This is a genomic window from Rahnella sp. 1L-D-7-B-C2, from assembly GCF_057290995.1.
In genome coordinates this window covers 1-83,949 of sequence record NZ_JBXAVQ010000018.1, presented here as the reverse complement: position 1 = coordinate 83,949, position 83,949 = coordinate 1, and the positions used below count along the sequence as shown (strand labels likewise).

At 52.5% G+C, this 83,949-nt stretch carries 78 protein-coding genes and 1 riboswitch; of the genes, 31 read left to right on the top strand and 47 right to left on the bottom strand.

Annotation, left to right across the window (positions count from 1 at the left end; translation table 11 throughout):
- Positions 1–130: 130 nt before the first annotated feature.
- The 3 genes from slmA to coaBC all read right to left on the bottom strand — a co-directional run bounded on the left by slmA (position 131) and on the right by coaBC (position 2,551).
- A complete protein-coding gene (gene slmA / locus AC0Z7K_RS20795) occupies positions 131–727 on the bottom strand; it encodes a nucleoid occlusion factor SlmA (protein WP_485615765.1) in 597 nt (198 codons plus the stop codon).
- A 170-nt stretch (positions 728–897) separates the two neighbouring features.
- Positions 898–1,356, bottom strand: a complete 459-nt coding sequence (dut, locus tag AC0Z7K_RS20790) for a dUTP diphosphatase (RefSeq protein ID WP_485615764.1) — start codon at positions 1,354–1,356, stop codon at positions 898–900.
- Positions 1,334–2,551, bottom strand: a complete 1,218-nt coding sequence (gene coaBC, locus AC0Z7K_RS20785) for a bifunctional phosphopantothenoylcysteine decarboxylase/phosphopantothenate--cysteine ligase CoaBC (protein WP_485615773.1) — start codon at positions 2,549–2,551, stop codon at positions 1,334–1,336. Before coaBC ends, dut begins: the two co-directional genes overlap by 23 nt.
- 183 nt (positions 2,552–2,734) lie before the next feature.
- Between coaBC and radC the strand changes: the two genes are divergently transcribed.
- The 4 genes from radC (at position 2,735) to mutM (ending at position 5,046) form a co-directional block, all read left to right on the top strand.
- Positions 2,735–3,415 carry a RadC family protein gene (gene radC, locus AC0Z7K_RS20780; protein WP_485615763.1) on the top strand — a complete coding sequence of 227 codons (681 nt, stop codon included), beginning with the start codon at positions 2,735–2,737 and terminating at the stop codon, positions 3,413–3,415.
- Positions 3,416–3,681: 266 nt separating this feature from the next.
- Positions 3,682–3,918 carry a 50S ribosomal protein L28 gene (rpmB, locus tag AC0Z7K_RS20775; RefSeq protein WP_004953342.1) on the top strand — a complete coding sequence of 79 codons (237 nt, stop codon included), beginning with the start codon at positions 3,682–3,684 and terminating at the stop codon, positions 3,916–3,918.
- An 11-nt stretch (positions 3,919–3,929) separates the two neighbouring features.
- Positions 3,930–4,097 carry a 50S ribosomal protein L33 gene (rpmG, locus tag AC0Z7K_RS20770; RefSeq protein ID WP_004392084.1) on the top strand — a complete coding sequence of 56 codons (168 nt, stop codon included), beginning with the start codon at positions 3,930–3,932 and terminating at the stop codon, positions 4,095–4,097.
- A gap of 139 nt (positions 4,098–4,236) precedes the next feature.
- Positions 4,237–5,046, top strand: a complete 810-nt coding sequence (mutM, locus tag AC0Z7K_RS20765) for a bifunctional DNA-formamidopyrimidine glycosylase/DNA-(apurinic or apyrimidinic site) lyase (protein WP_485615756.1) — start codon at positions 4,237–4,239, stop codon at positions 5,044–5,046.
- Positions 5,047–5,054: 8 nt separating this feature from the next.
- On the opposite strand, the gene coaD is transcribed toward mutM, so the two are convergent.
- The 12 genes from coaD to rfaD form a co-directional block, all read right to left on the bottom strand.
- Positions 5,055–5,537: a pantetheine-phosphate adenylyltransferase gene (gene coaD / locus AC0Z7K_RS20760; protein ID WP_485615754.1), complete on the bottom strand. Its 483-nt coding sequence runs from the start codon at positions 5,535–5,537 to the stop codon at positions 5,055–5,057.
- A gap of 6 nt (positions 5,538–5,543) precedes the next feature.
- Entirely contained in the window at positions 5,544–6,311 is a 768-nt protein-coding gene (locus AC0Z7K_RS20755) for a glycosyltransferase family 2 protein (protein WP_485615753.1), read from the bottom strand.
- Positions 6,311–7,585, bottom strand: a complete 1,275-nt coding sequence (gene waaA / locus AC0Z7K_RS20750) for a lipid IV(A) 3-deoxy-D-manno-octulosonic acid transferase (RefSeq protein WP_056774466.1) — start codon at positions 7,583–7,585, stop codon at positions 6,311–6,313. The genes AC0Z7K_RS20755 and waaA overlap by 1 nt, the downstream gene beginning before the upstream one ends.
- Before the next feature lie 120 nt (positions 7,586–7,705).
- A complete protein-coding gene (locus AC0Z7K_RS20745; RefSeq protein ID WP_485615771.1) occupies positions 7,706–8,833 on the bottom strand; it encodes a glycosyltransferase family 4 protein in 1,128 nt (375 codons plus the stop codon).
- A gap of 4 nt (positions 8,834–8,837) precedes the next feature.
- The gene (gene rfaQ, locus AC0Z7K_RS20740; protein WP_413531183.1) at positions 8,838–9,920 is read right to left on the bottom strand and encodes a putative lipopolysaccharide heptosyltransferase III; all 1,083 of its coding nucleotides are present in this window, start codon (positions 9,918–9,920) and stop codon (positions 8,838–8,840) included.
- 159 nt (positions 9,921–10,079) lie between these two features.
- Positions 10,080–11,087, bottom strand: a complete 1,008-nt coding sequence (locus AC0Z7K_RS20735) for a glycosyltransferase (RefSeq protein WP_485615750.1) — start codon at positions 11,085–11,087, stop codon at positions 10,080–10,082.
- Positions 11,088–11,154: 67 nt separating this feature from the next.
- Entirely contained in the window at positions 11,155–12,441 is a 1,287-nt protein-coding gene (locus AC0Z7K_RS20730; RefSeq protein WP_485615749.1) for an O-antigen ligase family protein, read from the bottom strand.
- Positions 12,438–13,442: a glycosyltransferase family 8 protein gene (locus AC0Z7K_RS20725; RefSeq protein ID WP_485615748.1), complete on the bottom strand. Its 1,005-nt coding sequence runs from the start codon at positions 13,440–13,442 to the stop codon at positions 12,438–12,440. Before AC0Z7K_RS20725 ends, AC0Z7K_RS20730 begins: the two co-directional genes overlap by 4 nt.
- Positions 13,435–14,532 carry a glycosyltransferase family 9 protein gene (locus tag AC0Z7K_RS20720; protein ID WP_485615747.1) on the bottom strand — a complete coding sequence of 366 codons (1,098 nt, stop codon included), beginning with the start codon at positions 14,530–14,532 and terminating at the stop codon, positions 13,435–13,437. The genes AC0Z7K_RS20725 and AC0Z7K_RS20720 overlap by 8 nt, the downstream gene beginning before the upstream one ends.
- Positions 14,529–15,518 carry a lipopolysaccharide heptosyltransferase RfaC gene (rfaC, locus tag AC0Z7K_RS20715; protein WP_485615745.1) on the bottom strand — a complete coding sequence of 330 codons (990 nt, stop codon included), beginning with the start codon at positions 15,516–15,518 and terminating at the stop codon, positions 14,529–14,531. The genes AC0Z7K_RS20720 and rfaC overlap by 4 nt, the downstream gene beginning before the upstream one ends.
- Positions 15,518–16,567 (bottom strand): ADP-heptose--LPS heptosyltransferase RfaF, encoded by a 1,050-nt coding sequence (rfaF, locus tag AC0Z7K_RS20710; RefSeq protein ID WP_485615744.1) that lies wholly within the window; start codon positions 16,565–16,567, stop codon positions 15,518–15,520. Before rfaF ends, rfaC begins: the two co-directional genes overlap by 1 nt.
- Before the next feature lie 30 nt (positions 16,568–16,597).
- Positions 16,598–17,530, bottom strand: coding sequence for an ADP-glyceromanno-heptose 6-epimerase (rfaD, locus tag AC0Z7K_RS20705; RefSeq protein ID WP_485615742.1), 933 nt, complete (start codon positions 17,528–17,530; stop codon positions 16,598–16,600).
- 241 nt (positions 17,531–17,771) lie between these two features.
- Here rfaD and kbl point away from each other — a divergent pair, with 241 nt between their 5' ends.
- Positions 17,772–18,968, top strand: coding sequence for a glycine C-acetyltransferase (gene kbl / locus AC0Z7K_RS20700; protein WP_485615740.1), 1,197 nt, complete (start codon positions 17,772–17,774; stop codon positions 18,966–18,968).
- A 9-nt stretch (positions 18,969–18,977) separates the two neighbouring features.
- Positions 18,978–20,000, top strand: coding sequence for an L-threonine 3-dehydrogenase (gene tdh / locus AC0Z7K_RS20695; protein WP_112165139.1), 1,023 nt, complete (start codon positions 18,978–18,980; stop codon positions 19,998–20,000).
- 64 nt (positions 20,001–20,064) lie between these two features.
- Here the strand turns inward: tdh and AC0Z7K_RS20690 are convergent, their stop codons facing one another.
- From AC0Z7K_RS20690 to gpmM, 5 genes are all read right to left on the bottom strand, one after another.
- A complete protein-coding gene (locus AC0Z7K_RS20690) occupies positions 20,065–20,994 on the bottom strand; it encodes a hypothetical protein (protein WP_413531191.1) in 930 nt (309 codons plus the stop codon).
- A gap of 2 nt (positions 20,995–20,996) precedes the next feature.
- Positions 20,997–22,220: a glycosyltransferase gene (locus AC0Z7K_RS20685; protein ID WP_485615737.1), complete on the bottom strand. Its 1,224-nt coding sequence runs from the start codon at positions 22,218–22,220 to the stop codon at positions 20,997–20,999.
- A 108-nt stretch (positions 22,221–22,328) separates the two neighbouring features.
- A complete protein-coding gene (locus AC0Z7K_RS20680) occupies positions 22,329–23,339 on the bottom strand; it encodes a divergent polysaccharide deacetylase family protein (RefSeq protein WP_485615735.1) in 1,011 nt (336 codons plus the stop codon).
- Positions 23,340–23,341: 2 nt separating this feature from the next.
- The gene (gene envC, locus AC0Z7K_RS20675) at positions 23,342–24,607 is read right to left on the bottom strand and encodes a murein hydrolase activator EnvC (RefSeq protein ID WP_485615769.1); all 1,266 of its coding nucleotides are present in this window, start codon (positions 24,605–24,607) and stop codon (positions 23,342–23,344) included.
- Positions 24,608–24,779: 172 nt separating this feature from the next.
- On the bottom strand, positions 24,780–26,324 hold the full coding sequence (gene gpmM / locus AC0Z7K_RS20670) for a 2,3-bisphosphoglycerate-independent phosphoglycerate mutase (protein ID WP_413531194.1): 1,545 nt from the start codon (positions 26,322–26,324) through the stop codon (positions 24,780–24,782).
- A gap of 304 nt (positions 26,325–26,628) precedes the next feature.
- Between gpmM and AC0Z7K_RS20665 the strand changes: the two genes are divergently transcribed.
- The 5 genes from AC0Z7K_RS20665 (at position 26,629) to cysE (ending at position 29,828) form a co-directional block, all read left to right on the top strand.
- Complete coding sequence (locus AC0Z7K_RS20665) at positions 26,629–27,060, top strand: rhodanese-like domain-containing protein (RefSeq protein ID WP_413531195.1); 432 nt, start codon at positions 26,629–26,631, stop codon at positions 27,058–27,060.
- Positions 27,061–27,113: 53 nt separating this feature from the next.
- The gene (gene grxC / locus AC0Z7K_RS20660) at positions 27,114–27,365 is read left to right on the top strand and encodes a glutaredoxin 3 (RefSeq protein ID WP_056774530.1); all 252 of its coding nucleotides are present in this window, start codon (positions 27,114–27,116) and stop codon (positions 27,363–27,365) included.
- A 63-nt stretch (positions 27,366–27,428) separates the two neighbouring features.
- The gene (gene secB, locus AC0Z7K_RS20655) at positions 27,429–27,899 is read left to right on the top strand and encodes a protein-export chaperone SecB (protein ID WP_056774533.1); all 471 of its coding nucleotides are present in this window, start codon (positions 27,429–27,431) and stop codon (positions 27,897–27,899) included.
- Entirely contained in the window at positions 27,899–28,918 is a 1,020-nt protein-coding gene (gpsA, locus tag AC0Z7K_RS20650; protein ID WP_485615731.1) for an NAD(P)H-dependent glycerol-3-phosphate dehydrogenase, read from the top strand. The genes secB and gpsA overlap by 1 nt, the downstream gene beginning before the upstream one ends.
- Before the next feature lie 88 nt (positions 28,919–29,006).
- Entirely contained in the window at positions 29,007–29,828 is an 822-nt protein-coding gene (cysE, locus tag AC0Z7K_RS20645; protein ID WP_112165120.1) for a serine O-acetyltransferase, read from the top strand.
- Positions 29,829–29,881: 53 nt separating this feature from the next.
- Here cysE and trmL read toward each other — a convergent pair whose 3' ends face one another.
- From trmL to cpxR, 3 genes are read right to left on the bottom strand one after another with little or no spacing between them, the layout of a single operon-like run.
- On the bottom strand, positions 29,882–30,355 hold the full coding sequence (trmL, locus tag AC0Z7K_RS20640) for a tRNA (uridine(34)/cytosine(34)/5-carboxymethylaminomethyluridine(34)-2'-O)-methyltransferase TrmL (RefSeq protein WP_413531197.1): 474 nt from the start codon (positions 30,353–30,355) through the stop codon (positions 29,882–29,884).
- A gap of 37 nt (positions 30,356–30,392) precedes the next feature.
- On the bottom strand, positions 30,393–31,763 hold the full coding sequence (gene cpxA / locus AC0Z7K_RS20635) for an envelope stress sensor histidine kinase CpxA (RefSeq protein ID WP_413531198.1): 1,371 nt from the start codon (positions 31,761–31,763) through the stop codon (positions 30,393–30,395).
- On the bottom strand, positions 31,760–32,461 hold the full coding sequence (gene cpxR, locus AC0Z7K_RS20630; RefSeq protein WP_413531199.1) for an envelope stress response regulator transcription factor CpxR: 702 nt from the start codon (positions 32,459–32,461) through the stop codon (positions 31,760–31,762). The genes cpxA and cpxR overlap by 4 nt, the downstream gene beginning before the upstream one ends.
- A 152-nt stretch (positions 32,462–32,613) precedes the next feature.
- On the opposite strand from cpxR, the gene cpxP reads away from it, so the two are divergent.
- The 3 genes from cpxP (at position 32,614) to AC0Z7K_RS20615 (ending at position 35,631) form a co-directional block, all read left to right on the top strand.
- Positions 32,614–33,123 (top strand): cell-envelope stress modulator CpxP, encoded by a 510-nt coding sequence (gene cpxP, locus AC0Z7K_RS20625; RefSeq protein WP_413531200.1) that lies wholly within the window; start codon positions 32,614–32,616, stop codon positions 33,121–33,123.
- A 344-nt stretch (positions 33,124–33,467) separates the two neighbouring features.
- Positions 33,468–34,454, top strand: coding sequence for a 6-phosphofructokinase (gene pfkA, locus AC0Z7K_RS20620; protein ID WP_112165112.1), 987 nt, complete (start codon positions 33,468–33,470; stop codon positions 34,452–34,454).
- A 187-nt stretch (positions 34,455–34,641) separates the two neighbouring features.
- Positions 34,642–35,631 carry a sulfate ABC transporter substrate-binding protein gene (locus AC0Z7K_RS20615; RefSeq protein ID WP_120078316.1) on the top strand — a complete coding sequence of 330 codons (990 nt, stop codon included), beginning with the start codon at positions 34,642–34,644 and terminating at the stop codon, positions 35,629–35,631.
- A gap of 74 nt (positions 35,632–35,705) precedes the next feature.
- Here the strand turns inward: AC0Z7K_RS20615 and tpiA are convergent, their stop codons facing one another.
- Positions 35,706–36,473: a triose-phosphate isomerase gene (gene tpiA / locus AC0Z7K_RS20610; protein ID WP_413531201.1), complete on the bottom strand. Its 768-nt coding sequence runs from the start codon at positions 36,471–36,473 to the stop codon at positions 35,706–35,708.
- Between the two features lie 127 nt (positions 36,474–36,600).
- Positions 36,601–37,209, bottom strand: a complete 609-nt coding sequence (locus AC0Z7K_RS20605) for a DUF1454 family protein (protein WP_485615726.1) — start codon at positions 37,207–37,209, stop codon at positions 36,601–36,603.
- Between the two features lie 158 nt (positions 37,210–37,367).
- Here AC0Z7K_RS20605 and AC0Z7K_RS20600 point away from each other — a divergent pair, with 158 nt between their 5' ends.
- Positions 37,368–37,790 (top strand): DUF805 domain-containing protein, encoded by a 423-nt coding sequence (locus tag AC0Z7K_RS20600; RefSeq protein ID WP_413531203.1) that lies wholly within the window; start codon positions 37,368–37,370, stop codon positions 37,788–37,790.
- Between the two features lie 4 nt (positions 37,791–37,794).
- On the opposite strand, the gene fpr is transcribed toward AC0Z7K_RS20600, so the two are convergent.
- Entirely contained in the window at positions 37,795–38,541 is a 747-nt protein-coding gene (fpr, locus tag AC0Z7K_RS20595) for a ferredoxin--NADP(+) reductase (protein ID WP_485615724.1), read from the bottom strand.
- Between the two features lie 296 nt (positions 38,542–38,837).
- Between fpr and emrD the strand changes: the two genes are divergently transcribed.
- Positions 38,838–40,031: a multidrug efflux MFS transporter EmrD gene (gene emrD, locus AC0Z7K_RS20590; RefSeq protein WP_485615722.1), complete on the top strand. Its 1,194-nt coding sequence runs from the start codon at positions 38,838–38,840 to the stop codon at positions 40,029–40,031.
- 63 nt (positions 40,032–40,094) lie between these two features.
- On the opposite strand, the gene glpX is transcribed toward emrD, so the two are convergent.
- From glpX to AC0Z7K_RS20575, 3 genes are all read right to left on the bottom strand, one after another.
- Positions 40,095–41,105: a class II fructose-bisphosphatase gene (gene glpX, locus AC0Z7K_RS20585; RefSeq protein WP_485615719.1), complete on the bottom strand. Its 1,011-nt coding sequence runs from the start codon at positions 41,103–41,105 to the stop codon at positions 40,095–40,097.
- Positions 41,106–41,245: 140 nt separating this feature from the next.
- A complete protein-coding gene (gene glpK, locus AC0Z7K_RS20580) occupies positions 41,246–42,769 on the bottom strand; it encodes a glycerol kinase GlpK (protein ID WP_413531207.1) in 1,524 nt (507 codons plus the stop codon).
- 45 nt (positions 42,770–42,814) lie between these two features.
- Positions 42,815–43,663, bottom strand: coding sequence for an MIP/aquaporin family protein (locus AC0Z7K_RS20575; protein WP_413531208.1), 849 nt, complete (start codon positions 43,661–43,663; stop codon positions 42,815–42,817).
- 577 nt (positions 43,664–44,240) lie between these two features.
- Here AC0Z7K_RS20575 and zapB point away from each other — a divergent pair.
- The gene (zapB, locus tag AC0Z7K_RS20570; protein WP_056774584.1) at positions 44,241–44,480 is read left to right on the top strand and encodes a cell division protein ZapB; all 240 of its coding nucleotides are present in this window, start codon (positions 44,241–44,243) and stop codon (positions 44,478–44,480) included.
- A 78-nt stretch (positions 44,481–44,558) separates the two neighbouring features.
- On the opposite strand, the gene rraA is transcribed toward zapB, so the two are convergent.
- The 7 genes from rraA to priA form a co-directional block, all read right to left on the bottom strand.
- Positions 44,559–45,044: a ribonuclease E activity regulator RraA gene (rraA, locus tag AC0Z7K_RS20565; RefSeq protein ID WP_112168902.1), complete on the bottom strand. Its 486-nt coding sequence runs from the start codon at positions 45,042–45,044 to the stop codon at positions 44,559–44,561.
- A 120-nt stretch (positions 45,045–45,164) separates the two neighbouring features.
- Positions 45,165–46,091 (bottom strand): 1,4-dihydroxy-2-naphthoate polyprenyltransferase, encoded by a 927-nt coding sequence (locus AC0Z7K_RS20560; RefSeq protein ID WP_485615715.1) that lies wholly within the window; start codon positions 46,089–46,091, stop codon positions 45,165–45,167.
- A 95-nt stretch (positions 46,092–46,186) separates the two neighbouring features.
- Positions 46,187–47,521: an ATP-dependent protease ATPase subunit HslU gene (gene hslU / locus AC0Z7K_RS20555; RefSeq protein ID WP_413531210.1), complete on the bottom strand. Its 1,335-nt coding sequence runs from the start codon at positions 47,519–47,521 to the stop codon at positions 46,187–46,189.
- Between the two features lie 12 nt (positions 47,522–47,533).
- The gene (gene hslV / locus AC0Z7K_RS20550) at positions 47,534–48,064 is read right to left on the bottom strand and encodes an ATP-dependent protease subunit HslV (RefSeq protein ID WP_056774599.1); all 531 of its coding nucleotides are present in this window, start codon (positions 48,062–48,064) and stop codon (positions 47,534–47,536) included.
- A 115-nt stretch (positions 48,065–48,179) separates the two neighbouring features.
- The gene (ftsN, locus tag AC0Z7K_RS20545) at positions 48,180–49,136 is read right to left on the bottom strand and encodes a cell division protein FtsN (RefSeq protein ID WP_413531211.1); all 957 of its coding nucleotides are present in this window, start codon (positions 49,134–49,136) and stop codon (positions 48,180–48,182) included.
- A 103-nt stretch (positions 49,137–49,239) separates the two neighbouring features.
- Positions 49,240–50,268 (bottom strand): DNA-binding transcriptional regulator CytR, encoded by a 1,029-nt coding sequence (gene cytR, locus AC0Z7K_RS20540; RefSeq protein ID WP_485615767.1) that lies wholly within the window; start codon positions 50,266–50,268, stop codon positions 49,240–49,242.
- 194 nt (positions 50,269–50,462) lie between these two features.
- Complete coding sequence (gene priA, locus AC0Z7K_RS20535) at positions 50,463–52,658, bottom strand: primosomal protein N' (protein ID WP_485615712.1); 2,196 nt, start codon at positions 52,656–52,658, stop codon at positions 50,463–50,465.
- Between the two features lie 201 nt (positions 52,659–52,859).
- Here priA and rpmE point away from each other — a divergent pair, with 201 nt between their 5' ends.
- Positions 52,860–53,072, top strand: coding sequence for a 50S ribosomal protein L31 (gene rpmE, locus AC0Z7K_RS20530; RefSeq protein ID WP_112168908.1), 213 nt, complete (start codon positions 52,860–52,862; stop codon positions 53,070–53,072).
- Between the two features lie 165 nt (positions 53,073–53,237).
- On the opposite strand, the gene metJ is transcribed toward rpmE, so the two are convergent.
- Positions 53,238–53,555, bottom strand: a complete 318-nt coding sequence (metJ, locus tag AC0Z7K_RS20525) for a met regulon transcriptional regulator MetJ (RefSeq protein WP_004392248.1) — start codon at positions 53,553–53,555, stop codon at positions 53,238–53,240.
- A gap of 338 nt (positions 53,556–53,893) precedes the next feature.
- Between metJ and metB the strand changes: the two genes are divergently transcribed.
- The 3 genes from metB to metF all read left to right on the top strand — a co-directional run bounded on the left by metB (position 53,894) and on the right by metF (position 58,629).
- A complete protein-coding gene (gene metB / locus AC0Z7K_RS20520) occupies positions 53,894–55,054 on the top strand; it encodes a cystathionine gamma-synthase (protein ID WP_485615705.1) in 1,161 nt (386 codons plus the stop codon).
- Positions 55,055–55,056: 2 nt separating this feature from the next.
- Positions 55,057–57,492 carry a bifunctional aspartate kinase/homoserine dehydrogenase II gene (locus AC0Z7K_RS20515; protein WP_413531215.1) on the top strand — a complete coding sequence of 812 codons (2,436 nt, stop codon included), beginning with the start codon at positions 55,057–55,059 and terminating at the stop codon, positions 57,490–57,492.
- 228 nt (positions 57,493–57,720) lie between these two features.
- Complete coding sequence (metF, locus tag AC0Z7K_RS20510) at positions 57,721–58,629, top strand: methylenetetrahydrofolate reductase (RefSeq protein WP_485615704.1); 909 nt, start codon at positions 57,721–57,723, stop codon at positions 58,627–58,629.
- Positions 58,630–58,704: 75 nt separating this feature from the next.
- On the opposite strand, the gene ppc is transcribed toward metF, so the two are convergent.
- A complete protein-coding gene (ppc, locus tag AC0Z7K_RS20505; RefSeq protein WP_485615703.1) occupies positions 58,705–61,350 on the bottom strand; it encodes a phosphoenolpyruvate carboxylase in 2,646 nt (881 codons plus the stop codon).
- A 301-nt stretch (positions 61,351–61,651) separates the two neighbouring features.
- The gene (argE, locus tag AC0Z7K_RS20500) at positions 61,652–62,803 is read right to left on the bottom strand and encodes an acetylornithine deacetylase (protein WP_112169521.1); all 1,152 of its coding nucleotides are present in this window, start codon (positions 62,801–62,803) and stop codon (positions 61,652–61,654) included.
- A 223-nt stretch (positions 62,804–63,026) separates the two neighbouring features.
- Between argE and argC the strand changes: the two genes are divergently transcribed.
- The 3 genes from argC (at position 63,027) to argH (ending at position 66,385) form a co-directional block, all read left to right on the top strand.
- On the top strand, positions 63,027–64,031 hold the full coding sequence (gene argC / locus AC0Z7K_RS20495; RefSeq protein WP_485615701.1) for an N-acetyl-gamma-glutamyl-phosphate reductase: 1,005 nt from the start codon (positions 63,027–63,029) through the stop codon (positions 64,029–64,031).
- Positions 64,032–64,162: 131 nt separating this feature from the next.
- A complete protein-coding gene (gene argB / locus AC0Z7K_RS20490; protein WP_413531219.1) occupies positions 64,163–64,936 on the top strand; it encodes an acetylglutamate kinase in 774 nt (257 codons plus the stop codon).
- Between the two features lie 72 nt (positions 64,937–65,008).
- Positions 65,009–66,385 (top strand): argininosuccinate lyase, encoded by a 1,377-nt coding sequence (gene argH / locus AC0Z7K_RS20485; RefSeq protein WP_485615699.1) that lies wholly within the window; start codon positions 65,009–65,011, stop codon positions 66,383–66,385.
- Between the two features lie 62 nt (positions 66,386–66,447).
- Here argH and AC0Z7K_RS20480 read toward each other — a convergent pair whose 3' ends face one another.
- The 6 genes from AC0Z7K_RS20480 to AC0Z7K_RS20455 form a co-directional block, all read right to left on the bottom strand.
- Positions 66,448–67,506 (bottom strand): M24 family metallopeptidase, encoded by a 1,059-nt coding sequence (locus tag AC0Z7K_RS20480; protein ID WP_485615698.1) that lies wholly within the window; start codon positions 67,504–67,506, stop codon positions 66,448–66,450.
- A 52-nt stretch (positions 67,507–67,558) separates the two neighbouring features.
- Positions 67,559–68,800, bottom strand: coding sequence for a PTS fructose transporter subunit IIC (locus tag AC0Z7K_RS20475; protein ID WP_413531222.1), 1,242 nt, complete (start codon positions 68,798–68,800; stop codon positions 67,559–67,561).
- A gap of 36 nt (positions 68,801–68,836) precedes the next feature.
- Positions 68,837–69,157, bottom strand: coding sequence for a PTS fructose transporter subunit IIB (locus tag AC0Z7K_RS20470; RefSeq protein WP_413531223.1), 321 nt, complete (start codon positions 69,155–69,157; stop codon positions 68,837–68,839).
- A gap of 2 nt (positions 69,158–69,159) precedes the next feature.
- Positions 69,160–70,548, bottom strand: coding sequence for a Sapep family Mn(2+)-dependent dipeptidase (locus AC0Z7K_RS20465; protein WP_485615696.1), 1,389 nt, complete (start codon positions 70,546–70,548; stop codon positions 69,160–69,162).
- A 113-nt stretch (positions 70,549–70,661) separates the two neighbouring features.
- Positions 70,662–71,708, bottom strand: coding sequence for a LacI family DNA-binding transcriptional regulator (locus AC0Z7K_RS20460; protein ID WP_485615694.1), 1,047 nt, complete (start codon positions 71,706–71,708; stop codon positions 70,662–70,664).
- A gap of 205 nt (positions 71,709–71,913) precedes the next feature.
- Positions 71,914–72,675, bottom strand: a complete 762-nt coding sequence (locus AC0Z7K_RS20455) for a glutathione peroxidase (RefSeq protein WP_413531226.1) — start codon at positions 72,673–72,675, stop codon at positions 71,914–71,916.
- A gap of 160 nt (positions 72,676–72,835) precedes the next feature.
- On the opposite strand from AC0Z7K_RS20455, the gene oxyR reads away from it, so the two are divergent.
- Positions 72,836–73,759: a DNA-binding transcriptional regulator OxyR gene (gene oxyR / locus AC0Z7K_RS20450; RefSeq protein WP_112169511.1), complete on the top strand. Its 924-nt coding sequence runs from the start codon at positions 72,836–72,838 to the stop codon at positions 73,757–73,759.
- On the opposite strand, the gene sthA is transcribed toward oxyR, so the two are convergent.
- Complete coding sequence (gene sthA, locus AC0Z7K_RS20445; RefSeq protein ID WP_485615693.1) at positions 73,742–75,142, bottom strand: Si-specific NAD(P)(+) transhydrogenase; 1,401 nt, start codon at positions 75,140–75,142, stop codon at positions 73,742–73,744. The genes oxyR and sthA overlap by 18 nt on opposite strands.
- A gap of 212 nt (positions 75,143–75,354) precedes the next feature.
- Here sthA and fabR point away from each other — a divergent pair, with 212 nt between their 5' ends.
- The 4 genes from fabR to bglB all read left to right on the top strand — a co-directional run bounded on the left by fabR (position 75,355) and on the right by bglB (position 79,424).
- Positions 75,355–76,032: an HTH-type transcriptional repressor FabR gene (gene fabR / locus AC0Z7K_RS20440; protein ID WP_413531227.1), complete on the top strand. Its 678-nt coding sequence runs from the start codon at positions 75,355–75,357 to the stop codon at positions 76,030–76,032.
- Positions 76,007–76,363, top strand: coding sequence for a YijD family membrane protein (locus AC0Z7K_RS20435; RefSeq protein WP_485615692.1), 357 nt, complete (start codon positions 76,007–76,009; stop codon positions 76,361–76,363). Before fabR ends, AC0Z7K_RS20435 begins: the two co-directional genes overlap by 26 nt.
- Positions 76,364–76,677: 314 nt before the next feature.
- Positions 76,678–78,264, top strand: a complete 1,587-nt coding sequence (locus tag AC0Z7K_RS20430) for an MFS transporter (protein ID WP_485615691.1) — start codon at positions 76,678–76,680, stop codon at positions 78,262–78,264.
- A 20-nt stretch (positions 78,265–78,284) separates the two neighbouring features.
- Positions 78,285–79,424 carry a beta-galactosidase BglB gene (gene bglB, locus AC0Z7K_RS20425; protein ID WP_413531230.1) on the top strand — a complete coding sequence of 380 codons (1,140 nt, stop codon included), beginning with the start codon at positions 78,285–78,287 and terminating at the stop codon, positions 79,422–79,424.
- 66 nt (positions 79,425–79,490) lie between these two features.
- Here bglB and trmA read toward each other — a convergent pair whose 3' ends face one another.
- Positions 79,491–80,591, bottom strand: a complete 1,101-nt coding sequence (gene trmA, locus AC0Z7K_RS20420; protein ID WP_485615690.1) for a tRNA (uridine(54)-C5)-methyltransferase TrmA — start codon at positions 80,589–80,591, stop codon at positions 79,491–79,493.
- A gap of 179 nt (positions 80,592–80,770) precedes the next feature.
- Positions 80,771–81,033, top strand: a riboswitch (cobalamin riboswitch).
- Between the two features lie 71 nt (positions 81,034–81,104).
- Between trmA and btuB the strand changes: the two genes are divergently transcribed.
- Together btuB and murI are read left to right on the top strand one after the other, a co-directional pair.
- Entirely contained in the window at positions 81,105–82,970 is a 1,866-nt protein-coding gene (btuB, locus tag AC0Z7K_RS20415; RefSeq protein ID WP_413531232.1) for a TonB-dependent vitamin B12 receptor BtuB, read from the top strand.
- Positions 82,915–83,796: a glutamate racemase gene (gene murI, locus AC0Z7K_RS20410; RefSeq protein WP_485615689.1), complete on the top strand. Its 882-nt coding sequence runs from the start codon at positions 82,915–82,917 to the stop codon at positions 83,794–83,796. The genes btuB and murI overlap by 56 nt, the downstream gene beginning before the upstream one ends.
- Positions 83,797–83,949 lie beyond the last annotated feature (153 nt).

Below are 83,949 nucleotides of genomic sequence, written 5' to 3'. Positions count from 1 at the left end.
GAAAGTTCCATTTAAAAAGGGTCCATGTTGAGCATGAACCCTTTTTACACGAGCCACTGGATCGGTCAACTGATCCTTAAACGATCGGCATTAGGCCTTCCGGCCCTTTTTTAACATCTGATGCTTAACGCTATTGCAACTGCGCTGAAATAAGCGGCCAGCGGGTATCAAAGTCCTGAGTGGGACGATACTTGAACTCTGAACGCACAAACCGCGACAACATACCTTCGCAGTAGGCCAGTAACTGGCTGGCGAGCAGAGTTTCATCGTACGTAAATCCGCTGCCTTCGCGCATTTTCTTCTCCCGTAAAACCTGACGCAGTTGCGCTTCAATCCGCTCGAAAAGCTGATTAATACGGCCCTGCAGGCGGTCCTGTTCGAACATCAATGCGTGACCTGTCATAATACGTGTCAGGCCAGGATTGCGTTCTGCAAACCCCAACACCAACAGCAAAATCAACCGTATCCGGTTTAGCGTATCTTTTTCGTCTTGCAAGATGAGATTGATACGGCTGATCAGACTGTCTTCGATAAACTCGATTAAGCTGTCGAACATCCGCGTTTTACTAGGAAAATGACGATAAAGAGCTGCTTCCGAAACCCCCACGTTGGCGGCAAGTTTCGCGGTAGTGATCCGCTGGCTGCCATCGCTGGACTGAAGCATTTGCGCTAACGCCTGCAAAATCTCTTCGCGCCGGTTCCTTTTTGTCGTTTCTTTCTCTGCCATGTCTGAATAGACCCTTGCTAAAAAACGGCTAAAATCATGGAGAAACCGCACAACTGCCGCATGAATCACTGTGATCCTGCGGCTTATTTCGTTCCCTTGGGTTGTTACGGTCTGATAGTGATAAGGATCTGTTTAATATCGCATCAAAATCTGCGGTGCTGAACAGGTTCTTATTGACGGCCTGAGTGGCCAAAACCACCTTCACCGCGTTCACTGGCGTCAAAATCTTCCACCAGATTGAATTCTGCCTGAACGACAGGTACAAAGACCATTTGAGCAATACGCTCGCCTGGCTCGATTACAAACGTTGTCTGCCCGCGGTTCCATACGGAAACCATCAGCTGGCCCTGATAATCGGAATCGATAAGCCCCACCAGATTCCCAAGAACTACGCCGTGTTTATGACCCAGACCAGAACGAGGCAAGATCACCGCCGCCAGATTCGCATCACCAATGTGGATTGCCAGACCGGTTGGCAAAAGCGTGGTTTCGCCGGGTTTCAGTTCAACAGAAGCATCCATACAGGCGCGTAAATCCAGACCTGCTGACCCTGGCGTAGCGTAGGCCGGTAAAGGGAAAGTCGAACCGATGCGCGGGTCGAGAATTTTAATGTCGATTTTTTTCATCATAACGGCTGACAATCTCTTCTAATAAACGTTGACCAAGCAGGGACTTATCGCTGAGCGGTAAGATTTTATCCCCGTCATGCCAAAAAAGATGCAGAGCATTGGTATCGGTATTGAAACCTTGCCCGGCAAGTGAAACGTCGTTGGCACAGATCAGATCCAGATTCTTGCGGATCCGTTTTTGCCGCGCGTATTCTTCCACATTCTGGGTTTCGGCAGCAAACCCAACGACGTATGGTCGCTGCTCTTTCAATGCGGCAACGCCGGCCACAATGTCCGGGTTCTTGATCATTTTCACAGTGATTTCATCACCTTGCTTTTTGATCTTCTCATCGGCAATGAGCTCTGCGCGGTAATCCGCAACCGCGGCGCAGGAGATGAAAATATGCTGCGAGCCCACTGAATCATGGACGGTCTTCTGCATTTCGAGCGCGCTTTCCACATCAATACGGAGAACATTGACAGGCGTAGGTTGCGTTACCGGGCCGGCGATGAGCGTGACTTGCGCACCGCGATCTGCAGCGGCTTTGGCAATAGCAAAACCCATCTTTCCTGAACTGTGATTACTGATGAAGCGTACCGGATCCAGTGCTTCGCGCGTCGGGCCAGCGGTCACCATGATGTTCAGATGTGCTAAATCTTTACGCGAGGAGAAATGGCTGTTGGCCATATCGATAATCACCAGTGGATCAAGCATTCGTCCCGGGCCAATATCGCCGCAGGCCTGACTGCCACTGTCCGGGCCCCATAATAAGGTGCCTCTGGCGGCAAGTCTTTGCAGATTTTCCTGTGTGACGGCGGCGCGATACATTTGCTGGTTCATCGCCGGTAGCACCGCAATGGGCGCAGCGGTGGCCAGACACACCGTGGTCAGCAGGTCATTGGCCATACCGGCCGCCATGCGTGCCAGTAAATCCGCCGTGGCGGGCGCGATCAGCACTAAGTCCGCCCATTTACCTAACTCAATATGGCCCATCGCCGCTTCGGCTGCGGGATCAAGCAGGTCATCAGACACCGGATAGCCGGAAACGGCCTGCAGGCTCAACGGCGTCACAAAAGATTTCGCCGCATCCGTCATGACTACGCGCACTTCTGCGCCCCGCTCACGTAAGCGACGTACCAGTTCTGGTGCTTTATAGGCAGCGATACCACCGCTGATACCGAGCACAATATGTTTGCCGGAAAGTCCCGTCATCATCATTGTCCGATTAATTGAAAGCCTGAAGAAGCGACATTTTAGCATAACGCGCAATGATGACAGCTATTGGCGATGCTGCGGATCAGGAGGAATAAAATTTCTGCGCGATGTCTCGCAGGCTGATGATGCCGAAAAGCAGAAGGGCTGGCGTTGTGGCACAATCGCCGCGAAAAAGGAGTCAGGATGACGAAATCACAAAGCGGCTGGCAAGATACGTTGAAACCCCGCGAAAAATTATTAGAGCAGGGTGCGAAGGGGTTGACCGATCAGGAACTGCTGGCGATTTACTTGCGCATTGGTTCGCACGGCCAGCATGTGATGGAGCTGGCAAAGAATCTGCTCGACGAGTTCGGTTCGCTGCATAAATTGTTGATGGCGGATTTTGATGCCATGTCGCGCATCAAAGGCATGGGTGTGGCAAAATTTGCCCAGCTTGTTGCGGTCTCCGAATTGTCTCGCCGTGCCTATCTGCGACATCTCAGTGCTGAAAATGCCATGCTCAGCCCGGAGGTTATCAGGGAATATCTGCAAAATTTGCTGGTTTTTCGTGAAAGGGAGGTTTTTCTGGTACTTTTTCTCGACAACCAGCATCGGGTTATTCGCCATGAGGAGATGTTTGCTGGTACTATTGGGCACGTAGAAGTGTATCCCCGCGAAATTGTTCGTGGAGCGATGAAGGTTAATGCGGCAGCGTTAATTCTGGCGCATAATCATCCGTCCGGTCGGGCTGAACCCAGCCTGATGGACAGAAAAGTGACTGAACAAATTATTCGAGCGTGCCAACTGCTGGAAATTCGTGTTCTCGACCATTTGGTTGTAGGTCACGGAGAAACGGTGTCTTTTGCCGAACGCGGTTGGATTTAGCGTCGTTTTTTGAAGATCCTTTGGGATCTTTAGCTGTTCGGGACTTGAGCACTTACGCTACAGAGCGTATACTACGCCACCTTTGAGAATCTTGGGTTTGGCGTTAAGAGCCTATCTCAGCAGGTTTCATACCTGATGAAATGGTTTTTACCCGACGACAGTGAGTCGGTTCTCAGTGGAGTTTGCTGAGATGGGCTCTAAAAGCCTGACGAGGCGGCCATACCCTATACGAAGCTCGAGCTGATTTGATTTTTGGAGATATAGACATGTCCCGAGTCTGCCAAGTTACTGGCAAGCGCCCGGTGAGCGGTAACAACCGTTCCCACGCAATGAACGCGACCAAACGCCGTTTTCTGCCAAACCTGCACTCACACCGTTTTTGGGTTGAGGCTGAGAAGCGCTTTGTAACTCTGCGCGTATCTGCTAAAGGTATGCGTGTTATTGATAAGAAGGGTATTGAGACGGTCTTGGCCGATCTGCGTACCCGCGGTGAGAAGTATTAAGGAACTGAATCATGGCTAAAGGTGTTCGCGAGAAGATCAAGCTGGTTTCTTCTGCTGGTACTGGTCACTTCTATACCACTACGAAGAACAAGCGTACTAAGCCGGAAAAATTGGAACTGAAGAAATTCGATCCAGTTGTCCGTCAACACGTGATCTACAAAGAAGCTAAAATTAAGTAATTTTAGCGGATTAATAAAACCCGGCTCCGGCCGGGTTTTTTATTGCCTGAAATCCGGCATACAGGGCGGAAAGACTTTTGTTTGCCTGATACCGACGTCTGCGACACACTCTAATCACGATTCTGTTACGGGAGAGGATATGCCTGAATTACCTGAAGTTGAAACCAGTCGCAGAGGGATTGAGCCCTTTCTCAAAGGCCACACAATTATGCACGCCGTTGTGCGTAATTCGCGTTTACGCTGGCCGGTCTCTGCGGAAATTTTGGCGTTAAGCGATCAGCCCGTTCTCAGCGTTCAGCGCCGTGCAAAATACCTGCTGGTAGAGCTCAGAACGGGCTGGATCATCATTCATCTGGGAATGTCAGGCAGTTTACGAGTATTACCGGAAGAGACCGAGCCGGGCAAACACGATCACGTCGATTTGGTGATGGATACTGGCCATGTGCTGCGCTATACCGACCCACGTCGTTTTGGCGCATGGCTTTGGTCGACCGATCTGGCAGGCAGTAACGTCCTGTCCCACCTGGGCCCTGAGCCGTTAAGTGAGGATTTCACGGCGGATTATCTGTTTGAAAAATCGCGCACTAAAAAATCACCGATTAAGCCATGGCTTATGGATAACAAACTGGTGGTCGGCGTCGGGAATATCTACGCCAGCGAATCTCTGTTTGTCGCCGGAATTTCCCCTGACAGGCCCGCGCATTCACTAAAACGTGATGAAACCGCATTGCTGGTGAGTACCATCAAAGCTGTGTTGTTACGTTCGATTGAGCAGGGCGGAACTACGCTGAAAGACTTTTTACAGTCAGATGGAAAACCGGGATATTTTGCGCAGGAATTGCAGGTGTATGGCCGTGCAGGAGAGCCCTGCCGGGTCTGTGGCACGCTGATAGAGAGCAAAAAACATGCTCAGCGCACCACATTTTTCTGCCCTCGCTGCCAGCGTTAAGCCTGAACTCAGGCGCTGATTTTTTCCATCAGTGCCTGCGTGACTACCTGCGGCAGGAACGGGGTGATGTCACCGCCGTGACGGGCGACTTCTTTCACCAGCGAAGAAGATATAAATGACCATTCCTTTGACGGCATCATAAACACGCTTTCCAGTGTCGGTAGCAAATGCCGGTTCATATTCGCCAGCTGCATCTCATATTCAAAATCAGACACTGCACGTAAGCCGCGCACCAGCACATTCGCCCCTTGTACTTTGGCGAAGTTCGCCATTAAATCGCTGAAACCAATCACTTCAACATTCTTCAGATGCGAAGTGACTTGTGTCGCCAGCGCAACGCGTTCTTCCAGCGTAAACATCGGTTTTTTGCTCGGGCTGGCGGCAATCGCCAGAATAACGTGATCGAATATCAATGCCGCACGGCTGACGATATCGAGATGTCCGTTAGTCATTGGATCAAAAGTGCCGGGATAAATTGCTTTAGTGCTCATGCTGGCTCACTTTTGCAGTTGGTGGCTGAATGCCCACAGGGCAGCATATTTATTGAAAGTATACTGTGCATTGACGCCTGCCAGGATCAGACCCTGTTTGCCATCCAGAAAACCAGCGCGCAGGATCCAGGTTTTCACGAACGCGCCCAACGTATGGGAAATCACCGAGAAGAAACTGCAACGGCGCCCCTGTTGATGACGCTGTGTTGCCCAGGCTTCAGCATAGTTAAGCTGTTTGCGCTGAAAAGTGAAGAAATCACGGCACGTCAGGTGCAGCAAATCGCCCTGCAACGGAACGACTTTCGCGTCTTTCGTCTCAAGCGATTCATGAACGAGATCGTCGTTATAATGAAAACGGGCAGGATAAAGGCGGTTAACGCGATCCGGATACCAGCCGCTGTGCCGCATAAATTTCCCGAGGAATAAGTTGCTGCGGCCAAGACTGTACACGGTATTTTCCTGCGGATTATTCAGGACCTTTTCGACCGACTGGCGAAGTTCGGGTGATACCCGTTCATCAGCATCAATCATCAAAATGTAGTCGCCAGTAGCATGGCTTTGCGCCAGCTGACGCTGTTTGCCAAAGCCCGGCCAGTCCGTGTGCGTAAAGACTTTTGCGCCAAACTCGCGCGCAACGTCTAACGTCTCGTCTTCACTGCCGGAATCAAGCAAGATGATTTCGTCCGCCCAGGAGACTGACTCCAGACATTCTGCTAATAAACCGGCTTCGTTACGTGCAATCAGTACGACCGATAAACGTTTTTTGTCAGCCATCAATGACCCCGGACAGGCAGGTAAGGCTCCAGTAAATGCAGTAGTCGTTGCAGTGCACCCTGATTCTGGTGCAACACTTCAACGGCGTGACGCCCGTAGTACAGACGATAGTCTTCGTCTGTCAGCAGCGTAGAGATCTCTTTCACCAGTGATGCGGTATCAGTGACGGTGATGAGACCATCGTCCTGAGCCAGTTTGGCGCAAATATCTTTGAAGTTGATGGTGTGCGGCCCCATCAGCACAGGAATAGCATGCGCCGCAGCTTCCAGTGGGTTATGACCCCCACGTTCTACCAGACTGCCGCCGACGAAGGCTAAATCGGCGATTCCATACAGCAGCATTAATTCGCCCATGGTGTCGCCGATAACGACCTGTGTTCCTGAGGAGGGGACTTCACCGGTGCTGCGCTGTGTGAATGTCAGACCGGCTTTACGGGTGAGTTCACAAGCAACCGGGAAACGCTCCGGGTGTCTCGGCACCAGAATAAGCAACAACGTCGGATGGTTTTTTAGTAACTCTTTATGCGCTTCCAGCAGCAGGGTTTCTTCACCCTCGTGCGTACTGGTCGCAATCCATACCTGACGGCGCGATGCCCACTGGCTGCGCAGCGCGATGGCTTTAGCCGCCAGCTCCGGAGTGACAGAAATATCAAATTTCAGGCTGCCGGTGACGGCGAGCTGATTGCGCTTCAGGCCTAAAGAAAGAAAGCGCTCGCCGTCTTCCTGATTTTGCGCGGCAATGAGAGTGATGCGTTGCAAGATGGTTCGAATGAATTTACCGAGTTTTTGGTAACCCTTGGCTGAACGGGCGGAAAGACGCGCATTGGCAATGACCAGCGGGATTTTACGGCGATGCAGGGCGCTGATGAGGTTTGGCCACAGCTCGGTTTCCATGATGATAACCAGCTTGGGGTTCACTTCATCAAGGAAGCGATTAACTGAACCTGCCAGATCGTAGGGTAGATAAACGTGATGTACGCCTTTACCAAATGCCGACTGAACGCGTTCGGAGCCTGTCGGCGTCATCGTTGTGACGGTAATGGGCAACGATGGATAACGATGGCGCAATGCACGTACCAAAGGAATTGCCGCCAGCGTTTCGCCAACGGAGACAGAATGCAGCATGATGCCGCCAGGCACGACTTTACCTTTGCAAAAGCCATAACGTTCAGCCCAACGTTTACGGTAGGCCGGTGATTTACGGCTGCGTAACAGTAAACGGATCCAAATTAATGGCTGAATTAAATATATGATTATATTGTAAAAAATATTCATTTTTTATGAGGCATTGCGTTAGGGAAAGTCAATTTCATAGAGTGAAAATAATCCCGGCGGTTAGATAGGCACATGGTATCAGATAAGTGCTATCGACTCATCATGCCTGCGTAAACGTCATCAGATAAGCAGCGAGTGATATAGCGCCACCAGCTGTTGTGAAAGGTTTTTAGGTGAATAAGGCAATATGCGTTCTCTGGCGGCGTGGCCCATTGCGGCATTTTCCACACGGGAAGGGATTTTCTTCACATATTCGCTGAGCCTGGCTACGTCCAGGGCATCGCAAACATAGCCCTCCTGCCCTTCAGTAATGAATTCTGCACCACCACAGGTCTGGCTGGTGATCACCGGCAAACCACAGGCCATTGCTTCGAGGATCACGTTGGGGAACGGGTCATACAGCGTCGGCAGGATCATGCCGTCAGCGGCGTGATAATAAGGCAGCACGTTATTTTGCACGCCCATAAAGCGGATGCGATCAAAACACCCAAGCTGGCGTGCCAGAGATTCATATTTCTTCTGCGATTTATCCTGGCCGACGACGATGAGATAGCGGTTACTGGACGCTATGGCCTGAATGGCGGGTTTTAGCCCTTTACGCTCAAAACCTGACCCGACATAAATCAGTGTGATAGCCTGTTCCGGGATCGACATTTCTGCCCGCGCTGAGCGGCGTTGCTCTTGCGTTGCTGGCGTAAACTTCTCAGCATCGATGGCGTTATAGATGACCTCAAAGCGGGAAGCATCCACACCATAACAACGCATGATGTCGCGCTTTACCATCTCCGAGTTACAGATGATTTTTTTCAATTGTGCAGAATGAAACATCTCTTCTTCAGCACGTAACACGTAGCGATGATAAGGGCTGAGACGCGTGAGAAAGCGCTGAACCGGGGAGATAACCCGTGCGCGCTGTTCCAGCCAGACGCGGTGCGCGCCATCGCCGGCGCGGAAAATATCACAGCCCGGTATACGCTCATGGCTTTGGACGATATCGAACTGTGCGGCTTGCCAGCATTTTTGGGCCGCTACGGCGAAGCCTTTCTCCCGTGAGACCCGACCCTGTTTTGCAGGATTACACAGGTGAATTTTCCACTTTGGATTAGGTTTGCCTTCCCATTGACGGGTAATGATATTCAGCTCGATATTCTGATCGTCCAGCGCCTCAAGCGCGCGGGAGATGAAGCGCTCGGCTCCGCCATCCGGCCGGTATTTTTGCCTGACGATCGCCAGCCGGATAGTCTTCATCGCATCAGCCATGCAAATAACTCCTGGCAGCATCCAGCACATCGCTAACCGGAATGGCATGCAGATAACGTTGCTGTGTTTTCGTATCGATGGAATCAGGTGTTGGCAGCGGCGCGTAATCACCGGCCCAGATTGTGGTGTTGTTGTTGCCCCACGGCCGCCAGTGCTGCATTTTCGTTGGTCCGAATAACGCGACGCAAGGCGTGTTCAACGCCGCAGCCATGTGCATCGGCGCGGAATCAACCCCAATAAACAGTTTTGCGCCGTCAATCATGGCAGCCAGTTGCGTCAGTGATAACTGACCAGCGACAGAAATTACCTGAGGATTATGTGTGAGATCCTGAATCTTACGCACCATCTCCAGCTCTTTTTTATCGGGGCCGGCCGTCATGACGATAGTCATTCCTGTATCGCCTAATCCATCGATAACACTGGCAAATTTTTCGTCGTCCCAGCATTTAAAAATCCAGCGCGAGGTGGGCTGAATGACAATATATCCGCCGTCGACCTTATTCTTCTTCAGCAACTGCTGGCAGAATGCCTTATCGCTTTGTGAATAATGCATAGACGTTTGGGCATCTTCGACAGAAAGGCCGAGCGCGGACAGAATCGACATGTTCTGCTCAACAGTATGCAATTTGCCGTGGTTTTCAGTGGTCACCAGATGAGTATGACCCGCACGCCAGAGTAAAGACCGGCGTTTTTTGTAGTCAAAGCCCAGCCGCACCTTCGCGCCTGTGAGCATCGAAAGCAGGGAACTGCGCCACTGATCGGCGAGGTTGATGACCAGGTCATAATGCCGCGCACGCACGGCTTTAAGTAACAGCAATTCCTGCTTCAGCTGATAGCGAATGCCTTGTTTTTTCCAAGTTCTGTCAATGACATGAATAACGGAGAGGGCAGGATGTTCGCTCAGAATTGGTCGTGTTTCTTTATATAAAAGCACGTCAATTTCAGCATCAGGATAATGTTGGTGGAGCCTGTTTATCACCGGCGTCGTCAGCACCATGTCTCCGTGATGACGGAGTTTGACCAGCAGAATTCTTCTGGGGGTGAACGCTGCGTATTTGGCTTCGGAGTTAGGCATTCTATTATCTGATTTAGAAGATAGTGAGTTGATTCTAGGTGAAGAATCGAATGCTGTGAAGTTATTTATCTGGCTGATATAGAAAGATAAATAACTTCGTTTATGAATGAGTTATAACGCAGTTACAGACGTAAAAGAATCATCTCTTTCTGAAACATCCTAAGCGAGTTTGTTGCGCAAGGTGCGAAGGCGTTTCAGCCACAGCAACAATTGCCACCACTGCTTAGGGCCACGCGCATTACGCATCATTATCTGGCGGGTGCCGCTGGAGTAGATATCGTCAATCATGGCCTTTTGCGCGGCAGGATCGGGTTCCCGGCGGACGGAGTGACACACGGTCAATGCTTCGCGGGTTACCTGTCTCGGAAACTCAGAATAGATTTTGATTTTGCTTTTGTAACGCTGATTGAGCTCATCGAGCATTTTGGCAATCTTTAGGTAGTGCCTCTGATACTCAACATTTTTCATCCCGGTACGTTTCTGATTACTGATTGACTGCCCATGAATGTAATAACGATAAAGTATTTTTTGGGTATATCTCACGCGCTGAGCGTTGAACATGACCTCAGTCGTCCAGGGAATATCCTGATGATGTAAACCGGGTTCAAAATAGAGCTGGTGCTTCTTAATCAGCGCCAGACGATAAACACCGAGCCAGACAACGTGCAGATAGCGGTTGGTTGCCAGAGCCGTTTTAAGCCAGGTGGCGCCATCCATCACCGCCGTGGATGTTAAACGGTCAACGGGAATGATCGGTTTTACTTTTTCTGACCCAACAAAGTAACGCTCACCGTTGCACTGTGCGACGTCTAAGTCATCCTGTTCACACATATCAATTAACGTCTGGTACATCTGCGGATTGAGTATGTCATCGGCATCGGGGAAGGTGACATAATGGCCTTTGGCGATATTTAAACCAGCATTGCGCGCACGGGAAACGCCACCGTTAGGCTGGCTGATGACCGTGATATGCGGGTGTTTTTCGGCATATTCTCGTGCAACCTGCTCGGAACCATCGGTTGAACCATCATTCACAATGATGATTTCAAGGCTGCTCAGCGTCTGCGCGACCAACGAATCCATGAAGTTTCTGAACATCTCCCCTGCGTTGTATAAGGGGATGATCGCGCTAAGCCTGATGTCTTCAGGCATCGATGTCGGGGTCATATCCACAATTTCCACTGATAAGGATGACAAGCAAACGGGGAGTCAGGTTAGCGTACTCCCCGTAAAATCACTTTTTCTCTAACGAAATGCGGTGACACATTCTCAGCATCAGCAAGTAACCAAACACCAGCACAACAAAATACGGTGATTCGCGATTATAGAACTGAGTATCACCCTGACTGAAATAAATTACCGGCACCGAGAGCAGTAAGAACTCGTATCCTTTGGGTACCAGCTTGAACGGATACAGCAATAAAACCGCGAAGAACAACAACATAATGATGGCGCCAAAAATCCCCTGCAAGGAGAGCGTATCGATAATGTCATTATGCAGATGGAATTGCAGGTTACGGATTGCTTCCGGATTACCGCCTTCATGCTGATTGATGAAGGTGGTTGCCAGAGCGTTACGACTATCCGCTGACTGACCCAGCGGATGCTGTTTGAATACGTCTATTCCTGCGCGCCACATTGAAAAACGAGCACCCACTGACGTATTTCGGTCGCCCTGATTATAGGAGGTAACTTCGGTTTGGAGATTATCAATACGGTCTAAAACTTTGTTGTAGTAAGGATGTCCAGAGATAACTCCGGCCAGAATTAAACCGCCGATAGCGAAGCCGTAAATGACTTTTGATGTATGAGAGCTTTTGGCGAAGTCGATAATAATGCTGCCAACATTAAATAGTACAAACAGCATAATGGCTGAGCGGGTTTCTGTTGCCGCCAGTACAGCAAAAGTCATTGTCATGACAATCAGACAGGCGAGTCTGTAATGTTTCAGCACATGGTACTTCAGGCTATACATAAGCAGAAGTGAGAAAATAGTGAAGGTGTACGCCCCGGATGTAGGAGCGTCAGAATTGATTTTTATTCTTTCGCCGGTTTTTAAATAAAAAAGAATATGCGAAATGGAAATGACGATAAACAGCAATGTCATGATGGTGACACCAATGCGCAGTGTTAAAATGGATATCTTCCATTTATGCAAATTATGCTCTATCGCGTAAAGAACAAAGGCGGCCAGTATCAGTCGTTTACCGCTGATCTGATAATGGTAAGCAATTAACGGATACTGTTCATTTGTCGTTAACATTACCCACAGTAATTTACTGACACCCAACGCAAAAACTATCCAAGAGAAAGCGTAAAAATGTATTTTCTTTTCTTTTTTAAAAGTAATGAAGATGAAATAGACAATGGCGACATAGGTGATGATGTAGAAGAAGTTGCGTGTAACCTCACCTGAGTACATAAAAAATGAAATAGATATCGATATAAACAGGAAGAAAATTGTAGCCAATTTATCGTCCATAGATATTTTATTCATTGCTGACAGCCAGTTCCTGATCATAAAGAGTGATTCCTAAAAACCTTACTGTTCATATACTTAACCATCCAGCGCAAGCTATTCATATATTGACGTTCGTGCCAGAGCGCCTGCGCATAACGTTTCATCTCTTTGTAAGAAACCGGCATATCATGAGGAACGTCATGCCATGGTGATTTCTCATAGTACTCATCATAAAGACTGGCTAATTCACCCATTCCCCAACGATGCCAGGGCTTACATTTACCTGTATAATGAATCAGGATTGTATCCTCCGGAACGGGTGTTTTCTTCCCCACTTTATTCAGGATAATGTCACAAACAAGATTGTATTTTTTAGGTAGCAATAAAACTTCATGTTCAAGAGCAATGTTTAGCGCATCCTGATCCGGGAAATTTAGCTCTGTGCCATGAATCGCCAACGTCTGAATAATTCTGTCTGTTGTTTTTTTATCAATCCATAACGGAATATTGATATACAAAAAACCAGAGTTAAAATAGTTACCACTGGTCAGGCCTAAGTGGGGGCACAGTTTGTTACGCGCCCGCTCAGTGTCATTAACCGCAGCCAGTGTGTAGCGGCTGATATCTTTTTGATGAAGTTCTTTATAACTCCCTAAACATAATGTGTCAGCATCCAGGTAAATGAATTTTGATGTGACATCCGCAAGAATATAGGGAGTAAACAGGCGATAATATATCGCCTGAGGATAGCGGCCTATTAATGGTAGATCGGCAAATGCAGACTCTTTAAAAACATAACAGGTGATGGCTAAAGAATGATCTACGGCCAGTTCGAGAAGCCGGGATTTTGATTTTTCATCCAGCGGACTGCCAAACACGTGAATATGGAAAACTAAGTCGGGATTATTTTCCAGAATCGAAAAAACAGTGATGCCCATACCACGCGCATACGCGTTATTGATGCCGAAGGCGATATGGACAACCGGCAACTCTGAAAACCCTAAATTGTTAACGAGCTCTTCTTTGTGCTCAAGATAACTCAGGTATTCCTGATTAGGCATGGTTCTGTTCCTGACCTGTTTTGCTGATGACAAAAGAACGTATCTGATTCAACTGTGCATCACTGAGCGAAAAGAGTTCTTCCGCGCTGTGTCTAAACGTATAGGGCGCTGAGAAAATGAAGGATTCCGGCGTGAGCTGTGGATCTTCCGGCGTTAAAATTAACGGCGCAAACGTCGGATGCTGTTCAGCTAAATCACAAGGCCCTGCGAGGCAAATCACCGGCGTTTCTACTGCATCGGCGATATAAATATTGCCCGAATCAGAAGCGATATATACATTCATCTGCGAGATGGCATAAGGCACTTCGTGCAATTTTAACTGACCAATCAGACTGATAATGTGTTCACTTTCAGTCAGTTTTGCGAGCAGCTGGTCAAGATAGGGTTGTTCATTTTCAGGGCCAAAAACGTAAAACTGACAAGGTAAACCGCGCAGACACTTGAAAATTTCTATCCATACATCAGTCGGAATGGTTTTTGCTTTGTTGCCTGCAGAAATACTGATACCGATTTTTATCTGCTGATTCTTTGCCAGCGCTGGCAGCGTTTGTTCCGGAATCCACAGTGGCCAGGTGGCATGCTTTTTGTAGCTATCGGCGGTAAACGTGGGGTTGGCCAGTTTCAGGTAACTTTCCAGCGTGAAATCTGTTTTTCTGTGTAAGCGAATAATATCTGCTGTCTGATAAAAAATGCTGTGGTACCACTTACGCGTATATGCGATCAGAAAAGCTTTTCCCGGCGCATTACAGAATGCGGCATAGAAAGCATTCACGCTGTTTGGCTGCAGCAGATACACGTTGTCGTAGCGATTGAGTAAATTGAATGCGAGACGAATCTTACTGAGTAAGGATTTTTTGTAATCTTCAATCAGATAAATGGAATCAATCGTTGCATCATGTTCCGCCAGCGGTAATACCGTTTTACTGATGAGTACGTCAGATTTCTTTAAATGCCTCAGCAGCGGGGTAATATTAACGAAATCCCCAATCTTAGCGGTTTGGATCACCAGATTGCGCCCGGTACCTCGATGAAAAGGTTTCATCAGCATTTTGAACGGCCACAGCAAGATAAAAATTATCACGTAGCTCATGGTCGGGTCGTTTCCTTTTCGACGGACATTACGGCATTCAGCTGTTCAAATACGCGTTCTGCCGGCAGGTTTTCCAGCGAATTTTTCTCAGCTTTCAGGATGAACTGATTTTGTCCGTAACCCCCAATTAAACCCGGATCGGTGGGGCCGTAGAGCGTGATATTTGGGCGATCCAGTGCCGCAGTCAGATGGCTTAAACCGGTATCTACGGAGATGACGGCTTTCGCGCCAGCCAGGACTTCGGCGACTTTTTCCAGACTTAATTTTGGTAGCACGTCTACGTTCGGGAAGCCTTCCGCCAGACGCAGCGCTCGCTGATATTCGTACTCAGCGCCCCAGGGAAGTTTAATGCGAATTTGTTGCGCACTGAGCATGCCGATTAACTCCCGCCAGTGTGCTTCCGGCCAGTGTTTGTCTGCACGCGTGGTCGCGTGGAGAAATACCAGATACTGACCGGCATCAGCGGGAAGGTGTGCCAGGAAGCGTTCCGCGATGGCGTAATCGCCCTGAACGGAGGGTTTCTCATAGCCCAGACTTTTGGCAAACAGTTCTCTGGTGCGTTCAACCGCATGTTGTTTCTTATCGATTTCATGACGATGGTTGTAGAACCAGCTGGCAAAGGGCTCGCGGGCACTTTTGCAGTCCTGCCCGTGTTTTTCACCTTTAGCGACGCGGGTGATCAGTGCTGCGCTTTTGATCAAACCCTGTGCGTCTATCACGGCATCATAAGTCTGAGACTGTACTTCACGCTTGAAGTCACAGCGCTGCTGACGGGTTTCAGAACCGAACCAGTTTTTACGCCAGCGCCGTATGGCAACCGGAATCACGCGATCGACCGCCGGATGCCAGCCAGGAATCTGTGCAAAACCCTCTTCCACGACCCAGTCAAAGCGGATCCCCGGAATAGCCTGTAACGCATCTGTCAGTGCAGGAAGCGTGTGCAATACGTCACCCATTGACGATGTTTTGACGATGAGAACCCGCATTACTGTTCCTTCCTTGTGCTCAATAACAGGTTTAATTCCTGATAAACCTGTTCTGGCTGAATATCGATCAGGCTTTGATGATAGCCTTCTTCGCCATCACCTTTGCGGACTTTATGGTAGCCGGTGATCAGGCGGATAACTTTTGCCCGATGGCTGAGTGGTGGCGTGAAATCAGGGCTGCTTGGGCCGTAGAGCGCCACAAGTGGCTTATCTAGCGCAGCTGCGACGTGCATCAGGCCGGAGTCATTACTGACCACGGCGTTGCAGGCAGCTATCATCACCACCGCCTGATCCAGCGAGGTTTTTCCGGCCAGATTTAGACAGAAAGGCTGTGCGTTTTCAGTCAGCGCAAGGCGAATTTGCTCGCCTGCAGCATGGTCTTTGGCGGAGCCAAACAAAACTACCTGCTGGCCTTCGGCGATCAGTTTTTCTGCTAAGGTCGCGTAATGATAATGCGGCCAGCGTTTTGCCGGGCCGAATTCTGCACCGGGGCAAAAACCAATTAACGGCCGGTCATTGTTGACCGAAAATGCGTTTTTAACGGCAATCACTTCTGCTTCAGAGACCTGCAATCTCGGCCATAGAATCGGTTGCTGCAAATCTTCGGCAGTGTGGATTTGCGCAGCATCGTAGCCCAATGCGGCGTAGCGCTGAACCATCAGTGGGAAAGCGGCTTTATCCAACACGCGTAAATCATTAAGCAGGCCGTAGCGCATTTCGCCGCGCCAACCTGTACGCACAGGAATGCGCGCAAAGAATGGCACCAGCGCGGATTTGAACGAGTTTGGCAACACGTAGGCGTGCTGATAACTTCCGTTGCGCAGAGAAATGCCCAGACGGCGGCGCTCACCCAATTCCAATGCGCCATGACCCAGCGGCATCGACAGCGCCTGATTTACTTCTGGCATTCTGTCGAGCAGCGGACGGCACCATGCGGGTGCCATCACGTCAATCTGTGCGTCCGGGTGCGCCACCTTCAGGGTGCGGTAAAGACTTTGTGACATCATCATGTCACCGACCCATGACGGCCCAATTACCAGTATTTTCATACCGTTAATCCATTCCTCAATGTGCGGTTCTTAGACTGTGCGGTTGAGCCAGCTCATGTATTCCGTCACACCTTCGGCAACCGTTTTGAACGGCTTGTCATAACCCGCTTTACGCAGAGCCGTCATATCAGCCTGCGTGAAAGACTGGTAACGACCTTTCAGTTTTTCCGGGAATGGAATGTATTCGATATCGCCGGATTTGTGATAGGCAACCACGGCATCCGCCACAGCCTGGAAAGATTCTGAACGGCCGGTGCCGCAGTTGAAAATACCGGATACGCCGTTCTGCCAGAACCACAGGTTTACCGCTGCTACATCACCTACATAGATGAAATCGCGTTTGAAACCTTCGCTGCCTGAGAACAATTTAGGGTTCTCACCGGCGTTGATTTGGTTATTCAAATGGAATGCAACGCTCGCCATGCTGCCTTTATGACCTTCACGCGGGCCATAAACGTTGAAGTAGCGGAAACCGCAGATCTGGGATTCAGCGTGAGGCAAAATTTCACGAACATACTGGTCAAACAGGAATTTGGAGTAACCGTAAACGTTCAGCGGCTGCTCGTACTTACGCTCTTCAACAAAGCTGGTGCTCTGGCTGCCGTAGGTTGCAGCGGAAGAGGCGTACAGGAAAGGAATGCTACGATCGAGACAGAAATGCAGGATATCTTTCGAATACTGATAGTTATTATCCATCATGTATTTGCCGTCCCACTCAGTGGTGGACGAGCAGGCGCCTTCATGGAAGATCGCGTCGATATCACCGAGATCGTCGCCGGCAACGATGCTGGCGATGAAGTCTTCTTTATCGCAGTAATCCGCAATATCCAGATCGACCAGATTGACGAATTTGGTGCCGTCTTTCAGGTTGTCGACCACTAAAATATCGCGGTATCCCATATCATTGAGCGATTTAATAATATTGCTGCCGATAAAACCAGCGCCGCCAGTGACGATTATCATGGGACTCACCTTTAATCATTTTAAAATCACGCACCATGCGTAATTTATACAGTTGGTAATATCATAACACTTCATTATCAAGCTCACATTGGGAAGGTGTCCGATAACACGCATTCTTGTGTTTCAGGGCGTAAGGCGTGAACTATGCTGCAAAATGAAGATATTGTGAGCGTTTTCATCGTTATTTCATATACAGATTAGTAATGTATTCCGTGAATGAGTCATTTCAGGAGAATACTGTATGTCTGTTTCGTTTTATCGCCAATTGGAAGACCAGCTCGATCAGGCGCGGGTTGAGGGATTGTTTAAGGAAGAACGCATTCTCACCACGCCGCAGCAGCCAGAGGTTTCGGTGGCCGGTGGAAAGCCGGTCATTAATTTTTGCGCGAATAACTATCTCGGGCTGGCGAACCATCCCTCATTAATCCAGGCCGCTAAGGCCGGGCTCGACAGCCACGGTTTTGGCATGGCCTCGGTGCGCTTTATCTGCGGCACACAAGATACGCATAAAGAACTCGAACATCGTCTGGCGGATTTTCTCGGTATGGACGATGCCATTCTGTATTCCTCCTGTTTTGACGCCAACGGAGGTTTATTTGAAACGCTGTTAGGTGAAGAGGATGCGATTATCTCCGATGCGCTTAATCATGCGTCGATAATCGACGGTGTACGTCTGTGCAAAGCCAAACGCTATCGTTACGCCAACAACAATATGGCGGAGCTTGAAGCGCGTTTACAGCAGGCGAAAGATGAGGGTGCGCGCCACATTCTGGTCGCGACTGACGGTGTTTTTTCCATGGATGGCGTGATTGCCAACCTGAGGGGCGTGTGCGATCTGGCCGAGCGTTTTGACGCGCTGGTAATGGTCGATGATTCCCATGCCGTTGGCTTTGTCGGCGCAGAGGGGCGGGGGACGCACGAATATTGTGACGTCATGGGCCGCGTGGATATTATCACCGGTACACTCGGCAAGGCGCTGGGTGGCGCATCAGGCGGTTATACGGCGGCGCGTCAGGAAGTGATCGACTGGCTGCGTCAGCGCTCGCGTCCTTATCTCTTCTCGAACTCTTTGGCGCCCTCGATTGTTGCTGCGTCTCTTGAAGTTTTGTCGATGCTCGAAAAAGGCAGCGAACTGCGCGAGAAGCTTCTCTCCAATTCCAAACTGTTCCGAGAAAAAATGACCGCTGCCGGTTTTACGCTGGCTGGTGCCGATCACGCCATTATCCCGGTCATGCTCGGCGAAGCGCGTCTGGCACAGGATTTCGCCGCTCAGTTGCAACAGGAAGGGATTTACGTCACCGGTTTCTTTTATCCGGTGGTCCCACAGGGACAGGCGCGTATTCGTACCCAAATGTCCGCGGCGCATACTACGGAACAGATCGAACAAGCCGTTGACGCCTTCACCCGTATTGGCAGAAAACTTGGTGTGATCGCCTGAGGAGTGTCCATGAAAGCGTTAGCAAAACTGAAACGTGAAGAAGGTATCTGGATGACCGATGCGCCGGTGCCGGAGTTAGGGCACAACGATTTGCTGATCAAAATCCGCAAAACGGCGATCTGCGGCACTGATGTGCATATTTATAATTGGGACGCATGGTCACAAAAAACGATTCCTGTGCCGATGGTGGTCGGGCATGAGTATGTTGGCGAAGTGGTCGGGATCGGGCAGGAAGTTAAAGGCTTCAGTCTGGGTGACCGGGTGTCCGGCGAAGGGCACATCACCTGCGGGCATTGCCGTAACTGTCGCGGTGGTCGAACGCATCTTTGCCGTAATGCGCAGGGCGTAGGCGTTAACCGTCCGGGCGCATTTGCAGAATATCTCGTTTTGCCGGCGTTCAATGCCTTTAAAATACCTGACAACATTTCCGATGATCTGGCCGCGATTTTCGACCCGCTCGGCAATGCGGTGCACACCGCGTTGTCGTTTGATCTGGTTGGCGAGGATGTATTGATCAGCGGTGCCGGCCCGATCGGCATCATGGCCGCGGCAATTTGTAAACACGTCGGCGCGCGTCACGTAGTCATTACTGACATGAACGAATACCGGCTGGAACTGGCGCGCAAAATGGGCGTTACGCGGGCGGTCAATGTGAGCCAGCAAAGCCTGCCGGAAGTGATGGAAGAGCTGGGCATGACCGAAGGGTTTGATGTCGGGCTGGAAATGTCAGGCGCACCCGCCGCCTTTCGCAGCATGCTCAGTGCTATGAACCACGGCGGCCGAATTGCGATGCTGGGTATTCCTTCAGCTGAAATGGCCATAGACTGGAATCAGGTGATTTTCAAAGGGCTGTTTATCAAAGGGATTTATGGTCGTGAAATGTTTGAAACCTGGTACAAAATGGCAGCGCTGATCCAGTCGGGATTAGACCTCACGCCACTGATTACCCACCATTTCCCGATTGATGACTTCCAGAAAGGCTTCGACGCCATGCGTTCCGGCCATTCCGGAAAAGTGATCCTGGACTGGTAATATTCTCTGAAATGACAAAGGCCCGCTATATCAGCGGGCCTTTGTTTATGTCTGGCAAAAAAACTTAAGCTGCCGGATCCGCCGTTTGCTTTTCAGCATCCGTCAGATAACGTACTTTGCGCGTGTAATCCTGCCCTTTAAACAATAACTCGTTATCCGGCGAGGCCAGATACTTTTGCCATTCAGTCAGCGGAAAACCGCCGTGTGCGCCAATCACTTCTTTGGGAATAATTGACGGTGTGCCGCCAATTTTCTTCGACACCGGCCAGTTCATCCAGTCGCCTAAATTAACGCTTTTGATGTCCAGCGTGTCGAGCATCGCGGCAAGGGGTAATTGATCCGTTGGCGGCTGATTGTCAGGCAGAATATTCCAGGTATCGCGAAAGAACATAATCCACAGCGGACACAAACGTTCCCAGGTTTTACGCGTTGCGGCTAAGAATGCGCCGTTGACGTGATCAACGATGTAAGGCCGCACGCTGTCTTTGTAATAAGCCGGAATGATCGCCGGATCGCATCCGTCGAGTTTTGCGATCATTTTTCCCTGACGGAAGCTCGAGTAAATGTGATTTTCATGCAGCTGGATTTCGGGCATCTTCAGCAAGTTCAAATCAGAATCGATCATCAAAATACCGTCGGTTCTGGCCTGCAAAGGAGCCATCAGTTTGATCAAACGGCTGAGATAAATTTGCTTATAGCGATAATCGCCGGACTTTGTCTCCGGGTTCAGCGTCACAATGCGGACTTTTTCCGGCAGCGGCCTGAACTGGCTGGCGTCCTGATCGGTCACGATAACAATTTCCTGCAGCTGGGTGGCAAATTTGTCAGCAAATTCTGCGCACAAACAGGCTTCTTCAATATAGTCAGCGCCCGCGGAAGGGATTACCACGGACGTCACACTGTTCTCAGGCTTGCCTGCTGTCACTGTCTGCGAATAAGGCAGATTGTGGCGCGAAAGAATGTGACGATATTTTGAATTCAGGAATTTGAACATGTTCAGCCTTGTTTCTTTTTGACACTGCTTAAAACGGTTTCAACGCCAGAGACATATTTCTCAATGGCAAATTTATCGCGAACATTGGCGTTCGCCTGCTGTGCTATTTCGTTACGAAGGTGCTCGTTAAGATACAACGTTTTCATATGGTTAAAGAGCATCTCAACGTCGCCGTACTCAAATAACATGCCGGTTTCAGCATTCTTTACCAGTTCAGCGGTACCGGTTACGTTGGAACCAATGACCGGTGTTTCCAGCAGCATCGATTCTAAAATAACACGCGGCAGGCCTTCGCTTTTCGACCCTAAAATAAAGGCATCGAACGCGGACAGATATTCCAGCGCGTTGCTTTGAAAACCGGTAAAGACCACTTTATCCATCATGTTCAGGCTTGCAGCCTGCTGGATAAGGCGACGTAAATTTGGCCCTTCGCCGACAAAAACCATCATCCATTTTGCTTCCGGGAAAGCCCGGTTAAATTTATCCAATGCAAGCAAGGTGAAATGATGTGCTTTACGGTTGATCAGCGAGCCGATGCTGCCAAAGATAAAAGTATCATCGGTCGCACCCAATTCCTTACGGATATTGGCCCCATCGGGCAAGGGTTGATTGATATCAATACCGTTGAAAACGGTAAAACAGAGCTCACTGCGCACTCCGCGCTTTAGCAACTGTTCCTGCACGCCCTGAGAAACAGAAATAATGCTGTGGCAGAACTTATTCACAATGCGCACGACATCGCGGTTCAGTACCGGCTCGATGCGGCAATGCTGGACAATGGCGGTCGGTAAACCTGCGGTAGAATAATAGCCTTCAACATTCGAACTGGGCTGATTGTTCATATACAAAATATCGAACTGTCCGAGCTCAAGCAGGGAATGAATCTTACGAATGTTGGGGTTGATTCGCCAGATTTTATCAATGGAGTAAATCGCTTTCTGACGCAGATAACTGCTGAAGAAAAACAGGGTACGCAGCACTTCTTTACTGATTTTAGCCCATGCAGGTTGTTTGACCTGCGGGATGAAGAAGACGGGAACGTTCAGCGAGTTCAATATCTGGCTGATGGTTTCCCCGTTATCCCGCGAATAATCATTGTAAAAGCAGCAGCTAATTTCAAATTTTTCCCGATCGATTCTTTTCAGCAGCTCTAACATACTGTTAGTGCCACCTCCCCATTCTTTGCCGCTGTCGAGCAGCAGAATTTTAGATCGATCTTGTCCCATTTGTGAGCGCCCCTGCGCAGTCTGAATCCAAAAACATGCAGCGCCCATTATAGGGGGCAAATTCTTTAAGCTCTACCTATTTGGTTTTGAGTGCTAAAACCATATTTATCAATATGTTGAATTCTTATTTATTTTCTTTGCGTCAGGGTTTATTTCTGTTGCCGGTTCAACCGGTACGGATCCCCGCATTTGTGGGAACGTTGTTAACGTATGATACTGGCGCTCAATGAACAGGACAGCCGGCGTTGTCACCAGACTTTCACCGATGGCTTTAAACATGCTATCCGCATAAATCTGAGGAACAGGATGTTTCACGCGACAAACGCTGATGCCTTTAGCTGCTGATTTGGCTGGTGTGGTCTTTGGCGGCTTACCCGCAGAGGCTGAACTGCGTATTGGTTCATTGAGCAGATCGCTTGGCCGCACCAGTACGATATCGGAAGGCAAATTCGGCAGCATTTGTTGCAGTACTTTCACCGTCGTGGGATGCGGATGGCCTATAGCGATCGCATAGCCATTTTTGCGTGCCAGTTGAATGGCGCGCTCAAACTGACGGCGAATTTCAGCCTCATTTTGTACATCATCTAAAAAGACGTTGCGCTTGATGACTTTCACTCGGGTTCCCTCAGCGGCCTGGACCGACTTGGTATTACCGATAGTCATGCTGTCGAGGAAGAACAGATTGTGGGCGTTCATGGCCTGCATGACGTTTTCCATGCCGGTCAGGCTTGAAGTCATGGCGCTGCCCATATGATTGTTGATGCCAATCGCGTAGGGAATATTGGCGATCGCCTGATCGACTATCCGCTTCACTTCCCCGGCACTCATGGAGGGCGTCAGCGTATTTTTTTCCAGCGGTTGTTTGCTCAGCGGTGCCATCGGCAGGTGGATCAGAATTTCACGCCCCTGCTGGTGGGCCTTGTTCATCATCATCTGCGAATCGGGTGCATTGGGGAAAATCGCCACGGATACCGCTTTTGGCATCTGAAGTACCTGGTTTTCCTCATGCTGGCGATAACCAAAGTCATCAATCAGAATGGATAATTTCGCTGCCTGAACCTGACAAACGAATAACGCAGTACCACAAAGGGCAGCTAAAACGGACTTTTTATATTGCAATGCTATCTTCCCAACCACGGCTGTGGGTTAACGGCCTGGCCCTGACGACGAATTTCAAAATACAACGATGGCTGGCCCTGTCCGCCGCTGTTCCCTACTTTGGCAATGGCCTGACCGGTTTTCACCTGATCGCCCACGCTGACCAGCGCATCCTGGTTATACCCGTAAAGGCTCATGTCACCCCTGCCGTGGTCGATCACCACAACCAGCCCGTAGCCTTGTAACCAGTCCGCCAGAATGACGCGGCCTTCTGCAATTGCACGCACATCACTGCCTTCACGTGCCGAAATTACAATTCCTTTCCAGCGTAGTTCACCCTGCAACTGTTCGCCGAAACGGTGTATCAACGAACCGTTCACCGGCCACATATTCTGCCCTGATGGCCTTCCCAGCCCGCCGGTGCGCGCCATCAGCGATTGCTCGCTTTGCGTCGGTTTGTAGGTGGAGCCTTTTTTCTTCGCCTGCTGTTCTTTCGCCCGCACAGCGGCGGCTTCGCGCGCTTCTTTCTCAGCGCGGGCTTTTGCAGCACGCTCAGCGGCCGCAATTTTGTTTTGCAGGCTCGATTCGTTGGCACGCAGTTCTGTCAGGCTTTGCTCATCTTTTTGCAAAGAGGACTCGAGTGCTGTCAGCGTTTGTTTGCGCGCTGCACGAGCTTGCTCAAGTTTTTGCTGCTGAGTCTGTTGCTCGCTTAACAGATTCTTCTGCTGAGTTTGTTTGGACTCCAACGCAACCCGCTGTTCGCCGAGCGTGGTGCGCGTTTGTTTGAGTTCTTCGATGGTCTTCTGGCGGGCTTCATTCAGATAGCCGAAATAGGCCAGGATCCGCTCGCTGCGTTCGCTCTCTTCACTACTGAGAAGCAGTTGCAGGCCTTTATGCTGACCGATGCGGAATGCGGAATCGAGCTGTTTGGCGAGAATGCCTTCCTGTGTTTTTTGCTGTTTCTGCAATTTGTCGATAGACAGCGTCAGCCCGGAGATATCCTTCCCAAGCGTACTCAGCGTCGATTGTGTGCTGCGAAGTTGGGAGCTGGCCGAAGCAATGGTTTTTTCCTGCGCCTGCAATTGTTGTAACAGCGTGCCACGTTGTTGTTTCTGCTGTTTAACGCTTTTCTCTTTTTCTGCGATGTTTTGCTGAATGGTTTTGAGCTGATCTTTATTATCATCAGCATGGGCAGTAAGAGAGAGCGTCATTAAGGAGGCGCAAAGCAATAAGGCTGAAGATGGGAAGGCGGATACGACCTTGTCCGAAGCGGAAAGGCGGGTTCTCATCAGGCTGAAATGAATGAATTTGCTCAAACTTTTTTCCGCTTGTCGACCGTGGATGATAGACAATATGGCTGTCCCTGGCCGTATCGTAACACTAATCAACCGGCTGATGCACAAACAAAAAAGGCGTACCCACCTGAGCGGATACGCCTGTATTTCAGTGTTTTTAAGGAAATTAACGTGCGATAAACAGCGGTTTGCCGCTCATTTCTGGCGGAATTTCCATTCCCATCAGAGAGAGCATAGTCGGCGCGATATCCGACAGTTTACCGCCTTCCACGGCTTCGGCGTTGCCACCGATATAAATCAGCGGGACAGGCAGGCTGGTGTGTGCGGTGTGCGCCTGACCGGTGGCCGGATCACGCATCTGTTCTGCGTTACCGTGGTCAGCGGTGATCAGCAACTGGCCGCCAACGGCTTTCACGGCTTCAACCACTTGCGCAACACAGTTATCCAGCGTTTCTACTGCATTGATGGCTGCCTCATAAACACCCGTGTGGCCGACCATGTCGCCATTCGGATAGTTACAAATGATGGCATCGTATTTGCCGCTGGCAATGGCGCCCAGCAGTTTGTCTGTGAGCTCTGCGGAGCTCATTTCCGGTTGCAGATCATAAGTTGCCACGTTCGGCGATTTCACCAGAATACGGTCTTCGCCAGTAAACGCGTCTTCCATACCGCCATTAAAGAAGAAGGTCACATGTGCGTATTTCTCAGTTTCGGAGATGCGCAGCTGCGTTTTTTCGTGCGCCATCAGCCATTCACCCAGTGTATTTTTCAGGGATGCAGGGGGATACGCGCAGGCTGCGTCGATGTCGGCAGCGTATTCGGTCAGCATGACGAAATCGCCGAAGTTGATCACTTTTTCGCGGGTAAAACCGTCGAAGTCCGGGCTGATGAAAGCGCGGGTGATTTCGCGTGCGCGGTCGGCGCGGAAGTTCATGAAGATCATCGCGTCGCCATCGTTGATCGCGGCGGTTTCTTCCCCGGCAGCCTGTAACACAGTCGGCTTCACGAATTCATCATTTTCATCGCGGGCATACGCAGCTTGCAGGCCTGACAGTGCGTTTTCGGCCGTGAACGCGCCTTTTGCTTCAGTCATCAGGTCATAGGACAGTTGTACGCGATCCCAACGATTATCGCGGTCCATGGCGTAGTAACGGCCAACGATTGATGCAATGCGGCCAGTGCCGATTTCAGCGAATTTCTCAGTGAAACGTTTTAAGGCAGATTCTGCGCTGCGCGGTGGCGTATCGCGGCCATCGAGGAAAGCATGCAGATAAATCGCTTTTGCGCCGCGACGATGAGCTAATTCGACCATCGCCATTATGTGGTCTTCGTGGCTATGAACGCCGCCCGCAGAGAGAAGACCCATGATGTGGACCGCTTTGCCCGCATTGACGGCACGATCTACAGCAGCGGTCAGTACGCTATTATTAAAGAAATCACCTTCTTTGATCTCTTTATCGAGGCGGGTCAGATCCTGATAGACGATGCGGCCAGCGCCTAAATTGACATGGCCGACCTCGGAGTTGCCCATCTGGCCGTCTGGCAGACCGACGTCCAGACCGGATGCGGCGATTAGCGTATGGGGTTGGGTCGCCCAAAGATTATCCATGACCGGTGTTTTGGCATTCAGAATCGCGTTGTCTTGTTGTTCTTCACGATGGCCGTAACCATCAAGAATCACCAGAACCATCGGTTTTTTGTTGCTCGACATGTCAATTGACCTCAGTTAAAAAGATGAAATGCTCAATAGCCTCGCCGGCTGAACAGGCGTAAACAGGCGCGGCTATAAGCATTCAGGCGGGCTGATTTTACCCCAGTGAGCGAGGCGAATAGCCGTGAGAGATCAAAGATGGGGTGAGGTGAGGGTTAACTTTCATCATAAAGGCGTGTTAATTTTTCGGGATGTGCCGCAGATTGTGGCATTAGCCCGTGCTTACTGGCTGTATTTGCTCCGACGCGCAGGTATACTCTGAAGCCTTGAATTTTCCCCTAACTGACGGGAGTTGCTACACCCCATGCAAGATATTATGCCATTCATCAGTGCGCATCCGGTTCTCAGCCTGGCGTGGGTTGCGTTACTGATTGCAGTAATTGTGACCACCTTTAAAACACGTTTTTCTAAAGTGAAAGAGATCACCCGTGGTGAAGCAACCCGCCTGATCAATAAAGAAGATGCCGTCGTCGTCGATGTGCGTACGCGTGAAGAGTTCCGCAAAGGCCACATCGCCACGTCCCTGAATGTGCTGACCACAGACATCAAAAGCAATAATCTGGGTGAGCTGACTAAACATAAAGCGCAGCCGGTTATTGTGGTATGTGCTTCAGGCCAGACTTCCCGCACAGCGGCAGAAGGTCTGATCGCGGCCGGTTTTGAGCGTGTTTTCACGTTGAAAGAAGGCATCAGCGGCTGGAGCAGTGAAAATCTGCCACTGGCACGCGGTAAATAAGATCTCAGCCCAATCGCAACTGCATTAAAATCTACGACTTAGAGGTGGAACCCATGGCTAAAATTGAAATCTACACCAAGGCAACCTGTCCTTATTGCCATCGTGCGAAAGCCCTGCTTAATAGCAAAGGCGCTTCATTCGATGAAATCGCGATTGATGGCGATGCGGATAAACGTGAAAAGATGATCGCCCGTAGCGGTCGCTCAACTGTTCCTCAGATTTTTATCGATGGACAGCACGTTGGCGGTTGCGATGATTTACATGCACTTGATGCACGCGGTGGCCTTGACCCATTACTGGGATAACTGGGGCGGCTGCGTATTTTCATTAAGTGTTTAAAGGACTTTTAACTCAAGGGTACTACTCACATGTCAGAACAAAATAACACCGAGATGGCTTTCCAGATCCAGCGTATTTATACCAAAGATATCTCTTTTGAAGCGCCAAACGCACCTCAGGTTTTCCAGCAAGACTGGCAGCCAGAAGTGAAACTGGATCTTGATACTGCTTCTAGCCAGCTGGCTGAAGGCGTGTACGAAGTTGTATTGCGTGTAACGGTAACCTCTTCACTGGGCGACGAAACCGCGTTTCTGTGCGAAGTTCAGCAAGGTGGTATCTTCAGCATCTCCGGTATTGATGGCAACCAGATGGCGCATTGCCTGGGTGCATATTGCCCGAACATTCTGTTCCCGTATGCCCGTGAGTGCATCACCAGCCTGGTTTCCCGCGGTACTTTCCCGCAACTGAATCTGGCACCTGTCAACTTCGACGCGCTGTTCATGAACTATCTGCAACAGCAAGCTGAAACCGAAGGTGCTGAACCACATCAGGATGCCTGATGAAAACCGTCAATGCGTCAATGACTGTAATCGGTGCCGGCTCGTACGGCACCGCTTTAGCAATTACCCTTGCCAGAAATGGGCATCCCGTTGTGCTGTGGGGACATAATCCCGACCACATCAACGCCTTGCAACGTGTCCGTTGTAATCAGGAATTCCTTCCTGATGTGCCATTCCCCGACAATCTGCTGCTCGAAACTGATCTGTCTGTCGCGTTAGCGGCCAGCCGCAATGTGCTGGTTGTCGTGCCGAGCCATGTGTTTGGTGACGTGTTGCGTCAGTTGAAACCGCATCTGCGCGCTGATGCGCGTGTGGTATGGGCGACCAAAGGTCTGGAAGCAGAAACCGGGCGTTTGCTGCAGGATGTCGCGCGTGAAGAACTCGGCGATACTATCCCGTTAGCCGTGATTTCTGGCCCGACGTTCGCCAAAGAGCTGGCGGCGGGAATGCCGACGGCGATTTCTCTGGCGGCCACGGATGCCAGTTTTGCCGACGATTTACAGCAACTGCTGCACTGCGGCAAAAGCTTCCGCGTTTACAGCAACCCCGATTTCATCGGCGTGCAGCTGGGCGGTGCGATTAAAAACGTGATTGCCATCGGTGCCGGTATGTCTGACGGCATTGGTTTCGGTGCAAATGCCAGAACGGCATTAATCACCCGTGGTCTGGCAGAAATGAGCCGCCTCGGAACTGCGCTGGGTGCCGATCCTGCTACCTTTATGGGCATGGCAGGCTTGGGTGATTTGGTGTTAACCTGCACAGACAACCAGTCACGTAACCGCCGCTTCGGTATTATGCTGGGGCAGGGAATGGATGTTCAGGCAGCACAGAACACCATCGGTCAGGTTGTTGAAGGCTATCGCAACACCAAAGAAGTACGGGTTTTGGCGCAGCGCCATAACGTTGAAATGCCTATTACGGAACAGATTTACCAGGTCTTATACTGCGGTAAAGATGCCCGTGAAGCAGCCACGAATTTACTTGCCCGTGCGAGCAAGGACGAAAAACACAGCCACTGACCGGCGATAAGTAGCATAGCCACCTTGTCGGAGATCTCCACAGGGCGGCTTTTTATTATCCGAATCTGCAAAGTCGTAAGGAACAGTGATGTCGTTAGAAGAATTAGAACTGGTCTGGAATAACATTAAATCAGAGGCGCGAGCACTGGCGGAGTGTGAACCTATGCTGGCGAGCTTCTTCCACGCGACGTTACTTAAGCATGAAACGCTGGGCAGTGCGTTGAGCTATATTCTGGCCAACAAACTGGGCAACCCGATCATGCCTGCGATGGCCATCCGTGAAGTCGTCGAAGAAGCCTATCGCAACGACGAGCAAATGATCCTCTCCGCCGCGCGCGATATTCTGGCAGTGCATCAGCGCGATGCTGCCGTCGACAAATACTCCACGCCGCTGCTTTATCTGAAAGGATTCCACGCGCTACAGGCTTACCGCATCGGCAACTGGCTGTGGAAACAGGACCGAAAAGCGCTGGCGATCTATTTCCAGAATCAGATTTCCGTTTCCTTCGGCGTGGATATCCATCCTGCGGCGCGTATTGGTTGCGGCATTATGCTCGACCACGCCACAGGGATTGTTATCGGTGAAACGGCCGTCGTCGAAAACGACGTCTCTATTCTGCAATCCGTCACGCTCGGTGGTACCGGTAAAACATGCGGTGACCGACATCCGAAAATTCGTGAAGGTGTAATGATTGGGGCAGGCGCGAAGATTCTTGGCAATATTGAGGTCGGCGTGGGCGCGAAGATTGGAGCTGGGTCAGTGGTCTTGCAGTCGGTGCCCGCACATACCACGGCTGCAGGTGTGCCCGCGCGTATCGTCGGCAGGCCGGAAAGCGAGCGTCCTTCGATGGATATGGATCAGCACTTTAACGGTATCGTGCAGGGTTTTGAATTCGGCGACGGTATCTGATACAAAAATGGCATGTTTCTGCATGCCATCGTTTTACTTTCTTCTCTTCGGATTTATTCCTTTAGCAAAGCACCGGGATATCCCAGCTGACGCCACGCTTCATACACTACTACAGACACGGCATTCGAAAGATTCATGCTGCGGCTTTCCGCGAGCATCGGAATGCGAATTTTATGACTGGCGGGCAGATTATCTAAGATGTATGCCGGAAGGCCGCGGGTCTCGGGACCAAACACGAGAAAGTCATTATCCTGATAGCTCACCGCGCTGTGCGCAGGCGTACCTTTGGTGGTCAGTGCGAACAGGCGCTGTGGATTTTCACTGCTGAGAAAGGCATCGTAATTCGCATGATGTTTGATGCTGGCGAATTCGTGGTAATCAAGCCCGGCACGGCGCAGACGTTTATCGTCCCAGCCGAACCCTAAAGGTTCGATGAGGTGAAGCTGACATCCCGTGTTGGCACACAGGCGGATGATGTTGCCGGTATTTGGCGGGATTTCTGGTTCAAATAAAACGATGTTAAGCATGCGTCCCCCTGATAGAGGGACGCAGAATAACAGAAACTTAGCGCTGGTGCAGTGGCAGCCAGATAATCAGCCTCAGGCCGCCCAGCGGGCTGTCTTCGGCCCTGACCTTACCGCGATGCTGCTGAACCGCCGTATCGACGATAGCCAGCCCAAGGCCGGTACCGCCAGATTCACGGTCGCGCGCTTCATCGGTGCGATAGAACGGGCGGAAAATTTGTTCGCGATCGGTTTCACTGACACCCGGACCGTCGTCGTCCACGGTGATAGTGATCCCGTCACTGTCGTGGGCGAAATTCAGTGCAATGTGGTGATGCGAATAACGCAGGGCATTACGCACGATATTCTCCAGCGCACTGTCGAGCGCGGCAGCATTACCGATGAGTTTCCACGGACCCGGAGGTGAGGTCACTTCCAGCGTTTTGCCCATTTGCTCAGCTTCAAACTGCGCATCGTCAATCACACCGGCCCACAGCTCATTAGCCTTCAGTGTTTCCCGCGACAGCTCATTCTTGTGCTGACTGCGTGATAACACCAGTAAGTCGTTGATCATGCTATCGAGACGTTGCGCTTCGTTTTCGATGCGTTGCAGTTCTTTGCCTTCACCGTGACGACGACGCATCAGCGCGGTAGCCAGCTGGAGACGGGTCAATGGGGTACGCAGCTCATGCGAGATGTCCGAAATCAGCCGTTGCTGTGCGGTCACCATGCGTTCGAGAGCGCTCACCATCTGATTGAAACTGGCACCGGTAGCGAGGAATTCCTGCGGGCCAGCCTCGAGTTCCGGATGCTGTTTGAGATTTCCCCGTGCCACATCGTCCGCCGCATTTTTTAATTTACGCGCCGGTTTCGCCAGGCTCCACGCCAGCCAGAGCAGGAGCGGTGCACTGATCAGCATCGTGACAATCAGCAGCAGCAGCGGCCGGTCAAACATCAGATTAATGAAGTCAGACTGCGAACTGCTGGCCGGACGCATCAGATAGAGCTGATAGTTGTCTTCGCCGTCACGAACCGAGAACGGGCCGACCATTTCCACGCGACCGTATTTTTTCTTTTTCGGACGATCTGAGTTATCAGACTGCCCGATAAAGTTACGCACAATTTGCATTTCATTGCGTTGCGCACCAATCACCCGGCCTTCGCTGGTGACCAGTAGCAAGCGCTGGCCCGGCGGTGCCCACTTGTCGATCGCGCGGAACAGCCTGCGCCACCACATCAAATCATTTGCCGGATCGTTCGCCAGCTCAGCTTCGACGTGTTGCTCAATCATCAGACCTTGCCGTTGCTCGTTATCAAGCAACGGCGTTATCTGGCGTGAATCGAGTTTCGGCACCATCAATACCAACATTAACACCAGTGCTAATGTGAACCAGAAAATGGCAAAAATACGTGCCGTAAGGCTGTTTATCATGAAGCAGAAACCATCAGATAACCGCGTCCACGAAGGGTTTTAAACCACGGATGTCCGTCCTGACGATCGGGCAATTTTCGGCGTAAATTCGAAATATGCATATCGATGGCGCGGTCAAACGGTGTCAGCCGTTTCCCCAAAACTTCCTGACTCAGATGTTCACGGGAAACAACCTGGCCGAGATGTTTTGCCAGTAAATACAACAGCGTAAACTCAGTGCCCGTTAAATCCAGCGCTTCGCCGTCAAAGCTGGCTTCCTGACGCCCCGGGTTCAGCTGCAAGCCATCGACTTCCAGCGTTGGGGAACCATTATTTTCATTGGTCTGCTGTTGTTCGCTCCAGTTGGAACGGCGCAGCATTGCACGAATACGCGCGACCAGTTCGCGGTCATTAAACGGCTTTGGCAGGTAGTCATCGGCGCCGAGTTCCAGCCCCAATACACGATCCAGTTCACTGCCGCGCGCGGTTAACATAATCACTGGCGTCTGATGACGCTGGCGTAATTCTTTAAGGGTTTCAATGCCGTTTTTCTTCGGCATCATGACGTCAAGCAACAGCAGATCGATAGTGTTATCGACTTTCTCTAATGCCTGCTCACCGTCGTAAGCAACCACAACATTAAAGCCTTCCATTTCGAGCAATTCTTTCAAAAGTGAAGTCAGTTCACGGTCATCATCAACTAACAAAATTTTATTCATTGTATTTACCTCTAGACGCAAAATACGTCATCAATTGCCGCTATTCCATGACTTTACGTACTTTTACAAGCACTGACGCTTGTTTGCAGCAGCAGGTTTAGACTGCTTTTCAATGATTCGCGATGAGCGATAAAGACTTTTAGGAGTGTGTGATGTTTAAGGCAGCTTCACTAGGTTTGGCCACGCTACTGACACTGAGTTCAGGTGTCGCTTTAGCAGAGGGTGCAAAACCGATGTCGGCGATGCCAGCAGAACATAATAGCACGATGTTGGATAAGCCTCAGGAACGCAACACCATGTTTGATGGTGTAAATCTGACGGAGCAACAACGTCAGCAAATGCGTGACCTCATGCATCAGGCGCGAAAAGATTTGCCTGATATAAATGTAGAACAGTTAGAAACGATGCACCGTCTGGTTACCGCTGAAAAATTTGACCAGAAAGCTGTGCGGGCACAAGCCGAATTAATGGCTCAGGAGCAGGTGGATCGCCAGGTCGAAATGGCCCGCATCCGCAACCAGATGTTTAATCTGCTGACGCCTGAGCAAAAGAACGTACTGAACCAGAAACACGAGCTGCGCATTGAACAGATGCGACAGCAGTTATCTGGCTTACAAACCCCTTCTGCCCAGAAGACGAGTAGTACCAGCACGACCGAGTAAGATCCCTGTTTTTCCTTGCCATAGACACCATCCCTGTCTTCCCCCACCGAAAGGTGGGGTTTTTTTTGCCTTGAGTTTGCGATCTTTACCTCATCGGGAATTAACAAGCTGGAAATCTGCCCGTAACGAACGGGAAATATCTTGTAAAAGCCGTATGAATCAGTAAATTGCGAAGTACAGAGTGATGTATGCGTGTTCTTGCTGACTTGAATCAATTCAGCTTCGCTGTTTTGTTATACTATAGGCTCAAACGCTAATAAGCCCTTTGGCTGCATGAGTTAAATCCGCCCAACAGGCAGGCTCAAGATTCTTAAGAAATTGCATCTACAAGTTCAGAGGTAGTCATGATCAAAAAAATTGGTGTACTGACAAGCGGTGGCGATGCCCCAGGTATGAATGCTGCGATCCGTGGCGTTGTGCGTGCGGCTTTATCAGCAGATTTGGAAGTTTACGGTATCGAAGATGGCTACCTCGGCATGTATGAAAACCGCATGAGAAAACTGGACCGCTACAGCGTGTCAGACATGATCAACCGCGGTGGTACTTTCCTGGGTTCAGCACGTTTCCCTGAATTCCGCGATCCGGGCATGCGTAAAATTGCTCTGCAGAACATGAAAGATCGTGGCATTGATGGTCTGGTAGTGATTGGTGGTGACGGCTCCTACGCTGGCGCAGACCTGCTGACCAAAGAAGGCGGCATTCGCTGTATCGGCCTGCCGGGCACAATCGACAACGACGTAGCAGGCACCGACTACACCATCGGTTTCTTCACTGCACTGGGCACTGTGGTTGAAGCAATTGACCGTCTGCGTGACACTTCTTCGTCACACCAGCGTATCTCTATCGTTGAAGTTATGGGCCGCTACTGCGGTGATCTGACTCTGGCTGCTGCCATCGCCGGTGGTTGCGAATTTATCGCTATCCCTGAAGTCGAATTCAAACGTGATGATCTGGTTGCTGAAATCAAAGCCGGTATCGCGAAAGGTAAAAAACACGCTATCGTCGCCATCACTGAAAAGTTAGATGATATTGATGAGCTGGCTAAATATATCGAGAAAGAAACCTGTCGTGAAACTCGTGGTACCGTATTGGGCCACATCCAGCGCGGCGGTGCGCCAGTCGCTTATGATCGTATCTTAGCTTCCCGTATGGGCGCTTATGCGGTCGACCTGCTACTTGAAGAAGGCCGTGATTATTCTCAGGGCGGTTTCTGCGTCGGTGTTGAAAACGAAAAAATGGTGCATGAATTAATCTCCGTGTGCATCGCGCCAGAGAATAAGAAAAGCAAATTTAAAGAAGACTGGTACAACACTGCTAAAAAACTGTTCTAAAACAGCGGACTGTCTGAGTCAAAGAGCCTCCTTAACCGGAGGTTTTTTTTAGTCTGCTTTCTGGTTATTCCATAAAGTAATAGTAAAAAACCTTTTATTCTTTATTCGTTTTCTTTTTCTCTGGCACGCTCTCTTCATCAGACCAAACAAATGAAATCCATAGAAACTATCTTCGGGAGAGAGTGCGATGCGTAAATGGGGTGCAGGCCTGGCATTACTGCTGGTAGCAACAGGGGCGATTGCCAAAGACATTCAGATTCTGAACGTGTCGTACGATCCAACCCGCGAATTCTATGAACAATACAACAAAGCCTTCAGCAAATACTGGCAGGGCAAAACCGGCGATACTGTGACCGTACGTCAGTCACACGGCGGTTCAGGCAAGCAGGCAACGTCGGTGATCAACGGGATTGAAGCCGACGTGGTGACGCTTGCGCTGGCTTATGATGTGGATGCGATTGCTGAACGTGGCCGGATCGACAAAAACTGGATCACCCGTCTGCCGGACAATTCTGCGCCATACACCTCGACCATCGTGTTCCTGGTACGTAAAGGCAACCCGAAACAAATTCATGACTGGAATGATTTAATCAAACCGGGTGTATCCGTGATTACGCCGAACCCTAAAACATCAGGCGGTGCGCGCTGGAACTATCTGGCTGCGTGGGGTTACGCACTGCATCACAACAATAATGACAAAGCCAAAGCGCAGGACTTTGTGAAAGCGTTATACAAAAACGTCGAAGTGCTGGATTCCGGTGCACGTGGCGCGACCAATACCTTCGTGGAACGTGGTATCGGCGATGTGCTGATTGCATGGGAAAACGAAGCGCTGCTGGCAACCAAAGAAGTGGGTAAAGACAAGTTTGAAATCGTGACGCCAAGCGAATCCATTTTGGCTGAGCCAACGGTTTCTGTGGTGGATAAAGTGGTTGATAAGCGTGATACCCGCACCGTGGCGGATGCTTATCTGAAATATCTCTATTCACCGGAAGGCCAGACCATCGCGGCAGAAAACTATTATCGTCCACGTGATGCGGAAGTAGAGAAAAAATTCGCGTCTGAATTCCCTAAGCTCAAACTGTTCACGATTGATCAGGTGGCAGGTACATGGGCACAGGCGCAGAAAGAACACTTCGCGACTGACGGCATTTTCGACCAAATCTCCAAACGCTGATGCGCTGAGTTAAAATATTCAGGCAATAAAAAACCCCGGCATGCCGGGGTTTTTTGTGCGCAGAAGAAACAGACTTACGCTTTTTTAGCTTCGGCTGCCGCTTTCACGATCACAGCGAATGCATCAGCTTTCAGAGATGCGCCGCCAACCAGAGCACCATCGATGTCTGGCTGAGTGAACAGTTCTGCTGCATTAGCCGCGTTAACAGAGCCGCCGTACTGGATGATCACTTGTTCAGCAACCGCAGCGTCTTGTTTTGCCACGTGGTCACGAATGAACTTGTGAACGGCCTGAGCCTGCGCAGGCGTCGCTGATTTGCCGGTACCGATCGCCCAGACAGGTTCGTAAGCGATAACTGCACCTTCGAACGCTTTCGCACCCAGGGTGTTCAGTACTGCGTCCAGCTGCTTGGCGCAAACGGCTTCAGTCTGACCTGCTTCATTTTCTGCTTCGGTTTCACCGATGCACAGAACCGGGATCAGACCAGCGTCTTTCAGCACGCCGAATTTCTTGGCGATGAACTCGTCGCTTTCTTTGTGGTAAGTACGGCGTTCTGAGTGACCGATGATGATGTATTTCGCACCGATATCTTTCAGCATGTCGGCAGAGATTTCACCGGTGAATGCGCCGGACAGGTTAGCATCAACGTTCTGAGCACCCAGCGCGATACGGCTGCCAGCCAGAGCGTGTTTAGCCTGTGACAGGTAAACTTCTGGTGGAGCAATCGCAACGCCACAACCTTCAACTGTGCTCAGTTCAGTGCGCAGAGCAGCAATCAGTTCGTTAACCATGTGGGTGCTACCGTTAAGCTTCCAGTTACCCATCACTAATGGATGTCGCATGTTTTTTCCTCCAAAAGGGGACGCGAGTGTCGATTAAAATTTCTGCCAAACAAGCAGATTACCTGTCCAACAGTATAGAGATCATTGAAGGCAAAGGCTTTGCTTTTTGTCATTAAATACCGTCATGTTATGGCTCAGCCAACGCCAGCTTGACGGGCTCAACGGCAAACGTCAGCCCTTTTTCTCCATTATCTGAAACCACAAAACGCACCGCGCCGACCTCCTGCTGATAATACTGCTGCCCTTTACCTTTTTGGATAAGCGATGCCACTTTTGCCACGCTTTGTTCTGTCGAAAGGGTGGCATCAAACTGACGCATGAGATTCGCCATGTAGCTTATTGCCAGTGCGCGCGCGGCTTTTTCCTCTGCCCCCTGAATCGGTAGATAGGTGATTTGCAGCGTTTTGATTTTGCCGGTGCCTTTTTCCAGCGCGGTAGAAGCGTAGAGATTTTCATTAATCTTGCTGGCCGCGCGGGTCAGCGGGCTGTTAGCCACTTTTTCATTGATGGAGCGGAATTCACCAATCTGTTGAGTCGGATTGGCTTCATTATATTTTGCGCGAAAGTTAACAAGCGTCGTTTCAAAGGTGGGCGCGCCTGCGAGCAGATAAGGTGCTTTCGGCATTTCTTCCGTGCCGGAGTGATCGACCGGCGGCTTGGCGATGGCCATCTTTGCGCCTGCGAGCATCAGCAATACCGGGAGTGCCAAAGATAAAAGGGTTTTTGCAGCATTCATAAGTTTTTTCTTATCGTATCTGAATAGTCCGATTAAAGCGGGGATCGGGGGGTAATGTCAAAAGGAGACCGTAAACATTCTCACGGCGACGATCGCTGGGTTACACTCGCTCCGGTTTATCAATTTACTCCCATTGTCTTCTATGGAACTGACTGTCAATGACGTTACAGCACGCACTGTTTTCTTTTAATGGCCGGATGGGCCGCCGGGATTTTTGGCTCTGGATGGTCAGCTGGCTCGTCCTGATGGCGGCTGATTTTCTCTTTGCAGCGCAGGAATGGATAACTTATCAGTCCGCCGGATTTGCGCTGGTCGTTTTACTCTGGCCGACCGCCGCTGTGCTGGTGAAAAGGTTACATGACCGCAATAAGTCGGCGTGGTGGGCGCTGTTGTTTGTACTGGCCTGGATGTTGGTCGCCGGTAACTGGGCCGCAGCGATGCCGCAGACGTGGAGCTGGGTATTAGGCCGGCTGGTGCCGTCGGTTATCTTTATTATGCTGATTATCGACTGCGGTGCCTTTATCGGTACACCGGGCACAAATCGCTTTGGCCCGGAGCCGGACGAGGTCAGGTTTAAATAGACGCTTACCAGTAATGCTCGCTGGTCATGTGCCCCGGCTTGCGTTTGAGATGTTTGCGCATACCCCGGGTGTCTTTCAGCACCTGCTGGGTATCGCGTACCATCTGCGGATTGCCGCACAGCATAACGTGGCTGTCGTCGGCGAGCATTTTCAGGCCGACCGCTTCTTCGAGCGTGCCGTTCTCAATCAGTGCAGGAACACGCCCGGTCAGCGAGCCAGAGATTTCTTCGCGGCTGACCACGGTCTGGATGTGCAGTTTGCCTTCATAGCGGCGCTGAAGTGCCTGCATCAGAGGTAGATAACTGAGATCGGCTGCGAAGCGTGCGGCGTGTACCAGAACGATATTTTTGAACCGCTCCAGCCCTTTACCTTCCTGCAAAATCGATAAGTACGGCCCGATTGCGGTCCCGGTCGCCAGCATCCACAACTGGTCGCACTCCGGCACTTCATCGATCACGAAGAAACCGGCGGCCTCTTTCGTGACCTGAACTTCATCACCGGGCTGCATCACGTGCAGACGCGGGCTGAGTTTTCCTTCCGGTACGTTGACCAGGTAGAATTCCAAATCGCTGCTGGACGGCGGATTCACATAGGAATAGGCGCGCTGAACGCGCTCGCCGCCGAGTTCTAACGAGAGTTTGGCAAACTGGCCTGCGGTGAAAGGATCGACTGGCGCATTGACCGTGATGCTGAACAAATTGTCCGTCCAGTGCTCAACTTTTGTGACTTTTCCCGTGACCCAGTCAGCCATAAAAACTCCCGTCTTTTTTGATTACCCAATATAGGTGCTGATTTTATTTCAATTTTTTTCGATCCCTTATCGGTTAAATGTTATCAGCCTGTTCCTTGCCCGTTATGCCCTGTCGAATTCCGTACACTTTGCGTTACACCACTGGCTCCTGCCGCTGCCAGCAAGGGCACAGGAGAGTTGGCCCTAACCCTCGCTTATTCATCTTAATTTGTTAACTTATGCGCCGCCGTAACACGCTCAATTTCGCGGTTATTTGTTCTGCACTTTCCAAACTCCATTTGATAATGAACTGAAAAATGAAAAATCTGGAAAACATTCACCTGTTAGTGATGTTGATTTTGCTGGTGGCCGTCGGGCAAATGGCGCAAACCATTTACGTGCCGAATATCGCGGATATGGCCACCAGCTTGTCTGTCAAACCGGGCGCGGTACAGCGTGTGATGGCGGCGTATCTGATCACCTATGGCGCTTCGCAGCTGATTTATGGGCCGTTGTCGGACAATATTGGCCGCAGGCCAGTGATCCTGACCGGGCTAATGATTTTTCTGATCGGTGCGGCTGGCGCGATGATGTCCTCCAGTCTGAACATGTTGATCGTCGCCAGCGCTGTGCAGGGAATGGGCACCGGCGTGGCGGGCGTGATGGCGCGAACCATGCCGCGCGATCTGTACAGCGGGGGCGCATTACGCCATGCCAACAGCCTGCTGAATATGGGCATTCTGGTCAGCCCGCTGATGGCACCGGTGATAGGTGGCGCGCTCTCAGCATGGTTAGGCTGGCGTGCCAGTTTTGGTTTTCTGCTGATCCTGTGTGCCGGTGTGGCGTTCTCAATGTATCGCTGGCTGCCGGAGACGCGCCCGGCATTCACCGCCGATCATCAGCCACGCAAAATGTTGAGCAGCCTGCGTCTGTTGCTGGCCGACGGCAACTTCAGCCGTTATCTGGTAATGCTGGTAGGCGCACTGGCCGGTGTGGCGGTGTTTGAGGCGAGCTGCGGCGTACTGATGGGCGGGGTGCTTGGCCTGAGCGGGCTGATGGTCAGCATTCTGTTTATCCTGCCGATCCCGGCGGCATTTTTTGGTGCCTGGTACGCTGGCCGTTCGGAGAAAAGCTTCCAGCAACTGATGTGGCACTCGGTCATCAGCTGTCTGCTGGCGGGGCTGACGATGTGGATCCCCGGCTGGCTGGGCATCATGAATATCTGGACGCTGATCGTTCCGGCCTCTTTATTCTTCTTCGGCGCCGGAATGTTATTCCCGCTGGCGACGACGGGTGCGATGGAGCCTTTCCCATATCTCGCGGGTGCGGCAGGTGCGCTGGTGGGCGGATTACAGAATATGGGATCGGGGCTGGTGGCGTGGATGTCGGCGATGTTGCCGCAAACCGGTCAGTTCAGTCTTGGCCTGCTCATGTTTGCGATGTCGCTGCTGATTTTGCTGTGCTGGTGGCCGATGTCCAACCGTCAGCAAGAGCAGGGTCATACGGTGTAATCCTCTTTTCAGGCCAAAACAAGCAGAGCAAGTCGCTCTGCTTTTTGTTTTTCTGGCGTCTGATCAGATAATAAATTCGTGCAGCGCAGCGTCTTTGCGGTCGAGATAATGTGTCGAGCGGATACGGCGGATGGTGCGGGATTTACCACGGATCAGCAGGGTTTCGGTGGTCGCCATATTGCCCTGACGGCTGATTCCTTCCAGCAAATCGCCCTTGGTGATGCCGGTTGCCGAGAAGATAACGTTATCGTTGCGCGCCATGTCATCGAGTTTAAGGACTTTGCCCGCTTCGATGCCCATCGCTTTACAGCGCGTTAACTCTTCTTCGCCTATGCGGCGATTTTCAGGCGTATCGCCTTTCACGTCATGGCGCGCCAGTAAACGGCCCTGCATGTCGCCATCCAGCGCACGGATCACCGCGGCTGAAATCACGCCTTCCGGTGCGCCGCCGATGCCGTACAACACATCGACTTCACTCTCCGGCATACAGGTCAGAATGGTTGCGGCGACATCGCCGTCCGGGAAAGCAAACACGCGGACGCCGGCGGCGAGCATTTCACGGATCGCCTCATCGTGACGTGGTTTCGCCAGCACGGCGACAGTCAGTTCGGTCAGCGGTTTGTTCAGCGCGCTGGCAATGTTCGCCAGATTTTCCGCCAGCGTCAGATCCAGATTAATCGCGCCTCTGGCGCCCGGACCCACGGCGATTTTTTCCATGTACATGTCAGGCGCATTGAGGAATGAGCCCTGATCGCCAACCGCCAGCACTGCCAGCGCGTTGGCTTGGCCCATTGCCGTCATGCGCGTGCCTTCAATCGGGTCGACCGCGATATCCACCGCGTCGCCGTTGCCGGTTCCCACTTTTTCGCCGATATACAGCATTGGCGCTTCATCAATTTCCCCTTCGCCAATCACGATGGTGCCATCGATATCGACGTTGTTGAGCATGATGCGCATCGCCTGAACGGCGGCGTTGTCGGCGAGGTTTTTGTCGCCACGGCCAAGCCACTTATAACCGGCTAGCGCGGCCGCTTCGGTCACACGGGAAAACTCGATTGCTAATTCACGTTTCATTGGGAAGCCTGTAGAAAGAAAAAAAGTGGTCGGTGAGGCAAGGCTCATCTGTGGGGGGATTTTAGCACAGTGGGAAAGACGCATAAAAAAACTCCCCAGAGGGGAGTTTCAGAATGGGTGTTGGCGTTAAAAAATGACGGTTACTCGTCGTGATCTTCCCAAGAACGCACGCGGGCAACGGCTTTCTGCCAGCCTTTGTAGCGAACATTGCGTTCTGTAGTTTCAATGCTCGGACGGAATTCGCGTTCGATAGTCGCTTTGCTGCGCACTTCGTCCAGATCGTTCCAGAAACCGACTGCCAGACCGGCGAGGAAGGCTGAACCCAACGCGGTGACTTCCAGAACGGCAGGGCGCTCAACACGTGTGCCAAGAATATCTGACTGGAACTGCATCAGGAAATTGTTGGCGACCGCGCCGCCGTCCACGCGCAGGGATTGCAGGCGGGTGCCTGAATCAGCCTGCATTGCGTCAAGTACGTCGCGCGTCTGGTAAGCGATGGATTCCAGCGTTGCACGGATGATGTGATTGCTGTTCGCGCCGCGGCTCAGGCCGAAGATCGCGCCACGGGCATACGGGTCCCAGTAAGGCGCGCCGAGGCCGGTGAAGGCTGGTACCACGTAAACACCGTTGGTGTCTTTGACTTTGCTGGCGAAATATTCGGAGTCTGTCGCGTCGCTGATCAGCTTCAGTTCGTCGCGCAGCCACTGAATGGAGGCACCGCCGACAAAGACCGCACCTTCCAGCGCATAGTTTACTTCACCACGCGGACCGCAGGCGATGGTGGTCAGCAGGCCATTTTTCGACGTCACGGCTTCTGTACCGGTATTCATCAGCAGGAAGCAGCCGGTGCCGTAAGTATTTTTCGCCATACCCGGTTGAACGCACAGCTGGCCATACAGCGCGGCCTGCTGGTCACCCGCAATACCGGCGATCGGGATACGCGTACCGCCTTTACCACCAATGTTGGTCTGGCCGTAAATTTCTGAGGAAGGACGGACTTCCGGCAGCATGGCGCGCGGGATATCCAGCACTTCCAGCATGCGTTCATCCCATTCCAGATTGTGGATATTGAACATCATGGTACGAGAGGCGTTGGTGTAATCGGTAACGTGAACGCGTCCCTGAGTCATTTTCCACACCAGCCAGGTGTCAACGGTGCCGAACAGCAACTCGCCGCGGGCAGCGCGTTCACGGGAGCCTTCAACGTGGTCGAGGATCCATTTCAGCTTGGTACCAGAAAAGTAAGGGTCAACCACCAGGCCGGTGTTGTGACGGATGTACTCTTCCATTCCGTCTTTCTTCAGCTTTTCACAGATCTCAGCAGTACGACGGCATTGCCACACAATTGCGTTGTAAATCGGCTTGCCGGTTTCTTTTTCCCAAACGATGGTGGTTTCACGCTGGTTGGTGATACCGATACCGGCGATCTGATCCGAATTGATGTCGGCTTTCGCCAGCACTTCTACCAATACCGAGCTTTGCGATGACCAGATTTCCATCGGGTCGTGTTCTACCCAACCGGATTTCGGGTAGATCTGGGTGAATTCGCGCTGTGAAACGCTGACGATGTTGGCATCGTGATCCAGAACTACGGCGCGTGAGCTGGTCGTACCCTGGTCGAGCGCAACGATGTATTTTTTTTCGTGAGTCGTATCTGCTGACATAATTTTCATCCTGCGAATAAGTAAGCTATGGAACAGTTTAGCCGATCAGGCCTTACGCTGTTTGGTAGGCTGCTGTGCTTTGTCTTCCGCAATATCATTGATCTGATGCGGCAGATGGCGGCTAATCAGCGCTTTATAGCCTGCGGCACCCAGTATCGCGCCGAGTAACGGGCCAAAAATCGGTACCAGGAAGTAAGGGATATCACGTGCGCCGGTGAAGGCCACTTTGCCCCAGCCTGCAAAGAAAGCGAACAGTTTTGGACCGAAATCACGTGCCGGGTTCAGGGCGAAGCCGGTCAGTGGGCCCATGGAGGCACCGATGACGGCAATCAGAATACCGATCAGCAGCGGAGCCAGCGGGCCACGCGGAAGGCCGTTACCGTCGTCGGTCAGGCCGAGGATCAGTGCCATCAGAACAGCGGTGATCACCGTTTCAACCAGGAAGGCCTGAAGCACGCTGATATGCGGGTTTGGATAGGTCGAGAAAATACCGGCCAGATCCAGACTTTCCACACTGCCGCGCACCATGTTGTGGCTTTGCTCGAAATCGAAGAACAGGTTGTAATAAAGCCCGTAAACCAGTGCAGCTGCGCAGAAGGCGCCTGCGACTTGTGCGATGATGTAGGGCAGAACTTTGCGTCCTTCAAAGTTCGCGAACAAGCATAAGGCGACGGTGACAGCCGGGTTCAGATGTGCGCCCGAAATCGCGGCGGTCAGGTAAATGGCCATTGCGACACCGAATCCCCAGACGATACTGATTTCCCACTGGCCAAAGGATGCTCCGGCAAGTTTCAGCGCAGCAACACAGCCTGCGCCAAAGAAAATGATAAGCCCGGTACCCAGAAACTCAGCGATGCACTGACCTTTTAATGTGGAACTCATGGTTTGGCTCATAGTTTGATCCTGCTAAGGATGATGTTAATGGTTAGTTATAGTTTTTCTGTCTTGCGTACGTGAACGTAATCGGATTTTGCCGTTCATCATTAAATGAGAACGTAATGTGAATTTATCGTTAACGAGCATAAACGAGAAATAGCGAAATCAATATTTGTGTGTTGCGTCATAAAAATGAGCGATTTCGCGTGTTCAAAGGTCATGCTGACGGGTAAAAAAGCCACGCTGTGACAACTTCGCGAAGGGGTTACCGCTCATCGCGTATGTCAGAACGGCGCTCAGAGTATTCGGTATTCAGTGATATTTCTGGTGAGTGCCTCTGCTTTTTAAGCATTTCCTGATACCCGGCCCGTTAAAATTGCAACAGACTGCGTGCTGAGAGGGGTTCTTGCTAGACAGGGCATGGCTGGCTACATACAATCACCCGTTAAGACACCCGCCGGTTTTGAAGGGTTCAGACGTTTTTCTGGTTTGAATTTGTTATAAAAATCGACGAAGTGCAGGAATTTTTGAGCCGTGTCCGGACGATGCGGCAGAACATAAGATGTGCGCCTTGCGAACATAAGGGGACCGAAAAATGTCATTTGAAGTATTTGAGAAACTAGAAGCTAAAGTTCAGCAAGCGATCGATACCATTACTCTGTTGCAGATGGAAATCGAAGAACTGAAAGAGCAGAACAACACCCTGTCTCATGAAGTTCAGCAGGCGAGTGGTAATCACGAGTCGCTGGTGCGTGAAAATGCGCAACTGAAAGAAGAACAACACGTGTGGCAGGATCGTTTGCGTGCGCTGTTGGGAAAAATGGAAGAAGTCTGAGGACTTCCGCCGAAGCGCTTGATGTATAAGCATAAAAAAGGACGCCAGGGCGTCCTTTTTTGTTGCTGAAAGCGAAGATTATTCGATATCGAGCGGGTCTTCTGAAAGGATGATACCGGTGTTATCAGCATACAGATGGTCACCGGAGAAGAAGGTCACGCCGCCGAAGTTGACACGAATGTCGCTTTCGCCGATCCCTTCACTGCCTGCACCCGCCGGAATCGCTGCCATCGCCTGAATGCCAATATCGAGCTCTTCCAGATCGTCCACCTGACGAACTGCACCGTAAATCAAAATGCCTTCCCATTCGTTTTGCAGAGCCTGACGTGCCAGACCGGCATCAAGCAACGCGCGACGAACAGAACCCCCACCATCGACCACCAGCACGCGCCCACGGCCATTCTCTTCCAGCAGGTCATAAAGCAAGCCATTGTCTTCGAAACACTTCACTGTCGTGATTTGCCCGCCAAATGAAGTACGTCCACCAAAGTTGGAGAACAGGGGTTCGACAACATTCACTTCTTCATGGTAGATATCGCAAAGTTCGGAAGTATCGTATTTCATAGGATTTCATCTGGTTGCTGCATGAGTGTTCAGTATATCCTTTTAGAGCGGATGTTGGCAAAATCATCAATTGTTAAATGTGAAAAGCAGCGCGATTAGCGCACGCCTGGCTACTTTTCATCAATTGAGTAACAGACCTACTGCAAACAATACGTTAGTCAGTAACGCAGCTTTTACCATGTGCTCCAGCAGAGGGCGCACTTCCATTGACGTTTTGGTGTGATTCACGCGTTTGATGTGAACAGCCAGCATCGGCAGTGCCAGAAGGAACAGCCAGCCGGTCCAATGATGCAGGTGAACGGCAGAGAATATCGCCAGACAAAGCGAGGCGGCGCTCAGAATAATGGTGTGATAACGGCGGGCATTTACCGGCCCGAGGCGCACTGCCAGCGTATTTTTGCCGTTGGCGCTGTCGGTTTCGATATCGCGCAAATTGTTAATGTTGAGCACCGCAGTAGACAGCAAACCGGTTGCCGTTGCTGGCAACATGACTATCCAGTCAAAATATCCGGCCTGCAAATAGAATGTCCCCGCTACGCTTATCCAGCCAAAGAAAATCAGTACCGAAATATCTCCGAGCCCCATGTAACCGTAAGGGCGGGTGCCTACTGTGTAGGTGATCGCCGCGCCAATCGACAGCAAACCGAGGATCAGGAAACCGACCACGTCGCTCGGCTTATGACACGCTACGGCGATAAGCGTGATGCCGCAGACAATGGTCAGCGCGATGGTCAGCATAATGGCGCGTTTCATCTGTGCAGCCGTAATCATCCCTTTTTGCATTCCGCGCAAAGGCCCCACGCGATCCGGCGTATCGCTGCCTTTTTCGGCATCGCCATAATCATTCGCCAGATTCGACAAGATTTGCAGACACCCGGCGGTGAGCAACGCCAGCAGCGCGATCAGCGGATGAAAAACGCCTTGCAAGCTGGCAATAGCAGAACCCATGACGATAGAGGCAAAAGCCAGAGGCAGCGTTTTAGGACGCAGGCTTTCGAGCCAGGCGCGGGTGGGCGTCGTCGGAGTGCAGGGAGTCATAGTGCTCATAGTGGATTCGCTCAGGTGAACAAGTCAGTCCGAAATCAAAAAAAACAGGGAGGCAAACGCCTCCCTGAAGATCACTTTCGGAACGTATGAGCAAATTATAAGATAAAACGGCTCAGATCTTCATCAGCTACCAGCTGATCAAGGTGGCTTCTAACATAATCTGCATCAATGTTTATGGAAATACCGTTGCTTTCACTGGCGTCGTAAGAGATATCTTCCATCAGACGCTCCAGAACGGTATGCAGACGACGCGCACCAATGTTCTCGGTGGTTTCGTTTACCTGCCATGCCGCTTCAGCGATACGGCGGATGCCGTCAGCAGTAAAATCAATCGTCACACCTTCGGTCGCCATCAATGCTTTGTACTGATGGGTCAGGGAAGCACTTGGCTCGGTCAGGATGCGTTCGAAGTCTTCGGTCGACAGCGCCTGCAGTTCCACACGGATCGGCAAACGACCCTGCAATTCAGGGATCAGATCAGACGGACTAGCCGTCTGGAAAGCGCCGGAGGCAATAAACAGAATGTGATCCGTTTTCACCATGCCGTGCTTGGTGGACACCGTACAGCCTTCCACCAGCGGCAGCAGGTCGCGCTGAACACCTTCGCGGGATACGTCAGGACCAGAGCTTTGTCCGCCGCGTTTACAGATTTTGTCGATTTCATCGATGAACACGATCCCGTGCTGCTCAACGGCTTCAATCGCCTGTTCTTTCAGATCTTCCGGATTCACCAGCTTTGCCGCTTCTTCTTCAATCAGCAGCTTGTAGGCTTCTTTGATTTTCAGCTTGCGCGGTTTCTGTTTCTGCCCCGCCATGTTCTGGAACATTGACTGTAGCTGGTTGGTCATTTCTTCCATGCCCGGAGGGGACATGATTTCAACGCCCATCGGCCCGGAGGCCAGACTGATTTCGATTTCTTTGTCGTCGAGCTGACCTTCACGCAGTTTTTTGCGGAAGTTCTGGCGCGCGGCAGAAGGTTCCTGCGCTTCGTCCGGCTGGCCCCAGTTGTTTTTGGCAGGCGGGATCAGCACATCGAGAATACGTTCTTCGGCCAGTTCTTCGGCGCGATGGCGGTTTTTGTCGATCGATTGCAGACGGATCATTTTCACGGCGGAATCGGTCAGATCGCGGATAATAGAATCCACTTCTTTCCCGACGTAACCGACTTCTGTGAATTTGGTCGCTTCGACTTTAATGAACGGCGCATTGGCCAGTTTTGCCAGACGGCGGGCGATTTCGGTTTTACCCACACCGGTTGGACCGATCATCAGAATGTTTTTCGGGGTGACTTCATGGCGCAGCGCTTCGTCGAGCTGCATGCGGCGCCAGCGGTTACGCAACGCAATGGCCACGGCGCGTTTCGCCTTATCCTGACCAATGATGTAGCTGTCTAGTTCGCTGACAATCTCGCGCGGGGTCATCTCAGACATAATTTTCGATCCTTACGCTTTAGAAGACAATTCTTCGATGGTGTGGAATTGATTGGTGTAGATACAAATGTCACCGGCGATGCTCAGCGATTTTTCGACGATATCACGCGCGCCCAGCTCGGAGTTTTCCAGCAGCGCGCGGGCAGCCGCCTGTGCATAAGGTCCACCGGAACCAATCGCGATCAGATCGTTTTCAGGCTGAATCACGTCACCGTTGCCGCTGATAATCAGCGAGGCATTTTCATCGGCGACGGCCAGCAGCGCTTCCAGACGACGCAGCATACGGTCGGTACGCCAGTCTTTCGCCAGTTCTACAGCGGCTTTCACCAGATGACCCTGATGCATTTCCAGTTTGCGCTCGAACAGCTCAAACAGCGTGAAGGCATCAGCCGTACCGCCGGCAAAGCCCGCGATCACTTTATCGTTATACAGGCGACGTACTTTTTTCACGTTGCCCTTCATGACGGTATTTCCCAATGTGGCCTGGCCATCACCACCGATAACGACCTTGCCGTTGCGGCGTACACTTACAATTGTTGTCACGAGCGGTTCCTCGTTGCAGACGGGAAAGATCCCCGCAGGCTTGTGGGACACGCTGTGTGTCTCACAAGCTTACGAGGCATATTGAAAGTATAGATTGGGGAAGGATTACGGGTTTTCAACCCCCGGTTGCGAGGGGAATGCAACCGGAGATGCCTGCGTTCTTCAGGCGGGCTAAGGTGCTGTCGGCACCTGAACGATTGTTATAAGGGCCGATCACGACGCGATTCCAGCCGCCGCCAGTGGTGATACGGCCTTCAAAACCTTCGAAAGCCAGCTTGGCGCGCTGGGATTCCGCCTGTTCGGTACCGTGGAAGGAACCGCACTGAACCATAAAGCGCTGGGTTTTTTCCTGCTCTTTCGGTTTCTCCGGGGCAACCTGCGTGATCGCAGCAGGTTGCTGCGTTTTAGGTTGTTCCTTCGGCTGCTCTTTCACCGTTTCTTTCGGCACAGGTTTTGGCTTCGGCTGTACCGGTTGTGTCTGAACCTGAGCCTGCGGCGCCCGTACCGGCTGGGTTTGCGGTGTGTACGTTGGCTGCTGCTGGACCTGACGCGGCTGGGTCTGCACCGGCTGCTGCTGCGTATAAGTCGGCTGCTGTTGTTGCTGAACCTGACGCTGCGCTGGCGCAGTACGCGTGGCCTGATTCGGATCGTTATACGGCACTTCAGACAGCTGTGTTGGCGTCTGGCGCATATCGGCCTGCATCTGCTCAAGCAGCTGACGTTGTTCCGGCGTCAGCTGAGTTTTGGATTCTACCTGGCCGCCCGCCGTCGGTTCTGTTGGCGTGGTGACGCCCATCTGACGGTTTTCCAGTTCTTTAATATAGCGCCAGCGTTCTTCCGGTTTAGGCGGCAAGCCGTTACCCGGACGAACAGGATGGGTTGGCACGACGACGGCTTCTTCGTGCTTATTGTGAGCAATAAAATAGAGGCCACCGACAAACACCACCAGCACCGCAACGGCTAACACCACCATGGTTTTGGAGATCGTTGTGGAATTGCGTTTTTTACTCCGGCTGGTACTTTTCCGCCGCGCTCCTGAGCGCCCACGGCTTACATAGTCTTTCTGTGCCACTATCGTTTCGCTGTGTCGTGATGATTAAAGAAGAAGTGCGTCATGTTACTTAACCCTGAACATTTACTGAAATTAAAACTTCATGATTGGATAAAAAAACAACTCACGCTTTGGGTACTGCTGTACTTTCACGAACGATGAGCTCGCTGTCGAGCAGCAGTGAACCGTTTTGTCCCGGATTCCCTTGTAACTGTTCAAGTAATAATAACATGGCCTGTCGACCAAGCTGGAATCTGGGCTGCGCCACGGTGGTCAGCGGAGGGTCGGTGAACTGACTGGCTTTGATGTCATCGAACCCGACAATCGACAGATCTTTAGGAATATTCAGACCCATTTTCTTCGCCTGGAACATCGCACCAATCGCCATCACGTCGTTGTGGCAGAAAATCGCCGTCGGTGGCGTCGGCAGTGACATCAGCTCAATAACCGCTTGTGCGCCTGATTCATAGCTAAAATCACCATGCACGGTCAGCCCGCTTTCGACGCTCATGCCGTTACGGCGTAGTGCCTGAACGTAGCCCTGTGAACGGTACTGGCACAGCGGCATGTGTTTCGGACCGGCAATGCAGGCAATGCGCTGATGCCCGAGCTTAAGCAGATAATGCACGGCTTCGAAGGCGGCGGTCAGGTTGTCGATGTGTACGGTCGGCAGCTCGAGTTCCGGCGCAAATTCATTGGCCATCACCATTGGCGGCAAATTACGTTGTTCTTCTTTGCTGGCGTCGAAAGGTAAATCGGAGCCGAGCAGAAGCATGCCGTCAATTTGTTTGGTGATGATCAGATTGATGAAGGTTTTTTCCTGCTGGTTCTGATGAGCGCAGTCACCGATAAGCACCAGATAGCCACTTTTCGCCGCCGTATGCTCGATCCCCTGGATCAAATCGGCAAAAAACGGATCGCAGATATCCGGGACGATCACCAGAATCGTGCGTGATTCGTTGCGTTTTAAATTGCGTGACATGGCATGAGGGGAATATCCCACGGCCATGACCGCCTGATCCACTTTCTGACGGGTGGAAGCGGAGACTTTTTCCGGATTCATTAACGCGCGGGATACCGTTGCTGTTGAAACGCCTGCCTGTTCAGCCACATCTTTCATTGTCGCGGCGGGTAATTCTTTCTTGTGCTCCAACGCATCTCTCCTTGCAACTGCATCAAACGGACACGACAACATCAACCTTCCTTACCTGCTACGCCTGCGTGCTGTGTAGCTCATCACATTCTAAACAGAATGTGAGTAGGATTTGTTACCTAATTTGCATGAAAAGTGTGATGCAGATGCTTTTTTTCGATCCATCACGCAGAAATCCCAAGGTTTTATAGGAATTAGCTGTCGATGGGATCCACATCCAGCGTCCATTTCACCTTTCTGGCCTGCGGCAGGCTTGCGATAAGCGGCTGAGAACTCTTGATCAACTGCTGTAAAACGCGACGGGAAGGATGCTGCAATAACAGCTGCCAGCGGAAGCGGCCGTTGCGTTTAGCCGCGAGTGCGGGAACCGGCCCTAAAATCCACAGCGAATCATCTTTCAGCGGGCTGGATTCCAGCAAATTACGTAACTGCTGGAGGAACAGCGGGGCTTGCTGATTATCGTGATCTTCAGAGCGGATCAGGATATGGCTGGTGTAAGGCGGTAAAAAGACGCTTTTGCGCTCGGCGAGCGTCTGCCGGGCAAATTCGTCATAACCTTTTTGCAGTAACACCTGCAACAGCGGATGTTCGGGATGGTGGGTTTGCAGCACCACTTCGCCCTGTTTACCGGCTCGGCCTGCGCGGCCTGACACCTGTGTATACAGCTGGGCAAAGCGTTCTGCCGAGCGGAAATCCGCCGAGAACAGCGCGCCGTCGACGTCCAGCAGTGACACCAGCGTAACGTCGGGGAAGTGATGACCTTTCGCCAGCATTTGCGTGCCGATAAGAATACGGGCACCGCCGCGGTGGATCTCGTTCAGATGCAGTTCCAGCGAACCCTTACGGCTGGTGGTATCGCGGTCGATACGGGTAATCGGCGTATCCGGAAACAGCGGCGCGAGTTCGTTTTCCAGCTGTTCTGTGCCGACGCCGACGGAAACCAGTTGCGTCGAGCCGCAGTGCGGACACTGATGCGGCACCGCACGCTGGCTGTCGCAGTGATGACAGCGCAGCTGGCGCTGGTTCTGATGAATTGTGTAATAGTGATCGCAGCGCTGACACTCGGCTATCCACCCGCACTCATGGCACAGCAGGGCAGGCGCGTAGCCACGACGGTTGAGGAACAGCATGACCTGATTATCGGCTTTCAGATGCTCATGCATTTTTTGGATCAGCGGCTGCGACAGCCCGACTTTCAGCTGTAACCCTTTCAGATCAAGCAGATTCTGCCGGGCGAGCTTAGCGTTACCGGCGCGCTTGGTCAGCTTCAGCTGGCGATATTTCCCCAGTTCAACATTATGTAACGTTTCCAGCGCGGGCGTCGCCGAGCCCATGATAATCGGAATGTTTTCTGCGTGAGCGCGGTACACCGCCAGATCGCGGGCGTGATAGCGCCAGCCTTCCTGCTGCTTATAAGAGCTGTCGTGTTCTTCATCGATGATGATCACGCCAAGGCGGGCAAACGGCGTAAACAGCGAAGAACGCGTGCCAATCACAATACCCGCTTCGCCGTTGCGGGCGCGCAGCCAGACGGCGAGACGTTCGCTGTCATTTAGGCCGGAATGCAGGACATCCACAGGCGCACTAAAACGTTCGCGAAAGCGGGCGATAGTCTGCGGCGTCAGGCCGATTTCCGGCACCATCACCAGCGCCTGCCGCCCCTGTTCGAGGATGTTTTCCAGCACGCTGAGATACACTTCTGTCTTGCCCGAACCGGTTACACCGGCCAGCAGCCAGGCGGAAAATTGCTGATCTTCACTGCGGATTGCCCCAACGGCAGTGGCCTGTTCAGTGTTCAGACGTAAACGCTCGCCGACGACCGAAAAATCTTTGCGCCAGTCTGCAGCGTCGGGCGCGATGCTGCGTAAATCCGTCAGCCCTTTCGCCCGCAGCGCCTGCAACGCCGTATCGGTGAGATCCAGATCCACGACCTGATGACGGTAAACCGGTTTTTGCATCAACGCGGCCATCGCCTGCTGCTGTTTTGGCGCACGCTTGAGCGAATCGAGCGGCGTCGCGCGCCCCTGCTCGGTGGCGAGCCATTGCCACAACGGCGTCAGCTCGGCGGGTTTCCCCTGTCTCAGCAACACCGGCAGCGCGTGGAACAGCACTTCACCAATCGGGAAATGGTAATAATCGGCGGCCCAGAACAGGATGCGCCACAAATCGGGGGTAAAAAGGCTGGTGCGGTCGAGCACATCGCGCACGGGTTTCAGCTTCTCCAGACCGAATTCGCTGGAGTCACTGATCTTCGTCACAATACCAATCGCGTCGCGTTTACCAAAAGGCACACTGACCCGACAACCCTGCGTCACCTGCATTCCGGGTGGCAGTAAATAATCGAAAGTACGGGCAAGCGGAACAGGTAAAGCAACGTGGGCAACAGGCATCGGGGGTCCAGACTTTAAAAAAATGACGAGATAGTGTACACTGAGTCCTTCGAAATGCATGAACATCATTGCGCGGCTATCAGAGATTCTGTATGATTCGCCGCCTTTAGTGCATTTCGTACTAAAGCCTATCATCCACTACGCGTGGTGTCTGACGGAACAGGGTTGGATAGCGACGCGGCCTTAAGAAGAGGTTTTCCCATGAAACAAGGTATTCACCCTAAATACGTAGAAATTACTGCAAACTGCTCATGCGGTAATGTTATCAAAACTCACTCAACTGTGGGTCACGACCTGAACCTGGACGTTTGTGGCGAATGCCACCCGTTCTATACTGGTAAGCAACGTGAAGTCGCTACCGGTGGCCGTGTTGACCGCTTTAACAAGCGTTTCAGCGTGCCAAGCAGCAAATAATATTGCTGGCTTGAGAGCAAAAAAAGGCGCCGATGGCGCCTTTTTTGTTGCCTGTCGTTTTACATCCCGCCAGACAAATCTTCCTGATGAAATCCTGCGTTAATCATCCGATACACTGAAACCCGCACAATCATCCGCACGGGATTTTCAGCTGTAATCAGCTCATCAATATTCCCAGGTATCAGGATCCACACCCAGTTCACGCATCAGGATCTTCGCCGCTTCCGGGATTTCGTCACTGCGTTCTTTACGCAGGTCTTCGTCATTCGGCAAAGGCTGACCGGTAAAGGCATGCAGGAAAGCCTCACACAATAATTCACTGTTGGTCGCATGACGCAGGTTGTTGACCTGACGACGGGTGCGTTCATCGGTGAGAATTTTGAGGACTTTCAGCGGAATGGATACCGTGATTTTCTTAACTTGTTCGCTTTTCTTACCGTGTTCAGCGTAAGGGCTGACATATTCGCCGTTCCACTCAGCCATGGGACACCTTAAATTTATCAAAAAATAAAATTCTGAAAACCCGGCGATTATGCCCGATTTTCACTGTTCTCACTAAGTAAATGTCCGTATTTAACAGGGTTATCTCACGATTTTCCCTGCGGCATTGTGCATTTTGTCGTCTGACGCAGGCTTGTGTTCAGTGGCCTGTGCGTCCGCGATCGGCCAGACATTCTCATAACGCCATAATTTTAGCGGGTATTGCGCCGTTGCTCAATCTATACGCAAAGAAGTTTAGATGTCCAGATGTATTGACGTCTATAACAGCGGGCGTTACTCTTTATCTCCTCACCCTTCGCATATCGCAGGAAGAAAAGACTATGACGCACAAGCAAGCCACCATTGCCGTGGGCAGTGGCCTGAACAATGATCAGCAGTATGGTTGTGTAGTTCCGCCCATCGCGCTTTCCAGCACCTACAACTTTGAAGACTTCAATCAGCCAAGAGCCCACGATTATTCACGCCGCGGAAACCCGACGCGTGATATCGCTCAGCGTGCACTGGCGGATCTGGAAGGCGGCGCGGGCGCGGTACTGACCAGCAGTGGCATGTCTGCGATTCATCTGGTGTGTACGGTCTTTCTGAAACCTGGCGATTTACTGCTGGCCCCGCACGACTGTTACGGCGGCAGCTATCGTTTGTTCGACAGCCTGAGCAAGCGCGGCGCGTATCGCGTGCGTTTTGTCGATCAGGGTGATCAGCTGGCGCTGGCCGAAGCGCTGAAGGAAAAACCGGCGCTGGTGCTGATCGAAACCCCGAGCAATCCGCTGCTGCGCGTGGTGGATATTCAGGCGATTTGCACGGCATCTCATGAAGCGGGTGCGTTGACGGTCGTTGATAACACCTTCCTCAGCCCGGCGCTGCAAAACCCGTTGAAGCTCGGTGCGGATTTAGTTGTTCATTCTTGTACTAAATATCTTAACGGCCATTCTGATGTGGTCGCCGGTACGGTAATATCTAAGACCGCTGAACATGCGACGGAACTGGCCTGGTGGGCAAACAACATCGGCGTCACCGCCGCCGCCTTTGACAGCTATCTGTTGCTGCGTGGTCTGCGCACGTTAACGGTTCGCGTGAAACAGCAGCAGGAAAATGCACTGGCGATTGTGGCTTATTTACAACAGCAATCGCAGGTCAAAAAGCTGTATCATCCGTCGCTGCCGGAAAACCAGGGGCATGACATTGCCCGCCGTCAGCAACGTGGCTTTGGCGCGATGATCAGTTTTGAATTTAACGGTGATGAAGCGCAGCTGCGTCATTTCCTGAAAGAATTGAAGTTATTTACCCTCGCAGAATCCTTGGGAGGTGTCGAAAGCCTGATTTCTCATACCGCCACCATGACGCACGCCGGTATGGCGCCTGAGGCGCGTAAAGCCGCCGGGATTTCTGACAGCTTGCTCCGTATTTCTGTAGGTCTTGAAGACAGTGAAGATTTGATTGCTGATCTGGAACACGCATTCCAGTCAGTGGCAACGAGGTAAGTATGAATGCAATAGCGGTCGCAGCACCGGCGGGAAGCCGGCAGTTGCACAAATTTGGTGGCAGCAGTCTGGCCGACGTGAAATGTTATCTGCGCGTCGCAGGCATTATGTCCGAGTACGCCAAACCCGGCGACATGATGGTGGTGTCGGCGGCGGGCAGCACGACGAACCAGCTGATCAGCTGGTTGAAACTGAGCCAGACCGACAGGATTTCCGCGCATCAGGTCCAGCAGACACTGCGCCGTTATCAGAGTGATTTGATTTCCGGTCTGCTACCTCCGGAAATGGCTGAGCCGCTTATTGCTTCCTTTATTCACGATCTCGAACGTCTGGCCGTGTTGCTCGACGGTAAGGTTACCGACGCGATTTATGCGGAAGTGGTCGGGCACGGCGAGATCTGGTCGGCCCGCCTGATGTCGGCGGTGCTGTGCAAGCTGGAGCTTCCGGCTGCCTGGCTGGACGCCCGCGAATTCCTGCGTGCCGAACGCGCCGCGCAGCCGCAGGTGGATGAAGGCCGGTCTTATCCGCTGCTGCAACAGCTGCTCGCGCAACATCCTCAGCAATATCTGGTGGTGACCGGCTTTATCTCGCGCAATGACGCGGGCGAAACCGTGCTGCTTGGCCGTAACGGCAGCGACTATTCCGCCACCCAGATTGGCGCACTGGCCGATGCCAGCCGTGTAACAATCTGGAGCGACGTTGCCGGTGTGTACAGCGCTGACCCGCGTAAAGTAAAAGATGCGTGTTTGTTGCCGTTGCTGCGTCTGGATGAAGCCAGTGAACTGGCGCGTCTGGCCGCTCCCGTTCTCCACACCCGTACTTTGCAGCCGGTCTCCGGCAGCGACATCGATTTGCAGCTGCGTTGCAGCTACCAGCCGGAGCAGGGCTCGACGCGCATTGAGCGTGTGCTGGCGTCCGGTACCGGCGCCAAGATTGTCACAAGTCACGATGATATTTGCCTGATCGAAGTGGCGATCCCGTCCGGTCACGATTTTGGTCTGGCCCACAAAGACGTCGAATTGTTGCTCAAGCGCGCGCAGGTCAAACCGCTTTGTACCGGCGTACATCCTGACCGCAATTTGCTGCAACTTTGCTACACCTCCGAAGTGGCAGGCAGCGCATTGCAGGTGCTGGAAGAAGCAGCGCTGCCGGGGCGTCTGACGTTGCGTGAAGGGCTGGCGCTGGTAGCGCTGGTCGGTGCGGGCGTGTGTAAAAACCCGCTGCACAGTCACCGTTTTTATCAGGAAATGAAAGATCAGCCGGTGGAATTTATCTGGCAGGCCGAAGACGGGATTAGCCTGGTCGCGGTTCTGCGCATTGGCCCGACGGCGCACCTTATTCAGGGGCTGCACAAAACCCTGTTCCGCGCTGAAAAACAAATCGGCCTGATGCTGTTTGGTAAAGGCAATATCGGTTCGCGCTGGCTGGAGCTGTTTGCCCGCGAGCAAAAAAACATTTCCGCCCGCAGCGGTTTCGAGTTTGTGCTGGCCGGCGTGGTCGACAGCAAACGCAGCCTGCTCAATTACGACGGGCTGGACGCCAGCCGTGCGCTGGCCTTCTTCGATGACGAATCACAGGCGCACGACGAAGAGTCGCTGTTCCTGTGGATGCGTGCGCATCCTTACGACGATCTGGTGGTGCTGGATGTCACCGCCAGCGCCGAACTGGCCGATCAGTATCTGGATTTCGCCAGCTATGGATTCCATGTCATCAGCGCCAACAAACTGGCGGGTGCATCTGACACCAATAAATACCGTCAGATCCGCGATGCATTCTCCAAAACCGACAGCCACTGGCTGTACAACGCTACCGTTGGCGCGGGTTTACCGGTGAACCATACAGTGCGTGATTTACGCGAAAGCGGCGACAGCATTCTGGCGATCAGCGGGATTTTCTCCGGCACGTTATCCTGGCTGTTCCTGCAATTTGACGGTACGCTGCCATTCACCGAACTGGTGGATCTGGCGTGGCAGCAGGGGCTGACGGAACCGGATCCACGTGATGATTTATCGGGTCAGGACGTCATGCGCAAGCTGGTGATTCTGGCGCGTGAGGCCGGTTATGACATCGAGCCGACGCAGGTTCGCGTGGAATCGCTGGTGCCGCCAGCTTGCGCCACCGGTTCTGTCGATCAGTTCTTTGAAGACGGCGAGGCGCTGAACCAGCAAATGTTGCAGCGTCTGGAAGCGGCCCGTGAAATGGGGCTGGTGCTGCGCTACGTGGCGCGTTTCGATGCCAATGGCAAAGCGCGCGTGGGTGTCGAAGCGGTGCGTGAAGACCATCCACTGGCGGCTCTGCTGCCGTGCGACAACGTCTTTGCCATCGAAAGCCGCTGGTACCGCGATAACCCGCTGGTCATCCGCGGACCGGGTGCCGGGCGCGATGTCACTGCTGGCGCATTACAGTCTGACCTTAACCGCCTGACGCAATTGCTTTAATTCTTTGCGCCTTCCCCCGCTCATGAGGGGAAGGCGCTTATTCCCCGCAGCAAAATTTCACCAAGATGAAATTCTTTCAGTTTGCGTGAAGATTAATCATCCCCCGACATCATTTTCACGTTGACAGGTTGCCTGCTTTCCGTCATTTTCTATCTATACGTTTAGACGTCCAGACGTTCATCATAAAAAATCATAATGAAAACGCAGTGTTCTATGAGGTAGTGTTATATGAGCTTTTTCCACGCTAACCAGCGCGAAGCGCTGAATCAAAACCTGGCAGAGTTGCAGGGTCAGATTAACGTCTCTTTCGAGTTTTTCCCGCCGCGTACGAGCGAGATGGAAGATACGTTGTGGAGCTCTATCGACCGTCTGAGCAGCCTCAAACCTAAGTTTGTTTCCGTCACCTACGGCGCAAACTCCGGCGAGCGCGACCGCACGCACAGCATCATTAAAGGCATCAAAGAGCGTACCGGTCTGGAAGCCGCCCCGCACCTGACTTGTATTGACGCCAATCGCGACGAGCTGCGTCAGATTGCACAGGATTACTGGCAGAGCGGTATTCGTCACATCGTGGCGCTGCGCGGCGATTTGCCTGCGGGCAGCGGCAAGCCGGAAATGTACGCCACCGATCTGGTGCATCTGCTGAAAGAAGTCGGCGATTTTGATATCTCTGTTGCGGCTTACCCGGAAGTTCACCCGGAAGCGAAAAGCGCGCAGGCAGATCTCATCAACCTGAAGCGTAAAATTGATGCCGGCGCCAACCGTGCTATCACACAGTTTTTCTTCGACGTGGAAAGTTACCTGCGTTTCCGTGACCGCTGCGCCGGTCAGGGCATTGATGTGGAAATCGTGCCAGGCATTCTGCCGGTCTCTAACTTCAGGCAGCTGACGCGCTTTGCGACCATGACCAACGTCCGTGTACCGCACTGGATGAACAGCATGTTTGAAGGGCTGGATGACGACGCCGAGACCCGCAAAATGGTCGGTGCCAATATCGCGATGGACATGGTGAAAATCCTCAGCCGCGAAGGTGTGAAGGACTTCCATTTCTATACCCTGAACCGTGCAGAAATGAGTTATGCGATTTGTCATACGCTGGGGGTTCGCCCTGAAATTGCTGTCCCCGTTCGTGCCTGATTTATTGCATCAAAAATGCTGAAAACAAAAAACCCGCGAATTCGCGGGTTTTTGCTTAATTGCTGTCAGACAGGGCTAGCCGGTATTGCGCATACCCGCTGCCACGCCGGCAATCGTCACCATCAGTGCCTGTTCGATATTAGCATCCTGCTTGCCATCCTTTTCCAGCTCGCGTGAACGGTGCAGCAGTTCAGCCTGCAGGACGTTCAGCGGATCGGTATAGACGTTACGCAGTGCGATGGATTCAGCAATCCACGGCAAATCTTCCATCAGGTGATCGTCGTTGGAAATCGCCAGAATCACTTTGATGTCGCTGGCCAGCTGATCGCGCAGTTGCTGGCCGAGCGGCCACAGTTCTTTTTCCACCAGACGGTGATCGTAGTATTCCGCCAGCCACAGGTCGGCTTTGGCAAACACCATTTCCAGCATCCCGATGCGGGTGGAGAAGAACGGCCAGTCGCGGCACATGGTTTCCAGTTCATCACGTTTACCGTCATCCACCACGGCCTGCAAACCGGCACCGGCGCCCAGCCAGGCTGGCAGCATCAGACGGTTTTGTGTCCACGCGAAGATCCACGGAATGGCGCGAAGGCTTTCAACGCCACCGCTGGCTTTACGTTTCGCAGGGCGTGAACCCAGCGGAAGCTTAGCCAGTTCCTGCTCCGGCGTTGCGGCGCGGAAGTAAGGCACGAAGTCTTTATTCTCGCGGATGTAACCACGGTACATCTTGCAGGACACGTCGGACAGTTGTTCCATGATGTCCACCCAGGCTTTTTTCGGCTCCGGCGGTGGCAACAGGTTGGCTTCCAGAATGGCGGAGGTGTACAGCGCCAGGCTGCTGATGGTGACTTCCGGCAGGCCAAACTTGAAGCGGATCATCTCGCCCTGTTCGGTTACGCGCAGGCCACCTTTCAGGCTGCCCGGAGGCTGAGACAGCAATGCCGCCTGCGCCGGTGCGCCGCCACGGCCGATGGAACCGCCGCGTCCGTGGAACAGAGTCAGAGCAATTCCGGCTTTCTCGCAGGTTTTGATCAGTGCATCCTGCGCGCGATATTGCGCCCATGACGCCGCCATCACGCCTGCGTCTTTCGCGGAATCGGAATAGCCAATCATCACCATTTGTTTGCCCTGAATGAAACCGCGATACCAGTCGATGCTCAGCAACTGCTTCATCACGTCGTCCGCGTTGTTCAGGTCGTCCAGCGTTTCGAAAAGCGGCGCGACCGGCATCGGGAACGGACAACCTGCTTCTTTCAGCAGCAGATGCACAGCCAGCACGTCAGACGGCGTGCGTGCCATGGAAATCACATACGCGGCGATAGAGCCTTCCGGCGCTTCTGCGATGACCTGACAGGTATCCAGCACTTCTTTGGTATCGGCGCTCGGTTCCCAGTTGCGCGGGACCAGCGGGCGCTGAGAATTCAGTTCGCGGATCAGGAACGCCTGCTTGTCAGATTCTGACCAGCTTTCATAATCGCCCAGACCCAGATAACGGGTGATTTCTGCGATGGCGTCGGTGTGACGGGTACTTTCCTGGCGCACGTCGATGCGCACTAACGGCACGCCGAAGCAGCGCACGCGACGCAGGGTATCGAGCAACTGACCGTTGGCGATGATCCCCATGTTGCAGGCTTGCAATGACTGATAGCAGGCGTACAGCGGTGCCCATAGCTGGTCATTTTTCACCAGCAAATCGTGCGGACGCGTTACACGTTCGCCTTTCAGACGCGCTTCCAGATAGACCTGCGTGGAGGTCAGCTGCGCGCGCAACTGCTTCATGATTTCGCGGTATGGCTCGAGGATATCCGCGCCGCCCGCCAGTTCACGCAGTTCAGGCGTACATTCGGTCATCGACAGTTCCGACACCAGCACGGCAACGTCGCGCAGGAACAGATCGGTCGCTTTCCAGCGGCTCAGCAGCAGCACGTGACGGGTAATATCGGCGGTCACATTCGGATTGCCGTCGCGGTCGCCACCCATCCAGGAGGTGAAGCGTACAGGCACGGCTTCTACTGGCATTTTGTAATCCAGCGACGTTTCCAGCTGCTCGTTGAGTTCGCGCAGGAAAGCAGGAACGCCTTCCCACAGGCTGTTTTCAACGACCGCAAAACCCCATTTGGCTTCATCCACCGGAGAAGGGCGGTTCTTACGGATTTCATCGGTGTGCCATGACTGCGCGATCAACTGGCGCAGGCGGCGCATAATCTGTTTGCGTTCGTAATCGGCCAAATCGTTGTGGTCGAGCTGCTTGAGGCAGTTATTCACTTCGACCAGTTTATGGATCAGCGTGCGACGGGCGATTTCGGTCGGGTGCGCGGTCAGGACCAGTTCGATGGAAAGCTGTTCAACGGCGTCACGTAATTGCTGATCAGAGAGATTTTTGGATTTCAGACGGTCGAACAACAACGCCAGCGCTTCGGGATTGCTGGCCGCCTCGCCGTGCGGCGAAATACTGTGATATTGCTCAGCCACGTTGGCTAAATTCAGGAACTGGCTGAATGCGCGGGCAACCGGCAGCAGTTCATCATTTGACAGATTTTGCAGCGTTGACAGTAATTCCTGACGATCCGCTTCGTTTCCGGCGCGGGAGGATTTCGACAGTTTACGAATTTGCTCAACACGATCGAGGATATGTTCTCCCAACGTATCTTTGATCGTATCGCCCAGCAGTTTACCTAACGTACTGACATTACTTCGCATTGCGGAATATTGTTCGTTCATATCACCTCTGACCCGTTCTCTCGTTTAATTTTTATATTCTGTAAATAACTTTCACCCGTCAGGCATTCTTGCCCCGTTCACCCTGCCAACCTGGCCCTACTTTTCAAAAGCAGCCCCTGTTTTAACCCAAAAAGCCCCGATCACTCACGTGAAAAATGGTCTTTTTAGCAATGTCGCTGAAATTTAATTACAACCGCGACGATATCAGTTTGGCTAATCCACTTTTGCGAACTCGTTTTGTACAGTAGCAAAGGGCGCCCCGGAGCGCCCTGATTGTTTCTTCATCAACCCTGATTCAGGATCAGTGATAACAGAAGTGATGCACAACCTGAGATATCAGCTCGCGTGTCGGTTTAATGAACGCGGTATCAATATATTCATCTGGCTGATGCGCCTGATCGATAGAACCGGGCCCAAGCACCAGTGTCGGGCACAGTTCCTGAATAAACGGCGCTTCGGTGCAGTAGTTAACGATTTCCGTTTCAACACCCAGCAACTTCTCTACCACCTGTACCAGTTGATGGTCCGGCGGGCATTCATAACCAGGGATCGGCGGATGCAGCTCTTCAATCACGATACGCCCAGGCCAGCGTTGACTCACTGGCTCCAGCGCTTCGTTTAGCAGGCCGTTGATTTCGGACAGTGTCAGACCCGGCAGCGGGCGGATATCCATATGCAGTTCACAACAGGCACAGATGCGGTTTGGCGCATCGCCGCCGTTGATATGACCGAAGTTCATGGTCGGATAAGGGATCACGAAACCACTGTGGTTGTATCGGGTTTTCAACGTATTGCGCAGGGTCATTAAATGGGTAATCGACTCGTGCATCAGCTCAATGGCGTTCACGCCGCGTGACGGATCGCTTGAGTGGCCGGACTGACCGGTGATGCGAATGGCGTTCGATAAATGACCTTTATGCGCACGAACCGGCTTCAGCGAGGTTGGTTCGCCGATGATCGCGCAGTCAGGGCGGATTTTCGCATTTTTAGAAAAATAGCTGGCACCGGCCATGGTGGTTTCTTCATCGGCGGTCGCCAAAATATACAGCGGTTTAGTCAGTTTTGTCAGATCGACGTCGCGCAGCGAATCGAGGATAAACGCGAAGAAACCTTTCATGTCGGCAGTACCCAAACCATAGAGCTTATTTTCGTGCTCGGTGAGGGTGAAAGGATCACGCGTCCAGCGGCCATCGTCGAACGGAACGGTGTCAGTATGACCGGCCAGCAGTAAACCGCCCGCACCTTCACCGGTACTGGCTAACATATTGAATTTGTTTCGGGTTCCCGGCACTGGCTGCACTTCGACTTTAAAACCTAAATCACCAAACCAGCCTGCCAGTAAGTTGATTAGCGTTTCATTGCTCTGGTCCAACGCGCTGTCTGTGGCGCTGATGGAAGGGGTTGCGATTAACGCCCGATAGAGCTCAATAAAAGGAGGTAATTTCATCTTCACTGTTGACAGCCTTTAGTTAGGGTAGTATTCATATTCATGCAATAATTGTGAATAAAAATACAATAAGCCAGCGCGTAAGGAAACCGGAAAAAATTCCGGTAAGGTAAAACGACACGGCTGAATCTCGCGGGTGAGCGGCGTACAACGCAGTGACCACCTGTTACCTGTTGAAGTCCCTGTATCGCAAAGCCATACAGATAAGTTGAGAAGGTGAACAGATCCTATGTTGAATACGCTGATTGTTGGTGCCACAGGTTATGCCGGAGCTGAACTCGCTGCCTACCTGAATCGCCACCCACATATGAACATAACCGGTTTAACGGTTTCAGCGCAAAGTGCAGATGCAGGAAAATTGCTTTCTGATTTGCATCCTCAATTAAAAGGTATTGTCGATTTGCCTGTTTTGCCGCTGACGGATGTTGCCGAAGCTGCAAAAGGCGTCGATGTCGTGTTTCTGGCGACCGCGCATGAAGTCAGCCACGATTTAGCTCCGCAGTTTCTGGCGGCGGGATGCGTGGTGTTTGACCTGTCCGGTGCCTTCCGCGTCAAAAAACCTGAGTTTTATACCGAATTCTACGGTTTCGAGCACCAGCACCTCGAGCTGCTGGATAAAGCCGTGTACGGCCTCGCCGAATGGCAGGCGGACAAACTGAAAGAGGCGCAGCTCATCGCCGTGCCGGGCTGCTATCCGACCGCGTCGCAGCTGGCGCTCAAACCGCTTATCGAAAGCGGTTTGCTTAATGACAGCCAGTGGCCGGTGATCAATGCCACCAGCGGCGTCAGCGGCGCAGGGCGTAAAGCCACGCTGGGCAACAGCTTCTGCGAAGTCAGCCTGCAACCTTACAAACTGTTCAGCCATCGTCATGAACCTGAAATCGTTGAGCACCTCGGCGTGCCGGTGATTTTCACGCCGCATCTGGGCAACTTCCCGCGCGGAATTCTGGCGACCATCACCTGTCGTCTGAAAGCGGGTGTAACGCAGCAGGAAGTGGCGCAAGCCTTTCATAATGCGTATCACGATAAACCTCTGGTGCGTCTGTACACCAAAGGTGTACCGGCGCTGAAAGACGTGGTCGGGCTGCCGTTCTGCGATATCGGTTTTGCCGTGAAAGGCGAACATCTGATTGTGGTGGCGACGGAAGATAACGTGCTGAAAGGCGCGTCGGCGCAGGCGGTGCAGTGTATGAACATTCGCTTTGGCTTCCCGGAAACGCAATCACTACTTTAATAATCAGTCAGATTGTCAGCAAACAGAAAACAACCGTCCCTGAGCGTTTATTCAGATGCGCAGGGATGTTAGATTAAATTAAACATATTGTTATTCATTAACATAAACAATCGGTCGAGGCGCAAACAGCTATGAATCCGTTAGTCATCAAATTGGGTGGAGTGTTGCTGGATAATGAAGAAGCGCTTGAGCGCCTGTTCATGGCGGTCGTCGCTTATCGTCAGGAATATCAGCGCCCGCTGGTGATCGTTCACGGTGGCGGCTGCCTGGTTGATGAGCTGATGAAAAAGCTGAATCTGCCGGTCGTTAAGAAAGCTGGCCTGCGTGTCACGCCTGCTGACCAGATTGACATCATAACCGGCGCACTGGCCGGAAGCGCCAACAAAACCCTGCTGGCGTGGGCCGTCAAAAATCACATCAACGCGGTCGGCCTGTCACTGGCAGACGGTGGCTCAGTCAGCGTAACGCAACTGAGCGAAGAGCTGGGCAACGTCGGCAAAGCCGAAGCGGGTAACCCGGCGCTGATTAACACCCTGACCGGCGCAGGCTACCTGCCGATCGTCAGCTCTATCGGGATCACGGCAGCCGGTGACTTAATGAACGTCAACGCCGATCAGGCCGCGACAGCTCTGGCCGCCACGCTGGGCGCAGATCTGATTCTGCTCTCCGACGTCAGCGGCATTCTTGACGGCAAAGGTCAGCGCATTCCGCAAATGAGCGCGGAAAGGGCTGAACAGCTGATCGACCAGGGTATTATTACCGACGGCATGATCGTCAAAGTTCACGCCGCGCTGGACGCCGCACGCACTCTCGGACGTCCGGTGGATATCGCCAGCTGGCGTCACGCCGAGCAATTACCGGCACTGTTTAACGGCGTCGCAATCGGAACACGTATTCTGGCGTAACACCTTTCGGCAGACACTTTCTAGGGCGCAGCGTAGTGCGCCCTTTTGCATAAAAATTTCAGGAGCGGGAACATGGCACTTTGGGGCGGACGTTTTACTCAGGCGGCGGATCAGCGGTTTAAAGAACTCAATGACTCACTGCGTTTCGATTACCGGCTGGCAGAGCAAGATATCGTCGGTTCGGTGGCGTGGTCGAAAGCGCTGGTCACCGTTAACGTACTGACGGCTGACGAGCAGATTGAGCTCGAAGGCGCGCTGAACGTCCTGCTCGAAGAAGTCCGTGCGAATCCCCGCGCTATTTTAGCCAGTGATGCAGAAGATATTCACAGCTGGGTCGAAGGCAAACTGATCGACAAAGTCGGTAACCTCGGCAAAAAACTGCACACTGGCCGCAGCCGTAACGATCAGGTCGCGACTGACCTCAAGCTGTGGTGCAAAGCGCAGGTGATTGAACTCGGCGGCGCACTGCATCATCTGCAACAGGCGCTGGTCGCGACTGCAGAAGCCAATCAGGATGCCGTAATGCCGGGTTATACCCATCTGCAACGTGCCCAGCCGGTGACTTTCGCGCACTGGTGTCTGGCGTATGTGGAAATGCTGGCGCGTGACGAAAGCCGCCTGAAAGATACGCTGACCCGTCTGGACGTCAGCCCGCTGGGTTGTGGCGCACTGGCCGGTACGGCGTATCCGATGGATCGTGAACAGCTGGCCGGCTGGTTAGGTTTCGCTTCTGCAACCCGTAACAGCCTCGACAGCGTGTCAGACCGTGACCACGTGCTGGAGTTACTGTCCAACGCGGCCATCAGCATGGTTCACCTTTCGCGTTTCGCCGAAGATCTGATCTTCTTCAACACCGGTGAAGCGGCGTTTATCGATCTGTCTGACCGCGTGACTTCAGGCTCTTCACTGATGCCGCAGAAGAAAAACCCGGATGCGCTGGAGCTTATTCGTGGCAAATGTGGCCGCGTACAGGGCGCACTGACCGGCATGATGATGACCATGAAAGGCCTGCCGCTGGCCTACAACAAAGACATGCAGGAAGATAAAGAAGGGCTGTTCGACGCGCTCGATACCTGGATGGATTGCCTGAATATGGCGGCACTGGTGCTCGATGGTATTCAGGTCAAACGCCCGCGTGCGAAAGAAGCCGCGCAGCAGGGCTACGCTAACTCCACCGAACTGGCGGATTATCTGGTCGCCAAAGGCGTCCCGTTCCGCGAAGCACACCATATTGTGGGTGAAGCGGTGGTGGAAGCGATCAATCAGGGCAAAGCGCTGGAAGCGCTATCGTTGCAGGATTTGCAGAAATTCAGCAGCGTGATTGGCGACGATGTTTACCCGATCCTTGAACTGCAATCCTGCCTCGACAAACGCGCAGCCAAGGGCGGCGTTTCTCCTCAGCAGGTTGCACAGGCGATTGCTGATGCGAAAGCGCGACTCGGGATGTAAATCTTTTCGTTCTCCCCCTGCGAAGGGGGAGATTGAGAGGGGTTTTACAAACGACGGCAGTTCTACAAACAAATGTCTTTCCACGCTCTCGGGCTTTGCGTCAGCACGTCGCTGCCGCTTTCTGTGACCAGAACATCATCCTCAATTCTCACGCCGCCAAGACCCGGAATATAAATTCCCGGCTCGATGGTGATCACCATCCCCGGTTCCAGCGACTGCGTGTTTTGCGGGCTGAGCGCGGGGGCTTCGTGGACATCCAGCCCTAAACCGTGACCAAGATTGTGACTGAAGTAGCCGCCGTATCCGGCTGCCGCGATAATGTCGCGCGCCACGGCGTCGAGCTCCTGACAGCGCATTCCTGGTCTGACGGCGTCACGGGCGGATTGTTGTGCCGTCAACACCGTGTCGTATAACGCTTTCAGCTCAGGGTTGACGTTACCCAGCGCAAATGTCCGGGTCATGTCGGAGCAGTAATGCTGATACACCGCGCCAAAATCAATCGTCACTATTTCTCCTTCCGCCAGCTTTTTATCCGTCGGACGCCCGTGCGGCAACGCGCCGCGTGTGCCGGATACCACCACGGTATCAAACGACGTTTTACTGCCACTGGCCTGACGCACCGCCATTTCGAGATGATCCGCCAGTGCCTTTTCGGTTATACCGGGCTGAATCCGCGGCATCACGGTTCGTAAAGCCTCGTCAGCGATAGCCGCAGCCTGGCGGATTTTCGCGATTTCATCGGGATATTTATGCACGCGCAGAACCGACGCATCCCAGTGTTGCAGCCGTACGCTGCACTGCTTTTCCAGCGTTTGCCATGCCAGATGAGACAACGCGCTGGCATCGGTAAAGAGCGTGCCATGGTCGGAAAGATGCTCTGCCAGCGGATGTTCGGTGGTGAGCGTGATGACGTCTGTGCCGGGGTTATTGAGACGACATTCAGCGCTGTAGCGACCATCGACCAGCATCAGCAGTTTGTCATCGGTGACCAGCACATAGCCGGATGCGCTGTAGAGCTCGGTCAGCGCATATTTGCTGAATCTGTCGGTGAGCAGAATGGCGGGTATTTGGCATTCGGCCATGCGCTGGCGCAGAACGGTAAGACGTTGCTGACGGCTCATGGTTCCTCCCGTGAGCATGTCAGGGCGTGGGTGCGCCCTGAGGAGATGAAGGTCAGGCGACTTCGAGCAGACCTTTTTTGATCAGACGGTTGCGATAGAACACGCAGGTCACGGCGATAAACAGCGAACCGCCAAGCAGACCGATCAGATAAGCCGGAATGTTGGTGATGAGCGGCCATGCCCAGATGGCGGATTCCGGGAACCATTGCACCGCGCCCAGCGAAACCCCGAGCAGTGCGCCGATGATCGCGCCTGTCACGTACACCGGAATCACGAATCCCGGACGTTCCAGCGCGAACGGAATCGATCCTTCTGAAATTCCCATAAAACCGAGGAAAATCGCAGTGCGGCCAATCTGATTGAACTGACGGTCGTACACCCGGCGGCCTACCAGCCATTTGTCGATCACCGTCGAAAGGCCGAGGCCGAACGACGGAATGACCACGGCCAGACAGCGCGCGGTGATCGGCAGCACTTTCTCGGTCGTGAAGCCGAGAGCGACGAATCCTGCGGCTTTGTTTACAGGCCCGCCGAGGTCAAACGCCGTGGCGGCGGCCAGTAACGTGGCGTAGAAATAGGTGCCTGCTGCGCCTGCGGCCTGCAACGCTTCTTTGATAAGCGTATTCAGCCAGCCGCCAATCGGCGTGATGAGAAATACCATCAGAAGCATTGCGACAATCGCGGAGATCAAAGGAATAAAGAAGGTCGTTTTGAACGCCAGCCAGTTGTGCGAAACCTTGATGGCGTTGTTCAGCCAGCGGACGAAATAGCCCACCACGAAAGCAATCACGATTGCGCCGAGGAACCCGGAGGCGACGGGCGCAACCGCTGACCATTCACCGCCGAGAAGCGTGGGAACCGCCACCGGTTTGATCGCCACGTATCCGCCGATAAATCCGGCCGCCAGCGCGGTTTTCCCCCCGATGGAGTTGGCGGTAAATGCGGCGAACATCGGAATAGCGAAGCCAAAAAGTGTGAAACCGAAGCTTTCCATGATGCTGGCGATTTGCAGCATCCAGACAGAACTGCCGCTGTAACGGCCGCTGTTGAGCGCCGCCATGATGGATTCATCCGGCGACATGCCGAGGAAAACATAGGGAATGATTTGCGACAGCGCGCCAATCAGACCGCCCATGATAAGCACGGGGATCATGTAGGAAATGCCGGTCATGATGTGTTTGCTGAATTCTTTCCAGGCATGGCTCTGGCCTTTGCCTGATGCCCCGCCAGAAGGCGGCGGGGCGTCGGATGTCTGACTGTGACCGGTATTAATAACTCTTTTTCTTATCGCCACGGAAAACTCCTTGCGCTTAAAAAAGCAAAAGTGGGATCACTGCGCCTGATCTTCTTCGATCTCGTCGATCAGCCCGCCTGCATTTTTTACGGCGTCTTTCAGCTCGACTTCATACACAGCCAGCCCGTTGAAACGCTCAATGTTTTGCGGCGTGATGCCGGTGGCGTGGATGATCACCGTGGCCTGCGCGATGTCTTCCGCCGTCAGTTCGTTCTGGATGCCATCGGCGCCCTGGGTTTCGATTTTTACGTCATAACCGCGGGCGCGGGCGGCGACTTCAATGGCTTCGGCGGCCATAAAGGTATGAGCCAGACCCATCGGACAGGCGCACAGCGCAATCAGTTTTTTTGCAGACATGTTCAATGACCTCGTTTTTCAGAAGATGCGGCGGGCAGGTTTGCCAGCCGGTAAAGGGCTTCGGCGTAGATGCCGATGGCGCTGATAAAGCGGCATAAGCTGCCGTATTCGTCCGCGCTGTGGGTGTTGCCAGAAGAACCGTCGGGAAATTCGCAGCCATAAATCACTGCGTTTTGCATCGCGCTGGCGTAGCTGCCAGCACCTGTGGTGCGCGACGGATGGTTTTTATCGCCGGTATGACGGGTGTAAATCTCATGCAGCGTGTGTACCAGCGCGCTGTCCGGCGGGTAGAGACTCGGCAGTTTGACCGGTTCAGCCTCAATGCGGCTTGAAGGCCAGTCGCGGTTCCAGTGCGACAGTTTTTCGCTGATGTCTTCTGCGGTCAGGTTTTCGGGATACCGCACGTTCAGCGTCAGCATCATCAGTCCGTTTTCAATGTTCAGGACGGTCGGTACCAGCAGGATCTGCCCGCACTCGCCCGGCGCATCCAGCGCAAAACTCACGCCGCTCTGGCCGGACCTGGCGTCAGTGATCTCGTAAAGTTGCTGCGTCCAGGGTGTATTGAATTGCTGATGCAGCAACTGTGCGGTGGCGGCAATTGGATTGAGGCACATTTCCGGTTTCGAAGAGTGGCCGCCGCGCCCGTAAAGCTGCCAGCGATCAACGTGTCCCGGCTCCGCCAGCAGTGTAAAACCGTCATCCAGCGTCCAGTTGCCGCAGGACAGTGACAGCCCGCGCAGGTGTGCCACATCAGGAATGCTATTTACCACGTCGCCACAGGAAACCTGCAGATCGGATTGTCCGGTGGGTGAGGTCAGCGTTATCAGTAAGGAGCCTTTTTCGCCATAAATCACCGGGAATTTTCCGTCAGGCGTGAAGGCGAAAGCCGGTTGCGGCTGTTTTTCAAAATAACGGCGAATACAGCGAAACCCCGTTTCTTCATTGCCGCCCGCCACCAGCCTGATGCGGCGGCTAAGCGGAAGTTTCAGCTCACGCAGAATATCCAGCGCCAGCCACGCGGCAATCATCGGGCCTTTGTCATCCACCACGCCGCGGCCAATCAGTTTGTCTCCGAGGCGGGAGACCTGATACGGCGGGAAATGCCAGCCTTCGCCGGCAGGTACGACGTCGGCATGACCAAACACATACACGATTTCCTCGCCGCTGCCGTATTCGATATGTACGGCATGATGATCGACATTCAGTGTATTCAACCCGGCGTTATCACCGAGTTGCTGCCACCAGCCGAGTGCGTCGGCGATGCCCCGGCCAAAGGGCGCATCCGGTTGCACCGTCGCGCTGTCGTACGGCGAAGGGATCGCCACCCATTGAGCGAGTAATGTGAGGAATTGATTCGCCCGATCCCGGGCGTGTGCTGCGAAGTCGATCATTGACGTTAATCCTCCGAAAACAATGGTCTTAGCATTGAGGCTGGAGGAAAAAGCGTCAAAAGGCAGGGATCAGAATTGATAAATAAAACGGGTAAATTTTTTCGCCGGTTTTTTTAACCCGCCTTCAACGTAGCGCAAAGCGAGGGGGAAATACCTGTCGGAGCGACCGTGAGGCGCGGATCGTCTGGCAATAACGGATCACCGGCAAGTTGCGCGTGCAGGCATTCTATCGCGCGCGCGGTTAACGCATCGTGGCAGGGGATAATTTGTGGTAGTGACTGTTTCACCAGTTCTTCACACTTACCAAAACCGGCCAGCACAATGCGGCGCGAAAACAGCCGCCATTTAGAGGTTTGTAATCCCTCCGCCAGCGCATAATGTGCGGCCAGCAATACTGTCGGGTTGTCGCACAGGATGGCGGAAATTTTGGGGTTTTGTTTCAGCAACTGCGCGGTGGAGCGAAAACCGTCTTCAAAGGTTGCCGCGCACGGCTGGCTAAGCGATGGCGAAAACGCCACGCCGGATTTACCGAGTGCGAGGGAAAGGCCGCCCAGCCTTTCAGCGCGCACCAGCGAATGGCTTTCACCCCCGAGATACGCAATGTGGCAATGTTGCTGATGAAGGAAGGCTTCCACCGCCTGATGCGCGGCCTGCGCATTATCCGGGTGTACCGTTGTGACCGGCCCCGGGTGATAATGTTCTCCGACGCCGATAAGTGCCACATGACGCGCAATCGCCCGGGCACTCAGAGCTTTCAGCATTTCCGGGCTGGCATTAAGTAATTTTCCGCACACAATGATTCCGCGTACGTCCTGCGCCAGAAGTTGCCCGGCATGTTCCAGAAGTGTCTGGGAGTTTGCGTAGGAAAGTAACAGTGAGAATCCGGCCCCCTGCAATCTCTGTGAAAGATCCGGGAGCAAATCTGTCGCGAACTGACAACCCGGCATCAGCAAAACACCAATCCGTGGAAGGGGCGTGACGGAAGATGACGATGGCGACCGGTAACCGAGCTGGTCGATGGCATGATAAATACGCTCCACGCCTTGCGGCGAGATGCGTCCTTTTCCGCCGAGCACCAGTGAAACCGCCGCGACGGAAACGCCAGCCAGGCGCGCGACATCCTGCTGAGTGATTCTATTGCGCGGTTTTTGCGTCATCATCTTCCTGCCATCAATAATGCATTAACCGCAAAGTGTGGCAGGAGAGGGGCATGAAAAAACAGGCGAGGATCTCAGAACGCGGGATTGATGAAGCAAAAAAAGGCGGACCCAAGGTCCGCCGAAAGTTCACGTAGTCTAACTTTGCTTTTTTGTTGGTAATGCAGGGACTCTTGTCTTACTTCTTACTCTGGGTATTCACTCAGACTTATTGTGCAACTTCGCATACTTCCTGGGTTTCTGAATGCAGGTAAACGTCCAGATCGTCGCTTCCGCCGATGTGGCGTCCACCGATAAAGACCTGCGGCACGGTCGCACGGCCGGTAACGGCGCGCAGGCTGACGGTGGTCGCGTCTTTACCTAATACAATTTCTTCGTACTGAATACCGCGCTCCTGCAGCATCTGTTTGGCTTTAGCACAGAACGGACAGCCCGGTTTAGTGAAAATGGAAACGGACTCCTGCACTTTATATTCTGGTGCCAGGTACTTCAGCATGGTGTCTGCATCAGACACTTCAAACGGGTCGCCCGGCTTGTTTGGCTCTACGAACATTTTCTCGACCACGCCGTTACGCACCAGCATGGAATAACGCCATGAACGCGGACCGAAGCCTAAATCCGCCTTCTCGACCAGCATGTCCATGCCTTTAGTGAACTCACCATTACCGTCCGGAATGAAAGTGATGTTGGCGGCGCTTTGTTCTGCTTTCCACGCATTCATCACGAAGGTGTCATTCACGGAGACGCACAGAATGCTATCTACGCCGTGGCTTTTGAACACCGGAGCCAGCTCGTTGTAACGTGGCAGGTGGCTCGAAGAACAGGTCGGGGTAAATGCACCCGGCAGTGAAAAGACAATCACCGTTTTATTTTTGAACAGCTCATCCGTCGTCAGGTCTACCCATTTGTCGCCCTGACGGGTGTGAAAAGTAACTTGCGGTACGTGTTTCCCTTCCTGGCTTGCAAACATGAATAACCTCTTAATTAATCTATAAAATGAACAATATTTTCGGCGGTGCCGTTTCGATGGGGGGCATTATTAACGATTGTGGTTGATAGATATAATCGTTGGTTGCTATCTTATCTATCGTTAACGGCTATCGCATTGCCTATGAGGGACTGGGGGAAAAATGAACATTCGTGATTTAGAGTATCTGGTGGCACTGGCTGAGTTTCGCCATTTCCGCCGCGCCGCAGATTCATGCCATGTCAGTCAGCCAACGCTGAGCGGGCAAATCCGTAAGCTGGAAGATGAGCTTGGCGTCATGCTGCTCGAAAGAACCAGCCGCAAAGTACTGTTCACCCAGGCCGGTCTGCTGCTGGTGGATCAGGCGCGCACGGTATTGCGCGAAGTAAAAGTGCTCAAAGAAATGGCGAGCCAGCAGGGCGAAGCGATGTCCGGGCCGATGCATATCGGTCTGATCCCAACTGTCGGGCCTTACCTGCTGCCGCAAATTATTCCAACGCTGCACAAAACTTTTCCGAAACTGGAAATGTATCTGCACGAAGCGCAAACCCATCAGCTGCTGGCGCAGCTTGACAGCGGAAAGCTCGATTGTGCCATTCTGGCGCTGGTGAAAGAGAGCGAGGCATTTATCGAAGTGCCGCTGTTTGACGAGCCGATGAAGCTGGCAATTTACGATGACCATCCGTGGGCATCGCGCGATCGTGTGGCGATGGCCGATCTGGCCGGTGAGAAACTGCTGATGCTGGAAGATGGCCACTGTCTGCGCGATCAGGCGCTCGGTTTTTGCTTCCAGGCGGGTGCGGATGAAGATACCCACTTCCGCGCCACCAGTCTTGAAACGCTGCGTAACATGGTGGCGGCAGGGAGCGGGATTACGTTACTGCCATCACTCGCTGTGCCGCGCGAGCGCAGCCGTGATGGTGTGACTTATCTTACCTGTGACAAACCGGAACCGCGCCGTACGATTGCGCTGGTCTATCGTCCCGGTTCGCCACTGCGCGGGCGTTACGAACAGCTTGCCGAAGCCATCAAAGAACATATGCAGGCTTACTGGGATAACGCCGCTGCCTTAAAAAAGGCGGTTTAATCCGTTAAGCGCAGCCACGCGATAGGCTTCGGCCATGGTCGGATAGTTGAAGGTGGTATTGACGAAATACTCGATAGTATTACCTTCACCTTTCTGTTCCATGATCGCCTGCCCGATATGAATGATTTCGGCGGCACGTTCACCGAAACAGTGAATGCCCAGGATTTCCTTGGTTTCGCGATGGAACAGCAATTTCAGGCTGCCCACGTTCATGCCGGCGATTTGTGCGCGAGCCAGATGCTTAAACTGCGCGCGGCCAACTTCGTACGGGACTTTCATCGACGTCAGTTCCTGCTCGGTTTTACCCACCGAACTTATCTCCGGAATGGTGTAAATCCCGGTCGGAATGTTTTCGATTAAGTGGACTTTGGCTTCGCCCTGGATCATCGCCTGTGCGGCAATGCGTCCCTGATCGTAAGCCGCTGAGGCCAGACTTGGGTAACCAATCACATCACCAACAGCATAAATGTGCGACAGTGCGGTCTGATACATGCTGTTTACTTTCAGCAAGCCCCGGCTGTCTGCTTCCAGTCCGATGTTTTCCAGACCCAGTTTATCCGTGTTACCGGTGCGACCATTGGCGTACAGCAGCGCATCAGCTTTCACTTTCTTACCGGATTTCAGGTGCATAACCACACCATCTTCCACACCTTCAATCTTCTCGAACTCTTCGTTATGGCGAATAACTACGCCGTTATTCCAGAAGTGGTACGAAAGCGCGTCTGACATTTCCTGATCAAGGAAAGACAACAGCCGGTCGCGGGTGTTGATTAAGTCCACTTTGACGTTCAGACCACGGAAGATCGACGCATATTCGCAGCCGATCACGCCCGCACCGTAAATAATCACGTGGCGCGGTTCATGGCTGAGTTCAAGGATTAAATCGCTGTCATAAATGCGCGGGTGACCAAAATCGACGTTGGCCGGGCGGTAAGGGCGCGATCCACAGGCGATGACGATGTTATCCGCGGTGATCTGCTCATGCGTGCCGTCGGCGTAGCGGATGCTGATGGTATTGGCATCGACAAAACTGGCGTCGCCGGAAAACAGCTGGCACTGGTTTCTTTCGTAAAAACCCTGGCGCATGCGGGTTTGCTGATTTATGACCGAATCCGCATGACGCAGGATATCGGGAAAGCTGGAGCTCATGGTGCGCGAGTTATCGCTGTAGAGCGGATTTTGGTTAAATTCGATGATTCGGCTGACGGCATGACGCAGTGCTTTGGAAGGGATGGTGCCCCAATGTGTACAACCGCCACCGACGTTGTTATAGCGTTCGATGACAGCAACTCTGGCGCCTTGTTTAACCAGTCCCATCGCGGCGCCTTCTCCGCCAGGGCCTGAACCAATGATGATGGCATCAAAATGTGAGTGCTGTTGCATTGTTCGAAACCTATTTTTATACAAAATCACAACGAGAAAGTAACATATTACACCTATTTACCCCGCATGCAGTTGTCATTTAATGGGAATGTCGCAACATTCAGACCCATTTTATGCTGCTGTTTCTATGACTCGGACCGATAAAAATTTTGGTATAGTGAAACCATGTCGGGCTAACAACTAAAAAGAAGAACACTATCCGGATGAAGGTTATGGGAGTCAGAGCACAACAAAAAGAGCGTACGCGTCGCACGCTGATTGAGGCGGCTTTCAGCCAGCTCAGCGCTGAGCGCAGTTTCGCCAGTCTGAGTTTGCGTGAGGTCTCGCGCGAAGCAGGCATTGCGCCGACGTCCTTTTACCGGCACTTCCGTGATGTGGATGAGCTCGGTCTGACGATGGTAGATGAAAGTGGTCTGATGCTGCGCCAGCTAATGCGTCAGGCGCGCCAGCGAATTGCCAAAGGCGGCAGCGTCATCCGCACCTCGGTCTCGACGTTTATGGAATTCATCGGCAATAACCCCAACGCATTCCGGCTGTTGCTGCGCGAACGCTCCGGGACGTCTTCGGCGTTTCGTGCCGCTGTCGCCCGTGAAATTCAGCATTTTATTGCGGAACTTGCCGACTATCTGCAACTCGAAAACCATATGCCGCGCAGTTTTACTGAAGCGCAGGCGGAAGCCATGGTAATCATCGTGTTTAACGCCGGGGCGGAAGCGCTGGATGTTGACCTCGCGCAGCGCCGTCAGCTCGAAGAGCGTCTGGTACTGCAACTGCGGATGATTTCTAAAGGCGCGTATTACTGGTACCGCCGTCAGCAGGAACGCACGGCGGTGACACCCATTAATAAGAACCGAGGTAAAGAAGATGATCGAACAAGCGAACCAGGATAATGGCACTCTGGTTTTGTCTTTAATTGCCGGGCTGTCGATCAGCGGCACATTTGATGCGTTATTCAGCTCTGTCGTCGCGTTTTCGATATTCCCGATTATTGCTCTGGTGTTAGCGGTGTACTGTTTGCACGTTCGCTACCACAAAGGCGAAATGCCCCAAGGATTACCGGGCATGGCCGCGGCCTGTTTCCTGCTGGGTCTGCTGTTGTACAGTACGATTGTCCGCGCTGAGTATCCTGAATTAGGCTCGAATTTCTTACCGTCGCTTATCTGCGTGGCGCTGGTATTCTGGATTGGTATAAAACTGAAAAAGCGCAAATCGTCTACGTAACGCGTTTTCTGTTTCATGTTTTTTGAAGGCAATCTGCGGATTGCCTTTTTTATGCGCCCTCGCTCGACTTATTCCCTCCGCTAAGCATTTCCACTCCCATTTAATGAACTGTCATTTCATTAATATCAAACCCATGTTCATTATTTAGATGTAGATCGCCCACTTCTTTATTTCTTTGCCATAAAGTGCATCCGGGTGGCAAAAACCAAAAGGTTTTCATGTCGGCTCCTCGCTAATTTGAATCATGGCCGGACGACGCATTTTCGTTCGCATTCAGCCTACGCCTAAAGGTGATTAACAGGGGCAACACGGCAATGAAAACACGTAAGATAGGATTCTTCACTTATATCGCTTATGGCTCCGGGGATTTCCTCGGTGCAGGCACGACCGCGTTGACTGCGGCCTGGTTGTTGTATTTCTACACGACGTTCTGCGGGCTTTCGCCCATTCAGGCTACGTTCATTTTCGCGACCGCACGCGTCGCCGATGCGGTGCTCAGCCCGCTGATGGGGTATCTCACCGATAACTTCGGCAATACATGGCTCGGCAAGCGCTTTGGCCGCCGTAAGTTCTTTATTCTGCTGGGTATTCCCTGCGTCTTCAGTTACAGCTTTATGTGGGTGGGCGAAATGGGATACGTCTATTACCTGCTGACATATCTGCTGTTCGATATCGTCTACACCATGATTTTGGTGCCGTATGAAACACTGGTCCCGGAAATGACCGATGATTTCAAACAGAAAACCAAATTCTCAGGTGCGCGCATCGCGCTGGCGCAGTTGTCAGCGATTCTGGCAGCGTTCCTGCCAGGCATTCTGTTACAGCATTTCGGCAAAGATAACGCCATCTCCTTCTTCTATTCGAGCCTGGTCTTCGCGGTGATTTGTTCACTGGTGCTGACGCTGGTGTATTTCTTCACCTGGGAACGGCCGGAAGAGCTGAAATCGGAAGCAACTAAGAAAATTGAACGTGAGCGCCAGCAACTGACGCTCGCGCAAAGTCTGAAGCGTCTGAAAGTGGAATTGTCTTCGACGCTGCGCATCAAGATTTTCCGTCAGCATCTCGGCTTGTATCTGGGGGGCTACATTGCACAGGACGTCTTCAACGCGGTATTCACTTATTACGTTGTCTTCGTGCTGATGCAAAGCGCCTCCGTGGCTTCAAACCTGATGGGAATGATGGCGATCCTGCAATTTGTCGCGGTTATCGGGATGATCCCGCTGTGTATCCGCTTCGGACCTGCACCGTCTTACCGGCTGGCGGTGACGCTGTTCGGGTTGGCCGCTCTTTCGTACGGCGGTCTGTATTACGCCGGTATGAATGACTCTATGTCACTGTTGTTGCTCATTTCTGCGCTGGCCGGTCTGGGACGCGGCGGGATCAACTATGTGCCGTGGAATATCTACACCTATATCGCTGACGTTGATGAAACCATCACCGGTCAGCGCCGCGAAGGGATTTTTGCCGGCGTGATGACGCTGACCCGCAAAGCTTCACAGGCCGGTGCCGTGATGCTGGTGGGGATTATCCTGCAACTCGCCGGGTTTGTTTCCGGCCAAAGCCAGCAGGTACCTGCGGTCGGTCATACCATTCTGGGCGTTCTGGTGGTCGGTTCGCTGCTGATGCTCAGCATGGGCTTTATCATCTCGCTGTTCTTCCGCCTCAATCAGAGAACGCACGGCGTGCTGACCCGCGAAACGCACAGAATGCGCGAAGCTAACCGCATCGTGCCGGAACAAATCACGCCGGAAGATCGCGCGACTGTCGAAATGCTGACAGGGATGAAATACGAATCTCTGTGGGGCAATAACAATATCGGTTATCTGCATCGCAATAACCCGCCACCTGAAAAGCTGACCCGAGAAAATACCGCCGAAGTGCCGGTCCAGGGACGTTTGTAATCCATTTACAGGAGAACGTTATGAAAGTATTTGAAGTTAAACACAGTGCCTTGCTGCGGCAGCCGGAGCATTTCATCTCACGCAACGAACTGAAGGCGCTGATTCACAATGTGACCGACAATCTGGTGAATATCGAAGATAAAACCGGTGAGTTCCTGTTGCGGCTGGACGATGGCCGCGTCATCGACACCAAGGGCTGGGCGGGCTGGGAATGGACGCACGGTATCGGGCTCTACGGTATCTATCAGTATTATCAGCAGACCGGCGATGAAAAAATGCGTGCGGTGATCGATGACTGGTTTACCGCACGCCTGACGGAAGGCACGCCAACCAAAAACGTTAATACTATGAGTCCGTTCCTGACGCTGGCGTATCGCTATGAGGAAACGGGGAATGAAGAGTGGCGCCCTTACCTTGAGCGTTGGGCCGAATGGGTGATGTACGAAATGCCGCGCACGGATAAAGGCGCGATGCAGCACATTGTTTATAACAATGAAAACCATCAGCAGATGTGGGACGACACGCTGATGATGAGCGTCCTGCCGCTGGCAAAAATTGGTAAACTGCTGGATCGCCCTGAATTTATCGAAGAAGCGACGTATCAGTTTCTGGTCCACGTGCAATATCTGATGGATCGCCAGACCGGCCTGTGGTTCCACGGCTGGACGTTCGACGGTCACCACAACTTTGCACAGGCACGCTGGGCGCGGGGCAACAGCTGGCTGACGATCGCCATTCCTGAATTCCTTGAACTGGTCGATTTGCCGGAGAATAACGCGACCCGCCGTTATTTATTGCAGGTACTGGAAAGCCAGGTCAGCGCGCTGGCGAAATGTCAGGACGACAGCGGCTTATGGCATACGCTGCTTGATGACCCGCACTCTTATCTTGAAAGCTCGGCCACGGCGGGTTTTGCGTACGGTATTCTAAAAGCGGTGCGGAAGCGTTATATCGATGCGTCTTATGCGCCGGTGGCGGAAAAAGCCATTCAGGGCGTGATTAAGCATATCAATCCGGCAGGTGAACTGACGCAAACGTCGTTCGGTACAGCGATGGGTTCAGACCTCGAGTTTTACCGCCAGATTGCACTGACGTCGATGCCTTACGGGCAGGCAATGGCGATTCTGTGTTTGTCTGAATATCTGCGCGTGTACTTATAATTATTTTACGGCAGGAAAAAGAACGGGCACGCTGAAGTGCCCGTTTATTCTTTTAGTTTTCGCCGATCAGATCTTTTCCAGCAGAACACCGGATTCCATATGGTGGGTATACGGGAACTGGTCGAACAACGCGAGGCGCGTGACTCGGTGCGTCTGGCTCAGCGTTTCCAGATTCGCGCACAGCGTTTCCGGGTTACACGAGATATATAAAATACGGTCATAGCCTTGCACCATTTTCACGGTTTCATCATCCAGCCCGCTGCGCGGTGGATCGACAAAAATCGTATTACATTCATATCCGCTTAAATCCACATCCTGCAGACGACGGAATTCACGTACACCGTTCAGTGCCTGCGTGAAATCTTCAGCCGCCATTCGGATGATTTGCACGTTATCGATATGGTTCGCCGCAATGTTGAACTGCGCTGCCGCCACTGACGGTTTGGCAATTTCTGTTGCCAGCACCCGGCGGAAGTTGCGCGCCAGCGCCAGAGAGAAATTGCCGTTGCCGCAGTAAAGTTCCAGCAAATCGCCGGTCGAGTTTTGCGTGGCATTCAGCGCCCACTCCAGCATCTGAATATTCATCTCGGCGTTTGGCTGCGTGAAGCTGTTTTCCACCTGGCGGTAAATCATGTCGCGGCCTGCAACCGGCAGGACTTCATCAATATAATCCTGATCGAGCATGATTTTGGTTTTGGCTGCGCGGCCAATTAGCTGGATATCAAACCCGTCTGCGCGCAGTTGGTCACGGAGAACTGTGGCGGCCTGCTGCCATTCTTCATCAAGCTTACGGTGGTACAGCAAAGAGGCGATGATTTTACCGCTGCGGGTCGAAAGATAGTCGATCTGGAAGATCTTACGGCGCAGTGCCGGATCTTGCTTCACCGCGGCGATCAGCACAGGCATTAGACGGTTAATCAGCTCGCTGCCAGCCGGGAACTGGTCCACACGCACGCGGGCTTTGGTCTGCTGATCAAACATAATATGGTACAGGTCGCCCTCATCGTGCCAGACGCGAAATTCGGCACGCATACGATAATGGCTGACCGGAGAACGGAAAACGTCAGGCTGCGGCGCATTAAAAGGTGACATCATCGCCGTGAGACGTGCGGTCTTTTCCGCCAGCTGGTCGTCGTACTGTTCAATGGGCAGGTTTTCAGGCGTCATCGGTTATCTCGTCTAACTGGGGGTAAATGGACAAACTTTTGGGGGATTCTAGGGAATCACACTGCAAAGTCCAGCTTTCCCCGTCGTCCTGAACGTTATAACGACGTTTGCTGCCTTGTTCTAACGTCAATGACTTTGGGGAAATATGGGCAGTCATTACGGATGTCTGGATTTCCAAATGGGTTGATCGTAGGATTGCCGCTCGGCCTCGTGACTGAGTTAAAAGGGAATCCGGTGTGAATCCGGAACTGGCGCGCAGCGGTATGGGGAAATCACGGCGATCGCATTCTTTATAATGCAGACACTGTTTCTTCTTTCTATATAGATAAGAAAGAGGGAATGGGAAGTCATCGCCCGGTGTGGGTTATCTTAATTACTTCTCTTGTAATCAATAAGCCTGCAAATCCTAAGTCCGAAGACCTGCCGATGTTACGTCGCATTAATCATCGTCGTCGCGAAATACCGTCGGTGATCCTCTGCGGCATCCGCCAATTAAGTTTGGATGCTCGATTCATGACAATTAAAAAGCACGTGCTGTTGACGGCATTATCCGTCACGGCTTTTTCAGGGTGGGCGCAAGACAGTACTTCCACAGACAACAGCAGCGATAATCTGGTCGTCACGGCTAACCGTTTTCCACAGCCGGTGTCTTCCGTTCTGGCACCGACCGATGTGGTGACGCGTGATGATATCGACAGATGGCAGTCAAAATCTGTCGCCGATGTATTACGTCGTTTACCGGGTGTCGATATTGCTCAAAATGGCGGACTGGGCCAGCAGACGTCTTTATTCGTTCGCGGCACCAATTCCAGCCACACGTTAGTTTTAATCGACGGTGTGCGTCTTAATCAGGCTGGTATTTCCGGCGCGGCGGATATCAGCCAGATCCCACTTTCACTGGTTCAGCGTATCGAATTTATTCGCGGACCGCGCTCTGCGGTTTATGGCTCGGATGCGATCGGTGGCGTTGTTAACATTATCACCACGCGTGATAAAGATGGCACGACGCTTGGCGCAGGCGTGGGTTCCCACGGTTACCAGAACTATAACGGCTCCACACAGCAAAAGCTGGGCGAAAACACGACGCTGACGGCGGCCGGAGACTACACCTATACCAGAGGCATCGACGTTGTTGCGGATGGCAATACCGGCGGCGTACCTCAGCCTGACCGCGATGGCTTCATGAGCAAGACGCTGTATCTGGCGTTGCAACACCAGTTCAATCAGGAAATCAGCGGCTTTGCCCGTGCGTACGGCTACGACAACCGTACCGCTTATGACGCCTATTCTTCGCCGGGCAGTGCGCTTATCGATACCCGTCAGCTCTACAGCCGCACGTATGACACCGGTTTGCGTTACGAAAATGGTATCTACGCCACGCAGCTCATCGGCAGCTACAGTCACGTTAAAGACTATAACTACGACCCGAAATACGGCCCGTACGACTCTTCGGCCTCGCTGGATGACTCCGATCAGTACAACGTGCAATGGGGCAACACATTCCAGATCTGGAAAGGCGAAGTCAGCGCGGGCCTCGACTGGCAGAAGTTGACCACGGAGCCGGGTACTAACTATCTTGCCGACGGCTATGACCAGCACAACACCGGTGTCTATCTGACGACTCAGCAGAAAATCAGTGATGTAACGCTCGAAGGTGCGGTACGCAGCGACGATAACTCTCAGTTCGGTCAGCACACTACCTGGCAGAGCAGCGCGGCATGGGAATTCATCGATGGATATCGTCTGATTGGTTCTTACGGTACGGCCTATAAATCTCCGAACCTGGGGCAGCTTTATAGTGGCTTTGGCGGCAATCCGGACCTTAAGCCTGAAGAGAGCAAGCAGTGGGAAGGGGGACTGGAAGGTCTGACCGGTCCGCTGGACTGGCGCTTGTCGGTGTATCGTAACGACATCGACCAGATGATCGCTTATGACAATTCAACCTTCGGTTATTACAACATCGGCAAGGCGACCATCAAAGGCGTTGAATGGACCGGCTCATTCGATACCGGCCCGTTGCAGCACCAGATTACGCTTGAATATCTCGACCCACGAAATGCCGAGACCAACGAAATTCTGGCGCGTCGGGCCAAACAGCAGGTGAAATACCAGATTGACTGGAATGTGGCGGACGTTGACTGGTCCATCAATTACCAATATTTGGGACAACGTTACGACACCGATTACGGATCGTATCCTTCTCAGACTGTTAAGCTTGGCGGCGTAAGCTTATGGGATCTCGCTGCATCATATCCCGTAACCTCACATCTGACTGTTCGTGGTAGAATTGCCAACTTGTTTGATAAAGATTACGAGACGGCTTATGGCTATGCCACACCAGGACGTGAGTTCTACCTTACTGGAAGCTATACCTTCTGATACAACCCAGGTTCCTGACCGCCCGACGGTGCTGGTTTTCGATTCCGGCGTCGGTGGGTTGTCAGTTTATCAAGAGGTCCGGCAGATGTTGCCGGACCTGCACTATATCTATGCCTTCGATAATGTCGCTTTTCCTTACGGCGAGAAATCTGAAGAGTTCATCGTCGAACGCGTGGTCGAGATTGTCAGCGCCGTCGCGAAACGCCATCCCCTCTTTATTATCGTCATTGCCTGTAACACGGCCAGCACCGTCTCACTTCCTGCATTGCGCGCAAAATTCAGCTGCCCGGTGGTTGGCGTTGTACCTGCGATCAAACCTGCTGCGAAATTGACGCGTAATGGCGTTGTGGGATTACTGGCAACGCGCGCAACAGTTCAACGTCCTTATACGCATGATCTGGTGGCGCGGTTTGCGACGGATTGTCAGATTCTGATGCTGGGCTCGGCGGAGCTGGTTGAGTTGGCAGAAGCGAAACTGCATGGTGAAGAGGTCTCACTGGCGGCACTGAAGAAAATCCTCCATCCGTGGCTGCGTTTGCGCGAACCGCCGGACACAGTAGTATTGGGTTGCACACATTTTCCGTTGCTTTCCGAAGAGCTCGCGCAGGTTTTGCCCGATGGCACACGTATGATCGACTCCGGCTCTGCCATTGCCCGCCGTGCACATTGGTTAATTGAGACCTCTCACGTGCCTATTCCACAGAAAAATGCAGGCGTGCAAATAGAGAGTGTCGCCTATTGCATGGCGATGACCGCAGAGGCCCAAAGTTTACTGCCTGTTTTACAGTCATATGGCTTCAGAAGTATCCAGGAATTGCCGCTTTAAACGGCATTTGGTGAAAGAATCAGCGGTCGGAAAATTATTTGTATTTTAGGGGTTGCGGCCTTCTGAGAACTCCCTATAATGCGCCTCCACTGACCGGGAACAACGACTGAGAAGTCGCTCGGACAGGAAGAGAAAAAGATGAAAGTTCGAATG

Excerpts from the sequence above, each read along its gene's own strand:
- slmA (WP_485615765.1), bottom strand. The coding sequence starts at position 727 with ATGGCAGAGAAAGAAACGACAAAAAGGAACCGGCGCGAAGAGATTTTG.
- dut (WP_485615764.1), bottom strand. The coding sequence starts at position 1,356 with ATGATGAAAAAAATCGACATTAAAATTCTCGACCCGCGCATCGGTTCG.
- coaBC (WP_485615773.1), bottom strand. The coding sequence starts at position 2,551 with ATGATGACGGGACTTTCCGGCAAACATATTGTGCTCGGTATCAGCGGT.
- radC (WP_485615763.1), top strand. The coding sequence starts at position 2,735 with ATGACGAAATCACAAAGCGGCTGGCAAGATACGTTGAAACCCCGCGAA.
- rpmB (WP_004953342.1), top strand. The coding sequence starts at position 3,682 with ATGTCCCGAGTCTGCCAAGTTACTGGCAAGCGCCCGGTGAGCGGTAAC.
- rpmG (WP_004392084.1), top strand. The coding sequence starts at position 3,930 with ATGGCTAAAGGTGTTCGCGAGAAGATCAAGCTGGTTTCTTCTGCTGGT.
- mutM (WP_485615756.1), top strand. The coding sequence starts at position 4,237 with ATGCCTGAATTACCTGAAGTTGAAACCAGTCGCAGAGGGATTGAGCCC.
- coaD (WP_485615754.1), bottom strand. The coding sequence starts at position 5,537 with ATGAGCACTAAAGCAATTTATCCCGGCACTTTTGATCCAATGACTAAC.
- AC0Z7K_RS20755 (WP_485615753.1), bottom strand. The coding sequence starts at position 6,311 with ATGGCTGACAAAAAACGTTTATCGGTCGTACTGATTGCACGTAACGAA.
- waaA (WP_056774466.1), bottom strand. The coding sequence starts at position 7,585 with ATGAATATTTTTTACAATATAATCATATATTTAATTCAGCCATTAATT.
- AC0Z7K_RS20745 (WP_485615771.1), bottom strand. The coding sequence starts at position 8,833 with ATGAAGACTATCCGGCTGGCGATCGTCAGGCAAAAATACCGGCCGGAT.
- rfaQ (WP_413531183.1), bottom strand. The coding sequence starts at position 9,920 with ATGCCTAACTCCGAAGCCAAATACGCAGCGTTCACCCCCAGAAGAATT.
- AC0Z7K_RS20735 (WP_485615750.1), bottom strand. The coding sequence starts at position 11,087 with ATGACCCCGACATCGATGCCTGAAGACATCAGGCTTAGCGCGATCATC.
- AC0Z7K_RS20730 (WP_485615749.1), bottom strand. The coding sequence starts at position 12,441 with ATGATCAGGAACTGGCTGTCAGCAATGAATAAAATATCTATGGACGAT.
- AC0Z7K_RS20725 (WP_485615748.1), bottom strand. The coding sequence starts at position 13,442 with ATGCCTAATCAGGAATACCTGAGTTATCTTGAGCACAAAGAAGAGCTC.
- AC0Z7K_RS20720 (WP_485615747.1), bottom strand. The coding sequence starts at position 14,532 with ATGAGCTACGTGATAATTTTTATCTTGCTGTGGCCGTTCAAAATGCTG.
- rfaC (WP_485615745.1), bottom strand. The coding sequence starts at position 15,518 with ATGCGGGTTCTCATCGTCAAAACATCGTCAATGGGTGACGTATTGCAC.
- rfaF (WP_485615744.1), bottom strand. The coding sequence starts at position 16,567 with ATGAAAATACTGGTAATTGGGCCGTCATGGGTCGGTGACATGATGATG.
- rfaD (WP_485615742.1), bottom strand. The coding sequence starts at position 17,530 with ATGATAATCGTCACTGGCGGCGCTGGTTTTATCGGCAGCAATATTATT.
- kbl (WP_485615740.1), top strand. The coding sequence starts at position 17,772 with ATGTCTGTTTCGTTTTATCGCCAATTGGAAGACCAGCTCGATCAGGCG.
- tdh (WP_112165139.1), top strand. The coding sequence starts at position 18,978 with ATGAAAGCGTTAGCAAAACTGAAACGTGAAGAAGGTATCTGGATGACC.
- AC0Z7K_RS20690 (WP_413531191.1), bottom strand. The coding sequence starts at position 20,994 with ATGTTCAAATTCCTGAATTCAAAATATCGTCACATTCTTTCGCGCCAC.
- AC0Z7K_RS20685 (WP_485615737.1), bottom strand. The coding sequence starts at position 22,220 with ATGGGACAAGATCGATCTAAAATTCTGCTGCTCGACAGCGGCAAAGAA.
- envC (WP_485615769.1), bottom strand. The coding sequence starts at position 24,607 with ATGAGAACCCGCCTTTCCGCTTCGGACAAGGTCGTATCCGCCTTCCCA.
- gpmM (WP_413531194.1), bottom strand. The coding sequence starts at position 26,324 with ATGTCGAGCAACAAAAAACCGATGGTTCTGGTGATTCTTGATGGTTAC.
- AC0Z7K_RS20665 (WP_413531195.1), top strand. The coding sequence starts at position 26,629 with ATGCAAGATATTATGCCATTCATCAGTGCGCATCCGGTTCTCAGCCTG.
- grxC (WP_056774530.1), top strand. The coding sequence starts at position 27,114 with ATGGCTAAAATTGAAATCTACACCAAGGCAACCTGTCCTTATTGCCAT.
- secB (WP_056774533.1), top strand. The coding sequence starts at position 27,429 with ATGTCAGAACAAAATAACACCGAGATGGCTTTCCAGATCCAGCGTATT.
- gpsA (WP_485615731.1), top strand. The coding sequence starts at position 27,899 with ATGAAAACCGTCAATGCGTCAATGACTGTAATCGGTGCCGGCTCGTAC.
- cysE (WP_112165120.1), top strand. The coding sequence starts at position 29,007 with ATGTCGTTAGAAGAATTAGAACTGGTCTGGAATAACATTAAATCAGAG.
- trmL (WP_413531197.1), bottom strand. The coding sequence starts at position 30,355 with ATGCTTAACATCGTTTTATTTGAACCAGAAATCCCGCCAAATACCGGC.
- cpxA (WP_413531198.1), bottom strand. The coding sequence starts at position 31,763 with ATGATAAACAGCCTTACGGCACGTATTTTTGCCATTTTCTGGTTCACA.
- cpxR (WP_413531199.1), bottom strand. The coding sequence starts at position 32,461 with ATGAATAAAATTTTGTTAGTTGATGATGACCGTGAACTGACTTCACTT.
- cpxP (WP_413531200.1), top strand. The coding sequence starts at position 32,614 with ATGTTTAAGGCAGCTTCACTAGGTTTGGCCACGCTACTGACACTGAGT.
- pfkA (WP_112165112.1), top strand. The coding sequence starts at position 33,468 with ATGATCAAAAAAATTGGTGTACTGACAAGCGGTGGCGATGCCCCAGGT.
- AC0Z7K_RS20615 (WP_120078316.1), top strand. The coding sequence starts at position 34,642 with ATGCGTAAATGGGGTGCAGGCCTGGCATTACTGCTGGTAGCAACAGGG.
- tpiA (WP_413531201.1), bottom strand. The coding sequence starts at position 36,473 with ATGCGACATCCATTAGTGATGGGTAACTGGAAGCTTAACGGTAGCACC.
- AC0Z7K_RS20605 (WP_485615726.1), bottom strand. The coding sequence starts at position 37,209 with ATGAATGCTGCAAAAACCCTTTTATCTTTGGCACTCCCGGTATTGCTG.
- AC0Z7K_RS20600 (WP_413531203.1), top strand. The coding sequence starts at position 37,368 with ATGACGTTACAGCACGCACTGTTTTCTTTTAATGGCCGGATGGGCCGC.
- fpr (WP_485615724.1), bottom strand. The coding sequence starts at position 38,541 with ATGGCTGACTGGGTCACGGGAAAAGTCACAAAAGTTGAGCACTGGACG.
- emrD (WP_485615722.1), top strand. The coding sequence starts at position 38,838 with ATGAAAAATCTGGAAAACATTCACCTGTTAGTGATGTTGATTTTGCTG.
- glpX (WP_485615719.1), bottom strand. The coding sequence starts at position 41,105 with ATGAAACGTGAATTAGCAATCGAGTTTTCCCGTGTGACCGAAGCGGCC.
- glpK (WP_413531207.1), bottom strand. The coding sequence starts at position 42,769 with ATGTCAGCAGATACGACTCACGAAAAAAAATACATCGTTGCGCTCGAC.
- AC0Z7K_RS20575 (WP_413531208.1), bottom strand. The coding sequence starts at position 43,663 with ATGAGCCAAACCATGAGTTCCACATTAAAAGGTCAGTGCATCGCTGAG.
- zapB (WP_056774584.1), top strand. The coding sequence starts at position 44,241 with ATGTCATTTGAAGTATTTGAGAAACTAGAAGCTAAAGTTCAGCAAGCG.
- rraA (WP_112168902.1), bottom strand. The coding sequence starts at position 45,044 with ATGAAATACGATACTTCCGAACTTTGCGATATCTACCATGAAGAAGTG.
- AC0Z7K_RS20560 (WP_485615715.1), bottom strand. The coding sequence starts at position 46,091 with ATGAGCACTATGACTCCCTGCACTCCGACGACGCCCACCCGCGCCTGG.
- hslU (WP_413531210.1), bottom strand. The coding sequence starts at position 47,521 with ATGTCTGAGATGACCCCGCGCGAGATTGTCAGCGAACTAGACAGCTAC.
- priA (WP_485615712.1), bottom strand. The coding sequence starts at position 52,658 with ATGCCTGTTGCCCACGTTGCTTTACCTGTTCCGCTTGCCCGTACTTTC.
- rpmE (WP_112168908.1), top strand. The coding sequence starts at position 52,860 with ATGAAACAAGGTATTCACCCTAAATACGTAGAAATTACTGCAAACTGC.
- metJ (WP_004392248.1), bottom strand. The coding sequence starts at position 53,555 with ATGGCTGAGTGGAACGGCGAATATGTCAGCCCTTACGCTGAACACGGT.
- metB (WP_485615705.1), top strand. The coding sequence starts at position 53,894 with ATGACGCACAAGCAAGCCACCATTGCCGTGGGCAGTGGCCTGAACAAT.
- AC0Z7K_RS20515 (WP_413531215.1), top strand. The coding sequence starts at position 55,057 with ATGAATGCAATAGCGGTCGCAGCACCGGCGGGAAGCCGGCAGTTGCAC.
- metF (WP_485615704.1), top strand. The coding sequence starts at position 57,721 with ATGAGCTTTTTCCACGCTAACCAGCGCGAAGCGCTGAATCAAAACCTG.
- ppc (WP_485615703.1), bottom strand. The coding sequence starts at position 61,350 with ATGAACGAACAATATTCCGCAATGCGAAGTAATGTCAGTACGTTAGGT.
- argC (WP_485615701.1), top strand. The coding sequence starts at position 63,027 with ATGTTGAATACGCTGATTGTTGGTGCCACAGGTTATGCCGGAGCTGAA.
- argB (WP_413531219.1), top strand. The coding sequence starts at position 64,163 with ATGAATCCGTTAGTCATCAAATTGGGTGGAGTGTTGCTGGATAATGAA.
- argH (WP_485615699.1), top strand. The coding sequence starts at position 65,009 with ATGGCACTTTGGGGCGGACGTTTTACTCAGGCGGCGGATCAGCGGTTT.
- AC0Z7K_RS20480 (WP_485615698.1), bottom strand. The coding sequence starts at position 67,506 with ATGAGCCGTCAGCAACGTCTTACCGTTCTGCGCCAGCGCATGGCCGAA.
- AC0Z7K_RS20470 (WP_413531223.1), bottom strand. The coding sequence starts at position 69,157 with ATGTCTGCAAAAAAACTGATTGCGCTGTGCGCCTGTCCGATGGGTCTG.
- AC0Z7K_RS20465 (WP_485615696.1), bottom strand. The coding sequence starts at position 70,548 with ATGATCGACTTCGCAGCACACGCCCGGGATCGGGCGAATCAATTCCTC.
- AC0Z7K_RS20460 (WP_485615694.1), bottom strand. The coding sequence starts at position 71,708 with ATGATGACGCAAAAACCGCGCAATAGAATCACTCAGCAGGATGTCGCG.
- AC0Z7K_RS20455 (WP_413531226.1), bottom strand. The coding sequence starts at position 72,675 with ATGTTTGCAAGCCAGGAAGGGAAACACGTACCGCAAGTTACTTTTCAC.
- oxyR (WP_112169511.1), top strand. The coding sequence starts at position 72,836 with ATGAACATTCGTGATTTAGAGTATCTGGTGGCACTGGCTGAGTTTCGC.
- sthA (WP_485615693.1), bottom strand. The coding sequence starts at position 75,142 with ATGCAACAGCACTCACATTTTGATGCCATCATCATTGGTTCAGGCCCT.
- fabR (WP_413531227.1), top strand. The coding sequence starts at position 75,355 with ATGGGAGTCAGAGCACAACAAAAAGAGCGTACGCGTCGCACGCTGATT.
- AC0Z7K_RS20435 (WP_485615692.1), top strand. The coding sequence starts at position 76,007 with ATGATCGAACAAGCGAACCAGGATAATGGCACTCTGGTTTTGTCTTTA.
- AC0Z7K_RS20430 (WP_485615691.1), top strand. The coding sequence starts at position 76,678 with ATGAAAACACGTAAGATAGGATTCTTCACTTATATCGCTTATGGCTCC.
- bglB (WP_413531230.1), top strand. The coding sequence starts at position 78,285 with ATGAAAGTATTTGAAGTTAAACACAGTGCCTTGCTGCGGCAGCCGGAG.
- trmA (WP_485615690.1), bottom strand. The coding sequence starts at position 80,591 with ATGACGCCTGAAAACCTGCCCATTGAACAGTACGACGACCAGCTGGCG.
- btuB (WP_413531232.1), top strand. The coding sequence starts at position 81,105 with ATGACAATTAAAAAGCACGTGCTGTTGACGGCATTATCCGTCACGGCT.
- murI (WP_485615689.1), top strand. The coding sequence starts at position 82,915 with ATGGCTATGCCACACCAGGACGTGAGTTCTACCTTACTGGAAGCTATA.